The 90,383-nt window shown below is 66.8% G+C and carries 99 protein-coding genes and 2 tRNA genes (1 of these 101 running past the window's edge); 41 read left to right on the top strand and 60 right to left on the bottom strand.

Translation table 11 applies throughout. The features are described from left to right. The coding region (locus ACFQ4E_RS01545) for a chromosome segregation SMC family protein (protein ID WP_386801155.1) at nucleotides 1-818 on the top strand (818 nt) is incomplete at its 5' end. 98 nt (nucleotides 819-916) lie between these two features. Here the strand turns inward: ACFQ4E_RS01545 and ACFQ4E_RS01540 are convergent. Next, nucleotides 917-2,092, bottom strand: a complete 1,176-nt coding sequence (locus ACFQ4E_RS01540) for a lytic murein transglycosylase (RefSeq protein ID WP_386801154.1) — start codon at nucleotides 2,090-2,092, stop codon at nucleotides 917-919. A 198-nt stretch (nucleotides 2,093-2,290) separates the two neighbouring features. Between ACFQ4E_RS01540 and ACFQ4E_RS01535 the strand changes: the two genes are divergently transcribed. After that, the gene (locus ACFQ4E_RS01535) at nucleotides 2,291-2,650 is read left to right on the top strand and encodes a hypothetical protein (protein ID WP_386801153.1); all 360 of its coding nucleotides are present in this window, start codon (nucleotides 2,291-2,293) and stop codon (nucleotides 2,648-2,650) included. Here the strand turns inward: ACFQ4E_RS01535 and ACFQ4E_RS01530 are convergent. Both ACFQ4E_RS01530 and ACFQ4E_RS01525 read right to left on the bottom strand, forming a co-directional pair. Beyond that, complete coding sequence (locus ACFQ4E_RS01530; RefSeq protein WP_386801152.1) at nucleotides 2,647-3,639, bottom strand: glutathione S-transferase family protein; 993 nt, start codon at nucleotides 3,637-3,639, stop codon at nucleotides 2,647-2,649. The genes ACFQ4E_RS01535 and ACFQ4E_RS01530 overlap by 4 nt on opposite strands. Before the next feature lie 115 nt (nucleotides 3,640-3,754). Continuing rightward, on the bottom strand, nucleotides 3,755-4,039 hold the full coding sequence (locus ACFQ4E_RS01525) for a hypothetical protein (protein ID WP_386801151.1): 285 nt from the start codon (nucleotides 4,037-4,039) through the stop codon (nucleotides 3,755-3,757). A 279-nt stretch (nucleotides 4,040-4,318) separates the two neighbouring features. Between ACFQ4E_RS01525 and ACFQ4E_RS01520 the strand changes: the two genes are divergently transcribed. After that, entirely contained in the window at nucleotides 4,319-5,530 is a 1,212-nt protein-coding gene (locus tag ACFQ4E_RS01520) for a GAF domain-containing sensor histidine kinase (RefSeq protein WP_386801150.1), read from the top strand. Between the two features lie 5 nt (nucleotides 5,531-5,535). On the opposite strand, the gene ACFQ4E_RS01515 is transcribed toward ACFQ4E_RS01520, so the two are convergent. The 5 genes from ACFQ4E_RS01515 to ribB are packed head-to-tail and all read right to left on the bottom strand — an operon-like array spanning nucleotide 5,536 to nucleotide 8,883. After that, on the bottom strand, nucleotides 5,536-5,772 hold the full coding sequence (locus tag ACFQ4E_RS01515) for a hypothetical protein (RefSeq protein ID WP_386801149.1): 237 nt from the start codon (nucleotides 5,770-5,772) through the stop codon (nucleotides 5,536-5,538). After that, nucleotides 5,772-6,686, bottom strand: coding sequence for a methionyl-tRNA formyltransferase (gene fmt / locus ACFQ4E_RS01510; protein ID WP_386801148.1), 915 nt, complete (start codon nucleotides 6,684-6,686; stop codon nucleotides 5,772-5,774). The genes ACFQ4E_RS01515 and fmt overlap by 1 nt, the downstream gene beginning before the upstream one ends. 33 nt (nucleotides 6,687-6,719) lie before the next feature. Next, nucleotides 6,720-7,208 (bottom strand): transcription antitermination factor NusB, encoded by a 489-nt coding sequence (gene nusB / locus ACFQ4E_RS01505; RefSeq protein ID WP_386801147.1) that lies wholly within the window; start codon nucleotides 7,206-7,208, stop codon nucleotides 6,720-6,722. Next, complete coding sequence (locus tag ACFQ4E_RS01500) at nucleotides 7,205-7,756, bottom strand: 6,7-dimethyl-8-ribityllumazine synthase (RefSeq protein ID WP_386801146.1); 552 nt, start codon at nucleotides 7,754-7,756, stop codon at nucleotides 7,205-7,207. Before ACFQ4E_RS01500 ends, nusB begins: the two co-directional genes overlap by 4 nt. After that, nucleotides 7,756-8,883, bottom strand: a complete 1,128-nt coding sequence (ribB, locus tag ACFQ4E_RS01495; protein WP_386801145.1) for a 3,4-dihydroxy-2-butanone-4-phosphate synthase — start codon at nucleotides 8,881-8,883, stop codon at nucleotides 7,756-7,758. Before ribB ends, ACFQ4E_RS01500 begins: the two co-directional genes overlap by 1 nt. Before the next feature lie 137 nt (nucleotides 8,884-9,020). On the opposite strand from ribB, the gene ACFQ4E_RS01490 reads away from it, so the two are divergent. Further along, a complete protein-coding gene (locus tag ACFQ4E_RS01490; protein WP_386801144.1) occupies nucleotides 9,021-10,007 on the top strand; it encodes a hypothetical protein in 987 nt (328 codons plus the stop codon). An 81-nt stretch (nucleotides 10,008-10,088) separates the two neighbouring features. On the opposite strand, the gene ACFQ4E_RS01485 is transcribed toward ACFQ4E_RS01490, so the two are convergent. The 3 genes from ACFQ4E_RS01485 to rlmB all read right to left on the bottom strand — a co-directional run bounded on the left by ACFQ4E_RS01485 (nucleotide 10,089) and on the right by rlmB (nucleotide 12,577). Continuing rightward, the gene (locus ACFQ4E_RS01485; protein WP_386801143.1) at nucleotides 10,089-10,964 is read right to left on the bottom strand and encodes a hypothetical protein; all 876 of its coding nucleotides are present in this window, start codon (nucleotides 10,962-10,964) and stop codon (nucleotides 10,089-10,091) included. A gap of 135 nt (nucleotides 10,965-11,099) precedes the next feature. Beyond that, nucleotides 11,100-11,792 carry a Crp/Fnr family transcriptional regulator gene (locus tag ACFQ4E_RS01480; RefSeq protein ID WP_386801142.1) on the bottom strand — a complete coding sequence of 231 codons (693 nt, stop codon included), beginning with the start codon at nucleotides 11,790-11,792 and terminating at the stop codon, nucleotides 11,100-11,102. Then, nucleotides 11,789-12,577, bottom strand: coding sequence for a 23S rRNA (guanosine(2251)-2'-O)-methyltransferase RlmB (gene rlmB / locus ACFQ4E_RS01475; protein ID WP_386801141.1), 789 nt, complete (start codon nucleotides 12,575-12,577; stop codon nucleotides 11,789-11,791). Before rlmB ends, ACFQ4E_RS01480 begins: the two co-directional genes overlap by 4 nt. Before the next feature lie 130 nt (nucleotides 12,578-12,707). Here rlmB and ACFQ4E_RS01470 point away from each other — a divergent pair. Continuing rightward, nucleotides 12,708-12,791: transfer RNA gene (locus ACFQ4E_RS01470), tRNA-Tyr, on the top strand. A 64-nt stretch (nucleotides 12,792-12,855) separates the two neighbouring features. Here the strand turns inward: ACFQ4E_RS01470 and ACFQ4E_RS01465 are convergent. Genes ACFQ4E_RS01465 through ACFQ4E_RS01455 form a run of 3 tightly spaced genes read right to left on the bottom strand, consistent with a single transcriptional unit; the run spans nucleotide 12,856 to nucleotide 14,920 of the window. Next, on the bottom strand, nucleotides 12,856-13,650 hold the full coding sequence (locus ACFQ4E_RS01465; protein ID WP_386801140.1) for a metal ABC transporter permease: 795 nt from the start codon (nucleotides 13,648-13,650) through the stop codon (nucleotides 12,856-12,858). Then, nucleotides 13,647-14,441, bottom strand: coding sequence for a metal ABC transporter ATP-binding protein (locus ACFQ4E_RS01460; protein WP_386801139.1), 795 nt, complete (start codon nucleotides 14,439-14,441; stop codon nucleotides 13,647-13,649). The genes ACFQ4E_RS01465 and ACFQ4E_RS01460 overlap by 4 nt, the downstream gene beginning before the upstream one ends. After that, nucleotides 14,438-14,920 carry a transcriptional repressor gene (locus ACFQ4E_RS01455; RefSeq protein ID WP_386801138.1) on the bottom strand — a complete coding sequence of 161 codons (483 nt, stop codon included), beginning with the start codon at nucleotides 14,918-14,920 and terminating at the stop codon, nucleotides 14,438-14,440. The genes ACFQ4E_RS01460 and ACFQ4E_RS01455 overlap by 4 nt, the downstream gene beginning before the upstream one ends. A gap of 91 nt (nucleotides 14,921-15,011) precedes the next feature. Between ACFQ4E_RS01455 and ACFQ4E_RS01450 the strand changes: the two genes are divergently transcribed. Both ACFQ4E_RS01450 and ACFQ4E_RS01445 read left to right on the top strand, forming a co-directional pair. Next, a complete protein-coding gene (locus ACFQ4E_RS01450; protein ID WP_386801137.1) occupies nucleotides 15,012-16,010 on the top strand; it encodes a zinc ABC transporter substrate-binding protein in 999 nt (332 codons plus the stop codon). Between the two features lie 82 nt (nucleotides 16,011-16,092). Further along, on the top strand, nucleotides 16,093-17,343 hold the full coding sequence (locus tag ACFQ4E_RS01445; protein WP_386801136.1) for a glycerate kinase type-2 family protein: 1,251 nt from the start codon (nucleotides 16,093-16,095) through the stop codon (nucleotides 17,341-17,343). Between the two features lie 12 nt (nucleotides 17,344-17,355). On the opposite strand, the gene ACFQ4E_RS01440 is transcribed toward ACFQ4E_RS01445, so the two are convergent. The 4 genes from ACFQ4E_RS01440 to ACFQ4E_RS01425 form a co-directional block, all read right to left on the bottom strand. Beyond that, nucleotides 17,356-17,835 (bottom strand): CoA-binding protein, encoded by a 480-nt coding sequence (locus ACFQ4E_RS01440; RefSeq protein WP_386801135.1) that lies wholly within the window; start codon nucleotides 17,833-17,835, stop codon nucleotides 17,356-17,358. A gap of 173 nt (nucleotides 17,836-18,008) precedes the next feature. Then, the gene (locus ACFQ4E_RS01435; RefSeq protein ID WP_386801134.1) at nucleotides 18,009-20,300 is read right to left on the bottom strand and encodes a xanthine dehydrogenase family protein molybdopterin-binding subunit; all 2,292 of its coding nucleotides are present in this window, start codon (nucleotides 20,298-20,300) and stop codon (nucleotides 18,009-18,011) included. A 169-nt stretch (nucleotides 20,301-20,469) separates the two neighbouring features. Further along, nucleotides 20,470-21,075 carry an inner membrane-spanning protein YciB gene (locus tag ACFQ4E_RS01430; protein WP_386801133.1) on the bottom strand — a complete coding sequence of 202 codons (606 nt, stop codon included), beginning with the start codon at nucleotides 21,073-21,075 and terminating at the stop codon, nucleotides 20,470-20,472. Between the two features lie 32 nt (nucleotides 21,076-21,107). After that, entirely contained in the window at nucleotides 21,108-22,010 is a 903-nt protein-coding gene (locus ACFQ4E_RS01425; protein ID WP_386801132.1) for an EamA family transporter, read from the bottom strand. An 81-nt stretch (nucleotides 22,011-22,091) separates the two neighbouring features. On the opposite strand from ACFQ4E_RS01425, the gene ACFQ4E_RS01420 reads away from it, so the two are divergent. After that, a complete protein-coding gene (locus ACFQ4E_RS01420) occupies nucleotides 22,092-22,580 on the top strand; it encodes an MgtC/SapB family protein (RefSeq protein ID WP_386801131.1) in 489 nt (162 codons plus the stop codon). 4 nt (nucleotides 22,581-22,584) lie between these two features. Here ACFQ4E_RS01420 and ftsY read toward each other — a convergent pair whose 3' ends face one another. Next, on the bottom strand, nucleotides 22,585-23,895 hold the full coding sequence (ftsY, locus tag ACFQ4E_RS01415; RefSeq protein ID WP_386801130.1) for a signal recognition particle-docking protein FtsY: 1,311 nt from the start codon (nucleotides 23,893-23,895) through the stop codon (nucleotides 22,585-22,587). Between the two features lie 91 nt (nucleotides 23,896-23,986). On the opposite strand from ftsY, the gene ACFQ4E_RS01410 reads away from it, so the two are divergent. Beyond that, on the top strand, nucleotides 23,987-24,895 hold the full coding sequence (locus ACFQ4E_RS01410) for a lytic transglycosylase domain-containing protein (RefSeq protein ID WP_386801129.1): 909 nt from the start codon (nucleotides 23,987-23,989) through the stop codon (nucleotides 24,893-24,895). Nucleotides 24,896-24,923: 28 nt separating this feature from the next. Here the strand turns inward: ACFQ4E_RS01410 and ACFQ4E_RS01405 are convergent, their stop codons facing one another. The 6 genes from ACFQ4E_RS01405 to ACFQ4E_RS01380 form a co-directional block, all read right to left on the bottom strand. Next, a complete protein-coding gene (locus tag ACFQ4E_RS01405) occupies nucleotides 24,924-25,598 on the bottom strand; it encodes a Crp/Fnr family transcriptional regulator (RefSeq protein ID WP_386801128.1) in 675 nt (224 codons plus the stop codon). 466 nt (nucleotides 25,599-26,064) lie between these two features. Further along, nucleotides 26,065-26,529, bottom strand: a complete 465-nt coding sequence (locus tag ACFQ4E_RS01400) for an NUDIX hydrolase (RefSeq protein WP_386801127.1) — start codon at nucleotides 26,527-26,529, stop codon at nucleotides 26,065-26,067. A gap of 163 nt (nucleotides 26,530-26,692) precedes the next feature. Continuing rightward, nucleotides 26,693-26,769 (bottom strand) — tRNA-Arg (locus ACFQ4E_RS01395). A 142-nt stretch (nucleotides 26,770-26,911) separates the two neighbouring features. Continuing rightward, nucleotides 26,912-28,297, bottom strand: a complete 1,386-nt coding sequence (locus ACFQ4E_RS01390) for a sensor histidine kinase (protein WP_386801126.1) — start codon at nucleotides 28,295-28,297, stop codon at nucleotides 26,912-26,914. A 27-nt stretch (nucleotides 28,298-28,324) separates the two neighbouring features. Then, on the bottom strand, nucleotides 28,325-29,746 hold the full coding sequence (locus ACFQ4E_RS01385; RefSeq protein ID WP_386801125.1) for a dihydrolipoyl dehydrogenase family protein: 1,422 nt from the start codon (nucleotides 29,744-29,746) through the stop codon (nucleotides 28,325-28,327). Between the two features lie 3 nt (nucleotides 29,747-29,749). Beyond that, on the bottom strand, nucleotides 29,750-30,481 hold the full coding sequence (locus tag ACFQ4E_RS01380) for a TVP38/TMEM64 family protein (protein ID WP_386801124.1): 732 nt from the start codon (nucleotides 30,479-30,481) through the stop codon (nucleotides 29,750-29,752). A gap of 292 nt (nucleotides 30,482-30,773) precedes the next feature. On the opposite strand from ACFQ4E_RS01380, the gene rpmH reads away from it, so the two are divergent. From rpmH to ACFQ4E_RS01320, 12 genes are all read left to right on the top strand, one after another. After that, the gene (rpmH, locus tag ACFQ4E_RS01375; protein WP_025311815.1) at nucleotides 30,774-30,911 is read left to right on the top strand and encodes a 50S ribosomal protein L34; all 138 of its coding nucleotides are present in this window, start codon (nucleotides 30,774-30,776) and stop codon (nucleotides 30,909-30,911) included. A 28-nt stretch (nucleotides 30,912-30,939) separates the two neighbouring features. Beyond that, nucleotides 30,940-31,353, top strand: a complete 414-nt coding sequence (gene rnpA / locus ACFQ4E_RS01370; protein WP_386801123.1) for a ribonuclease P protein component — start codon at nucleotides 30,940-30,942, stop codon at nucleotides 31,351-31,353. Then, nucleotides 31,350-31,577: a membrane protein insertion efficiency factor YidD gene (gene yidD, locus ACFQ4E_RS01365; protein ID WP_386801122.1), complete on the top strand. Its 228-nt coding sequence runs from the start codon at nucleotides 31,350-31,352 to the stop codon at nucleotides 31,575-31,577. Before rnpA ends, yidD begins: the two co-directional genes overlap by 4 nt. A gap of 433 nt (nucleotides 31,578-32,010) precedes the next feature. Then, on the top strand, nucleotides 32,011-32,250 hold the full coding sequence (locus ACFQ4E_RS01360) for a hypothetical protein (protein WP_386801121.1): 240 nt from the start codon (nucleotides 32,011-32,013) through the stop codon (nucleotides 32,248-32,250). 101 nt (nucleotides 32,251-32,351) lie between these two features. Beyond that, entirely contained in the window at nucleotides 32,352-33,221 is an 870-nt protein-coding gene (gene ttcA, locus ACFQ4E_RS01355) for a tRNA 2-thiocytidine(32) synthetase TtcA (protein WP_386801120.1), read from the top strand. Nucleotides 33,222-33,281: 60 nt separating this feature from the next. Next, nucleotides 33,282-34,799, top strand: a complete 1,518-nt coding sequence (locus ACFQ4E_RS01350; protein ID WP_386801119.1) for an EAL domain-containing protein — start codon at nucleotides 33,282-33,284, stop codon at nucleotides 34,797-34,799. A gap of 325 nt (nucleotides 34,800-35,124) precedes the next feature. Next, nucleotides 35,125-36,921: a membrane protein insertase YidC gene (gene yidC, locus ACFQ4E_RS01345; protein ID WP_386801118.1), complete on the top strand. Its 1,797-nt coding sequence runs from the start codon at nucleotides 35,125-35,127 to the stop codon at nucleotides 36,919-36,921. Continuing rightward, the gene (locus tag ACFQ4E_RS01340; RefSeq protein ID WP_386801117.1) at nucleotides 36,918-37,670 is read left to right on the top strand and encodes an MOSC domain-containing protein; all 753 of its coding nucleotides are present in this window, start codon (nucleotides 36,918-36,920) and stop codon (nucleotides 37,668-37,670) included. Before yidC ends, ACFQ4E_RS01340 begins: the two co-directional genes overlap by 4 nt. Beyond that, entirely contained in the window at nucleotides 37,667-38,314 is a 648-nt protein-coding gene (gene yihA, locus ACFQ4E_RS01335; RefSeq protein ID WP_386801116.1) for a ribosome biogenesis GTP-binding protein YihA/YsxC, read from the top strand. Before ACFQ4E_RS01340 ends, yihA begins: the two co-directional genes overlap by 4 nt. Nucleotides 38,315-38,401: 87 nt before the next feature. Then, nucleotides 38,402-39,292 carry an acetylglutamate kinase gene (gene argB / locus ACFQ4E_RS01330; protein ID WP_386801115.1) on the top strand — a complete coding sequence of 297 codons (891 nt, stop codon included), beginning with the start codon at nucleotides 38,402-38,404 and terminating at the stop codon, nucleotides 39,290-39,292. Continuing rightward, on the top strand, nucleotides 39,289-39,945 hold the full coding sequence (locus tag ACFQ4E_RS01325) for a ferredoxin (protein ID WP_386801114.1): 657 nt from the start codon (nucleotides 39,289-39,291) through the stop codon (nucleotides 39,943-39,945). Before argB ends, ACFQ4E_RS01325 begins: the two co-directional genes overlap by 4 nt. A gap of 23 nt (nucleotides 39,946-39,968) precedes the next feature. After that, nucleotides 39,969-40,454, top strand: coding sequence for a SixA phosphatase family protein (locus ACFQ4E_RS01320; protein WP_386801113.1), 486 nt, complete (start codon nucleotides 39,969-39,971; stop codon nucleotides 40,452-40,454). A gap of 20 nt (nucleotides 40,455-40,474) precedes the next feature. On the opposite strand, the gene ACFQ4E_RS01315 is transcribed toward ACFQ4E_RS01320, so the two are convergent. The 9 genes from ACFQ4E_RS01315 to crcB all read right to left on the bottom strand — a co-directional run bounded on the left by ACFQ4E_RS01315 (nucleotide 40,475) and on the right by crcB (nucleotide 48,859). After that, nucleotides 40,475-41,293, bottom strand: a complete 819-nt coding sequence (locus ACFQ4E_RS01315; RefSeq protein WP_386801112.1) for a cyclase family protein — start codon at nucleotides 41,291-41,293, stop codon at nucleotides 40,475-40,477. 110 nt (nucleotides 41,294-41,403) lie between these two features. After that, nucleotides 41,404-42,192, bottom strand: coding sequence for an amino acid ABC transporter ATP-binding protein (locus tag ACFQ4E_RS01310; RefSeq protein ID WP_386801111.1), 789 nt, complete (start codon nucleotides 42,190-42,192; stop codon nucleotides 41,404-41,406). A gap of 10 nt (nucleotides 42,193-42,202) precedes the next feature. Further along, nucleotides 42,203-43,495 (bottom strand): amino acid ABC transporter permease, encoded by a 1,293-nt coding sequence (locus ACFQ4E_RS01305; RefSeq protein ID WP_386801110.1) that lies wholly within the window; start codon nucleotides 43,493-43,495, stop codon nucleotides 42,203-42,205. A gap of 3 nt (nucleotides 43,496-43,498) precedes the next feature. Further along, a complete protein-coding gene (locus ACFQ4E_RS01300; RefSeq protein ID WP_386801109.1) occupies nucleotides 43,499-44,719 on the bottom strand; it encodes an amino acid ABC transporter permease in 1,221 nt (406 codons plus the stop codon). A gap of 124 nt (nucleotides 44,720-44,843) precedes the next feature. Further along, the gene (locus ACFQ4E_RS01295) at nucleotides 44,844-45,860 is read right to left on the bottom strand and encodes an amino acid ABC transporter substrate-binding protein (RefSeq protein ID WP_386801108.1); all 1,017 of its coding nucleotides are present in this window, start codon (nucleotides 45,858-45,860) and stop codon (nucleotides 44,844-44,846) included. A gap of 203 nt (nucleotides 45,861-46,063) precedes the next feature. After that, on the bottom strand, nucleotides 46,064-46,771 hold the full coding sequence (locus tag ACFQ4E_RS01290) for an ATP12 family chaperone protein (protein WP_386801107.1): 708 nt from the start codon (nucleotides 46,769-46,771) through the stop codon (nucleotides 46,064-46,066). Continuing rightward, on the bottom strand, nucleotides 46,768-47,445 hold the full coding sequence (locus ACFQ4E_RS01285) for an HAD-IA family hydrolase (RefSeq protein WP_386801106.1): 678 nt from the start codon (nucleotides 47,443-47,445) through the stop codon (nucleotides 46,768-46,770). The genes ACFQ4E_RS01290 and ACFQ4E_RS01285 overlap by 4 nt, the downstream gene beginning before the upstream one ends. Beyond that, nucleotides 47,442-48,485: an RluA family pseudouridine synthase gene (locus tag ACFQ4E_RS01280; protein ID WP_386801105.1), complete on the bottom strand. Its 1,044-nt coding sequence runs from the start codon at nucleotides 48,483-48,485 to the stop codon at nucleotides 47,442-47,444. The genes ACFQ4E_RS01285 and ACFQ4E_RS01280 overlap by 4 nt, the downstream gene beginning before the upstream one ends. Next, nucleotides 48,482-48,859, bottom strand: a complete 378-nt coding sequence (gene crcB / locus ACFQ4E_RS01275; RefSeq protein ID WP_386801104.1) for a fluoride efflux transporter CrcB — start codon at nucleotides 48,857-48,859, stop codon at nucleotides 48,482-48,484. Before crcB ends, ACFQ4E_RS01280 begins: the two co-directional genes overlap by 4 nt. 282 nt (nucleotides 48,860-49,141) lie before the next feature. Between crcB and ACFQ4E_RS01270 the strand changes: the two genes are divergently transcribed. After that, entirely contained in the window at nucleotides 49,142-50,530 is a 1,389-nt protein-coding gene (locus ACFQ4E_RS01270) for an aminotransferase family protein (RefSeq protein ID WP_386801103.1), read from the top strand. Further along, nucleotides 50,527-51,219: a GNAT family N-acetyltransferase gene (locus ACFQ4E_RS01265; protein WP_386801102.1), complete on the top strand. Its 693-nt coding sequence runs from the start codon at nucleotides 50,527-50,529 to the stop codon at nucleotides 51,217-51,219. The genes ACFQ4E_RS01270 and ACFQ4E_RS01265 overlap by 4 nt, the downstream gene beginning before the upstream one ends. Nucleotides 51,220-51,287: 68 nt before the next feature. On the opposite strand, the gene ACFQ4E_RS01260 is transcribed toward ACFQ4E_RS01265, so the two are convergent. Both ACFQ4E_RS01260 and ACFQ4E_RS01255 read right to left on the bottom strand, forming a co-directional pair. Next, complete coding sequence (locus tag ACFQ4E_RS01260) at nucleotides 51,288-51,575, bottom strand: HU family DNA-binding protein (RefSeq protein WP_386801101.1); 288 nt, start codon at nucleotides 51,573-51,575, stop codon at nucleotides 51,288-51,290. A gap of 135 nt (nucleotides 51,576-51,710) precedes the next feature. Next, nucleotides 51,711-53,192 carry an AMP nucleosidase gene (locus ACFQ4E_RS01255; RefSeq protein ID WP_386801100.1) on the bottom strand — a complete coding sequence of 494 codons (1,482 nt, stop codon included), beginning with the start codon at nucleotides 53,190-53,192 and terminating at the stop codon, nucleotides 51,711-51,713. 103 nt (nucleotides 53,193-53,295) lie between these two features. On the opposite strand from ACFQ4E_RS01255, the gene ACFQ4E_RS01250 reads away from it, so the two are divergent. After that, a complete protein-coding gene (locus ACFQ4E_RS01250; RefSeq protein ID WP_386801099.1) occupies nucleotides 53,296-54,282 on the top strand; it encodes a DNA topoisomerase IB in 987 nt (328 codons plus the stop codon). A gap of 32 nt (nucleotides 54,283-54,314) precedes the next feature. Here ACFQ4E_RS01250 and ACFQ4E_RS01245 read toward each other — a convergent pair whose 3' ends face one another. The 3 genes from ACFQ4E_RS01245 to ACFQ4E_RS01235 form a co-directional block, all read right to left on the bottom strand. Beyond that, nucleotides 54,315-55,481 (bottom strand): type III PLP-dependent enzyme, encoded by a 1,167-nt coding sequence (locus tag ACFQ4E_RS01245; protein WP_386801098.1) that lies wholly within the window; start codon nucleotides 55,479-55,481, stop codon nucleotides 54,315-54,317. 463 nt (nucleotides 55,482-55,944) lie between these two features. Next, nucleotides 55,945-56,124: a hypothetical protein gene (locus tag ACFQ4E_RS01240; protein ID WP_386801097.1), complete on the bottom strand. Its 180-nt coding sequence runs from the start codon at nucleotides 56,122-56,124 to the stop codon at nucleotides 55,945-55,947. A gap of 174 nt (nucleotides 56,125-56,298) precedes the next feature. Next, complete coding sequence (locus ACFQ4E_RS01235; RefSeq protein ID WP_386801096.1) at nucleotides 56,299-57,078, bottom strand: succinate dehydrogenase iron-sulfur subunit; 780 nt, start codon at nucleotides 57,076-57,078, stop codon at nucleotides 56,299-56,301. A 150-nt stretch (nucleotides 57,079-57,228) separates the two neighbouring features. Here ACFQ4E_RS01235 and ACFQ4E_RS01230 point away from each other — a divergent pair, with 150 nt between their 5' ends. Then, on the top strand, nucleotides 57,229-58,350 hold the full coding sequence (locus tag ACFQ4E_RS01230) for a glycosyltransferase (protein ID WP_386801095.1): 1,122 nt from the start codon (nucleotides 57,229-57,231) through the stop codon (nucleotides 58,348-58,350). Next, on the top strand, nucleotides 58,347-59,216 hold the full coding sequence (locus tag ACFQ4E_RS01225) for a hypothetical protein (RefSeq protein WP_386801094.1): 870 nt from the start codon (nucleotides 58,347-58,349) through the stop codon (nucleotides 59,214-59,216). The genes ACFQ4E_RS01230 and ACFQ4E_RS01225 overlap by 4 nt, the downstream gene beginning before the upstream one ends. Here ACFQ4E_RS01225 and ACFQ4E_RS01220 read toward each other — a convergent pair. The 8 genes from ACFQ4E_RS01220 to ACFQ4E_RS01185 form a co-directional block, all read right to left on the bottom strand. Then, nucleotides 59,213-59,533: a hypothetical protein gene (locus tag ACFQ4E_RS01220; RefSeq protein ID WP_386801093.1), complete on the bottom strand. Its 321-nt coding sequence runs from the start codon at nucleotides 59,531-59,533 to the stop codon at nucleotides 59,213-59,215. The two genes, ACFQ4E_RS01225 and ACFQ4E_RS01220, sit on opposite strands and share 4 nt — an antisense overlap. Then, on the bottom strand, nucleotides 59,533-61,338 hold the full coding sequence (gene sdhA / locus ACFQ4E_RS01215; RefSeq protein WP_386801092.1) for a succinate dehydrogenase flavoprotein subunit: 1,806 nt from the start codon (nucleotides 61,336-61,338) through the stop codon (nucleotides 59,533-59,535). The genes ACFQ4E_RS01220 and sdhA overlap by 1 nt, the downstream gene beginning before the upstream one ends. A gap of 12 nt (nucleotides 61,339-61,350) precedes the next feature. Then, nucleotides 61,351-61,722: a succinate dehydrogenase, hydrophobic membrane anchor protein gene (sdhD, locus tag ACFQ4E_RS01210; RefSeq protein WP_386801091.1), complete on the bottom strand. Its 372-nt coding sequence runs from the start codon at nucleotides 61,720-61,722 to the stop codon at nucleotides 61,351-61,353. An 11-nt stretch (nucleotides 61,723-61,733) separates the two neighbouring features. Next, nucleotides 61,734-62,117: a succinate dehydrogenase, cytochrome b556 subunit gene (gene sdhC / locus ACFQ4E_RS01205; protein ID WP_386801090.1), complete on the bottom strand. Its 384-nt coding sequence runs from the start codon at nucleotides 62,115-62,117 to the stop codon at nucleotides 61,734-61,736. 208 nt (nucleotides 62,118-62,325) lie between these two features. After that, entirely contained in the window at nucleotides 62,326-63,381 is a 1,056-nt protein-coding gene (locus tag ACFQ4E_RS01200; protein ID WP_386801089.1) for a MaoC family dehydratase, read from the bottom strand. After that, on the bottom strand, nucleotides 63,381-63,587 hold the full coding sequence (locus ACFQ4E_RS01195; protein ID WP_386801088.1) for a DUF1737 domain-containing protein: 207 nt from the start codon (nucleotides 63,585-63,587) through the stop codon (nucleotides 63,381-63,383). Before ACFQ4E_RS01195 ends, ACFQ4E_RS01200 begins: the two co-directional genes overlap by 1 nt. 4 nt (nucleotides 63,588-63,591) lie before the next feature. Next, nucleotides 63,592-64,137 (bottom strand): NnrU family protein, encoded by a 546-nt coding sequence (locus ACFQ4E_RS01190; protein ID WP_386801087.1) that lies wholly within the window; start codon nucleotides 64,135-64,137, stop codon nucleotides 63,592-63,594. A gap of 3 nt (nucleotides 64,138-64,140) precedes the next feature. Further along, nucleotides 64,141-65,001 carry an HpcH/HpaI aldolase/citrate lyase family protein gene (locus ACFQ4E_RS01185; protein WP_386801086.1) on the bottom strand — a complete coding sequence of 287 codons (861 nt, stop codon included), beginning with the start codon at nucleotides 64,999-65,001 and terminating at the stop codon, nucleotides 64,141-64,143. Between the two features lie 239 nt (nucleotides 65,002-65,240). On the opposite strand from ACFQ4E_RS01185, the gene ACFQ4E_RS01180 reads away from it, so the two are divergent. Beyond that, nucleotides 65,241-65,564: a hypothetical protein gene (locus ACFQ4E_RS01180; protein ID WP_386801085.1), complete on the top strand. Its 324-nt coding sequence runs from the start codon at nucleotides 65,241-65,243 to the stop codon at nucleotides 65,562-65,564. Nucleotides 65,565-65,567: 3 nt separating this feature from the next. Here ACFQ4E_RS01180 and ACFQ4E_RS01175 read toward each other — a convergent pair whose 3' ends face one another. Beyond that, entirely contained in the window at nucleotides 65,568-66,323 is a 756-nt protein-coding gene (locus ACFQ4E_RS01175) for a sulfite exporter TauE/SafE family protein (protein WP_386801084.1), read from the bottom strand. A 156-nt stretch (nucleotides 66,324-66,479) separates the two neighbouring features. On the opposite strand from ACFQ4E_RS01175, the gene mdh reads away from it, so the two are divergent. Continuing rightward, nucleotides 66,480-67,442, top strand: a complete 963-nt coding sequence (gene mdh / locus ACFQ4E_RS01170) for a malate dehydrogenase (protein ID WP_386801083.1) — start codon at nucleotides 66,480-66,482, stop codon at nucleotides 67,440-67,442. A 45-nt stretch (nucleotides 67,443-67,487) separates the two neighbouring features. On the opposite strand, the gene ACFQ4E_RS01165 is transcribed toward mdh, so the two are convergent. After that, nucleotides 67,488-68,516 (bottom strand): glycosyltransferase family 2 protein, encoded by a 1,029-nt coding sequence (locus ACFQ4E_RS01165; protein ID WP_386801082.1) that lies wholly within the window; start codon nucleotides 68,514-68,516, stop codon nucleotides 67,488-67,490. A gap of 282 nt (nucleotides 68,517-68,798) precedes the next feature. On the opposite strand from ACFQ4E_RS01165, the gene sucC reads away from it, so the two are divergent. From sucC to lpdA, 11 genes are all read left to right on the top strand, one after another. Further along, nucleotides 68,799-69,992 (top strand): ADP-forming succinate--CoA ligase subunit beta, encoded by a 1,194-nt coding sequence (gene sucC / locus ACFQ4E_RS01160; RefSeq protein ID WP_386801081.1) that lies wholly within the window; start codon nucleotides 68,799-68,801, stop codon nucleotides 69,990-69,992. A 4-nt stretch (nucleotides 69,993-69,996) separates the two neighbouring features. Then, on the top strand, nucleotides 69,997-70,536 hold the full coding sequence (locus ACFQ4E_RS01155) for a hypothetical protein (RefSeq protein ID WP_386801080.1): 540 nt from the start codon (nucleotides 69,997-69,999) through the stop codon (nucleotides 70,534-70,536). A gap of 193 nt (nucleotides 70,537-70,729) precedes the next feature. Beyond that, the gene (locus ACFQ4E_RS01150) at nucleotides 70,730-71,476 is read left to right on the top strand and encodes a hypothetical protein (protein ID WP_386801079.1); all 747 of its coding nucleotides are present in this window, start codon (nucleotides 70,730-70,732) and stop codon (nucleotides 71,474-71,476) included. A 155-nt stretch (nucleotides 71,477-71,631) separates the two neighbouring features. After that, entirely contained in the window at nucleotides 71,632-72,141 is a 510-nt protein-coding gene (locus ACFQ4E_RS01145; RefSeq protein ID WP_386801078.1) for a hypothetical protein, read from the top strand. Between the two features lie 105 nt (nucleotides 72,142-72,246). Then, nucleotides 72,247-72,603 (top strand): hypothetical protein, encoded by a 357-nt coding sequence (locus ACFQ4E_RS01140; protein WP_386801077.1) that lies wholly within the window; start codon nucleotides 72,247-72,249, stop codon nucleotides 72,601-72,603. Between the two features lie 63 nt (nucleotides 72,604-72,666). After that, complete coding sequence (gene sucD / locus ACFQ4E_RS01135; protein WP_386801076.1) at nucleotides 72,667-73,554, top strand: succinate--CoA ligase subunit alpha; 888 nt, start codon at nucleotides 72,667-72,669, stop codon at nucleotides 73,552-73,554. A 120-nt stretch (nucleotides 73,555-73,674) separates the two neighbouring features. Then, on the top strand, nucleotides 73,675-76,647 hold the full coding sequence (locus tag ACFQ4E_RS01130; RefSeq protein ID WP_386801075.1) for a 2-oxoglutarate dehydrogenase E1 component: 2,973 nt from the start codon (nucleotides 73,675-73,677) through the stop codon (nucleotides 76,645-76,647). A gap of 5 nt (nucleotides 76,648-76,652) precedes the next feature. Then, nucleotides 76,653-78,242, top strand: coding sequence for a 2-oxoglutarate dehydrogenase complex dihydrolipoyllysine-residue succinyltransferase (gene odhB / locus ACFQ4E_RS01125; RefSeq protein WP_386801074.1), 1,590 nt, complete (start codon nucleotides 76,653-76,655; stop codon nucleotides 78,240-78,242). A 76-nt stretch (nucleotides 78,243-78,318) separates the two neighbouring features. Beyond that, a complete protein-coding gene (locus tag ACFQ4E_RS01120; RefSeq protein WP_386801073.1) occupies nucleotides 78,319-78,861 on the top strand; it encodes a hypothetical protein in 543 nt (180 codons plus the stop codon). Next, nucleotides 78,858-79,268: an MAPEG family protein gene (locus ACFQ4E_RS01115; protein WP_386801072.1), complete on the top strand. Its 411-nt coding sequence runs from the start codon at nucleotides 78,858-78,860 to the stop codon at nucleotides 79,266-79,268. Before ACFQ4E_RS01120 ends, ACFQ4E_RS01115 begins: the two co-directional genes overlap by 4 nt. Nucleotides 79,269-79,361: 93 nt before the next feature. Next, nucleotides 79,362-80,750, top strand: coding sequence for a dihydrolipoyl dehydrogenase (lpdA, locus tag ACFQ4E_RS01110; protein ID WP_386801071.1), 1,389 nt, complete (start codon nucleotides 79,362-79,364; stop codon nucleotides 80,748-80,750). A gap of 60 nt (nucleotides 80,751-80,810) precedes the next feature. On the opposite strand, the gene def (ACFQ4E_RS01105) is transcribed toward lpdA, so the two are convergent. The 3 genes from def (ACFQ4E_RS01105) to def (ACFQ4E_RS01095) are packed head-to-tail and all read right to left on the bottom strand — an operon-like array spanning nucleotide 80,811 to nucleotide 82,305. Then, nucleotides 80,811-81,305: a peptide deformylase gene (def, locus tag ACFQ4E_RS01105; protein ID WP_386801070.1), complete on the bottom strand. Its 495-nt coding sequence runs from the start codon at nucleotides 81,303-81,305 to the stop codon at nucleotides 80,811-80,813. Further along, nucleotides 81,302-81,790: a peptide deformylase gene (gene def / locus ACFQ4E_RS01100; RefSeq protein WP_386801069.1), complete on the bottom strand. Its 489-nt coding sequence runs from the start codon at nucleotides 81,788-81,790 to the stop codon at nucleotides 81,302-81,304. The genes def (ACFQ4E_RS01105) and def (ACFQ4E_RS01100) overlap by 4 nt, the downstream gene beginning before the upstream one ends. After that, nucleotides 81,787-82,305 (bottom strand): peptide deformylase, encoded by a 519-nt coding sequence (gene def / locus ACFQ4E_RS01095; protein WP_386801068.1) that lies wholly within the window; start codon nucleotides 82,303-82,305, stop codon nucleotides 81,787-81,789. Before def (ACFQ4E_RS01095) ends, def (ACFQ4E_RS01100) begins: the two co-directional genes overlap by 4 nt. A 106-nt stretch (nucleotides 82,306-82,411) precedes the next feature. On the opposite strand from def (ACFQ4E_RS01095), the gene ACFQ4E_RS01090 reads away from it, so the two are divergent. Next, entirely contained in the window at nucleotides 82,412-83,599 is a 1,188-nt protein-coding gene (locus tag ACFQ4E_RS01090) for a MalY/PatB family protein (protein WP_386801067.1), read from the top strand. A 19-nt stretch (nucleotides 83,600-83,618) separates the two neighbouring features. Here the strand turns inward: ACFQ4E_RS01090 and ACFQ4E_RS01085 are convergent, their stop codons facing one another. From ACFQ4E_RS01085 to petA, 6 genes are all read right to left on the bottom strand, one after another. Beyond that, nucleotides 83,619-84,236 (bottom strand): trimeric intracellular cation channel family protein, encoded by a 618-nt coding sequence (locus tag ACFQ4E_RS01085; protein ID WP_386801066.1) that lies wholly within the window; start codon nucleotides 84,234-84,236, stop codon nucleotides 83,619-83,621. A 66-nt stretch (nucleotides 84,237-84,302) separates the two neighbouring features. Then, nucleotides 84,303-84,764, bottom strand: a complete 462-nt coding sequence (rnhA, locus tag ACFQ4E_RS01080; protein WP_386801065.1) for a ribonuclease HI — start codon at nucleotides 84,762-84,764, stop codon at nucleotides 84,303-84,305. Nucleotides 84,765-84,805: 41 nt separating this feature from the next. Further along, entirely contained in the window at nucleotides 84,806-85,255 is a 450-nt protein-coding gene (locus tag ACFQ4E_RS01075) for a DUF3429 domain-containing protein (RefSeq protein WP_386801064.1), read from the bottom strand. Nucleotides 85,256-85,362: 107 nt separating this feature from the next. Beyond that, nucleotides 85,363-86,157, bottom strand: coding sequence for a cytochrome c1 (locus ACFQ4E_RS01070; RefSeq protein WP_386801063.1), 795 nt, complete (start codon nucleotides 86,155-86,157; stop codon nucleotides 85,363-85,365). A gap of 18 nt (nucleotides 86,158-86,175) precedes the next feature. Beyond that, nucleotides 86,176-87,516: a cytochrome b gene (gene petB / locus ACFQ4E_RS01065; protein ID WP_386801062.1), complete on the bottom strand. Its 1,341-nt coding sequence runs from the start codon at nucleotides 87,514-87,516 to the stop codon at nucleotides 86,176-86,178. Between the two features lie 10 nt (nucleotides 87,517-87,526). Next, entirely contained in the window at nucleotides 87,527-88,090 is a 564-nt protein-coding gene (petA, locus tag ACFQ4E_RS01060; RefSeq protein ID WP_386801061.1) for a ubiquinol-cytochrome c reductase iron-sulfur subunit, read from the bottom strand. 224 nt (nucleotides 88,091-88,314) lie between these two features. Here petA and ACFQ4E_RS01055 point away from each other — a divergent pair, with 224 nt between their 5' ends. Further along, nucleotides 88,315-88,977 (top strand): outer membrane protein, encoded by a 663-nt coding sequence (locus ACFQ4E_RS01055; RefSeq protein WP_386801060.1) that lies wholly within the window; start codon nucleotides 88,315-88,317, stop codon nucleotides 88,975-88,977. Between the two features lie 16 nt (nucleotides 88,978-88,993). Here ACFQ4E_RS01055 and pssA read toward each other — a convergent pair whose 3' ends face one another. Both pssA and ACFQ4E_RS01045 read right to left on the bottom strand, forming a co-directional pair. Beyond that, complete coding sequence (gene pssA / locus ACFQ4E_RS01050) at nucleotides 88,994-89,734, bottom strand: CDP-diacylglycerol--serine O-phosphatidyltransferase (protein WP_386801059.1); 741 nt, start codon at nucleotides 89,732-89,734, stop codon at nucleotides 88,994-88,996. Further along, nucleotides 89,731-90,383 carry the 3' portion of a phosphatidylserine decarboxylase gene (locus ACFQ4E_RS01045; RefSeq protein WP_386801058.1) on the bottom strand. Its footprint extends 19 nt past the window's final position, so 653 of the gene's 672 nt are visible here — the last part of the coding sequence; the start codon falls outside the window, past its right edge; it ends in the stop codon at nucleotides 89,731-89,733. Before ACFQ4E_RS01045 ends, pssA begins: the two co-directional genes overlap by 4 nt.

The following is a 90,383-nucleotide window of genomic DNA, read 5'->3' as shown; positions in this document are numbered from 1 at the left end:
GCGAGACCCGCGCGGCCTCCGAAGCCCGCGCCGAGGCCGCCCGCGAAACCGTGGCCGCCGCCGCCGACCGCATCCGCGAAGAGCAGGAGACGACGCCCGAGGCGCTTCTGGCGCAGCTCGGGATCGTGCCGGACGACATGCCGCCCGCCGACCAGATCGAGGCGCGCGTCAACCAGCTCAAGCGCCAGCGCGATGCGCTGGGTGCGGTGAACCTGCGCGCCGAGGAGGACGCCAAGGACGTCCAGGAAGAGCACGACCAGCTGGTGACCGAGAAGCAGGATCTCGAGGAGGCGGTGAAGACGCTGCGCTCGGGCATCGCGTCTCTCAACCGCGAGGGGCGCGAGCGCCTGCTGACGGCGTTCGAGCAGGTGAACTCGAACTTCACGCTGCTCTTCAAGCATCTCTTCAATGGCGGCGAGGCCAATCTCGTTATGGTCGAAAGCGACGATCCGCTAGAGGCCGGGCTCGAGATCATGTGCCAGCCGCCGGGCAAGAAGCTCTCGACCCTGTCGCTGCTCTCGGGCGGTGAGCAGACCCTGACGGCGCTGGCGCTGATCTTCGCGGTCTTCCTCGCCAATCCCGCGCCGATCTGCGTGCTCGACGAGGTCGACGCGCCGCTCGACGACGCCAACGTGACCCGGTTCTGCGATATCCTCGACGAGATGTGCCGCCGGACCGAGACGCGCTTCCTGATCATCACGCACCACGCGGTGACCATGGCGCGTATGGACCGGCTTTTCGGCGTGACGATGCAGGAACAGGGCGTGAGCCAGCTGGTCTCGGTCGATCTGAAGAACGCCGAGAAGCTGGTGGCGTAAGAGGCGATCCGGGCCGCGCGCTCTGTCTGGAACGCCACGGACGTCGGCATATCAGTCGTCAGGAACAGAGCCCGCCCGTCACGGCGGGCTCTCGTCGGTCAGAGCCGTCCCAGAAGCTCGGGCGTCGGCCAGGCATCGACCGGAAGGCCCAGCTCGGCCTGCACCGCCCGCACCGCGGCGCGCGTGCCCGCCCCCAGGATCCCGTCGATCTCGCCCACATCGTGGCCGCGCGCGGCGAGTTTCTGCTGAAGCTCCTTCATCTGCGCGTCCGACAGGCCCGGCGCGGGCTTGCCCGCGCGGTAGATCTCGGCACCGTCCAGCCGTGTCGCGAAATAGGCCGCGGTCAGGACGTAGGTGAAGCTCTGGTTCCACTCGAAGAAGACGCGGAAGTTCGGATAGGCGAGAAAGGCCGGACCGCCCTTGCCCTGAGGCAGCAGCACCGAGGCCGGAAGATCCTCGGCCTCGAACGCGCCGTCGCGGGGCGACACGCCGAGCGCGGCCCAATCGGACGCCGTCCGCTCGGTCTCGAGCCCGGTCAGGGACCAGTCGAAATCGCCCGGCAGGGTGACCTCTTCGAGCCAGGGCTGGTTCGCCTGCCAGCCCAGCGACGAGAGCATCTTGCCGCCCGACATCAGCGCATCCGGAGCGGAGGTCTTGAGCGAGACATGTCCGTCGCCGTCACCGTCGATACCGTTCTCGATGATGTCCTCGGGCAGCATCTGGACCATGCCGATCTCGCCGGCCCAGGCGCCGGTCGTGGTCGCGGGGTCGAAATCGCCGCGGGCGAATAGCTCCATCGCGGCGAAGACCTGCGGCCGGAAAAGCTCGGGACGGCGGCAGTCATGGGCGAGCGTGACAAGCGCATCGGCGGTGTTGAAATCGCCCTGGAACGAGCCGTAATCGGTCTCGAAGGCCCAGAAGGCCAGGAGCACCCAGCGCGGCACGCCGTACTCGGCCTCGATCCGGTCGAAGACCCCCGCATATTCGACGGCCTTGGCGCGGCCGCGCTCGATCCGGTCGGCGCTGATAAGCTTGCGCGAGAACTCGATGAAGGGCGACTGGAAGATGCCCTGCCGCCGGTCGGCGGCGAGAACCGCATCCGAGCGCGAGACCCCTGCGAGGAACCGCTCGGCGGTCTGCGCCGACAGATTGTGAGCCCCTGCCTCGGAGACCAGACCCTGCTTGAAGGCACCGAAATCGCCTCCGCAAGGAGCGTCCTGCGCCGCCGCGGCGCCCGCAAAAAGAATGAGTCCTGTTGCCAATGCCTGTCGCATGCCTGCTCTCCTGCCTGTCCTGTTTGGCGCGGACCGTATCAGGGGAAATCGGCGGAACAAGGCCGGAGGGGTGGGCGCCATGAGCGACGAACCGCGCAACCGCGCCCTTGCACCAAAGCTTACCAGCTTGTTAACACTTTATTATAAATTTCACCGACCTATGGAATGCATTCTTTACCTTGCTGTCTGAGAAACCCAATGGACGTCCTGCTAGTCGAAAGCCGCGATGAGCTTGGCCTATTATGGCACCGCCATCTCGAACGCGCCGGCATCACGGTGCACCGGGCCCGGACACAGTTCGCAGCCACCGATCTGATTTCGAAACGCCCGTTCGACGTGATCGTTCTCGATCTCGTTCTTGAAGAAGGAAGCGCCTTGGCGGTCGCCGATTTTGCCAGCTACCGCCAGACCGACTGCCGCGTGATCTTCGTGACCAACACCTCGTTCTTTTCGGACGGGTCGATCTTCAATCTCTGCGCCAATGCCTGCGCCTTCCTGCCCGCCGCGACGAAGCCCGAAGACCTCGCCGCGATGGTGGAGCATTACGGCTCGCGCTAGGCCGCCGCTTTGAGCGTGTCGCGCCCATGCGGGGCGTCAAGGTCCAAATCGGGTCCGACGGGGATGATCCGGTGCGGATTGATGGTCTCGTGGCTGTAATGGTAGTGCCGCACGATGTGGTCGAAATGGACCGTGCCCGCGACGCCCGGCCATTGGTAGAGCTCGCGCGTGTAGCCCCAGAGATTGGGGTAATCGACGATCCGGCGCCGGTTGCACTTGAAGTGGCCGTGATAGACCTTGTCGAACCGGATCAGCGTCGTGAAGAGCCGCCAATCCGCCTCGGTGATGCGCTCGCCCATGAGATAGCGGTTGTCCGAGAGGATGCCCTCGATCCAGTCGAGGCTCTCGAAAAGCGGCTCCACGGCGTCGTCATAGGCCTCTTGAGAGGTGGCGAAGCCGGATTTGTAGACGCCGTTGTTGACCGTGTCGTAGATGCGCGCGTTCACCGGCTCGATGGCCTCGCGCAGGTCTTCGGGCCAGTAATCGTCGTGATTGCCGGTCAGGCCGTCGAAGGCGCTGTTGAGCATGCGGATGATCTCGGCGCTCTCGTTCGAGACGATGGTCTCGCGTGTCTTGTCCCAGAGGATCGGCACGGTTACGCGGCCCGAAATCTTCGGATCGGCCTTAAGGTAGATGTCGCGCGCGAAGGGCAGCCCGTAGAGATCGTCGCCGGTCGCGCCCCGGAAGCCGGTGTCGAAGGTCCAGCCGTCGCCCAGCATGTCGGGATGCACGACCGAGACGCCGATCACGTCCTCAAGGCCCTTGAGCGCCCGGAAAATCAGCGTGCGATGCGCCCAGGGACAGGCATAGGAGACGTAGAGGTGATAGCGCCCGGCCTCGGCCGGAAAGCCGCCCTCGCCCGAGGGTCCGGCGCTGCCATCCGCCGTGATCCAGTTGCGGAAACTGGTTTCCGAGCGGACGAACTTGCCGCCGGTCTTCTTGGTGTCATACCACTGGTCGGTCCATTCTCCGTCGACGAGCTTGCCCATGTCCGGCCTCCTCTTCTGCAATGTCGTGTTGCTTAAGAGGTAGGCCCTCGATTGGCGCGCGCCACCGCAGAGAACGCAGGCGCTCTCTGCGCTGACGCACGTTAACCGGGGCGGGCTAGCTCGCGGCGAAGGCCATCGCGCCCTCGGTGCCGTCGAGCGACATCGGCAGCTCGGTGGCCGCCTTGCTCCGGATGGCCTGGATCTTCTCCTGCGCCGCCTCGGCGGCGGCCGCGTCGGCATACTCGGTCACGACGGTGAAGCTGCGATCCCCGGTGCGGACCATGCGCACGCGCACGGCGCCCGCGGCAAGGATCATCGGAACGAAGGTATCTTGGGCGAGCGCTTCCAGCTCGTCGGTCCAATCGGTGGTCTTCCAATGCGATAAAACGATGAAAGGCATGTGGCCTCCTCCAATTTCCCCCAGATTGAAGTCAGCATCCGGCCCGAATTTACCATTTCGGCCGGTTCCGAGCCAGCGTTCTCGCCTGAGGTGCATGGCCCAAACGCACTCGCCTGTGCAAAAAGACACACTCCCAAAATAATCGTCGCAAATTCACCTTCCTATACCTTTGAGAACTGGCCGAAAAAGCTGCACTCTGCAAACACGGTCGCACGCGATTTTCCGCATTCCGATCCGCCCGATCCCGCAACAGAGACGACCCCGAGGACCAGACGGCCCGTGCGCACCTATCCCATTCCGTTCAACGAGGAAGCCCGTCTGCGGGCCGTGTTCGACGTTCCGGGCCTCGTCTCGGCGAACGACGCGATCTTCGACGCCATTTGCGACGCGACGCGAAAGCTTTTCGGCTGCCCCATCGCCCATGTCAGCGTGATCGAGGACGACACGCAATGGTACAAATCGGTGGTCGGGATCGAGCTTGACCGGATGCCGAAGGCACAGAGCTTCTGCACCTACACCATCATGTCCGACGCTCCGATGGTGGTTCCCGACCTCAGCCGCGATCCCCGGTTCACGCGCCATCCGATGGTCGCCGAGGGCGGTCCGCAGGCGCGGTTCTACGCCGGGGTGCCGCTGATCCTGTCCTCGGGCTACCGCTTCGGGTCGCTCTGCGCGCTCGATTTCGTTCCGCACGAGCCGCCGAGCGCGCGCGAGATCGCCATCCTCACGGACTTGGGCCGCGCGGTCGTCGCGGCGCTCGAAGCGATCCCGCCCGAGACCGCGGCGGCGCGCGAGGATCTGCAGGCGAAAGAGGCGTTCCTGACGCTTGTCGGCCATGAACTGCGCACGCCGCTCTCGATCCTCTTCGGCGGCATGCGCCTGCTCGAAGCGCAATCGGCCGGGACCCCGGGCGCGGTGCTCGTGGCCTCGGCGCGGAAATCGGTCGAGCATCTGATGCGGCTGGTCGAGACGCTGATCGCCTTCAGCGACGCCAGCACCGGCGAGCTGCGGCTGAACGAGCGCGCGGTGAACCTGCAGGAGATCCTCGACCGCGTGTCCGGACTGCGGCTACCGGCGCCGAACGGGACGCTGAAACCGGTCGAGCTGCAGGGCGCGGCGGGGGTCGGGCCGCTCTTCGTCGATCCCGAACAGATCGAACTGGCGCTGACGGCGCTTCTCCTGAACGCCACGCTGCACGGGGGCGACGCGATCCGGATCGAGGTCGGGCGCGACGGCGACGGCAATGTCGAGATCTCGGTGGTCGATACCGGCCGGTTCGAGGACCATGTCGATCTCGCGGCGCTCTACGAGCCCTTCATGGTCGGCGGCGATCTGAAAAAGCGCGACACGCGCGGTGGTCTTGGCCTTGGCCTGCCGCTCACCCGCAAGCTGGTCGAGCTCCATGGCGGCGAGTTCGAGGTGCGTCCGGGGGCCGATGGAACGGCTGCAGTGCTGCGCCTGCCGGTCTGGCGCAGCGAACAGGTGCACTGAGCGCCTCAGCGGCGCCAGTGAAACGGCACGATGATGAGCGCGCCGATCGAGGCCGCAATCGCGTTCCATCCCGCGCGCCGGAAGCCGACGCCGAACATCACGGTGACGAAGTAGAACAGGAACGCGCCGCCGATGCAGATGATGATGCTCTGCAGGATGCCGTTGCGGGTGAAGCCGGATTTCTCGGAGAGATAGCCGACGAGGCCCGCGATCACGACGGTGCCGATCAAGGTTGGAAACATCAGCCCTCTCCTCCAAGCCGGGTGCCCGGGTCGAGCCGCGCCCCGCGCAGAAACTCCGCCGCATCCTGCGCGCCACGGCCTTCACGCTGCAGCTTGGTGATCGCGACCGCGCCTTCGCCGCAAGCGATGCGGAGACCGTCCAGCACCTCTCCCGGTGCGCCCGCGCCATCCACAGAACGTGAGCCGAGCAGTTTCAGGCGCGCGCCGTCCCAGGTCGTCCAGGCGCCCGGGAACGGCGAGAGGCCGCGGATCTGGCGGTCGATCTCGGCGGCGGGGCGCGTCCAGTCGATCCGCGCCTCGAATTTGTCGATCTTGGCGGCGTAGGTCACGCCCTCCTCCGGCTGCGGCACCGCGGTCAGATCGGGCAGCTTGGCGACCGCCTCGACGATCAGCTCCGCCCCCATCTCGGCCAAGCGGTCGTGCAGATCGGCGGTGGTCTCCTCGGGTCCGATGGCGGTGCGGCGCTCCATCAGCACGGGACCTGTATCGAGCCCGGCCTCCATCTGCATGATCGAGATGCCGGTCTCGGGGTCACCGGCGAGGATCGCGCGGTGGATCGGCGCTGCGCCGCGCCAGCGCGGCAGGAGCGAGGCGTGGATGTTGATGCAGCCGAAGCGCGGGGCGTCGAGCACCGCTTGCGGCAGGATCAGGCCATAGGCGGCGACGACCGCCAGATCCGCCTGAAGCGCGGAGAACGCGTCCTGCGCGTCGGAGGATTTCAGGGACACCGGATGGCGGACCGGCAGTCCGAGCGCCTCGGCGCGCGCCTGCACCGGGGTCGGGCGGTCCTTCTTGCCGCGCCCGGCGGGCCGGGGCGGCTGGCAGTAGACGCATGCAATCTCGTGACCGGCATGCGCCAGCGCGTCGAGCGCGGGAACCGCGAAATCGGGGCTGCCCATGAAGACGATCCGCATCCGCTTCTCCTCTGCGGGACCCCGGGTCCGGGCTCAGAACGCCTCGGGCCGCGCCTCGCGTGCCATGTGGTCGAGCACCGCGTTGACGAAACGCGGCTCCTTGCCGTCGGGATAGAAGGCCTTGGCGATCTCGACATATTCGACGATGGCCACCTTGGGCGGCAGGTCGGTGGCGACAAGCTCGGCCCCCGCGGCGCGGAAGAGCGCGCGGAGCGTCGGGTCGATCCGGTCGATCGGCCATTTCGCGACCAGCGCCCGGTCGGTCATCTGGTCGACGCGCGCCTGCCAGTTCACCGCTTCCTCGAGGATCTTGCGGAAGAGATCGACATCGCCGTCGATCATCTCCTCGCCCTCGTCGATTTCGGCGCCGAAGCGGTAGGACAGGAACTCCTGCCGCACCTGGTCCACCGAGAGCGAGGAATGCTCCATCTGGAAGAGCGCCTGCACGGCGTAAAGCCGCGCGGCAGAGCGCGCGAGACGCTTTTCTGCACGCTTGTCGCGTTTGGGAGCGGGGTCGGTCATACGGTGTCGGAGCCTTGCGGATCGCCTGCGAGTATCGTGTCCTCGCGCGCGGGGCGGAAGCCCACCCCCTTGCGCGGAGCGCCCCACTTACGGGCGAGCTCGACCAGATGCAAGGCCGCCGCGGCAGCCCCGCCGCCCTTGTTCTGGCCCTCCACCTCGGCGCGGACCTCAGCCTGACGCATGGTCTCGACGGTCAGGATGCCGTTGCCGATCGCCAGCCCCTGCAGACCCAGAAGCGTGATGCCGCGCGAGCTGTCGTTGCAGACCGTCTCGTAATGCGTGGTCTCGCCGCGCACGACGCAGCCCAGCGCGACGTAGCCATCGAAATTCGACAGCCGCTCCGCCATGCCGATGGCGGTCGGCACTTCGAGCGCCCCGGGCACCTCGATCAGGTCGTGCTCGGCGCCCCAGGCCTCGATCTCGGCCCGGGCGCCCGCGATGAGCTGGTCGGCGATGGCGCGGTAATAGGGCGCGACCACGATCAGGATCTTGGTCTTCTTCGACACCGTGCCGCGCGGCAGGACGTAATGCTCTTCGTTCGCAGCCATCAGCCCATCTCCGAGATTTTGCGGGTTCCGACGATCTCGAGCCCGTAGGCATCGAGGCCCACGACCTTGGGCGTCGGGGAATTGGTCAGGAGCGTCAGTTTCGACAGCCCGAGCGAGGACAGGATCTGCGCGCCGAGGCCGTATTGCCGAAGCGTCTTCGGGCCGACATCAGAGCTGGCATCCATCTTCATCGAGGTGTCACGCAGGAGCACGACGACCCCCCGGCCCTCCTCGGCGACGATGCGCATCGCGTCGCGGAACTCGTCGGCGCGGCCCTTGGGTCCGGTGCCCGCCACGTCGAGCATGGGATCGAGCGCGTGCATGCGGACCAGAACCGGCTCGTCTCCGGTCAGGTCGCCCTTCGAGAGCACGACGTGTTCGTCGCCATGGGTGGTGTCGGCATAGACGCGCATGTCCCACTGGCCGCCGAATTCCGAGGTGACGGTCTCCTGTTTGGCGACGCGGACCAGGTTGTCATAGCGGCGGCGATAGGAGATCAGGTCGGAGATCGTGCCGATCTTGAGCCCGAAGCGCTGCGCGAAGGCGACGAGCTCGGGCAGCCGCGACATGGTGCCGTCCTCGTTCATGATCTCGCAGATCACGCCCGCCGGGTTCAGACCCGCGAGGCGGGAGATGTCGACCGCGGCCTCGGTATGCCCGGCGCGGACGAGAACACCGCCATCCTTGGCGCGCAGCGGGAAGACATGGCCGGGCGTCGCGATGTCCTGCGGGCCCTTGGAGGCGTCGATGGCCACGGCCACCGTGCGGGCGCGGTCGGCGGCGGAGATGCCGGTGGTGACCCCTTCGCGCGCCTCGATCGAGACGGTGAAGGCGGTCTCGTGCCGCGAGGAATTGTTCGACGACATGAGCTGGAGCCCGAGATCGGAGATCCGCTCCGAGGTCATCGACAGGCAGATCAGCCCGCGCCCGTGGGTCGCCATGAAGTTGATCGCGTCCGGCGTCGCCCATTGCGCCGGGATCACCAGGTCGCCCTCGTTCTCGCGGTCCTCGTGATCCACGAGGATGAACATGCGCCCGTTGCGCGCGTCCTCGAGGATCTCCTCGACCGACGAGATCGCGTTCTTCCAGTCGCTCTCGACGGGTCCGGGTGTTTCGAAATCGACCATAGGGCCTCCGCGCTTCTGTCGCTCCGGGAGATATGACAGCACGCCCGAGGATTCCAGCGGACAAATGCGCCGCTCCGCTCCCGCAGGGCGTGTATCCGTGCTAGGCTTTGTGCATTTGAGACCCGAGGATTTTTCCCATGACGATTTCCGAGCCCCCTTCCCCCACGACACCGCCCGTCCGTCCCCGCATCGCGCCGCCCGAGGATCTGCCGCTGGCCGCCAATCCCAAATCGGTGAACCGGTCGGTCGGCTACATCGCCTTCCTGATGCCCTTCGCCCTTCTCGCGAGCGGCAAGATCACCGGGCTCTGCGCCGCCCAGGACGGGCTGGATTCGCTCAGCCACTATTATTTCTCGCGCATCGGCGGGACGATCTTCGTCGGCGCGCTGACGGTGATCTCGGTCCTGATGCTCTTCTTCTACAGCCGCCGCGTGCCGCCCGGGCGCGCGACGGGCACCGCCGAGATCCGGGCCGACGGGTTCGTCAATTTCACCCGGATGGACATGATCCTCGTCCGGGTCGCGGGCGCCGCGGCGTTTCTGATCGCGCTCTTTCCGACTTCGGGCATCGGCTGCGAGAGCGCCGATCTCTGGCTGCGCGGCTTCAGCTACGTGCCTGGCGATGTCGGCACCGATCTCGCCGATGGCATGGCAGGCGGAGCGCTCGAGACGACCTTCGGCTTCTGGGATTCTTTCGGCGTTCCGCAGGAGACATTCTTCGCAAAGGTCCTGGGCTCCCTGCATTATGGCGCGGCTGCCGTGATGTTCGCGATCCTGGGATATTTCTCTCTCGTCGTCTTCACCCGCGTCCAGTCGCCGGACGCGCTGCGCGAGGGCGTGGACGAGAGCGGTCCGCGCGCCAAGCTGACCGAGCTGACCTGGCGCAAGAAGACCCGCAACGCGATCTACGCGCTCTGCGGGATCACCATCTTCGCCGCGATCCTCGCGCTCGGGATCAAGCAGCTGGTCGATCCGGCGATCTACAACCGCAACAACCTGACCTTCTGGTTCGAATGGGCCGCGCTGGCCGCGTTCGGGCTGAGCTGGCTGGTGAAGGGCCGCTTCATCTCCTGGCTCAACGACCCGCACCAGCCCGAGCGCAAGCATGTCGCGGTGATCGACTGACGCGCCGATCTCAAGACGCGCTAAGCCCGCCCGGCTGGGAGACCCGGGCGGGCAAAGCACTGGGGCTCGAGGGGATGCACCTCAATAAACGCCCCAGCACGACGTGGATGCCGCGACCACCCTGCCGTCGGAACGGCGGCGCGCCCAGGTGCGGACGCGCAGGCTTGGGTCGGCAGTGGCAGTGACCGGGTCCACCTCGGAGGTGAAATCCAGCCAGTCGCCGGCATCGACATTGGCAAAATGAGACTGCGCGCGGGAGGTCAGCGGCAGGGTTCCGAGCGGTCCGGCCAGCGCCTTGCGCTCGGCCTGCGCGAGGCCTTCGCCCATCGCCGCGAAACACATGAGGCCCACGCCGTTCAGATGGGTCTCGGGACAGACCGGCACGCTGTGATGCGGCGCTTTCTCGATCGCATCGAGCCTGAGCGCCCGCCCCTCCTGCCGCAACTCGCGGGTGCGCGCGGCCGCGGGACCGGCTTCGGCATCGGGAAGAACCGGCTCGGTCGGCTCCAGTTCGAGATTCGAGCGCGCCTTGCGGCGGAGGAAATCGGTGGCGATCTCGACCCGTGCGGTCGCGCCCGCCCCGGCATCGAGCGTCGAGAGGCTGCGCCAGCCATTGGCCGCGGAAGGGATGTCGCAGAGCCGCAGAACGGCCTCGTCATCTTCGTTGAATGACTGGAACTGACCGGAGACGCGCACTTCGAGCACCGCGGGGATCACGCGGCGGCCTTCGCTGTCGCGCAGCCGGGCCGGGGTCAGCCCGACACCGTCGGCGAGCGCCCACCAATGGCGATCCGCCGCCTCGCGCATGAACCAGCCGATCGACAGACCCTTGCCGTTGAGCTGCGTCATGCTGAGCCGGAAATGCGCCATATGAACCCCCGCACGCTCGCTGACCGCTGGCTGACCTTCCCCGTCCTCGTGGTCGAAGGTCTCAATGACGTCCATCGCTCCAAGCATTGCAGCGCTCCTGCTGTCCGGTCGCACCAGGATACCACATCCCGGCCCCCAAGGTGTGACAGGAAGCGGACGACAGGGCTGTGACGCCGGTCACAGCGGAATGAATTTTCTACGAAAAGTGGTCTGGGCGTGGTCTCAGAGACGCGCCGCGACCTCGAGCCGCTTGAGCGAGGGGACCGCGATCTTGCCGTCCTCCATGACCAGAGCGCCGTCATGGATCATCGCGCGGAGCTGGCGGTTCACCGCCTCGCGGCTGGCCCCCAGCATCTGCGCCAGCTCGGCCTGGCTGAAGGCGCGCGTGAAAATCGCGCCGTCGCCCCGGGCGATGGCGTGGCCGAGCGCCAGGTCGAGAAGCTTGCGCGAGAGACGCGCGCGCAGGGGCGCATAGGCCAGGTCGCGAAGCTCGGCGTTTCCGCGCCGCAGCCGTTCGGCCAGGAGCGACAGGAGGTGAAGCGCGAGCGAGGGCTCCTCCGCCAGCACCGCGCGAAACTCGGAGGCGTCGAGAAACAGCAGATCGCTCGCGCCGAGCGCGGTGGCAAAGGCGGAGCGCGGGGCGCCGTCGATCAGGGACATCTCGCCCAGCATGTCGCCCGGTTCCTGCAGCGCGAGGGTCAGCGCGTGCCCCTCGGCATCGGTGATCCAGACCCGGACAATGCCGCTCACGACGATCCAGAGCCCGTCGCCGGTGTCGCCCTCTGAGAAGAGGAGCTGCTCGTCATCCGCTTGGATCAGCCGCGCGCGGTCGGCGAGCCGCGCCAGCGGCCCGGGCTCGAGCTCGGCGAAGAGATCGCAGCGCGCGAGCGCGTCCTGGCGGGCCTCTGGCGTCATCCCCGGGTCTCCGGGCGCGCGGCATAAAGCGCCACCGCCGCCGCGTTCGAGACGTTGAGCGATCCGAACCCGCCCGCGGCCTCGATCCTGACGAGCCCATCGCAGGTCTCGCGCGTCTTGGGCCGGAGGCCAGGCCCCTCGGCGCCCAGAACCAGCGCCACCGGCCGGTCGCGCCGCCCGTCGAGCGCGGCGTCGATATCGGTCTCGGCCTCGCCTGCCAGACCGAGCACGAGGAAGCCCATCGATTGCAATCTCTCGATCGTCTCGGCCAGATTGCGTTCGCGCAGATAGGGCTGGCGTTCCAGCGCGCCGGACGCCGTCTTGGCCAGCGCGCCGGTCTCGGGCGCGGCGTGGTGGCGCGTTCCGATCACCGCGCGGGCGCCGAACACCTCGGCCGAGCGCAGGATGGCGCCGACATTGTGCGGATCGGTGACCCGGTCCAGCAGCACCACGCGGGCAGGCCCCTCGCCCGCCATCACCACCTCTTCAAGCCCGCCCCAGTCGAGCGGCTTGACCTCGAGCGCGGCGCCCTGATGCACCGACCCGGGATCGAGCGGAGCAGTGAACTTGCGCGGGTCGACGATCTCGGGCGTCATGCCAGAGGCCGCGATCGCATCGGAGAGCTTTGCCTCGGCGTTCGGGGTCACGATCAGGCGCAGCCGGTTGCGGCGCGGGTTCATCAGCGCATCGCGCACCGCGTGCAGACCGAAGAGCCACACGGTCTCGGCCGCCGACGCCTTGCGCGACTGCTCTTTCTCGATGACCCATTTCGGCTTTTTCGCCATGATCTGCCTGTCCTTCCCGACTGCCTTCCTCCATGCGCATCCGCGACCCCGGGCGCAAGGATTTTCCGGTTGACGGAGCATGAGGCCGATAGTAACTCACCCGCACTCTGGACCTCGGTTCAGAGGAAGTGGGCGACAGGCCGCAAGGTGTGGCAGGGGACTGTAACTCCCTCGCGGAGACGCACGCTAGGTTCGATTCCTAGGTCGCCCACCACTTCTCCTCTCCAGCATCGGACGACCCGCCGACGCCCGCGCCGCGCGCAGGCGTCTTGAGGCGCTCATGCGCGGAGCATCGAGACGGTCTGGCTCAGGACGAAGATCAGCGCCGCGACGCTGACGACGCTCGGTCCTGCGGGGGTATCGAGCCAGAAGGCCACCCAGAGCCCGCCCAGCGCCGAAGCCGCGCCGACCAGTCCGGCGCCGAGCGCCATGTGCTCGGGGCTTGTCGCGAAAGGCCGTGCGGCGGTCGGCGGAATGAGGAGCATCGCGCCGATCAGGAGCACGCCGACGACCTTGATCGCGACCGCCACGGTCACGGCGAGCGCCAGCGTCAGGACCAGTTCCTCGCGCCGCGGGTCGATGCCGGAGGCGAGCGCCAATTCCGGCGAGAGGGTCGAGGTCAAAAGCGCCTGCCAGCGGGACGCCATCAGCGCGAGAACCGCGACGGCCCCGCCCCAGATCACCAGGAGATCCATCCGCGTCACCGCGAGGATATCGCCGAAGAGAAACGCTGCGAGGTCGATCCGCACGCCGCCTGCAAGGCTCGCGGCCACGAGCCCGAGCCCCAGCGCGGCATGGGCCAGAACGCCCAGACCCGCATCCGAGGACAGCCCGCGCTGCGTCAGCCATGTGACCGAGAGCGCCAGCGCGAGGGCCACGGCGAGCGCCCCTGCGATCACCGGCAACCCCAGCGCCAGCGACAGCGCGACACCGAGGATCGCCGCATGCGCGGTCGCGTCGCCGAAATAGGCCATTCGCCGCCAGACCACCATCGCGCCCAAGGGAGCCGCGGCAACCGCGACCCCGAGACCGGCGAGAAGCGCGCGGACGAAGAAATCGTCAAGAAGGCTCATGGCGCGGCCTCGCCGTGGCTGTCGGCCTCTGCCGCGTCGGGATCGTGGGGGTGGTGATGATGATGGCCGTCGTGGTTGTGGTGATGATGGTGATGCGTGTGGTCGTGGCGATAGAGCGCCAGCGCGCCCTGCGTGCCCGACCCGAACAGCGCGCGGTATTCGGCGGAATTGGCGACCACCTGCGGCGTTCCGTGGCAACAGACATGGCCGTTGAGGCAGAGGACCCGGTCCGAGGCGCTCATCACCACGTGCAATTCGTGGCTGACCATCAGGACCGCGCAGCCAAGCTCGGCCCGGAGCGCCTCGATCAGCCGGTAGAAAGCAGCGGAGCCCGGCTGGTCGAGACCCTGCGTCGGCTCGTCGAGGATCAGGAGCTCGGGATCGTCCAGAAGCGCCCGCGCCAGAAGAACGCGCTGCATCTGGCCGCCCGACAGCGCCGCGAGCGGGCGCTCGTCCAGGCCCGCCGCTCCGGCGCGCGACAGCGCGTAGGCCGCGGCGTCATCCGGCACGCGCTTGGGCAGATCCAGAAAGCGCCGCACCCGGATCGGCAGTCCCGGGTCGATGGCGAGCTTCTGCGGCACGTAGCCCAGCCGCAGGCCGGTTTTCCTGCGGATCGTCCCGGCAGCCGCGGGCACGGCGCCGATGAGCGCGCGCAGGAAGGTCGATTTGCCCGAGCCATTCGGCCCGACGATGGTGACGATCTCTCCCGCCGATATCTCGAAATCGACGCCGTCGAGGACCTGCAGCGGACCCAGACGCACATCGAGACCCCGCGTCTCGATCAGGCTCATTCCGCATCCTCCCGGCAGCGCGGGCAGAGACCTTCGACCTCCATCACCATGCGCTCGACCGCGAAGCCGATCTCGGCGGCCGTCTCTTCGACCTTCACGGCGATCGGCGCGGCCGCCGCCTCGGCGACCCGGTCGCAGGAGCGGCAGATCAGGAAGGCCGGCGCATGGCGTTCGCCGGGATGCACGCAGGCGAGAAACGCGTTCCGCCGTTCGATGCGATGCGCAAAGCCGTGGGCGGTCAGGAAATCGAGCGCCCGATAGGCGGCGGGGGGCTGGGCCGCGTGCCCGTCCTCGCGCAGAACGTCGAGGATCTCGTAGGCGCCCATCGCTTTGTGACGGGTCAGCAGGATCTCGAGGACACGCCGCCGGATCGGCGTGAACTGCAATCCACGCTCGGCGCAGCGCGCTTCCGCTTCGCGCATCCCGGCCGAGATGCACGTCTTGTGGTCGTGGCTTTCGAAGCCGAGAGCCTCGGGCATCTCTGCGTCTCTTCTCGTCTGAATTCAGGAGTTGATATGTTATACTATTACCCTTATCCCCTCCGGCATCAAAATCGTCAAGAGGTCTGTCATGCGCACCCTGTGTCTCGCCCTTCTCTGCGCCACGCCGCTGCGCGCCGAGCCGCCCGCAATCGCTGCGGACATTGCGCCGGTGCATTCGCTGGTCGCCGGTGTCCTCGGAGATCTGGGCGAGCCTTCCCTGATTCTCCCGCCGGGCGCCTCGCCCCATGACCACGCGCTGCGGCCCTCCGAGGCGCGGGCGCTTTCGGAGGCCGATCTCGTGGTCTGGATCGGGTCCGAACTGACGCCGCAACTCGAGCGCAATCTCGAGGCGCTGGCGCAGGACGCGCGCCTTCTGACGCTGGCCGATCTGCCCGGAACCCGGCACCGCCCGGCGCGGACGGAGCCCCTGTTCGAAGACGCCCATGACGAGGCCCACGGCCATGACGATCATGCGGACGAAGACGAGCACGCCCATGAGGACGAGCATGGGCACGAGGACGAGCACAAGGATGCGCATGCAGAAGAGGACGCGCACGGACATGACGCGCATGTGCATGATGGCGACGATCCGCATCTCTGGCTCGATCCGGAAAACGCCCGCGTCTGGGTGGCGGCCATCGCGGCCGCGCTGAGCGATGCCGATCCGGACAATGCCGAGACCTACTCCGCCAACGCCGCGGAGATGACCAAGCGGATCGAGGCCGCGGAAACCGAGACGCGCGAGACCCTTGCGGCCTCCGACCTGCCGCCGCTGGTGCTGATGCACGATTCGCTTGGGCATTACGAAGCGGTGTTCGGTCTTTCGGTGCTGGGCTCGATCTCGCCGAGCGATGCCGAGGCGCCCTCGCCGACGCGGATGACGGCGCTGCGCGACGCGCTTCCGCAAGGCGCCTGCCTTGTCGCGTCGCCCGGCTCGGACATGCGCTTCGCCCAGGCTCTCGGCTCGGATCTGAGCGTGACCGAGGCCGACCCGCTCGGGGCCGAGATCACGCCCGGCGCGGATCTCTACCCCGCGTTGCTCACCGGTCTCGCGACGGCCTTGACCTCCTGCAAGACCCCCGGCTGACGCGCCCCGAGCCATAGGGCGCGGTTGACGGACCGCGCCCGCTCGTGCCCCTTTTGGGGCGCGATCCCGGAGGACCTCCGCCATGGCCGACACAGACACGCTTCGCGACAGCGCCCGCAGCATTTTCGAGGCGGGCGTCGACGCCGCAGACCCCGCGCGCGCGCTGCGCCGCGCGCTCGAGGCGCAGCCCTTTCCCGATGCGCGGGGGCGCAGGATCCTGATCGCCATCGGCAAGGCCGCGCCGCGGATGATGGCCGAGGCGCTGACCCATATCAGCGGCCCGCATGACGCGCTTGTCGTCACCCATCACGAAAACACCGCCGAGGTTCCCGGCGCGACAGTGCTGCGCGCGGGCCATCCGGTCCCCGACGCCGCCGGTGCCGACGCGGCGCGCCAGGTCATGGCCCTGCTCGACGGCGCGACCGAGGAGGACCGCGTGATCGCGCTCATCTCCGGTGGCGGCTCGGCGCTGGTGCCTGCGCCCGCGGGCGCGATGTCGCTCGCCGACAAGGCCAAGGTGAACGAGCTCCTGCTCGCGGGCGGGCTCGACATCGTGCGGATGAACCTCGTTCGCCAGCAATTGTCGGACCTGAAGGGCGGCGGCTTCCTGCGCCATGCCGCCCCGGCCGAGGTCACGGCCTATATCCTGTCGGACGTGATCGGAGACGACCTCCGCGCCATTGCCTCGGGCCCGACGGTCGGTCCGATCGGCGGCCGCGAGGATGCGGTGGCGCTTCTGAAGGAGGAAGGGCTCTGGGACCGGCTGCCAGACGCGGCGCGGAGCCATCTCGAGACCGCGCGCGACCTGCCGCCCCTGCCCGAGGCGCACAATCACCTGATCGGATCGAACGGGCAGTCGCTCGACGCGATGGCCGAGGCGGCGCGCGGCTCCGGCTGGGAGACGCGCATCGTGTCGGACAGGCTAATCGGCGATGTCGCCGACGCGGCCGAGACCGTGCTGGCGTCCTTTGCGCCGGTGGAGCGGCCGACGGCGCTTCTCTTCGGTGGTGAGACAACGGTCGAGATCCGTGGCGATGGGCGCGGCGGGCGGAACCAGGAGCTGGCGCTTCGGGTGGCGATGGGCGCGCCCGACAGGCCCGGCTGGTGCTTCCTCTCCGGCGGCACCGATGGGCGCGACGGGCCGACAGATGCGGCGGGCGGTGTCGTCGATGCGGGCACCGCGTCCCGGATCGCGGGAGCCGGGAAAGATGCGGCGGCCCTTCTGGAGAACAACGACAGCTACGCAGCGCTGGACGCGGCGGGCGATCTTCTCAGGATGCAGGCGACGGGCACGAATGTCGCCGATCTGCAGGTCCTGCTGCTCACGCCCTGACGCGGAGGCGCGTTACAGCTTCGACGAGATCACGCCGGTCGCGAAACCCGCCTTGCGCAACTCTCCGAAAAGGCGCTGGTGCTCGATCTTGGGGCAGCGATCCATCACAACCTCGCAGCCCGCGTCGCGAGCGCGCTCGGCCGCCTCGTGATTGACCACGCCGATCTGCATCCACACCGTCTTGAGATCGGGAAGAACCCCGAGCGCGGTCTCGACAATCGGCGGCACCGCCTCGGACCGGCGGAAAATGTCGAGCATGTCCACCGGCTCCTCGATCTCCTCAAGGCTGCCGACCACGCGCGAGCCGAAGAGCGTCTCGCCCGCATGGCCGGGATTGACCGGAATCACCTTGTAGCCCTTGAGCGACAGATACCGCGCCACGTAATAGGACGGACGCACGGGGTTCGCGGACACGCCGACCACGGCGATGGTCTTGGTGCTCTTGAGAAGGTCGCGGATCTCGGCGTCGGAATGGCGGGGAACATCTGTCATGTCAGCACCTTGCCAGAAAAAAACGCCCGGAGAAACTCCGGGCGTTAGGTATGGAACGAGGGACAGTGAAAGTATCGCGAAGGTTCCAAAATCGCGATCCTGAATAAAAGATGGGTCTTATAGTCACTGTTTCAAGATGATGCAGGGCTGGTCGCGCAAGCGTGATCACGCCGTCAGCCGCCACTTTTTGCGCCCTCCAGCATTTCCCAGACCCGCGACGGCGTGAACGGCATGTCCGCTTGGCGCACGCCCGCGCCCCAGAGCGCGTCCTGAACCGCGTTCGAGACGGCGGCCAGGGCGCCCACGGTCCCGGCTTCGCCGCAGCCCTTCATGCCGAGCACGTTCGCGGTCGAGGGAACAGGTTCGGTCTCGAACCGGATGAAGGGCAGATCGGCGGCGCGCGGCACGGCGTAATCCATGAAGGACGCCGCCAGAAGCTGGCCGCTCTCGTCATAGACCACATGCTCGCGCAGCGCCTGCCCGATGCCATGCGCGACGCCGCCATGCACCTGGCCCTCGGCCAGCATCGGATTGATCAGCGTGCCGAAATCGTCGACCACGCGGTAGCGCGTCACCTCGACATGGCCGGTCTCTGGGTCGATATCGACCTCGGCGAGATGCGCGCCGTTGGGGAAGGACCGCCCGGGCAGCTCCGCGGTGTCGCGGATGTCGAGGAGATCCTCGCGCCCCGCCTCGCGCGCCATCTCGGCGGCTTCCAGCAGCGAGGGCGTCAGGTTGGACCCGGCGATGCGGAAGCGGTCGTCGTCGAATTGCACATCGTCGGGCGGGGTGCCGATCTCTGCCGCCAGGAACTCGGCCAAGCCCGAGGTCAGGCGACGGACGGCCTGCAGCGTGACATTGGTCTGGACGGTCACAGAGCGCGATCCGCCGGTGCCGCCGCCCCTCGGGATCAGGTCGCTGTCGCCCTGCCGGACGGTGATCGCCTCCATCGGCAGCCCCGTGTGGTCGGCGAGGTAGCGGGCGAAGACCGTCTCGTGCCCCTGCCCGTTCGACTGCGTGCCGACATGGATCTCGGCCCCCTCGGGTGTCAGGACTAGGCGCACGTCCTCGGAGGCGGCCCCGAGGATCGCCTCGATATAGTAGCAGAGACCCTGCCCGTAGAGATGACCGCGCGCCTCGGCCTCGGCGCGGCGGGTGGCGAGGCCTTCGCGGTCGGCGGCGATCTCGGCGTGATCGAGGACCCGGGCGAAATCGCCGACATCGTAAAGCTCCCCGGCGGCGCTGCGATAGGGGAAGGCGGCGGGCGAAATGAAGTTGCGGCGGTGCAGGTCCCAGGGATCGACGCCAAGCTCGCGCGCGGCGCGGTCCATGACGCGCTCGAGGACATAGATCGCCTCGGGCCGCCCGGCGCCCCGGAACGCGTCGGTCTGCACCGTATTGGTGAAGATCCCCTCCGAGCGCAGGTGCATCGCGGGGATGTCGTAGACGCCCGGCATCACGCGGCTGAAGAGCTGCGACTGGATCAGCGGACCGAACTGCGAGAGATACGCGCCCATATTGGCGCGGGTGTGGACGCGGTAGCCGGTGATCCGAAAGTCCGCGTCGAAGGCCAGTTCGGCGGTCGAGACGAGATCGCGCCCGGCATTGTCCGAAAGCATCCCCTCGCCGCGCGTCGCCATCCAGCGCACCGGGCGACCGAGCCGCCGCGCGGCCTCGGAGACGAGGAAGTACTCCGGGTAGACCATCGCCTTGGTGCCGAACCCGCCGCCGACATCCTCGGTCGTCACGCGCACCTGCTCGGGGTCGAGGCCGAGGATGCGCGCGACATGCTCCTTGTGGACCCAGACGCCCTGCCCGCCGAGGCAGAGATGCAGGCGCTCGCCGTCCCAGTCCGCCCAGGCGGCGCGGGTCTCCAGAGGCGCCGAGTGGATGCGGTTGTCGACGACCTCCAACGCGACGCGGTGCGCAGCCGCGGCGAAGGCCGCCTCGACGGCTTGCCTATCGCCGAACCCGAAATCGAAGGCGCGGTTGTCGGGCGCTTCGCTGTGGAGCGCCTCGCCACCGGCGTCGAGCGCCATGTGCACGGGAAGGTCGTCGATCTCGACCTCGATGAGCTCCGCCGCATCGAGCGCGGCCTCCCGCGTGTCTGCCACAACGAGCGCGACAGGCTCGCCGACGAAGCGCACGCGATCTTCCGCCAGGAGCGGACGTTTCGGCGGGGTGTTCCTGGTGCCGTCGCCATTGGGCACCATGACCGTGTGCAGGCCTTGGGTGATCCCGGCCTCCGCCAGATCCTTGCCCGTCAGAACCAGCGCGACGCCCGGGGCCGCGCGCGCCTCGGTCGCGTCGACCGATACGAGGCGCCCATGCGCCACGTCTGAACGGATCACATGCGCGAAGAGCGCGCCCTCGGGAGCGATGTCGTCGGTGTAGCGCCCGTGGCCTGTCAGGAAGCGCAGGTCCTCGACCCGTTTGACCGATTGGGCTTTGCCGAAAGGTTGCATGCGAGGGGCTCCGTTGCTGCTCGGGCGGAGCCTAAGGCAGGCGGGGCCGCTGTCCAGCCCCGATCCGGGCGGCGCGACATGCGGTCATCCTGGTGCCGGGGGCGGCTACATCATCCAATGCCCGACGCATCTCCGGTGCGCCGCGAGGCAGGACGCCGCCCTGCCCCGGTCAGCTCTTCTCTTCGTCCAGCGCGTAATCGGAGAAGAGCTTGCCCTGCACCATGAAGAGCAGGAACAGCGCCGCGGTCAGGCCGAAGGTCTTGAAATACACCCAGATCTCGGTGGACATCGTCCGCCAGACGATCTCGTTCAGGACGGCCAGCGCGAAGAACAAGGCGGTCACGCGGCGGGTCAGGATCATCCATCCCTCCTGCCGCAGCGGCATGAGCCCCTCCATCACCGCCCTGAGATAGCTCTCGCCCCGGAGAAGCCCGATGCCGAGCACGGCGCCGAAGAGCAGGTAGATCAGCGTCGGCTTCATCTTGAAGAAGCGCTCGTCGTTCAGCCAGACCGAGAGCCCTCCGAAAACGACGATCAGCACGACCGTCACCACCTGCATCCGGCTCAGGTGACCGGTCAGCTTCCAAAGGAGCGCCGTCGCCGCGACCATCACCGGGATGAATCCCGCGGTCACCACGATGAAGCCTTCGTAGGCGGTGCCGCCGATCTCGAAGACTCGGTCCTTGAGCAGCAGATACGCCACGAAGAACGCCAGCACCGGCCCCAGTTCGAGCCCGGCTTTCAGCATCGGATTGATTTCTCGTGTCTTGGCCATCGCTACCTCCGCTTGCCCTCCATATGGCCTTCTCAGCCGGCGAACTCAACGATGACCGCGCCGAGGGCGATGAGGCTCATCAGCGCGATGCGGCGCGGGCCCACGGTTTCCTTGAGCGCGAGCCAGCCGATCAGCGCGGCGAAGACCGTCGAGGTCTCGCGCAGGACCGCCGCCTCGCCGACCTTGTCAAGCCGCGTGGCCAGCATGATCGCACCGAAGCTCGCCATCGCGACCAGCCCGCCCGCCACGCCGCGAAACGCCAGTTTGCCCAAGGGCGGCTTGTCTTGCAGGGTCTTCCAGCGGAGCGCGGCCATGATCGGCATGAAGAAGCTGTCGATGAAGAAGAACCACGCGAGGAAGGTGAAGGGATCGGCGGTCGAGCGGATGCCGTAGGCGTCGAAGGTCGTGTAGAGCGCGACGAACAGGCCCGAGAGCACCGCGAGCGCAAGCGCCGCTCCGAGCGTGTCGCGCTGCGCTTCGAGAAAGATCAGGTTGTAGACCGCGAGCCCGAAGATGCCCGACAGGAGCACGCCGAGGCCGAACCACTGACCGGTCGAGAAGGTCTCTCCGAAGAGAAGATAGGCGCCGATCACCGTGAAGAACGGACCCGTTCCGCGCATCACCGGGTAGACGACGGTGTAGGCGCCCTTGGTGAAGGCGATGGCGAGCGTGATCTTGTAGCCCACGTGGATCACCCAGACGCCCATGAAGATCGGCCACATATGCGGCTCGGGCCAAGGCACGACGAAGAGCGCGAAGGGCGCGGCCATGAGCCCGTAGCTTGCGTCCATCGCACCGCGCGAGGTCCAGGGGTCGATCCGTCCCTTCTGAAGCGCCCCGAAGATCGCGTGCAGGAACGCCGCCGCCAGCGCGAGAAACAGCGCCAGCACGTGACCGGCCTCGGTGCCCTCGAGGGCGATCAGCCAGTCGCTCATGTCCGGGCGGCCTCAACGGCGGCGCGGACCTTTCCCGGCCCCGGGACGTTTGCTTTGACCAAGCCCAGGAGACGCGGAGCCGTGATCGACCTCATCCAGCAGGAATTCCTTTCCACATTCTCGGCCACGCCGTTGCCCGTCGCGCTGACCCGGCTGGTCTGCGCCTTGATCATGGGCGCGATTCTCGGGTTCGAGCGCGAGCGGCACGGAAACTCCGCCGGGCTGCGGACGCATATGCTGATCGCCACGGGGGCCTGCCTCTTCACGCTGATCGCCTTCGACCTGATCGAACTGCCCGAGAACGAGAAATCGACGCTGCGCTTCGATCCCATCCGCCTGATCGAAGCGGTGACGTCGGGCGTCGCGTTTCTCGCCGCGGGTTCGATCATCACGCAGGGCACCAAGGTCGCGGGGCTGACCACCGGCGCGGGCATGTGGATGGCGGGCGCAGTCGGGCTGTGCTGCGGGATCGGCAATATCCCCCTCGCGGCACTCGCCACGGCGCTGACGCTCGTCGTGCTCTGGATGATCCGGCACATCATGCCCGGGGACGGAACCGACTCGCTCTGAGCCGTCACGTCGCCGAACCGGTCAACGCCGCCGCGAACTCCTCGGGATCGAAGGGGGCGAGATCGTCGATCTGCTCGCCCACGCCGATGGCATGGATCGGCAGGCCGAACTTGTCCGCGAGCGCGACCAGAACGCCGCCTTTCGCGGTGCCGTCGAGCTTGGTCATGACGAGGCCCGTGACATCGGCGAGCTTCTGGAAGGTCTCGACCTGGTTGAGCGCGTTCTGCCCCGTGGTCGCGTCGAGCACCAGGAGCGTGTTGTGCGGGGCCTCGGGATCCTTCTTGCGGATCACGCGGACGATCTTGGCCAGCTCCTCCATGAGGTCCTGCCGGTTCTGGAGCCGTCCGGCCGTATCGATCATCAGGAGATCGGCGCCCTCGGCCTGCGCCTTGGTCATGGCGTCGAAGGCCAGGCTCGCGGGGTCGGAGCCTTCGGGCGCGGTCAGGACCGGCACGCCCGCGCGGTCGCCCCAGACCTGCAACTGCTCGACCGCCGCGGCGCGGAACGTGTCGCCCGCCGCGATCACGACATGCTTGCCCGCCGCCTTGAACTGGCTTGCGAGCTTGCCGATGGTGGTGGTCTTGCCCGAGCCGTTCACGCCCACGACCAGCACCACCTGCGGCTTGGTCGGGTAGAGCGGCAGCGGCTTGGCGACCGGCTCCATGATCCGGGCCACTTCGCGCGACAGGAGCTCCTTGATCTCCGGGACCGAGAGCTTCCGGCCATAGCGCCCCTCGGCCATGTTCGCGGTGACGCGCAGCGCGGTGTCGACGCCCATATCGGCCGAGATCAGCAGCTCTTCGAGGCTTTCGAGCATGTCGTCGTCGAGCGTCCGGCGCATCACCGGCGCTTCCGAGCCGCCGCGCCCGAAGAGACGGCCCATCAGGCCGGGTTTGCGGCTCTCGGACGGCGTCTCCACCGGCACCTCGAGCGGGGCGTCCGGAGCGCTTGGAACGTCCTCTGCGGGGATCTCGAGCGGGGTCACGGGGGGCCGCTCGACCGGCCGCTCGGGCTCGGGGTCCGCGGGCGGGAGTGCCGCGGGTCCCGGTCCGGGATCGGGGGTGATCTCGGGTTCGGGATCGACGGGCGCGGGCGTTTCCTCGGGCGGCGCGGGGGGCGTGTCGGGAACGGGCGCGGGCTCAGGGTCCGCAGGCGGCGTGACCTCGGGCGGCGCGGGGGTCGGCTCGGGGTCGGCGGGAACGCCCTGGGGCTCCCGGTCCGGCTCGCCGCCCTCTTCGACGATGGCATCGAGCCCTTCCTCGATCTTCGAGGAGGACTTGAAGAGACGGCTCTTCAGCTTTCCGAAAAAGGACATAACCCTCGGGCTCCGCTTCACTCACGCAAAACTGACCTAATCCCTCGCGCCCCGATGGGAAAGTCCCCGTTGACGCGGCGACGGATGCACGATGAAGCTCGGCCCCATGATCCGAGTCCTTTTGTTTTGTTGTCTTGCCCTCCTCAGCCTGCCTGCGGCCGCGCAGCCCGCCGGTCCGGGAACGCTCTGTTCCTCGGGTCGCTTCGGCCCGGTCCAGTGCATCCGGCCCGCGCATTTCACCTACGACACCTGCCGCGCGATCGAGACCTTCTCGAAGGCGCATGACCTGCCCGCGGGCTTCTTCGCGCGGCTTCTCTGGCAGGAAAGCCGGTTCGATCCGAACGCGGTCAGCCCCGCCGCCGCGCGCGGCATCGCGCAGTTCATCGATTCCACCGCGGCGCTGCGCGGTCTCGTCGACAGCTACAACCCTGCCTTGGCGATGGAGTTCTCGGCGGAATATCTGGGCGAGCTTGTCCGCCGCTTCGGCAACCCGGGACTGGCGGCCGTCGCCTATAACGGCGGCGAGGCGCGGGCCGAGAAGTTCATCGCCGATACCGGGGGCCTGCCGCGCGAGACCATCGACTACGTGCGCATCATCACCGGGCTCACCGCCTGGGACTGGCGGGACGATCCGCCCGAGGACCACGATTTCCGGCTGGACGGCGCGACGCCCTTCGTGAGCGCCTGCCTTGCGCTGGCCACGACCCGGCGGGTGACGGCCTTCCCCGAGGTCGCGCCGCGCCTGCGAGACTGGGGCGTGCAGGTCGCGTTCGGCGCGACGAAGAAGGCCGCGCGCGAGAAGTTCGAGCGCACCACCCGAGCCTGCAGCGGTGCGCTCAAGAGCGAGCGGATCGATTATGTCTACGAGAAGAGCCGCGCCAGCCCGAAGGGCGGGTATTACCTGGCGCGCGTCGGCCGGGACAGCCGGGACGCGGCCTGGACCTTCTGTTCGCAGCTGAAGGCTCGGGGGTGTCTCTGCGCGGTCTACCGCAATCGCTGACACGCAGAGCGCTGTCCAAAAGAGCGGTCTACATCAGCGGGCGGGCCGGAGGCGGTCCGCCCTCGACCAGCCCGATCTCCTCGAGTTGCTCCAGATCGGAAACAGACAGGCGTCCATCCGCCCAGCTTGCGATCTGCCGTTCGCGCAGTTTCGCGAGAGTCTTGTTGGTGTGAACCAGCGACAACCCGAGCGCATCGGCAAGATCCTGCTGACGGTAGGGCAAGGGAACGCTGTTCCCTTCGAGCATATCGAGCGCTTCGAGTCTGCGAAAAACCCGTGACAGCGCCCAGGCGAGGCTTTCCATCGCCGATTTCTGCCCGATCGCGGTCAGCGCCTCGCCCAGAAAACGCTCCTCCGAGGAGGCGATCCAGGTGAGATCATAGGCCCGGCTGGGATGGGTCTTGTAGAGCGACCAGAGCTCGTTTCGGTTGAACACGCAGAGCTTCATGGCCGTCGTGGCCTCGATATTGTGCGTCATCTCCCGCATGACGCCCGCCTGCAACCCAATGAGATCGCCCGGAAAAATCATGCTCAGGACCTGCCTGCGGCCATCGGGCAGCATCTTGAAGCGCAGGCCGAAGCCCGAGAGCGCGGTGAAGATCTGGGGGGAGTTCGCACCTTCGGACAGAAGCGGCGTGCCCGGCTCGACGGTCATCTCGCCGATCTTGAACCGTTCCATGAAGGCCAGTTCCTGATCGGTCATCGGCTGGAACAACCGCAATTTGCGGATTGGGCAGGCCCGGCATTTGATCGGCATTTTTTAAGCCTCACTATGTCACAGTTAAATGCACGGGCGAGCGAAGCGTTCCATAAGCGGGGCGCGAACGACGCTGGGGTTCCGTTGCCGACCTCTCTCGCACGCAATGTCGGGGATGCGGTTTCTGCAGCAACGCCCGTGCATTGGCATCCGTTTTGACGACGAACTCGCGGCGGGCGGCGTTCAGCACCACACCCGGTGAGATACCGGGACCAGTTTCGAAGCGCGCAGGGGCGTGACGCACGGCTGAGGGGCCTTGGCGGAACGATCCCAGCCCAGCTTCGGAAGGGGCAAGGGTCGCGTCCCGCCGGCGCGGCCCTTGCGACCTCCTTTTTGCACGTTCTCGAAAGGCTCGGTTGGCAAGGTCCAAAGCGCGAAAGCGCTGACCTGTCGCTTGCCCCGTTCTCGACACTCAGCCGCGCAACAATTCCCGGATGATCGGTTGCTTCTTCGGCTTGCGGCCGATTTCGCGGAGAAGCTCCGCAAGATCAGGCTCATCGACCTTGTCGGCGGCGCTGTCGAGGGTGAACCACCGGCGCTTGCGCTGCTTGCGCTCTTTCCAGTCGCTCTTGAGCCGCTCCACCATCATCGGGAAGACGCGCACCACGCAGGGCTGCACGCTGCCATCGTCGAGCACTTTGCCGTAGTGGAACTGGCCGATGGATTTCTTCGAGATGTACCCAACGGCCCCCGCCTCTTCGAGTGCCTCGATCTCGGCGGCCGACCAGGGCTTCTCGCCATCCATCTCCCAGCCCTTGGGCATGACCCATCGGCCCGTGTCGCGCGACGTGACCATGAGCACCTCGAACCCGCCGGACTTCGTCCTGCGCAGCGGCATCGCCGCGATCTGTTGTCCAAAGCTCATGGTGCGGCCCATGGGTTGCAGGGTCCCTTGCGTCTGGCTCGAGGCCGTTTCCGAAAGGATAGAATCGCCGCATGTCCTTGCAAGCGTGGCCCGTCCGGACGGCCGGATCAGGGGCTTAAGGTATGCGAATTGAGTCTTCTTGCACACATATTCCGGTCGATTTGAGGGAATATGGTGGCGGACCGAGGAGGATTCGAACCCCCGACCCCCTGATTCGTAGTCAGGTACTCTATCCAGCTGAGCTATCGGTCCGTGAGGGCTGCATCTACAAACCCAGCCCGCGCAGTGCAAGGGGGTCCGGCAAAAAATGCGCGTCAATTTGGTGGGGCGGTCCGGCAGCGAAATCCGAAAGACCGGATTTCGGCGGATACCGGTCCGGTATCCGGGTTGCGGCTCAGCCGAGATCGCCCATCGGCAGCCGGATCACGAAAACGGTACCGGTCGTGTCGGACTGCGCCAGCTCCAGCGTGCCGCCATGTCCGCGCACAAGCTCGGAGACGATCGCCAGCCCGAGGCCCGAGCCGCCTTTGCGCACCCCGCCCTGGAACGGGCGGAAGAGGTATTCGCGGGCCTTGGGCGGCAGGCCCGGACCGGTATCGGCAACGGTGATCTCCCAGACTCCTTCGCCGCTTTCCGCGCCGACCCGGATCTCGCCTCCGCGCCCGGAGCCGCCGATGGCCTGCCGCGCGTTGCGGACAAGGTTGGCAATTGCCCGGAAGAGCTGCTCGGGATCGGCCCGCACGCTCAGGGCAGAGGGAATATCCGCCGCCAGCGAGATGTCCTGACCCTCCTCGACCGCCAGCCGCTCGGCATCGAGCACCTCCTCGACCAGCGCCGCCAGCTGGACGCGGGTCAGCATCGGCGCGGGCTCTTCCGCGCGACCGAAGGCCAGGGTCGATTCGCAGAGCGACACGGCGCGCGTGATCGACCCGACGAGCTTCGGCGCCATGCGCGTGACGATCGGGTCCTCGGAGGTCTCGATCCGGTCGGTGAAGAGCTGCGCCGAGGTCAGGATGTTGCGCAGGTCATGGCTGACCCGCGCCACCGCACCGCCGAGCTGGGCAAGCCGCTCCTTCTGGCGCAGCGCCTGGGTGAGCTGTGTCTGGAGCGAGCGCAGTGCCTCTTCCGCCTCGCGCAGTTCGCGCACCGTGGCCGAGGGCTCGATGATCCGACGCGCGTCCTCGGGCGCTTCCGAATAGCTCTGCATCACCCCGACGACGCCGCGGATCGGCTTCACCAGCAAGCGCCGGACGGCAAAGAACAATAGCGCCGCCGTGACCACCGAGATCACCGCCGACAGCAGGAGGATGCGCAGGCCGTAGTCGATCATCGCGTGCCGGAGCGCGCCGGTCTCCATCGTCACCTCGATCAGCAGCCCCGCATCGCGGAGCGGGTTGCCGATCACCCGGATCAGCCGCGGCTCGGGCGTCGCCAGCTCGACCACGGCGTCGCGGATCAGCATGAGCGGCCCGGCTTCGCGCAGATCGAAGGTCTGGGTCACCGCGCCCGGCATCGGCGAGGAGAGCACGAGCTGCCGCGCCGCATCGCGCCGCAAGACGACGTTGAACACGCCCGCGTTCAGAAGCAGCTCTTCCTCGAGATCGGGATCGATCATGTCGTCGGCAAGAAGCGCCAGGGACGCGATCTGCGCGCGCTCGAGGCGCGCCAGCAGGTAGTCTTCCCGGAAGCGCGCGACCGACGGGACGAAGATCATCACCTCGGCGAACATCACGAAGATCACCGTGAGAACGAGAAACCGTCCGGAGAGCGAATTGATCATCGGTGCGCCCGGAGCCTTCCCTTCGACCTACGGCAGCCAGCGCTGGACGAGCCGAACCACCCGCTTCACCGTGTCACTTTCGAACAATCTTGGTGAGAAATAGGCACCGGCCACGCGTTTGTTAAGTTCCCCGTATGTCGGATAGGGCGAGACCATGCCCGTGATGTCGCGCATTTTCGCCCCCGAGGACAGCGCGTAGGCCCAGAAGTTGATATGCTCGCCCGCCTGGTGGCCGACAATCGACGCGCCGACCGGCTTGCCCTTGTAGATGACCACCTTGACGAGGCCCTCTGCGTGGCGCTCGGCCTGCGCGCGGTCATTGTGGTCGTATGCGAAGCGCGCGATCTCGACCTTGGTGGACGGGTAGCGCTTCTTCGCCTCCGCCTCGGTCAGGCCGACATGCGCGAGCTCGGGATCGGTATAGGTCGCCCAGGGGATATGGTCGGTCCCGGCCTTGGCGGGGAGACCGAACATCGCCTGCCGCACGACGATGCCGGCATGGTAACCCGCGACATGGGTGAATTGCAGGCCCCCCGCGACGTCGCCGATGGCAAAGACGCGCTTGTTCGTGGTCCGCAGGCGGTCATCGACCTTGATGCCGGTGCGGGTCGTCTCGATCCCGGCGACCTCGAGATCGAGCGCCTCGGTATTGGCCTTGCGCCCGACCGCGACCAGGAGATGCGAGCCGGTGAAGACGCGGCCGTCCTGCGTCTCGACCTCGATCCGGCCGTCTTCGCCGCGCACCTCCTTGGCCAGCGCCTCTTCCTCGATCACCAGCCCTTCGGCGCGGAGCTTCTCAAGCGCCAGCGCCGCAAGCTCCGGATCGTCCTTGCCCAGCGCGCGCGCGCCCTCGATCACCGTGACCTTAGAGCCGAGCCGCAGGTGTGCCTGCGCCATCTCCATCCCGATCGGGCCGCCGCCGATCACCAGAAGGTGCTCGGGCAGCTCACGCAGCTCCCAGAGCGACTCGTTCGTCAGGTAAGGTACGGTATCGAGCCCGGGGATCGGGGGCACGAAGGGGCGCGATCCGGTGGCGAGCACGATCCGCCGCGCGGTGATGCGCGTGTCGCCCGCCTCGACCTCGGTCTCAGAGACGAAGCGCCCCTCCTCGCGGATCACCCGGACGCCGAACCCCTCGAACCGCTCCTGGCTGTCGACCGGCGCGATGGTGTCGATGACGCCGTGGACGTGGTCCTTGACCGCGCCGTAATCGACCTCGGGCACCACATCCGCGATCCCGTAGCGCGAGGCGGTGCGCATCGCATGGGCCACCTTCCCGGCCTGGATCAGGGCCTTCGACGGGACGCAGCCGTAGTTCAGGCAGTCGCCGCCCATCTTATGCCGTTCCAGGAGCACCACGTCGGCGCCCATCTGCGCCGCGCCCGCGGCCACCGACAATCCGCCCGACCCGGCGCCGATGATGAGGAGATCACAGGAGATTCGGTTCATGGCTCAGAGCCCTTTCTTTCCACGCACGGCCTTCAGCAGGATTGGCAGCGCCGCGAGCAGGCACAATCCGAGGATCGGCAACAGGATCCGCGGCTCGAAAATGATGCCGAGGTTGGGCGTCTCGCCCCGGGCGAAGACCTCGCCCAGACCCGCGCCGACCGAGGTGTAGACGACGGCGCCGGGAATGATGCCGAGGAAGGTGGTCACCACGAATTTCCACAGGGGCACTCCGACGAAGGCCGGCACGAGATTGGCCACGAAGAACGGCACCGCGGGCACGAGGCGGATGAGAAAGAGCACCGACCAGTCGTTCTCGGCGATCCCGTCCTTGATCTTGCGCACCGTGCCGTCCGAGGCCTCCATCCGGCGCGACAGCGTCTCGCCCAATCCCCAACGGGCGGCGAGGAATATCAGCGCGGCGCCGATGGTCGCGGCGGTGACGTTGAAGAGCGCGCCGGGAAAAGTGGCAAAGAGGAACCCGCCGGTGAGCGTCGCGACCGTAGCGCCGGGCAGCGAGAAGGCGACGATGGCGATATAGGCCGCCATGAAGACCGCGACGGTCAGGACGTAATTGTCGTCGCGAAACGCCAGCAGCGCCTCGCGGTTGTCCTTCAGCGTCTCGAAGCTCAGGTAGTCGCGCAGCGTCACCGCGCCGATCACGGCGACCACGGCGATGGCGATCAGCGGCAGGTGCCGCGTCCATCCGCCTCCGCGCGTTTCGGTTTTCTCGGTCATCTCCGCGTCTCCTTGAGATCGCGCCGCGCCTCTGGGATCGCGCCGCTTGCCTGCTCTCGAACATGCGGCCGAAGACGCGTTCCGCCTACAGGCCTCACGGCGGGTTGACGGATTGACGCCGAAACCCGCGGTTCTGTAACATTTCGCCGCAGTCGGGGCGCTCCGATTGTTGCAATTTCCCGGATCGAGCCGTTTGACAGCCGCCCGCTCCTTCCCTATAGCGCGGGCTTCGAGATTCATGCGGCCCGACCTGAGTCTTTATTGGTGCGGGCCAGACGGACGGAGAGCAACGATGTCGAAACGCACGTTTCAGCCTTCGAACCTGGTGCGCAAGCGTCGCCACGGGTTCCGCGCGCGCATGGCCACCAAGGCCGGCCGCAAGATCCTCAACGCCCGCCGCGCCCGCGGCCGGAAGTCGCTGAGCGCCTGAGCGCCCAACGACCGCACGAGGGTATGACATGACGCCGCCGGAGGCCCCCGCGCTCGCAGCCGGGACACTGCCTCCGGCGGCGTCGTCATGCGCGGGTGCGCCCGAGCTTCAGGTGCTGCGCAAACGGTCGCAATTTCTCGCCGCGGCCCGCGCCGACAAGCAGGGCACCGCGTCGATGCTGATCCAGGGGCGGCCCCGGCACGATGGCAGCGACCATGTCGGTGTCGGCTTCACCTGCTCGAAGAAGGTCGGCAACGCCGTCGCCCGGAACCGCGCCAAGCGGCGCATGCGCGAAGCGGCACGGCTGTCTCTGCCAGGCATGGCCCGGCCCGGCTGGGACTACGTGCTGATCGGCAAGCCCCGCGCCACCGCCGATCGCCCCTTCCCGGCGCTGATATCGGACCTGCGCTACGCGCTGAAGACGCTCCACGCGCGCGCATGAGCCCCGCGGCCCACGCCCTGAGCCTTCTGGTCAAGGCTTACCGCGCGACCTTTTCCCCCTTTGTCGGCCATAATTGCCGCTTCCACCCCTCCTGCTCCGCCTACGCGCTGACCGCCCTGTCGCGCCACGGCGCGATGAAGGGCGGCTGGCTCGCCTTGCGCCGCATCCTGCGCTGCCATCCCTGGGGTGGCTCCGGGGTCGACGAGGTTCCCCCGAAGACCTGACGCAGAACGCCCCCGACCCGATCCTTGCGCATTGGGCACAGCCCGGCCGCGTCGGGCGAAAAAGCTCTAGGTGAATGTCGGAAGCTGCGCTATCCCTCCGGATAGTGACACCCCGGACGCCAAAGGAGGGCGCGACATGTCAGTATCGACCTATCGTCCCCAGACAGGCGGCTGTCACGAGGCTCTTTTCGGCAATGGCTTCCGACGACGCCGATAGCGCCTCCCTCTCTCGCCACCGAAGCGTCTGCCGGTCGCGAGCCCCCGCAAACCCGATCCCGAGGATGTGACCCGCGCCCGTAGGGCGTCCTGGCCATATCCGTGCGGCATCAACAAACCCCGTCTCGGCGCGCGCGATGCGTGTCCGGTGCCGGATCCGTTTGTCGATGCGCCGGGATCTCCACTCCAAGCCAGCCCTACCCTCTGGAGATCTGACATGATCCGCAGTCTCGACCCCGTTCCGCAGACGGACACCAGCATCGACGCCCTGATCGCGCGGCACGGCGCGCTCAAGGTCCTCGCCGCCGCGCTGCGCGCGCTCTTGCGGCCACCGCAACTTCGCCCTCCGCCACTTCGGGCGCAGGATCTCGATCCGCATCTGAGGCGCGATCTCGGCCTGCCGCCCGAACGCGCGGACCCGCTGAAGACGCTGCCGCCGATCCGTCCGATCCTGTGACCGGCGGCCGCGCGCAACCGCGCCTCTCCGGCGAGAGGCGCGGTCCAGCGTCCGAGCCAAGACCATTGCCGAGACCGCGCCTCTGGCGTATCTCCGCGCCCATGCTCGACGAGACCGACGATATCCACCCGCTCTTCCGCGGCGCCCCCAAGACCACGGAGTTCAAGAAGCTCCGCAAGCGGCTCGTGCAGCAGGTGCGCGAGGCGGTCGAGCAATACGGCATGATCGAGCGCGACGCCCGCTGGCTGGTTTGCCTCTCGGGCGGCAAGGACAGCTACACGCTGCTCGCCATCCTTCACGAGCTGAAATGGCGCGGCCTTCTGCCGGTCGACATCCTGGCCTGCAATCTCGACCAGGGGCAGCCGGGCTTTCCGGCAACCGTGCTACCTGCGTTCCTCGAAGACCGCGGCGTCGCGCACCGGATTGAGTACCAGGACACCTATTCGGTCGTGATGGATAAGATCCCGCAGGGCCGGACTTTCTGCGCGCTCTGCTCGCGGCTCCGGCGCGGGCATCTCTACCGGATCGCGCGCGAGGAAGGCTGCTCGGCGGTCGTTCTCGGCCATCACCGCGACGATATCCTCGAGACCTTCTTCATGAACCTCTTCCATGGCGGACGGCTGGCGACCATGCCGCCGAAGCTCGTGAACGAAGAAGGCGATCTCTTCGTCTACCGCCCCCTCGCCCATGTCGCCGAGGCCGATTGCGACCGTTTCGCCCGCGCGATGGCCTACCCGATCATCCCCTGCGATCTCTGCGGCTCGCAGGACGGGCTGCAGCGCCAGCAGGTCAAGCAGATCCTCGACGGCTGGGAGCGCAACGCGCCCGGTCGGCGGCAGGTCATGTTCCGCGCGCTGATGAACGCCCGGCCGTCGCATCTTCTGGACCCGAAGCTGTTCGATTTCGCCGGTTTGGAGCGCGGATCCGTCGAAATCTCCGAAAAGGCGGCAAAAGAGGCCGACGGGCATTAAGCGGCTGTTCATTCCGGTGGCCTAGGGTGACCGACGGAACAAACCGGAAACATCCTTCTCATGCTCCAGTTTTTCGCCGGTCGCCTCAGAACGATCCAGCTGCGTCGCAGATCCGCGCTTGCCGGTCTGCTGGTCCTCGTGCCGCTCGCGCCGCTCGTGGGGCTCGACCCGCTCCTGATCTCCGTGGCGCTTCTCGCCTCGGCCGCAATCCTGTCTCTGCCATCCGGCAGCCCGCCGGCTGCCGACGCCGCTCCGCCCAGCCTGATCGACAGCGACCGGGCAGAAGAGATCGCCAACGACCTTCTGACCCGCGCGCGTTCGGAACGTCTTAACACCGCGTGCATGATGATTTCGGTTTCCGGTCTCGGGCTTGAAAAGAACCAGTGGGAAACCGCGCAGGCCCGCAACGCGCGCGATCTTTGCCTGCGACGCATCCAGGGGGCGCTCCGGACCCGGGACAGCGCCATGCGGATCGGCGACGCGCTCTTCATTGCCTTCATCGAACCCGCCCTGCGCCTCGATCTCGAAGCACAGCTGAAGATCGCCGCCCGGATCCAGTCCGCGCTCGAAGAGCCCGCGCGCGTCAACGGCGAAGACCACGTCTTCCGCTGCGCCATCGGGTTCTGCGGCTCCTCGCGGCTGCCCAAGGATGCATGCGGGGACGAGCTGCTCGACGCGGTGCGCACCGCCCTCGCCGAAGCCGAGGCCGAAGGGCCCTCGATCATCCGCGCCTGGTCCGACGGTGTCGATGCCAACCACGCCATGCGCAGGATCATCCGCAGCGAGGCCGGGCACGCGCTGGAGGCCGGGCAGGTCCAACCCTGGTTCCAGCCGCAGATTTGCACCTCGACCGGGCGCATCAGCGGTGTCGAGGCGCTCGCACGCTGGGTCCACCCCGATCGGGGTGTGATCTCACCCGGCCAGTTTCTTCCGGCGCTCGAGGCCGCGGGGCGCATCGAACATCTGGGCGAGATCATGCTCGACCATGCGCTAGAGGCGCTGACACGCTGGGACGAAGCCGGGATCGAGGTTCCGCGCGTGAGCGTGAACCTCTCGATGCAGGAGCTGCGCAATCCGCGCCTGGTCGACCGGCTGTCCTGGGCTCTGGACCGTCATGACCTGGCACCCTCGCGGATCGGTCTGGAAATCCTGGAAACCGTCGTCGCCGAGAACTGCAGCTGCGACATCGCCCGGAACGTGTCCGCCCTGGCCGAACTGGGATGCCATATCGATCTCGACGATTTCGGCACCGGCCGCGCGGCGATTTCCACCCTGCGCTCGCTCTCCGTTCACCGTCTCAAGATCGACCGCAGCTTCGTGACGCGCGCGGACCGCGACGACGACCAGCGCCGCCTCGTCTGCGCCATCGTCAGCCTCGCCGACCAGCTTGGCCTGGAGACGCTCGCCGAAGGTGTCGAAAGCGCGGGCGAACACACCACCCTGGCGCAGCTCGGGTGCGACCACGTGCAGGGCTTCGGCATCGCGCGCCCCCTTCCCGCCGCGCAATTCGTGGCCTGGGCCAACGAACACGCCCAACGTCTGATGCCGACGGTGAACATCGCGCCGCTTCGCAACTGAGCGACGACCGGTCTGGCTTGGGAGGGGCCGGATACCGGGTGCAGCGCGGTAGGAAAGAGCACTGACGTCGCGATTTCCCAATCAGGCTCACCTTCATTCCAGCCGACATGGGGAATTTGGCGATCGCGCAGCCACCAAGTGATCCGAGCAAACAGAACCCACGGCATACCAAAGTCGAGCCAACGGGTCTCACCTCCCCCGTCACCTGCAAGAGGCGCAGAGAGCCCTGTGACGCAGGTTTCCTCACGGGGATTCCGCTTGACCTTCCCGGTCGCGCCCTGTTGAACCCGGGGCTGACCCAGAGACCCGAAAAGCGGCCCGACACATGGACGATCAGAACAAGAACCTCATTCTCGCCACGGCGCTCAGCTTCGCGGTCATTCTGGTCTGGTTCCTGCTGTTCCCGCCGCCCGAGCAGCCCGCACCCGACGCGCCGACCACCACGGCCGAGACCGTCGACGGCGGCCCCATAGTGTCTCCGAGCGCGGCGCCGGACACGCCGATCACCACGACGAGCGATGTCTCCGCGGAAAACAGCCCGCGGATCGCCATCGACACGCCGCGCCTGACCGGCTCGATCTCGCTCCTCGGGGGACGGATCGACGATCTGCAGCTCAAGGACTACACCGAGACCATCGCTCCGAATTCCGAGATCGTGCATCTCTTCAATCCCGCGGGCGGCGACCAATCCTATTACGCCCTGCACGGCTGGGCGCCGGGTTCCGGCCTCGAGTTCAGCGACGTGCCCGGCCCGAGCACCGAGTGGCAGGTCGAGGGCGAGCCGACGCTCACTCCGGATACGCCCGTCACGCTGAGCTGGGAGAGCCCGGCGGGCCTCACCTTCCGACGCACGCTGTCGGTCGACGCCGACTACATGTTCACCGTCACGCAGGAGGTGGCCAACGGCTCCGGCGACGCGGTCAGCCTCGCGCCCTATGGCCTCATCGCGCGGCATGGCGAGCCCGAAAACGCGAAGAACTTCTTCATCCTGCACGAGGGCGCCATCGTCATGAGCGACGGCACCCTGACCGAGACCAGCTGGGATGACCTGACCGAGCTCGACACCGACGCGGCCGAAGGCGGCCCGGCCGAGATCATCGATGTGACCGAGAACGGCTGGATCGGCTTCACCGACCATTACTGGATGGCGACCCTCATCCCCCAGGCTGGCACGCCGTTCCGCGCGGTCGAGAAATACGACACCGCTCGCGACATCTACCAGACCCGGGCGCAGCTGCCGACGATGACGCTCGCCGCGGGCGAGGCCAGCCAGGTCGCGACCCGTCTTTTCGCGGGCGCAAAGGAGTGGGAGGTGATCCGCGACTACCAGAAAGGCGGCGTGGATCGCTTTGTCGATTCCATCGACTGGGGCTGGTTCTTCTTCCTCACCAAGCCGATCTTCTGGGTGCTGCACCACCTGAACCTCTTGATCGGCAACATGGGCATCGCGATCATCTCGCTCACGCTGCTGATCAAGGCGCTGCTCTTCCCCCTCGCTTACAAATCCTACGTCTCGATGGCGAAGATGAAGGAGCTTCAGCCCGAGATGGAGAAGCTCAAGGAGCGTGCCGGCGACGACCGCGAGGCGCTCCAGAAGGGCATGATGGAGCTCTACAAGAAGAACAAGGTGAACCCCGCCTCGGGCTGCCTGCCGATCCTTCTGCAGATCCCGATCTTCTTCTCGCTCTACAAGGTGATCTTCGTCACGCTCGAGCTGCGCCACGCACCGTTCTTCGGACCGTTCCAGGACCTGTCTGCGCCCGATCCGACCTCGATCATGAACGGCTTCGGGCTGTTCCCCTGGGGCGTGCCCGAGCCCGGATCGCTCCTGGCGCTGGCCTTCATCGGCATCCTGCCGCTGCTCCTCGGCATCTCGATGTGGCTCCAGCAGAAGCTCAATCCGGCGCCCGCCGACCCCACCCAGCAGATGATCTTTGCCTGGATGCCCTGGGTCTTCATGTTCATGCTGGGCGGCTTTGCCAGCGGCCTCGTGGTCTACTGGATCGCGAACAACACGATCACCTTCACCCAGCAATACCTGATCATGCGCAGCCAGGGGATGAAGCCGGACGTGTTCGGCAACATCAAGAAAAGCTTCAAGAAGAAGTCCGCCGAAAAATGACCGCCACCGTCGCGCACCTCCTCCGCCATCCGATCAAGGCGGTCGGGCGGGAGGAGGTCGCGGAAACCCATTTCGCGGCAGGCTCGACGATGCCGGGCGACCGCCTTTGGGCCATCGCGCATGAGCGCGCCACTGAGGACGCGGTCAGCGGCGCCTGGGCCCGGTGCCTTCACTTCATCCGGGGTGCGTCCTCGCCGCAGCTCATGGCGGTCTCGGCGGCGCTCTCCGAAGACGGAACCCGCGTGACGCTGACCCATCCGGGCCGCCCGGAGATCACCGTCGATCCCGAGGCCGACGCGCAGAAACTGCTCGACTGGGTGACGCCGCTGGTCGATCCGGACCGCCCGACGCCGCAAGCCGTGGTCCGCGCCACGACGCGCGGGTTCACCGACAGCAGCGATGCGGGCATCACGATCTGCAACATGGCGACGCATCGCGCCGTGCAGGAGCGCGTCGGCACGCCGCTCTCGATCCATCGCTGGCGCGGCAACCTGTGGCTCGACGGGCTGGCGCCGTGGGAAGAGTTCGACCTCGTCGGCAAGCGCCTCCGGGTCGGCGACGCGGTCTTCGAGATCACCGAACGCACCGAGCGCTGCCGTGCCACCGAAGCCAATCCCGAGACCGGCAAACGCGACGCCGACACGCTCAAGGCGCTGCGAAGCTGGGGCCACCAGGATTCCTCGGTCCAGGCCATGTGCATCGCGCCCGGACGCGTGGCCCGCGGCGATCATGCGGAGCGCGCGGCATGACGCTTCCCTTTCCCGAAACCGAGATCGACGAGCCCAGCCGCGAGCGCGGGCGCAAGCTCTTTGCCGGTGGCGCCGAGTTCCTGAAGGGCGTCGTCGCGATGGACGGGCTGCCGCCCGACGACCGGGTCGAGGTCTGCTTCGCCGGCCGGTCCAATGTCGGCAAGTCGAGCCTGATCAACGCCCTGACCGGGCGCAAGGGACTGGCGCGGGCTTCGAACACGCCGGGCCGCACCCAAGAGATCAACTTCTTCACCCTTGGCGACACGCGCTATCTCGTCGACCTGCCCGGCTACGGCTACGCCAACGCGCCGGTCAGGGTCGTGGAGACCTGGCAGCGCTTGCTCAAGGCCTATCTCTCGGGCCGGGCCACCCTGCGCCGAGCCTTTGTCCTGATCGACGCGCGGCACGGGGCTAAATCCGTGGACGAGGAGATCCTGACCCTGCTCGACCGCTCCGCCGTGACCTTCCAATGCGTCCTGACCAAGGCGGACAAGGTGAAGGAAAAGGACCGCGCGAAGATCCTCGCGCAGGTTCGCGCGGCGCTGTCCAAGCACCCGGCGGCCTATCCCGAACTGATCGTGACCTCGTCCGAGGAAGGCTGGGGCATCGACACGCTGCGTGCGGTCATCGCCGGTCTGGAGTGAGCGTCGCACGCGCGCCAAAGTCTTTCCCTTGCACCGCTCGACGCAGCACCCGATAACCGGGGCGACCCTCAACGCGGATCTGCAAAGATGAAGACCCGGACCATGAACCAGGACTTTCACACCACTGCCCGGACCCTCTCCGAGGCCCTTCCCTACATGCAGCGCTATTCCGGCGCGGTCGTCGTGGTGAAGTTCGGCGGCAATGCCATGGGCGACGCCGACGCCATGGCCGAGTTCGCCCGCGACATCGTGCTGATGCGGCAGGTGGGCATCAACCCGGTCGTCGTGCATGGCGGCGGGCCGATGATCAACGAGATGCTCGACAAGCTCGGCATCAAGTCCGAGTTCGTGCGCGGCAAGCGCGTGACCGACCAGGCCACCGTCGAGGTGGTCGAGATGGTGCTGACCGGCCTCGTCAACAAGCGGATCGTGCAGGCGATCATGGACGAAGGCGGGCGGGCCGTGGGGCTCTCGGGCAAGGATGACGACCTGATGGTCTGCGAGGCCGACGACCCCGATCTCGGCTGGGTCGGCCGCCCCATCGAGATGAACGTGCAGGTGCTGCGCGACCTGATGAGCGCGGGCATCATCCCCGTCATCGCGCCGGTCGCCACCGGCATGGACCCGGTCGAGACCTACAACGTCAACGGCGACACCGCCGCGGGCGCCATCGCGGGCGCGCTGCGCGCGGACCGGCTGCTGCTTCTGACTAACGTGCCCGGCGTCAAGGACGGCTCCGGCCAGGTCGTGACCGCGCTGACGCCGGACGAGGTCCGGGCGATGATCGACGACGGCACCATCGCGGGCGGCATGATCCCGAAGGTCGAAACCTGTCTCGACGCGCTCGACCGCGGGGTGCGGGGCGTCGTCATCCTCGACGGGACCGTGCCCAATGCCTGCCTGCTCGAGCTTTTCACCGAGCATGGCGCGGGCTCGCTGATCCGTGCCAAGGACCTGCCGCCGCGCGAGCTCCGGTGACGCTCGCCGGGTTCGAGCGGGCCGCCCGCGCGGTGGGGCTCGCGGTGCGGGGTGTGCTGCACCCCGCACCCGATCCGAGCCTGCCCGAGGACACCGGCACGCTTCTCATGCTGGGCCCGGACGAGCCTGCCTTCTGGCCGCTTTTCGCCGCGGCCCCCGAGGCCCGTGACGGGCGACCCGATCCGCTCGACCGATGGTCGGCCAGGGTCGTCGGCGGTCTGGCCGCAGACTGGGGCGGCGCGGCGATCCTGCCATCTGATGGACCGCCCTACCCGCCTTTCATCGCCTGGGCCCAGCAGTCGGGCCGCGCGCATGTCGCGCCGGTGGGTCTGCTCGTCCATGACGAGGCCGGGCTTCTTCTGTCCTTCCGCGGGGCCGTCGCGCTGCGTGACCGGATCGAGCGTCCCGCGCCGCCGCAATGCCCGTGCGAGACCTGCGCCGCGCGCCCCTGCGAAACCGCCTGTCCGGTCGGCGCGATGGGTCCGGGTCAGGCCTATGACGTGCCCGCCTGCCGCGCCTTCGTCGCCTCGCCCGAAGGCGTCGACTGCCGCACGCGCGGCTGCCTCGTGCGCCGCGCCTGCCCTGTCTCGGCGCAGATGCACCGGCCCGGCGACCAAGCCGCTTTCCACATGGCCGCCTTTCTGGGACAGTGACCTCCGGGAGGGTCTTGTCCGATATGAAACGTCTGGTCCTGATGCGACATGCGAAATCCGACTGGTCGGTCGGCGAGGTCGATATCGAGCGGCCCCTGAACAAGCGCGGCCGCAAGAGCGCCGAGGCGCTGGGGCAGTGGCTGCGCGACGAGGGCATCGCTCCCGATCAGGTCCTTTGTTCGACCGCGGTCCGCACGCAAGAGACCTGCGCGGGTCTCGGGCTCGATATCGGCCCGACGCTGGACGAGCGCCTCTACCTGGCCGAGCCCGAGCAAATCCTCGCGTCGATCGCGGGGGCCGAGGGCGACTGCCTTCTGGTCCTCGGGCACAATCCCGGGATCGCGATGGCGGCGCGGGCGCTTGTCTCCAATCCACCGCGCCACCCGCGCTTTTCCGATTACCCGACCGGAGCCACCCTGATCGCCGATCTCGATATCGACGACTGGGATGATATCCGCTGGGGACGCGCCAAAGCGCAGGGCTTCGTCATCCCCCGCGAACTCGTCTAAGCGCGACCCGCGCGCCGGTCTCAGACCATCGCCAGGATCCGCGCCGGACCGCCCGATCCGCCGCGATGGGTCGGAGCGCCGACAAAGACCATGGCCCCAGACGCGGGCACCTGGTCGAGATTGGCGATATTCTCGACCCCGTAGCGTCCCGTGGGCAGCCATGCGTAATGGGTGTCGAAACTCTGGGTCGAGCCGATGTCAAGCGACAGCGAATCCGTGGCGATGGCGACCGCGCCGGTCTGTTCGATCAGCATCTGCGCCGCCTCGACATGGAAGCCCGGGTAATGGCGCACGCCATTCTCGTCGAGGCCCGCGAATTTCTCGGTCGCGACATACTGCTGCCAGCCGGAATTCATCGCGACGAGGGCGCCGTCGGGAATGTCGCCATGCGCGTCGATCCAGGCCTGCAGATCCTCGGGCGTCACCTGCGCCTCGACATCGGCGTCGGCCTTGGCGCGGATGTCGATCACGCAGAGCGGACAGACGAGGTTTTCCGGCGCGATCTCGTCGACCGACAGGCCATCCGCCGAGAAGTGCAGAGGTGCGTCGACATGGCTGCCGGTGTGTTCGAACACGGTCATCTTGAACGCGTTGAAGCCGCTCTCCTCGAACTTGGCCAGCTGCTCGGTCTCGATCCCCGGAGGGCCCGACCATGTCGGGAAATCGGCGTCGATGACATAGGTCATGTCGACGATCCTGCGGCCCTCCTGGGCATAGGCGCGCGGCGCGAACGCCCCTCCCGCGACGGTCGCGGCCGCGATGGCAGGCGCGGCTGTCAGCACATGACGGCGCGACAGCATCCGCTGTTTCACCGTTTCCATGACGCAAGCATGGCACATGGTTTCGTCCCCCCGATTTTTGTGTGGTGACGCCAGCCTAGCACAGAAACGCGAACGGCCCGGCGGATTTCGCCGGGCCGTCATGTCCAGGTCCGAGACAGGGTCGCGGCTCAGTGGCCGAGGATCTGGCTCAGGAACAGCTTGGTCCGCTCGTTCTGCGGGTTGTTGAAGAACTCTTCGGGCTCGTTCTGCTCGACGATCTGGCCCTGGTCCATGAAGATCACGCGGTTGGCGACCTGGCGGGCAAAGCCCATCTCATGGGTCACGCAGAGCATGGTCATGCCCTCCTCGGCGAGCTCGACCATCGTGTCGAGCACCTCCTTTATCATCTCGGGATCGAGCGCCGAGGTCGGCTCGTCGAAGAGCATGATCCGCGGGCGCATGCAGAGCGAGCGCGCGATGGCCACCCGCTGCTGCTGGCCGCCCGAGAGCTGGCCGGGATACTTGTTGGCTTGGTCGGGGATCTTCACCTTTTCCAGGAAATGCATCGCCGTCTGCTCGGCCTCGCGCTTGGGCGTCTTTCGCACCCAGATCGGCGCCAGCGTGCAGTTCTCGAGGATCGTCAGATGCGGGAAGAGGTTGAAGTGCTGGAACACCATCCCGACCTCGGAGCGGATCTTGTCGATGTTCTTCAGATCCGAGGAGAGCACCGTGCCGTCGACCTCGATCCGTCCGCGCTGGTGCTCTTCGAGCGCGTTGATGCAGCGGATCAGCGTCGACTTGCCCGAGCCCGAGGGCCCGGCGATGACGATGCGTTCGCCGCGATAGACGGTCAGGTCGATGTCCCGGAGGACGTGGAACGAACCGTACCACTTGTTCATCTTCTCGATGGAGATCGCGACCTCGTCGGAGACCTTCATCTGGGTGGTGTCGGGGGATTGAACGGCCGTGTCGGACATGAGGGCCTCCTTAGCGCCGGTCGGTGGTGAGCTGACGCTCGAGCCACTGCGAATATTGAGAGATGCCGTAGCAGGTGACGAAGAACAGCAGCGCCGCGAAGCCCAGAAGCTCCCAGTAAACGCCGTTCCACTCGGTCGAGGCGAGGATCGGACCGCGGATCATGCCGACGAGATCGAACATCGAGATGATCGAGACGAGCGTGGTGTCCTTGAAGAGGCCCACCGCCACGTTGACGATGCCGGGGATCGAGATCTTCAGCGCCTGCGGCAGGATGATCAGCCGCATCGCCTGCGCGTAATCGAGCCCGAGGCTGTCAGCCGCCTCGTACTGCCCTTTCGGCAGCGCCGCGAGACCGCCCCGGATCACCTCGGCGATATAGGCCGAGGCGAACATGGTGATCATGATGATCACCCGCAGGATCAGGTCGAAATTGGTGCCCGGCGGCAGGAAATAGGCCAGGACCACGTTGGCGACGAAGAGGAGTGTGATCAGCGGCACGCCGCGGATGAACTCGATGAAGATGATGCAGATCCACTTGATGATCGGCATGTCGGACTGCCGCCCGAGCGCCAGGGCGATGCCGAACGGGATCGAGAGCGACACGCAGACCGTGCCGAGGATCAGGTTCAGCATGAAGCCGCCGAGGTTGCGCGAATCCACCGCCTCGATGGCGAGGATGCCCTCGACCGGCAGGAAGCCGGTGAGCCACCATAAGACCAGCGCCGCGACGATGCCTCCGAAAAAGCCCATCGCGAAGCTCTGGTTCACCAGCCGCTGGTAGACCAGCGCGCCGACCGCGAAGCCCGCGAGCGCGAAGATCGGCACCAGGATCGACCCGCCCCAGATCAGCCAGTAGGCGAGAAACGGGTAGAGCGCGGTGAAGATCAGCATCTTGCGCGGGAAGGTCTGGTAGAACAGCACCGGCGCGATGGCGACGAAGAGCAGGACGAAGGCGAGCGTCGGGCGCCAGTAGATCTCGTTGGGATACTGGAAGCCGAACAGGAGCTGGTTCCAGCGTTCGGTCAGGACCGCGAAACAGCCGCCCCGGTCGCCCGCCATGATCTCGCGGCAGGCGGTGAGCGACGGTGCGTTCCAGACGCCGTTCAGGAACCACGGCAGGAGCCCCGAGAGGAGCGACCACACGCAGTAGAGCGCGACCAGGGTCAGGAGGCCATTGGCCCAGGACGAGAACAGGTTCTCGCGCATCCATTTGACCGCCCCGGTCTCGGAGGCGGGCGGCGTCTGCTGCGGCAGCATGCTGTCGCGGACATAGGCGACGGAGTGCTCGTGTGCATCTGACATGGCTCAGCGCTCCTTCAGACGGACGGCATTGTTGTAGACGTTCATCAGCGCCGAGATCGACAGGCTGATGGCGAGATAGAAGGCCATCAGCAGCAGGATCGCCTCGATCGCGCGGCCGGTCTGGTTCAGCGTGATGCCGCCCAGCGTCGCGGTGATGTCCATGTATCCCACCGCGATGGCGAGCGAGCTGTTCTTGGTGATGTTGAGGTAATGCGAGATCAGCGGCGGGATGATCACCCGGAGCGCCTGCGGCAGGATCACGAGGTTCATGATCCGGCCCGGCCGGAGACCCAGCGACGCCGCCGCCTCGGTTTGGCCGCGCGACACCGACAGGATGCCGGCGCGGACGTTCTCGGCGATGAAGGCGCCGGTATAGATCGCCAGCGCGAACCACAGCGCGATGAGCGAGCCGAGGATCGTCATGCCGCCCTGCAGGTTGAAGCGGTTGGCCAACGGGTCGGGCGTGTCGAGCGTGATCGGCTGGCCCAGGATGAAGAACGCCAGAAGCGCGGGCACGATCAGGATGCCCAGCGTCGGCCAGAAGGTCGGCAGCATCTTGCCCGTGGCATAGAGCGTCTTGGTCGCGTGGCGGCGATAGAGGATCGCGCCCACGACCGAGGCGATGAAGATGCCGAGAACGAGCCAGCCCAGCGGCTCGAAGACCGGCTTCGGCACGAAGATGCCACGGTTGGTGAAGGCGATCCCGCCGAAGAGCAGATTACGCTCCGGCTCTTCGCCCAGATAGACGCGGGCCGAGGGCAGAACCGCGGTCATGATGGTGAAGATGATCAGGATCCAGATCAGCACCGGCACGTTGCGGAAGGCCTCGACATAGGCCGACATCAGCTTGCGCACGAGCCAGTTCGGCGAGAGCCGCAGCACGCCCGCGAAGACGCCGATCACCGTCGCGGTGATACAGGCCAGGATGGACACCAGAAGCGTGTTCAGAACACCGACAAGCGCGGCGCGCCAATGCGTGCTCTGCGAGGTGTAGTCGATCAGGGTCTGGTTGATGTCGTAGTTCGACGTGTCCCCGAGGAAGTCGAAGCTGAGCGTGAGGCCCGCGGCGGCGAGGTTCGAGGCAAGGTTGGAGCCCAGATACGCAAACAGCGCGACCACGCAGACGACCGCGATGAATTGGAACGTGTAGCCGCGATAGCGGGTGTCGTTCAGCAACATAGAGAGGCGGAACGACTCGCGCGGCGGGTCGCTGAGTATGGCCATGAGGGGCATCCCTGTCTTCCGCGGCATTGACCGGTCGGTTGATCCGTCCTGGCCTGCCCGCGGTGTTTATGGTGCGGTCGTCACGTGAGAGGGGCGCGGGAGTGCCCGCGCCCCTTCGAGTGTCTTAGCGGAACGGCGGCGAGTAGAGCAGGCCGCCATCGGTCCACTGCGCGTTCAGGCCGCGCGACAGGCCGATCGGGGTCGACTCGCCGATGTTCTTGGCGAAGAGCTCGCCATAGTTGCCACCGGCCGAGATGGCGCGCTTGGCCCATTCGGCGTCGAGGCCGATCATCTCGCCCAGGTTGCCCTCGGTGCCGAGGATCCGGTTCACTTCCGGGTTCTCGGTGCCCGCGGCCAGTTCCTCGATATTGGCGGAGGTGATGCCGTACTCTTCAGCCGCGATCAGCGCGTTCAGCGTCCAGCGGACGATGTCGCCCCAGTCGTTGTCGCCGTGGCGGACAAGCGGGCCGAGCGGCTCTTTCGAGATGATCTCGGGCAGAACGACATGGTCGGACGGGGTCTCGAGCGAGGCGCGCGTGGCGGCTAGGCCGGAGGCGTCCGTGGTGTAGGCGTCGCAGGCACCGGCAAGGTACTGCTGCTGCGCCTCGTTGTCGGTCTCGACCGGAACGGGGCTGTATTCCATGTTGTTCTTGCGGAAGTAGTCCGCGAGGTTCAGTTCGGTCGTGGTGCCGGTCTGGATGCAGACGGTCGCGCCGCTGAGTTCCTTGGCCGAGCTCACGCCCAGCGCCTTCGGCACCATGAAGCCCTGACCGTCGTAGTAGTTCACGCCGACGAATTCGAACTTGAGGTCGGTGTCGCGCGAGAAGGTCCAGGTGGTGTTCCGGGCCAGCATGTCGATCTCGCCCGAGGCGAGCGCCGTGAAGCGGGTCTTGCCGGTGGTCGGAACGAACTCGACCGCAGTCGGATCACCCAGAACGGCCGCTGCGACGGCACGGCAGACGCCGACGTCGAAGCCGCCCCATTCGCCGCTGGCATCGGGCTCCGCGAAGCCGGTCAGGCCCGTGGTCACACCGCAGTTCAGCTTTCCGCGCGCCTTGACGTCGTCGAGCGTCGCTGCACCAGCAACGCCAGCGGTCAGACCGGCCACTGTCAGCGCGCCAAGAATGACGGTTTTTTTCATATTTACCTCTTCCTGTTTGGCCGCCCCCTCCCGGGACGGCTGCCGCCCGCCGTTCATGCAGCGAGCGAAAAAGCACCAGCGGGCGGTATCCCGCTCAGTGGGCCGGAGTTTGGGAGGAATTCTCCGGGCAGGTCAAGCCGAACGCCCTGAAAAGCGGCGTTGCCTTGGTGATTGCCGTAAGGTCAGGCAGGCTCGTGCGAGTATCAAGCGCGCAGAAGCGTCAGAAAGCGCACCGCATGGTTGAAATCCGTGCGTTTTTCTTCTGCAACGCGGGTCGCCTCGTCATCCGCGCCCCACAATTCGGCCTGCCACTCCTCGTCGATCCGGCTCAAACGCCAGATGGTTTCGGCGTCCTGGCCGCGCTCTGCCGCCAGCCCTAATACCAAAGAGCCGGTCAGCGACACGAGATCGTGAAAGGCGGCCAGCTCGAACGCATCAAGACGCGCCACCGCAGCGGCGAGCTTGGCGAGAGCGTCCGGGTCCTGGGGCGCGTGCATCACCCCGGTGCGGGGCTCGAGCCGCGCCTCGAAGGTTGCGGCGGCCCAGTCGAGCATCGGATCCCAGCCGGCCTCTTGCCGCGCGACAAGCTCGGCGGGTCCCTCGGCCCGGTAACAGAGAAGATCGCTGTCGCCATAGGCCGACAGCATCGCCGCGACCTCGGCCTGTTGCGGACGGACCTTGTCGATGGCGGCATTGGCGCTGCGCGTCACCGGCATCCGGCGCGGGTCGATGCGCTCTTCCTGCGCCTGCCATTCCTCGGCCACCGCATCGGCCAGGGCCCGGCTCGGCAGGACCAGCGGCTGTTTCGCCGGCGTCCGGACCGGGCGCGTGTCGAGACGCACCTCGAACCCGTCCTCGGCGTCGACCACCGAGGTCTCCTGCCAGAACCGTTTTGGCGCCCAGTCGCTCATGCCGTCCCCCATTGCGCCGCCAAGACCGGCGGCAAATCCTCGATCCGGTCGATCACATGTGTCGCGGCCGACAGCCGGTCCCGCCCGTGATAGCCCCAGCTCACGCCTACTCCGGCGATGCGCGCGGCGCGGGCCATCTCCATGTCGAACTCGGTATCCCCGACCATGACCGCCGCGGACGGCTCAAGCCCGCACTCGTCGAGCGCGGCCTCCAGCATCGAGGGGTGCGGCTTCGACGGGTGATCGTCCGAGACCTGCCGGGTGAAGAACACCGTCTCCAGCCCGTGACCTTCGAGGAGTTTATCGAGCCCCCGCCGGGACTTGCCCGTCGCAACCCCGAGAAGAAGATCGTCCCGCGCGGCCAGCGCCGACAGCACCTCGCGCACCCCGGGATAGAGCGGCGAGGACGCATCGACGCCCTGCTCCGCCCGCAACGTCATGTAGGCATCCTTGTAGGACGCGACCATGCCCATCCGGGTCGCCGCATCGAGATCCGGTGCGAGCCGCGCCAGGGCCTCGGGCAGGGAGAGCCCCACGATCCCGAGTATCTCCGCGCGCTCCGGCGGGCGCTGCGACACGCTGTCGAAGGCCATGTGCATCGCCGCCAGGATGTCGGCCTGACTGTCCACGAGAGTGCCATCGACATCGAAGATCACCAGCTTCGGGGCGGTCATTCGACCTCCGCAAAGGGGTCTTCGGGCACGTCCGCCGGATCCCAGCCCACCGTCTCCCAGGTCTTGACCATATGCGGCGGCAGCGGCGCGGTGACGGTGATCCGCGCGTTGGTCACGGGATGGGTAATCGACAGGGACCGGGCATGCAGATGCAGCTTTCGGCTGATCTCGCCGCCGAGCTGCGCGCCCCAACCGTCGCCTAGGTTTTCCTGCCCCGATCCGCCGTATTTTCCGTCGCCCACGATCGGGTGGCCGAGCTCGGCCATATGCGCGCGCAGCTGGTGCGTGCGCCCGGTGATCGGCACCAGCGCGCACCAAGAGGCGCGTTTGGCGAGCTGCGTCAGCACCGCGTAATCCGTCGTGGCGTTCTTGGCGCCCTCGGTGGCGGCGACCGCGTCGGGATGGATGCAGCGCATCTTCTCGTTCTCGCCGCCCTTGCCGTGGCCGGGCGCCTTGACCAGACCGAAGCGGATCGTGCCCATCGCAGGCGCGGGCACTCCGGCAACCGCGGCCCAGTAGATCTTGCGGGTGTCCCGCGCGCGGAACGCCCGGCTGAGATCGGCGGCGACCTGCCGCGTCCGCGCGAGCAGCAGCACACCCGAGGTGTCCTTGTCGAGCCGGTGGACCAGCCGCGGCGCCTCGTCGAAGCCGAAGCGCAGCGCCTCGGCCATGCCGTCGACGTGGCGCGTCTGTTTCGACCCGCCCTGGGTCGGCAAGCCCGGCGGTTTGTTGAGCGCGATCATGTGGTCGTCGCGGAAGAGGACGCAGGACTGGATCATCGAAGCGTCCTGGGTCGAAACCGAGGGCTTCGGCTGCGACGCCACCTGCCCCGGCTCGGGGATCGGCGGGATGCGTACCTGCTCTCCGACCTGCAGACGGTGCGCGCTTTTCACCCGGCCGCCATCGACACGGAGCTCGCCCTTGCGGCACATCTTCTCGATCCGGCTTTGGGCCAGATGCGGAAAGAGCCGCTTGAGCCAGCGATCGAGCCGCTGGTCCCCGTCCCCGGGCCCGACCGTGATCATCTGCACCCGGCTCATGCCATCACCCCGCGGGTCAGCGCAACCCCGAGGATCAGCGCGCCGAGAGACACGATGACCGAGGCCGCCACATAGCCCGCCGCCAGCGCGACATCGCCACGCTCGTAAAGCGTGACCGCGTCCAGCGAGAAGGCCGAGAACGTGGTGAAGCCGCCCAGGAGCCCGGTCATCAGGAAGGGCGCGAAGCGCGTGGCCGAGAACTGGCCGAGCGCCACCGCCAGCACGCCCATGAGAAACGAGCCCAGGACATTCACGGTCAGGGTGCCCCAGGGAAAGCCCGGGCCCATGAGCCGGACCGCCGCGACCCCGGTTAGATACCGAGAGGTCGCGCCAAGCGCGCCGCCAATAGCGACCTGGAGAAGCGTGAAAGACATGCGCCACCCTCTCGCGCGCGCGGCTTTGGGAGTCAAGAACTCCGGGGGCGGAGGCCAGCCTTGCACGCACGCCAGAGAGCACGCGCCGAAAAGACGGACATTTCCTGCGCATGCGGCGATGCTCGCTCTGGACCAAGCATGTGCCCCATCCCTGCGCGCGAAGGCGCCTCTTCGAGATAACGCGCTCTTGATCGCGTCTCGATCCCTTGCGCCGCAGCCGTGCCGGGTGCAGAATTTGATCAAATAGTCGAAACGACTCGACCCGACCGAGAGGATCCCGACATGGACGGAACGCTTTCCCCCAACGACATCTCGCATATCGTCACCGCCGACCGTGAGCATGTCTGGCATCATCTCACCCAGCACAAATCCTATGAGAGCGCCGATCCGCAGGTCATCCTCGAAGGCAAGGGCATGCGGGTCTGGGACCAGCACGGCAAGGAGCATCTCGACGGCGTCTCGGGCGCGGTCTGGACGGTCAACGTGGGCTACGGGCGCGAAAGCATCGCCCGCGCCGTCTATGACCAGCTTCTGAAGCTCAACTATTTCGCCGGGGCCAAGGGCTCGGTGCCCGGCGCGCTCTTCGCCGAGAAGCTGCTCGACAAGATGCCCGGCATGAGCCGCGTCTACTATTGCAACTCCGGCTCCGAGGCCAACGAGAAGGCCTTCAAGATGGTCCGCCAGATCGCGCACAAGCGCTACGGCGGCAAGAAGCACAAGATCCTCTACCGCGACCGGGATTACCACGGCACCACCATCGGCTGCCTCTCGGCAGGCGGTCAGGACGAGCGCAACGCCCAGTACGGGCCGCTCACCCCGGGCTTCGTGCGGGTGCCGCATTGCCTCGAATACCGCGCGCATGAACAGGGCGCCCCGTCCGAGGGCTATGGCGAATGGGCCGCCAACCAGATCGAAGAGGTCATCCTGCGCGAAGGCCCCGACACTGTCGGCGCGCTCTGTCTCGAGCCCGTGACCGCGGGCGGCGGCGTGATCGTCCCGCCCGAGGGCTACTGGCCGCGCGTGCAGGAGATCTGCCGCAAATACGACATCCTGCTCCATATCGACGAAGTCGTCTGTGGCGTCGGCCGCACCGGCGCGTGGTTCGGATACCAGAATTACGGGGTCGAGCCGGACATGGTGACGATGGCCAAAGGCGTGGCCTCGGGCTACGCGGCGATCGCCTGCCTCGTGACCACCGAGAGCGTCTTCGATCTCTTCAAGACCGATGCCTCCGATCCGATGGACTATTTCCGCGACATCTCGACCTTCGGCGGCTGCACCGCCGGGCCCGCCGCGGCCATCGAGAACATGCGCATCATCGAGGAGGAGGGCCTTCTCGAGAACACCGTCGCGATGGGCGATTACCTGATGGGCAAGCTCGAAGAGCTGAAGGGCAAGCACAAGGTCATCGGCGACGTGCGCGGCAAGGGTCTCTTCCAGGGCGCGGAGCTCGTCAAGGACCGCGAGACCCGCGTGCCGATGGACGAGAAGCTCGTTCAGGCCGTGACCGGCGACTGCATGAAGCAGGGCGTCATCATCGGCGCGACCAACCGCTCCGTGCCGGGCTACAACAACACGCTGTGCTTCTCCCCTGCCCTGATCGCGACCAAGAGCGATCTCGACCAGATGGTCGAGGCGGTCGACGCCGCGCTGGGTCGCGTCTTCGGGTGAGCGTCGTCAACGGCTTCGGCCAGCCGGTCGGCGCGCCGGTCGAGACGGCTCTGCCGGCGAAACGCCCCGAGCGGAGCACGCTCACGGGGCGCTTTTGCCGGGTCGAGCCGCTGGTGCCCGCGCATGCCGACGCGCTTTACGACGCCTTCGCCGAGGATGCCGAGGGGCGCGACTGGACCTATCTGCCGCTCTCGCCGCCTGAGAGCCGTGAAGACTTCGCGGCCTGGATGGACGAGGCCGCGGCCAGTCCCGATCCGCTCTTCTTCACGATCTGCGACGCGGCCGGCCCCGCCGGTCACGCCAGCTACCTCAGGATCACGCCGGACGCGGGCGTGATCGAGGTCGGCTACATCCATCTCGCCCCGCGCCTCCAGCGCACCGCCGCCGCGACCGAGGCGATGGCGCTGATGATGCAGCACGCCATCGAGACGCTGGGCTACCGCCGATACGAATGGAAATGCGACGCGCTCAACGCGCCCTCGCGGCGGGCCGCGGCGCGGCTGGGCTTCACCTATGAGGGGACGTTCCGGCAGGCGTCGGTGGTCAAGGGGCGCAACCGGGACACCGCCTGGTTCTCCGTCCTCGACAGCGAATGGCCGAGCCTCAAGGCACGGTTCCAGGCGTGGCTCTCGCCGGAGAACTTCGATGCCGAAGGGAGGCAGCGCACAGCGCTCGCGCCCGCCGGTTGATCCACACCGCCCCTCCGAAAATGGAAAAGGCCGCCCGAAGGCGGCCCCTCGCACCGATCTGAAAGAGATCAGCCGTTGACGCTGTCCTTCAGCGCCTTGGCGATGGTCATCTTGACGACCTTGTCGGCCTCTTTCTTGAACTGCTCGCCGGTCGCGGGGTTGCGGACCATGCGCTCGGGGCGCTCGCGGCAATAGATCTTGCCCACACCGGGAAGGGTCACCGCGCCACCGCCGGACACCTCGTCGGTGATGATGCCGGTCAGCGCGTCCAGCGCGGCCGAAGCGGTCTTCTTGTCGGCGTCCATCTTGTCGGCCAGCGCGGCCACCAGTTGGGTCTTCGTCATGGGCTTTGCCATTCGTCGCTCTCTCTCTGCTGCAATCGCCCTTCGTTAGGGGCTCATCACGGATACTAAACTCTATGTAGCGTTAGCACACAACAATTTGAGGCAGACAAAATCATAAAAACAAGGGGAATCGCGCTGTTTCTGCAATCAGAGGAAGGCTGTTTCCTCGAAGCTGCGCAACTTCCGGCTGTGTATGCGCGCCAAAGGCATCTCGCGCAAGGTCTCCATCGCCCTGATTCCGATCCTCAGATGCCGTGAAACCTGTGTTTTATAGAAGTCCGAAGCCATTCCAGGCAGCTTCAACTCGCCATGCAGCGGCTTGTCCGACACGCAGAGAAGCGTGCCGTAGGGCACCCGGAAGCGGAAGCCGTTCGCGGCGATGGTGGCGCTTTCCATATCGAGCGCCACGGCCCGCGACTGGCTCAGACGCTGCACCGGCCCGCGCTGGTCGCGAAGCTCCCAGTTGCGGTTGTCGACGCTGGCCACCGTTCCGGTCCGCATGATCCGCTTGAGGTCGTAGCCCTTGAGCCGGGTCTCCTCGGCCACCGCCTCTTCCAGCGCGATCTGGATCTCCGCGAGCGCCGGGATCGGCACCCAGACCGGGAGGTCGTCGTCCAGCACCCGGTCTTCGCGCAGATAGGCGTGGGCGAGGACAAAATCGCCGAGAGACTGCGAATTCCGAAGACCGGCGCAATGCCCGACCATCAGCCAGGCATGCGGGCGCAGCACCGCGATATGATCGGTCGCCGTCTTGGCGTTCGACGGGCCGACGCCGATATTGACGAGCGTGATCCCCGCGCCCCCCGGGCGCTTGAGGTGATAGGTCGGCATCTGCGGCAGCTTCGCGCTGATGGGTATCTCGGCCTCGGCCTCGGTGATCTCCACGTCGCCGGTCGAGACGAAACTGGTGTAGCCGCTCTCGGGATCGGCCAGCGCGGCGCGGGCATAGGCCTCGAATTCGCTGACGTAGAACTGGTAGTTGGTGAAGAGGACGTGGTTCTGGAAATGCTCGGGATCGGTCGCGGTGTAATGCGCCAGGCGCGCGAGCGAATAGTCGATGCGCTGCGCGGTGAAGGGCGCGAGCGGCTCGGCCCCATCTGCCGCGGGCTTGGCGATCCCATTGACGATGTCGTCATTCGTGGTGCTGAGATCCGGCACGTCGAACACGTCGCGCAGGATGAAATCAGCCGCCCCCTCCTGCGGCACGGTGATGCCGCGATGGGCCACGGCGAAATGCACCGGCATCGGCGTGGTCGACAGGCCGATCTGGACGGGGACGCCGTGGTTCTCGAGCAGGAGCCGGATCTGCTGTTCGAGGTAATGCCGGAAGAGATCGGGCCGCGTAACGGTCGTTGCATGCACCCCGGGCGCGGCGACGTGACCGAAGCTCAAGCGACTGTCGATCTTGGCAAAGCTCGAGGTCCGGATGCGCACCTCGGGGTAGAAGGCCCTGTAGCGCCGGTCGGGCGCGCCGCCATCCAGCGCCTCGGAAAACCGCGTGCATAGGAACGACACCCCGGCTTCGTAGAGGTCGCAGAGCCGGTCGACCGCCGGCCCCGCCGCGTCGAACAATTCGGGCGCCGGGACGTCCGGTGTCTCGATCTCGATCTCTGCCGCCTGGTCCTGCATCCTGCCTGCCTGTTGCCCCTGCCCCGGTCGGCGCACCCTACACCACCCGAAGCCCGGTTCAAGCGACGCCGGAACCGCGGCGCCCGGCCCGCGTTCCTGCGCCATGCAAACGCTGCCCGACCTCGTCTACTATCCCGACAGCCGCCCCGGTATCCGCCGCGAGCGGCGCGGACGCGGCTGGTCCTACATCGCGCCCGATGGCACGCGCATCGCGCGGGGGACCGAGCGGCGGCGGCTCGAGGCGCTCGCCGTCCCGCCGGCCTATGAAGATGTCTGGATCTGCCCCGAGCCGCGCGGGCACCTGCAGGCCACGGGTCGCGATGCGCGGGAGCGCAAACAGTACCGGTATCACGAGGACTGGACCGCCTTCCGCTCGAAGCAGAAGTTCGATCACCTCGCCGCGTTCGGGGCCACCCTCCCCTCGCTCCGCCGCCGCATCCAGCGCGATCTGCGCGACGGCGAAGCCGGAGAGCACGGCTTCGCCATCGCCGCGGTGCTGGCGCTGATCGACCGGGCGAGCCTCAGGGTCGGCAACAGCGATTACGCGCGCGAGAACCGGACCTTCGGGGCGACGACGCTCCGGCCGCGGCACTTGGAGCTTAGCGAAGACGGGCTGAAGCTCGCCTATCGCGGCAAGGGCGGCACGAAGGTCGAGAAGAGCCTGCGCGACCGCACGCTGAACCGCGTGCTCGGGCAGCTTGACGATCTGTCGGGCCCGACCCTGATCTCGTGGGAAGATGACGACGGCGCCGCGCGGCAAGTGACGAGCGGCGAGGTGAACGCCTTTCTGGCGGGCCATACCGGCGTCGATGCCATCAGCGCCAAGACCTTCCGGACGTGGACCGGATCGGTCGCCGCGCTGGAGACGGCCCTCGTCGAGGAGAGCCCGACGATCAAGGCGCTGTCCGAGGCGGCCGCGACGCGGCTCCACAACACGCCCGCCATCGCGCGATCGAGCTATATCCACCCGGCGGTGATCGCCCTGACCGAGCTTGATCACGAAGAGCGTGCTGCGCGGGTCGAAAAAGCACCGGAACGGCGCGGATTGCGCCGCGCCGAAAGCCAGCTTTTGCACCTTTTGGAAAGCTGAACGGGCGCGGGGGAAACCGCGCCCAGCCAGTGTCAGATCACCACGACGTCGAGCGGCGGGAAGCCGTTGAACCCGACGGAGGAATAGGTCGAGGTATAGGCGCCGCAGTTGCGGATCACGACCTTGTCGCCCGATTTCAGCCCCATCGGCAGCTCGACCGGGCGCTTCTCGTAAAGCACGTCGGCGCTGTCGCAGGACGGACCGGCCAGCACGCAGGGGCCCTTCGGCTCATGGTCGCGGAGCGTCGCGAACTGGTAGCGGATCGCCTCGCCCTCGGTTTCGGCGAGACCCGAGAACCGGCCGATATCGAGATAGACCCAGCGGTGAATGTCGGCTTCGGACTTTTTCGACACCAGGATCACCTCGGCCGCGATTGCGCCGGCATGGGCGACCATGCCGCGGCCCGGCTCGGCCATGATGTGCGGGATGTGGCCGAAGCGCTCTTCGATCAGCTTCATCACCTCGGCGGCGTAGACCCGCGGGCCGTCAATGGCTTCGCCGTAAAAGGCCGGGAAGCCGCCGCCGATGTTCAGAAGCGACAGCTCGTAGCCTGCCTCTTTCGCGGCCTGCCAGACTGCGGCCACCTGGTCGAGCGTCGGTGCCCACATCGAGGCGCGACGGGTCTGCGAGCCGACATGGAAGGAGAAGCCGACCGGGGTCAGGCCCAGCGACACCGCCATCTCGAGAAGCGACAGCGCCTTGTCGCGGGCGCAGCCGAACTTGCGGCTGAGCGGCCAGTCGGCCTCGGACGCATCGACGATCAGGCGGATATAGACCGAGCTGCCGGGGGCGTTCTCGGCGATCTTCTCGAGCTCTTCCTCGGCATCGGCAGCAAAGAGGCGGATGCCCGCGCCAAACGCCCAGGCGATGTCCGAGACCTTCTTGATCGTGTTGCCGAAGGACACCTGGTCCGGGGTCGCGCCCTGGCTAAGGCAGAGCTCGATCTCGCCGCGCGAGGCGGCATCGAAATGCGACCCGGCGCGCACCAGCGTCGCGATGATCTCGCGCGCGGGGTTCGCCTTGACGGCATAATGGATGGTGGCGTGGCCCAGACCGGCGGCGAGCGCCTCGTACTGGCGCGCGACGATCTCGGTGTCGATCACCAGGGTGGGTTTGTCGAAATGCGTGGCGAAAATATGCTCCTCGACCCGGCTGAGCGGGGTGGAACGGTTCGCGAAATCGGCGAGATTGGTCGTCATGTTCATCTCCATCAGACCCGGGCTGCGACACCCGACCAGTACCAGCGGAGACGTTACCGTCGCTACGTAACCCTAGGGGAAGGTCCCCTTTCGACAGAGGCGCGTGCGTTGGCGTCTTGAAGCCCATATCGGGCCAAACCCCGCAACTATCAAGAGAAAGAGTAGACCAGATTCCGAAAATTCTAAAGGTCGGGCGGGCTGTTGTCGCGCAGACACGACGACGGGGGTTTTCGGCGCACGCCCTGGGTCTCGGCCCCGCATTGGACGCAGCGCCATGTGCTCTCTTGGTCACTTTGGGGGTATTCGCGCCAGCGGCAGGCCCGTGTTGCCCGGTTCGAGAACACGAGAATCAGCACGAAGGCGATCAGCAATCCGAGAACGACGATCATGTCCGATGAGCTAAGCGAAACGCGGCCCGGGACCAGTGGCTCCGGGCCGCATTCAAGGAGTTGATATCAGCCGATCAGGTAAAGGCCCGACGCGCCATTTGCGTCAGCATGTCCTTTTCCTCGGAGCTTCTCGTGGCTGTGGAGGACGATCCGCGCGTCGCGCTCTCGGGCGTGAAGTAGGACCAGGCGTCTTCGAGGACGCGAAGTGCCTCGTCGGGGTCCTTGCGGCGCGTCTGGTTGGAAGTGTTGGCCATGTGGAGCCTCGCTTTCAGTGCTGTGGCTCCTCCCTTGCCCAACCATCTAATGCTGCAACGCGGCATTTACATCCTTGGACCGCAACAAACCTGCATTGAAATCTCAGCATAGCTGAAACGAAAAACGCCCCGCGGCCGGGCCACGGGGCGTTTTCGATGTCGGGAGCCGTGCGCTCAGATCGTACGCTCGACCATCATCTTCTTGATCTCGGCGATCGCCTTGGCCGGGTTCAGACCCTTGGGGCAGGTCTTCGCGCAGTTCATGATCGTGTGGCAGCGATAGAGCTTGAACGGATCCTCCAGATCGTCCAGCCGCTCGCCCGTCGCCTCGTCCCGGCTGTCGATGATCCAGCGATAGGCATGCAGAAGCGCGGCCGGCCCGAGATACCGGTCGCCGTTCCACCAGTAGGACGGGCACGAGGTCGAGCAGGACGCGCACATCACGCATTCATAGAGCCCGTCGAGCTTCTCGCGATCCTCGATGGACTGCTTCCACTCCTTCGCGGGTCGGTTCGTCTTGGTCTCGAGCCACGGCATGATCGAGGCGTGCTGCGCGTAGAAATGCGTCAGATCCGGGATCAGGTCCTTGACCACCGGCATGTGCGGCAGCGGGTAGATCTTCACGTCGCCCGAGATCTCGTCGATGCCGTAGATGCAGGCCAGCGTGTTGATCCCGTCGATATTCATCGCGCACGACCCGCAGATGCCTTCGCGGCAGGAGCGACGGAAGGTCAGCGTCGGGTCGATCTCGTTTTTGATCTTGATGAGCGCGTCCAGAACCATCGGCCCGGTCTTGTCGAGATCGAGATAATAGGTATCGACCCGCGGGTTCTCGCCGTCATCCGGCGACCAGCGATAGATCTTGAAGGCCCGGACGTTCTTGGCGCCCTCGGGCTTCGGCCAGGTCTTGCCCGTGCGGATCGTGGAGTTCTTGGGGAGGGTGAATTGTACCATCGTCCGGTCTCGCGCTCTCACATCTGTCGGGTGGGACATTAGCCGCATCGCAGCGAAAGGCCAATGCAATCGCCCGGAAAAATCGTCGCGCCTGCAAGCATATATGCGTTAGACGGGTGTGAACGCTAACGCCCCGGACACAGAGCCCGCATGAGCCAGACGCCCGTCGCGATCCTGACAGGAAACCCGCGAAAATATTCCGAGACCTTCGTGCGCCGCCACATCGCCGAGCTGAACGGCGGGGCGACGGTCACGGTCGCGCTGTCCCTCGACGAGGCGGACGCAGGCGACGACCGGCTTCTCGCCTGCGCGCCTGTCCGGGTGATTCCGCCGCGGAAGCGCTGGCGCAAGCCGCTGGCGGCCTGGCGGGGCGACCGCGCCGCACGCCAGCGGGACGCCCGGATCGCCGGTTTTCTCGACCGCCACCGCGCCAGCCCCGCGCTCTGCGAGTTCGGCTATGTGGCGACCGAGGTCGCGCCGGGCTTGCTGGACCAGGGGCGGTCGACCTTCTGCTATTTCCGCGGAAACGATGCCTCCGCGCGGCTGTCGGACCCGGATTATCGCGCGGCTTTGGCCGAGATCCTGCCCCGCATCGACGGGATCGTCGCGGTCTCGCGCTTCCTTCTCGACAGGCTCGCAGCCCACGGGTTGCAAGCGCGGCGGAGCCTCGTGGTACCGAGCGGCACGGATACCCGCCTGATCATGCCCGGCGAGGTCGATCCGGATCTCGTTCTTGTCGTGGGACGGCTCGTCGCCAAGAAGGATCCGCTCGCCGCGCTGGAGATCTTCGCCGCAGGTGCACCCGCCACCGCGAGGCTCGAGTTCGTCGGCGACGGTCCCCTGGCCGAAGCGCTCACGACACGTGCGGCGGAGCTTGGCCTTTCGGATCGGGTCGTCCTGCACGGCGCCCTGCCCCATGACGCGGTGATCGCCCGGCTCCGGCGCGCGGCCTGCGTGCTTCAACCCTTCCGCACCGCCGCGGATGGCGACACCGAGGGCATGCCCAGCATCGTGCAAGAAGCGATGGCCGCCGGTGTCGCGGTGGTCACCACCGCGCATGCGGGCGTGCCCGAACATGTCCGCCACGAGGAGACCGGGCTCGTCCATCCCGAGGGCGCGACCGAGGCCCTCGCCGAGAGCCTGGCGCGGGTGCTGACCGACGCCGATCTGCGGGCGCGACTTGGCACCGCCGCCCGGCGCTATGCCGAGGCTGAGCTGGACTACCGCATCCTCTACCGGCGGCTCGAGAGCTTCATGGGGCTCGGCGCATGACCCGCTACGTCCTGCATCTCGGCGCTCACCGCACCGGCAGCACCAGTCTCCAGACCGTGCTCGACGGGCTGTCGCAAGAGATTGCGCCGGCCAAAGTCCTCACCCCGCCCCGCCCCGACAAGCGCAGCACGGCGACGATCCGCGAGGTGCTGGGCGACGCGGTCCGGGCGCACAGATCGCGCAACCCCCTGACCCGCTGGACCGGGCTGCGCCGCAGCCGCACCGATCTGGCGGCGCTGACAGGCGGCGCGGACCGGGTGATCCTCTCCGAAGAAATGCTGCTCGGCCCGGCCTTCAAGCGCGACGGGCGCGGCCTGTATCCCGAGGCCGACGCGCGCCTGCGCGCCGCGCGCGCGCTCTTGCGCGACAGCCCCGAGCGTCTGCATCTCACCATCCGCAGCTACGCGAGCTTCATCGTCTCGGTCTACGCGATGCGGGCCGTGTTCGCGGGAAACCTGCCCCCGTTCGACCAGATCGCCCAGCGCCTCTGCGATCCCGAGGCTGGCTGGCCCGACCTGATCGACGTGATCCAGCGCGTCTTCCCGGGCACGCCCCTGCACATCGCCGTGCTCGAAGACACAAGGCTCGAGGATCGAGTGCGCGACCTTCTGGGAGATTGGGCGCGCATCGAGGAGATCCGCGATCCGGGCGGCGTGAATGCCGCGCCGACGACCGAGGCGATCCGCGCGGCGCTCTCGATGTCGAGAGGCGCGTATGATCCAGACTGTCTTGTCGCAGATCACGCGGGCGGAACGCGGTTCGACCCGCTTGAGACCGCCGACAAAGAGCGTCTCTCACAGCGATATCAAAACGATCTCGACCGGTTGAGACGCCGCGGCGATCTCGTCTGGGTCAGCCGACCCTAGAGGCTTTCCAGCAGAACCGGCGCACCTTCGACGGCGAGACAGCGGATCGTCTCGGGCTTCTGCACGATGCGGCCGACGATCTCGTAGCTTGCGGCATCGGGGCCGCCGACCGTCTTGGCCGCGAGCGCGAGGATTTGCTGCGCGCTCGCGTTGTCGATGATGCAATCGATCGCAGGCCCGAGCGGCAGGCCCGGATAGCGCTCGAGAAGCACCCGGTTCACGGTCGAGCGCGCGGCGTCGCGGGCGATCTGGTCCTGCTGCTGCGGCGTGCAGGCCGCAAGCGCAAGACCCAGGCAAAGACCCGCGACGCGCCGCATCAGAAGGTCCGCGCCTTGGGCGCGATCTTCTTCAGCTCGATGCCGCCCTGATCCTCGTTCGTCAGGGGATCGGTGATCACCGGGCGGTAGCTGAGGTCCACGGAGGCGTCCGAGACGCGGGCGATGGAGTGGACCCGCCACTTCTCGTCGTCCCGCACCTTGTGATCCTCATGCGCATGCGCGCCCCGGCTTTCCGTGCGCGCCTCGGCGGACACGATGGTGGCCAGCGCGTTGGGCATCAGGTTCGTCAGCTCCAGCGTCTCCATCAGGTCGGAGTTCCACACCAGGCTGCGGTCGGTGACCTTGAGATCGCCAAGCTTGCCCGCGATCTCGGTCATCCGCTTGACGCCGTTGCCCATCGTCTCGGCGGTGCGGAACACGGCCGCGTCTTCCTGCATGGTCTTCTGCATCTCGAGACGCAGCTCGGCCGTCGGCGTGCCACCATCGGCGTTGCGGATGCTGTCGAACCGGTCGAGCGCCTTGTCGACCTGCGCAGTATCGACCGAGCGGGTCGCCGCATCACGGTCGACGACCTTGCCCGCGCGGATCGCCGCGGCGCGGCCGAAGACGACGAGGTCGATCAGCGAGTTCGACCCGAGGCGGTTGGCGCCATGCACGCTCGCGCAGCCCGCCTCGCCCACGGCCATCAGGCCCGGGACGATGCGGTTCGGGTCGTCCTCGGTCGGGTTCAGAACCTCGCCCCAGTAATTCGTCGGGATGCCGCCCATGTTGTAATGCACCGTCGGGATCACCGGGATCGGCTCCTTGGTGACATCGACACCGGCGAAGATGCGCGCGCTCTCGGAGATGCCGGGAAGGCGCAGCTGCAGCGCCTCTTTCGGCAGGTGCGAGAGGTTCAGGTGGATGTGATCGCTGCCCTCGCCGACGCCCCGGCCCTCGCGGATCTCCATGGTCATGCAGCGCGAGACATAGTCGCGCGGCGCGAGGTCCTTGTACTGGGGCGCGTAGCGCTCCATGAACCGCTCGCCCTCGGAGTTGGTGAGATAGCCGCCCTCGCCGCGCGCGCCCTCGGTGATGAGGCAGCCCGCGCCGTAGATGCCGGTCGGGTGGAACTGCACGAATTCCATGTCCTGCAGAGGCAGCCCCGCGCGCGCCACCATGCCGCCGCCATCGCCGGTGCAGGTATGCGCGGAGGTGGCGCTGAAATAGGCGCGCCCGTAGCCGCCGGTGGCCAGAACGACCATCTTGGCGTTGAAGACATGCATCGTGCCGTCATCGAGCTTCCAGCAGACCACGCCGGTGCAGGCGCCGTCCTCGTCCATCAGCAGGTCGATGGCGAAATACTCGATGTAGAACTCGGCATTGTTCTTGAGCGACTGGCCGTAGAGCGTGTGCAGGATCGCGTGGCCGGTCCGGTCGGCGGCGGCGCAGGTGCGCTGCACCGCGGGGCCTTCGCCGAACTCGGTGGTGTGGCCGCCGAAGGGGCGCTGGTAGATCTTGCCCTCTTCGGTGCGCGAGAACGGCACGCCGTAATGCTCGAGCTCGTAGACCGCCTCGGGCGCGTGGCGTGCGAGGTATTCCATCGCGTCGGTGTCACCCAGCCAGTCCGAGCCCTTCACGGTGTCGTACATGTGCCACTGCCAGTGGTCCGGGCCCATGTTCGAGAGCGATGCGGCGATGCCGCCCTGCGCGGCCACGGTGTGCGACCGGGTCGGGAAGACCTTGGTCACGCAGGCGGTGCGCAGCCCCTGCTCGGCCATGCCGAGCGTCGCGCGCAAGCCGGAGCCGCCCGCGCCCACCACGACCACGTCGTAATCATGTGTCTCGTATTCGTATGCAGCCATGTCGTGCTCCGGTCAGAGCGCCAGGCGCGCGATGGCGAAAAGGCCAACCGCGGCGGCGCCGTAGGAAAGGCAGGTCATGCCGAGGATCAGGATTTTTTCCCAGATGCCGTGGACATAGTCCTCGACCAGCACCTGGAACCCGTCGTTGAAGTGCTTGAAGCCGACGATCAGCGTCAGCGCCGCGACGATCGCCGGGAACGGGCGTTCGTAATAGGCCACCACCTCGTCGTAGCTGCCGCCGAGGGCCGCGCCGAAGGTGAAGACGAAGAGCGGGACGAGGATCAGGAGCGCCACGGAGGACACTTTCATCGCCCAGAAATGATGCGTGCCGGACTTGGCCGAACCCCAGTTCACGGCGCGCTTGCGGTCGGTGAGATAGCTCATGTCGGCTCCCCTCAGACGATCAATGCGGTGAGAATGGTCAGGATGACCGACCCGGCAAGGCAGCCGATGCCCAGCTTCTCGGCGGTGGGCACGTCCAAGAGCAGGGCGTTGTCCCAGATCAGGTGCCGGATGCCGGCGAGCGTGTGATACCAGAGGCCCAGGAGCGACAGGAACATGACGATGTCGCCGAACCACGAGGTGATGAAGCCGTTGGCGGTCGCGAAGGCCTCTTCGCCCGAGGCTGCCGCAATGAACCACCACACGATCAGAAGCGCGGCCACGATCATGGCGTTGCCGGTGATCCGCGTGAGGATCGAGGTCATCGACGTCAATTGCGGACGGTAGATCTGCAGGTGTGGTGAGAGCGGGCGATTGCCCCGGTTCACGTCGGCCATGGCGATGTCCTTTCGGTTCCCTTGGACAGGGTTCTAAACGTTTTTCCCCCGCTGTCACGGGGCGAGCCGCGCCTGATCCGGGGAAATTTGACGCAGCTTGGGCGCTAACATGCCAAATGTGATCACGTTTTATGGCGCGTGATCACACATCTTGCGTCAGGTCGCCTCATAGGGGCGCCGAGAGGGCACGACACCGACGCGCCGTGGCTCAAACCGGCATCAGCGCCCAGTAATCGAGGTCGAGAAGCACATGCGGCAGGTACTTGCCGCTCTCGTCCTTCAGCTCACCCGCGCGCCCTGCCTCGCTTGTCGCCACGAGCCGCAAGCGGATCGCACCGACGCCCGGGCGGTCGGTCTCGGCGGTGTCGAGAACCTCGGACCAGGCCCGGATCGTCGTGCCCGAGAAGGTCGGGTTGGCATGTGCCCCGGCGTTCAGCGCGACGATCATCTGCGCATTGGCGAGGCCGTTGAAGCTCAGCGCCCGCGCCATCGAGATGACGTGCCCGCCATAGACGATGCGCTTGCCGTCCTCGCGCTGGGTGCCGTCGAAATGCACCTTCGAGGTGTTCTGCCACAGGCGCGTGGCCATCATGTGCTCGGCCTCTTCGACGGTGACGCCGTCGACATGGTCGATCACCTCGCCGATCTGGTAGTCGCCCAGCCGATGCGGCTCGCCCGCAAGGGTGAAATCATAGGACGAGAAATCGAGACCCTCGGGGATCACCAGATCCGCGGGCTCGACCGCCGTCGCGAGGTCCGGAACCACCGTCTCGGGCGCGGGCCGGTCGAGGTCGTTCTTCTTCACCATCACCCAGCGCACATAGTCGAGCACGGTCTCGCCATGCTGGTTGGTGCCGCGGGTGCGGACATAGACCACGCCGGTCTTGCCGTTCGAGTTCTGCTTGAGGCCGATCACCTCGGAGCTGGAGCGAAGCGTGTCGCCCGGCCAGACCGGCTTCAGCCAGCGGCCCTCGGCATAGCCGAGATTGGCGCGCGCGTTCAGCGACACGTCCGGCACGGTCTTGCCGAAGACGACGTGGAAGGCCGCGAGATCGTCGATCGGGCTGGCCGCCAGACCGCAGGACTGCGCAAAGGCGTCCGAGGAATAGAGCGCGTGACGCGCCGGATAGAGCGCGTGGTAGAGCGCCCGCTCGCCGCTCGTGACCGTGCGCGGCACCGCGTGCTCGATCACCTGACCGATGCTGTAATCCTCGAAGAACCAGCCGGGATTGGTCTTGCTGACGGGCATGGTCACGTCCTTCATCATTGCTCTCCGAGTTTCAGGTCGGGCGAATAGCTCTGGCCGGGGACGTCCTTGGTCACCGCCTGGCCGCAGCGCATCACGCCATTGGCGGCGTCGAAGGCATAGGTCGGCGAGCCATAAAGCTCCCATCCCTTGTCGAGCGCGGCGCAGACCTTGTGGCAGAACTCCGACGTGTCGTCGGCGCTGAGAAAGCGGTAGAGTTTCATGAGCTTATCCCGGGAAGGGCCAGACACCGAGCCAGGCGTGAACGCCGGTGATCACGGCGAACATCACCAGCGTGACGATGACCAGGACGACGTCGCGCTTGGCCTCGCCGGGCTGCGGCCGGTCCCAGCTGCTGGTCTTGTTGATGAGGATCACCTCGACCACCGCCCAGGCCAGAAGGCCGCCGAACAGCAGGATCGACGCCAGGTCGCCATTCACCAAAAGATGCGCGACCGCCCAGATCTTCACCGCGGTCAGCTGAGGATGCCGCATCCGGCCGCGCAGACGCCCCTTGGTGGCGCTCATGCCGAAGACGAAGACCGCAATCAGCATAATGAGGTTGTTGAGATGCACCATGAAGGCCGGAGGCGTCCAGACCGGCACGAACTCGGCCCAGCGATAGCCGAGGATCATGAGGATCAGGCCAGCGATCACGCCCAGCGCGACAGCCCCCTTTCCGGCATCGCCCATCGCGTCGCGTTGGGCGGGTGCCAGGCGCTTGAAGAGATGCGCGCCGCTCCAAAGGAGAAGACCAAGGATCAGGAGAGCCATGTCTTACTCCGCCGCGATACGTGCGATTTCGGCGATGGCCTTGGCCTTGGCCAGGACCTTGCGCGCGGTCTCGACATGCAGGTTCTCGACGATCTTGCCGTCGACCACCGCGATGCCCTGCCCCTGCGCCCGCGCCTCTTCGAAGGCGCGAATTTGACGACGCGCGAGGTCGACCTCGGCCTCGGTCGGCGCGAAGGCGTCGTTGGCGCCCTCGAGCTGGAGCGGGTGGATCAGCGACTTGCCGTCGAATCCGAGGTCACGCCCCTGCTCGGCCTCGGCCTTCAGCCCGGCCTCGTCCTTGAAGGCGTTATAGACCCCGTCGATGGCCGCGATGCCATGCGCCTTGGCCGCCAGAACGCACATGCCGAGCGAGGTCAGCATCGCGTCGCGCGCGGGCGTCGGGCGGGCATGCATCTCCTTGTAGAGATCGTTGGTGCCCATCACCATGCCGTCGAGCCGCGGATGCGCCGCGATCTCCTCGGCGCGCAGGATGCCGCGCGGCGTCTCCATCATCGCCCAGAGCCGATGCTGGCCGACAAGACCCGCGAGCCGGTCGAGCTGCGCGGCGCTTTCGCATTTCGGCAAGAGGACCGCATCGCATTTCATCTGTGCCGCGGCGCGGGCATCCGCCTCGCCCCACTGGGTGTCGAGCCCGTTGATCCGGACGAGAATGAAGCGCTGCCCGAACCCGCCGCGGCCAAGCTCGTGTCGCAGGGTTTCCCGCGCCGCCTCTTTCTCTTCGATCGCCACCGCGTCCTCGAGGTCGAAGATGATGGCATCGGCCGGCAGGGCGCGCGCCTTGTCGATGGCGCGCAGTTTCGATCCCGGGATGTAGAGCACCGAGCGAAGCGGACGGGTCAGCATGGATCGGTCTCCTATGCGAAACAAAATTTCATCCTTAGACGCCATTTTGCGCAGAAGATTTCAAGCGAGAATCGCCGCATTGCAGCAAAAATTGTATGCACTCGTGCACAAATCGCGGGCGTCGGTGCCGTTAACCATCTGGAAGGTAATTGGTTTCATAGTGGCAGGACGTCCAGACCGCGGAACGGCCGACCATGGGGGCTCCGGCGCTTGGTTTCGCGGAGAAGCAGGAGTCATCCATGCGTCATCTTGGTCTCGTGTCCGCGCTCGTATTCGCGCCTGTTTGTATTCTCACCGCCAGTTCCGCGACCGCCGACAGCGCGGTCGATCGCTGTGCGCCGCGCCTGCAAGTCGTTGACAGGCTTGCCGAAACCTATGGCGAGACGCGCCAGTCGGTCGGCCTTCTGACCGAAACCAAGGTGCTCGAGGTCTATGCCTCGGACCGCACCGGCACCTGGACGGTGCTCGTCTCGAGCTCGGACGGACAGGCCTGCCTTCTGGCCTCCGGCAAGGCCTACGAGACGATTCCCGAACGGATGCCGATCCCCGGCGCCCCGGCCTGAGCCTCAGGTCAGCGCATCCCACATCAACTTGGCCCCGGTGACGCTCAGAAGCGCATAGGTCACGCGAAAGAACAGCGTCTCGGGGACCAGGTGATGCGCCCGGACCCCGAGCCATGTTCCGAAAAGCGCCGCCGGGATCAGCCAGAGGTCCAGGGTCAGCGTGTCGCGGCTGAAGATGCCGAGGCCCGCATAGATGCCGGCCTTGACCAGGTTGATCGCCCAGAAGACCAGCACCGTGGTCGCCTGGTAGGCCGTCTTGCCCAAGCCCCGGCCCAAAAGGTAGATCGCCGCCGCGAGACCGCCCGCATGGCTGACGAAACTGGTGAACCCGACGGCGATGCCGCTTGCGAGCCCGATGACCGGCCCGGGATCGCGCGCCGAGGGCGCCACGACGCCCTTCGCCACCGCCACCTGCCACGCGACGAAGCCGAGGCACACGATCCCGATCAAGAGCCGGATCGCATCGGGATCGGTTATCTCGAAGACCAGCGCGCCCAGGGCCACACCCGGCAGGCCCGCGAGCATCAGAAGCCGCGCCTCGGGCCAGGACCAGCGCCGCCAATAGGGCGGCAGCGACGCGAGGTCGATCAGCATCAGAAGCGGCAGCATGATCCCGAGCGCGGTCGCCGGATCGAGCACCAGAGCCAGAATCGAGGACGAGGCGAAGGCGGCGGTCGAGCCGAAGCCGCCTTTCGAGATCCCGGCGAAGATCACCGCCGGAACGGCCACCGCGAAAACTGTCCAGCCGAGCGGATCCACGTGTCATAACTCCCGGTTTCCCCGAGGTTTAGCGCCCCAACCGCCGCGGCGCCAGACGCGCCCCGCAGCCCTTGCCGCAATGCAGCGGGCTTGCGCGCGCTGCAACGACGCACTAGCCATGCGCGCAATCCGAAACCGAGTTGGAGACACGGAACCATGGCCAGACCCAAGATCGCGCTCATCGGCGCAGGCCAGATCGGCGGCACGCTCGCCCATCTCGTGGCGCTGAAGGAACTGGGCGACGTCGTCCTGTTCGACATCGCCGAAGGCACCCCCGAGGGCAAGGCGCTCGACATCGCCGAGTCCGGCCCCTCCGAAGGCTTTGACGCCACGCTCAAGGGCACCCAGGACTACGCCGATATCGCGGGCGCAGATGTCTGCATCGTGACCGCCGGCGTGCCCCGCAAGCCCGGCATGAGCCGCGACGACCTTCTGGGGATCAACCTCAAGGTCATGAAATCCGTGGGCGAAGGCATCGCCGCCAACGCGCCCGACGCCTTCGTGATCTGCATCACCAACCCGCTCGACGCGATGGTCTGGGCGCTGCGCGAATTCTCGGGCCTGCCGCATGAGAAGGTCTGCGGCATGGCGGGCGTTCTCGACAGCGCGCGCTTCCGTCACTTCCTGTCGCTCGAGTTCGGCGTGTCGATGAAGGACGTCACCGCCTTCGTACTCGGCGGCCATGGCGACACGATGGTGCCGCTGACCCGTTACTCGACCGTGGCCGGTGTGCCGCTGCCGGATCTGGTGAAGATGGGCTGGACCACGCAGGACAAGCTCGACGCGATCGTGCAGCGCACCCGCGACGGCGGCGCCGAGATCGTCGGCCTCCTGAAGACCGGCTCGGCCTTCTACGCGCCCGCCACCTCGGCGATCGAGATGGCCGAGGCCTATCTCAAGGACCAGAAGCGCGTTCTGCCCTGCGCCGCCTATTGCGACGGCCAGTTCGGCCTCGACGGTTTCTATGTCGGCGTGCCGACGGTGATCGGCGCGGGCGGCATCGAGCGCATCGTCGAGATCGAGATGACCAAGGACGAGAAGTCGATGTTCGACAACTCGGTCAACGCGGTGAAGGGCCTGGTCGAGGCCTGCAAGGGGATCGACGAGACCCTCGCCTGACCTGCACTGTCTAGGATCGCCTCGCCCCACGATCGGGCGAGGCGATCACACCCCGACCGCGCTCTGCCGCTCCGGCATGAGACACCGGTCGAACTCTTCCGCCGAATACGCATAGCCCGCATCCGCGAACCGCGCCCGCGCCGCCTCGGTCGGATCGAACGGGATGTCGCGCACGAGCCCCCGCGCCTGGCGCAACTCCAGCTGCACATCCGTCAGACACCGCAACCGGTCGTGCAGTGCCCGGGCCGCCGTCGCGTTCCCGCCAAGGGCCGCGAAGGCCTGAAGCTGCAACACCCGCTGCCGCGACCCCGCGGCGCCGATCTGCGTTGCGTGGCCCTCGGCCGCAGCGTAGCGCAGGAGCTTGCCCTGCCAATGGGCAGGCGTCAGCCCGTCGAAATGGCAGATCGCCACCTCACCGCTGACAGCCTCGCCCAGATCGGACTTCACCCGGGGCGAATGCACGCCCATGCTCAGCGCCTGCCCGCAGCGGACCGCCGACTTTCCGCGCGCATGTCCCAGAAGCCCTTCCGGACGCAGCCCGCCCTGCCCCGAAAAGAGGCCGCGCCGCATCCAGCGCGGCAGGCCGCCATTGTCGGAGGGCAGAAGCATGACACCGTCGAAGAGGCCACGGGGACGCGCGCCTTTGAGATACGCGCGCTCGCCATTGACCAGCCGCAGCCAGCCGATCTCGGGCGGAAGCTCGGCCAGCTGCGCGTCGAGATCGGCGACCATGACAAACTCGTCGGCATCGAGATGCAGAAGCCAATCCGCCTCGCTCCGGCGATAGGCATGTTGCGCGTTGAGCCGCTGGCGGCGGTTGAGCCGGGGCGAGCGGCGGCCTCCATAGGCGTGGCGATGGAACCGCGCGTCGGCGAACGTCATCCGAACCTCCCGGACCGGCGCCAAGAGGGCTTCGATCTCGGGATCGGGCGCGTCGAGATAGAGATGGATCCGCGATGCGCCGAGCGCGAGGTGATGCGCGACGAAGGCCGCGATAAGGGGCGCGGGCTCGCGAGCGGTCGTGACCACGTCCCAGCGCGCCGTGCCTCTCGGCGCGTGTCTCAATCCTGTCATGGCGTTCTGCTCAGTGTTTTTCGATATCCTAGCACCGGGCCGCAGAGATCCGCCCTGCCCAGCCGCAGGAGACGCGCCCGGTGTGGCCCGCAGGCCGCGTGAGCAACGATTCCCACGATCCGTGATCAAGCGCGTTAATTTGTGATCACTGGATTGAAACGTGTGATCACATATCGCAGAAAAGCGCCCCAAATCCCGGGATCGGCGCATTCTTCGCTTAAAAAGCCGATCGCGCAGCCTGTATAGAGGGGCGACGCAAAACAGCACGGGGACAGTCGTTCGATGAATATCCACGAGTATCAGGCGAAGGCGCTCCTGCGCAGCTACGGCGCTCCGGTCTCGGACGGGCGCGTTGTCCTCCGGTCCGAAGAGGCCAAGACCGCGGCGGGCGGGCTCGATGGACCGCTCTGGGTGGTGAAGGCGCAGATCCACGCCGGTGGCCGCGGCAAGGGCTCCTTCAAGGAGGCCGAGGCGGGCGAGAAAGGCGGCGTGCGGCTGGCCAAGTCGGTCGAGGAAGCCGCCGAGGAAGCCAAGAAGATGCTCGGCAAGACGCTGGTGACCCACCAGACCGGCCCGGCCGGCAAGCAGGTCAACCGCGTCTACATCGAGGAAGGCTCCGACATCGAGCGCGAGCTCTATCTCGCGCTTCTGGTCGATCGCGGTTCGAGCCGCGTGTCCTTCGTCTGCTCGACCGAGGGCGGCATGGATATCGAGGAGGTCGCCGCCTCGACGCCCGACAAGATCCTGTCCTTCACGGTCGACCCGGCCACCGGCTACCAGCCCTGGCATGGCCGCCGCATCGCCTTCGCGCTCGGCCTCGAAGGCCAGCAGGTCAAGCAATGCGTCAAGCTGATGGGCCTTCTCTACAAGGCGTTCATCGAGCGCGACATGGAGATGCTCGAGATCAACCCGCTGATCATCACCGACAAGGGCGATCTCAAGGTGCTCGACGCCAAGCTCGGCTTCGACGGCAACGCCATCTACCGCCAGTCGGACGTGGCCGAGCTGCGCGACGAGACCGAGGAGGACCCGAAGGAACTCCAGGCGTCGAAATACGACCTCAACTACATCGCGCTCGACGGCGAGATCGGCTGCATGGTGAACGGCGCGGGCCTCGCCATGGCGACGATGGACATCATCAAGCTCTACGGCGCCGAGCCTGCCAACTTCCTCGACGTGGGCGGCGGCGCGACCAAGGAGAAAGTGACCGAGGCGTTCAAGATCATCACCTCGGATCCGAACGTCAAAGGCATCCTCGTCAACATCTTCGGCGGCATCATGCGCTGCGACGTGATCGCCGAGGGCGTCGTGGCCGCGGTCAAGGAAGTGGGCCTGAAGGTCCCGTTGGTCGTGCGTCTCGAAGGCACCAATGTCGAGAAGGGCAAGGAGATCATCAACACCTCCGGCCTCGACGTGATCGCCGCCGACGACCTGAAGGACGGCGCGCAGAAGATCGTCAAGGCGGTGAAGGGGTGATCTGATGCGCCATTCTCTTGCGATACCGGTGCTTGCTGCAGCCTGCGCGTTCGGCGCAACGGCGCATGGGCAGAGCATGGAGGAAATCTGGGCCAAATACGTTGAGACATGCGAGCCGATTTCGTTGCAACCGGCGAAGGCGATGAACGAGTTGGATCTGTCGCAATACGATCCGGATCAATATTTTTCGGTTGATGACGGGAAAATGGTCGGGCTGACGCTTGGGACGCCAGAGTATGCCACATGGATTGCGTTTGGTAGCATTGACGGCATGATCGGGTCGACGTGCTCCGCTTCAGTACGCGCCGGTCCAATCACCGTGGAAGATGTCGATAATTTCTTCCGCGCATTACCAGACACCGAAGTCGTCGGCGGAAAGTTCCCTTTGATACTGCCTCAGGGCGGAGGCTTCGCATCCCACCCAAGCCATAACATTTTGGTTGCGATCAACTCTTGGAGCGAACGGGGCGCAAGACTGCACGTTCAACACGACATGGCCGGCGGGATTACGTTGACAACCTTCGGTGAAGAGACCGCCGAATAGTGGACGACCGAGCGAGGAGAGCGCCACAGATGGCTGTCCTGAGAGACGAAACCACCCGGATGAGCATTCGGCGCCTAGCGACGGGCCTGGCGCGTTCGGCGGACGGCCTCCTGACCGTGTCTACCGACCGCCCAACCGGGGGATGCGACCCACGGCATTCAGGTGCCGGCGTCGGGCGGATAAAGGGGCGGCCATGACGAAACTCACCAGCCTCCTGCGAAAAGTGGCGCTCGGCCAGACTGGCGGATCGGAAAAAGAGACCGTCCACTTTCTGCACATCGGCAAGGCCGCCGGAACACAGATCACGCATGTTGCTTCGCAGATTAACGCGAGCGGCGCGCCGTTCGAGATCCGGAAACGCAAGCATGGGGTATCCCTCTCCGATCTGCCGCCGGACGCTCGGTATTTCTTTTCGATCCGCAACCCGATTGACCGGTTCAAGTCCGGCTTCTACAGCCGCAAACGCAAGGGCCAGCCGCGCATCTACTCGGAATGGTCCGACCACGAAGCGAAGGCATTCGAGACATACGAGCACGCCAACGACCTGGCCGAAGCGCTGTTCTCCGACGGAGACATGGGGCACCGAGCCACGGCGGCGATTCTGTCCATACATCACAATGCTAGGTACCAGATCGACTGGCTCAAACCTCTCGGATTTGCGCTGAGCATACGCCCTCCCGTCTGGATCATACGAACGGAAGGCTTTGAGGACGACCTTGGCAATCTTCTGGATCGACTTGGAGCCGACGTCGATATTCAGGTCTCCGATGATCCCTCGCATCGACACCAGAACGATTACAGTTCCATCCCGGCGCTCAGTCCGCGCGCGGAACAGAATCTGCGGCGGTGGTATTCACAGGACTTCGCGTTTTACGACATGTGCGTCGACTGGATGACCCGGAACTTCTCCCGCAATCAATCCCTGGCGGGGTCGGCATGATCGGCGCCGGGACATCTTGGTTCACGGCGATCGCCGTGACCGGTCCAACCCGCGCGGGAGGCTCCCGTATCGTCGCGCCGAGGAACCGCCTTCGTCACGGAACCGAATCGTCTTCGCCACCCCTCGGTTCGCTCGATCAGTCCTCACACCGCCCGATGCGCGCTGCCGCACTCGCCCTCCTCATCGCCCTGACCGGAACCTCGGTTCCGGCCGAGGGCGATGGCGGCGCCGAGAAGATCCTGCATGGACAGCAGCTCTTCTCGCGCACCTGCCTCGCGGCGATGCCGACGATGCGGGACGCGGAGGCGCGGGTGACGCAGGCCTTCAAGACCGAGTTCGCGCGGAAGGGCACCCTTCGGCCTGGGATCGAGATCCGGACCATGGGGCCCTTGGCCAACGTGGTCTGGCAATCGGCTGCGGGAAGCCGTGGCGATCGTAACCACTGCCGGGTTATCGCGCAGGGCGTCAACATGGGGCGCGCGGCGCAGATCTGGTACGATGCGATCGCCTTCGACGGCCCCTCCGGCCTGCGCCTGACGCCGATCGAGGCCCGGCCGCGGAACTATGCCGGGCTCTGGCAGGTCGAGGGCAACGGGCGCGACACGCGTCTGGGCATCGGCGCGGGCACCGCCGACACCGTCTTCATCGCGTTGTCGTGGAAGTGAGGGACGGCGAGATGCAGATGGATGTGAACCAGATCGGCGCCTCCGGGGTTGAGGATCGAGGCACCCGGATCGTCCGGGTGGCCCGAGACAGAAGGACCTGAGCCGATGTCGTTTCTCTCCGATCTCCATTTCCCCAAGCTGCCCGCCATCGACGGCATCTCCGCAAGCCGCGAAGCTGACTACACCCCGGTGCTCGCCGGGCTCCTGATGGTCGGCGCGGGCCTTCTCTTGCGCCGCACCGCCCCGGGCGCGCTGCGCCTGCCCGAGCCCGGCACCTACCGCAAGATCCGCGATGTCCGCTCGGGCCGCGACGCGGCGCATGTCGCCCGCGACGGCATCGCCCGCCTCATTCCGAACAACCTCACCGGCTCTCTCGGCCGCACGCTTGTCCTGATGGGCACCGCCACGATCGCGGTGCGTCTTCTGGATGCGTTCGTGGACGACGATTCAGCCCTCTACTAGACGATTGAAATCCGGGCAGGGCCGATCAGGCCCGCCTGCAAGACAAGGGACAAAGGAACAGACATGGCCGTTCTCGTCGACGAAAACACCAAGGTGATCTGCCAAGGCCTTACCGGCAGCCAGGGGACCTTTCACACCGAGCAGGCCATCGCCTACGGCACCAAGATGGTCGGCGGCGTGACCCCCGGCAAAGGCGGCAGCACCCATCTCGACCTGCCGGTCTTCAACTCGGTGCACGAGGCCAAGGCCAAGACCGAGGCCAATGCCAGCGTCATCTACGTTCCCCCGCCCTTCGCCGCCGACTCGATCCTCGAGGCCATCGACGCCGAGATGGAGCTGATCGTCTGCATCACCGAGGGCATCCCGGTGCTCGACATGATGACCGTGAAGCGCGCGCTTGAAGGGTCGAAATCCACGCTGATCGGCCCGAACTGCCCGGGCGTCATCACGCCCGATGCATGCAAGATCGGCATCATGCCCGGCCACATCCACAAGCGCGGCAAGGTCGGCGTCGTGTCCCGCTCGGGCACGCTGACCTACGAGGCCGTGAAGCAGACCACCGATGTGGGTCTCGGCCAGTCGACCTGCGTCGGCATCGGCGGCGACCCGATCAAGGGCACCGAGCATATCGACGTGCTGGAGTGGTTCCTGGCCGATGACGAGACCGAGGCGATCATCATGATCGGCGAGATCGGCGGCTCCGCCGAAGAGGACGCCGCGGCGTTCCTCGCCTCCGAAAAGAAGAAGGGCCGCTGGAAGCCCACGGCCGGGTTCATCGCGGGCCGCACCGCCCCTCCGGGCCGTCGCATGGGCCACGCGGGCGCCATCGTCGCCGGTGGCAAGGGCGGCGCCGAGGACAAGATCGAAGCGATGAAATCCGCCGGGATCGTCGTCGCGGACAGCCCTGCCACGCTGGGCGAAGCCGTGCTGGAAGCGATCAAGGCGGGCTGAACCACTGCCGGGGTGCGCGGTCCGCGCGTGCTCCGGCCCTACATGTCAGAGCTTCGCGACGGTGGCCCGCCTCTCCGGGTCTCTCTCCCGACGCTCCGAGCCGGTCAGAAAGGAAGCGCAATGACGGATCAAAGCCCCAACGATCTTTTCCACGCCTCGTCCTTCATGCAGGGGCACAACGCGGCGTATCTCGAACAGATGTACGCGCGCTATGCCGAGGATCCGTCGGCGGTCGACGAGGCCTGGCAGGCCTTCTTCAAGAGCCTCGACGACGAAGAGCTCGACGTGAAGAAAGAGGCCAAGGGGCCGTCCTGGGCGCGGCCCGACTGGCCGCCGCAGCCCGTCGACGACCTGACCCTCGCGATCACCGGCGAATGGCCGATGCCCACGCCCGCGGGCGAGGCCAAGGGCGCGGCCCAGAAGATCGCCGCCAAGGCCGATGCCAAGGGCGTGTCGCTCACCGACGACCAGATCAAGCGCGCGGTGCTCGACTCGATCCGGGCGCTGATGATCATCCGCGCCTACCGGATCCGCGGCCATCTCGCCGCCGATCTCGATCCCCTGGGCATGCGCGACAATTCCGAGCATCCCGAGCTCGACCCGAAATCCTACGGCTTCACCGCGCAGGACATGGATCGCCCGATCTTCATCGACAACGTGCTGGGCCTCGAGATCGCGTCGCTGCGCGAGATCCTGAGCGTGTTGAAGCGCACCTATTGCGGCACCTTCGCGCTCCAGTACATGCACATCTCCGACCCCGAGCAATCCGCCTGGCTGAAAGAGCGGATCGAGGGCTACGGCAAGGAGGTGAAGTTCACCCGGGAAGGCCGGAAGGCGATCCTGAACAAGATGGTCGAGGCCGAGGGCTTCGAGAAATTCCTCCACGTCAAGTACATGGGCACCAAGCGCTTCGGTCTCGACGGCGGCGAGAGCCTCATCCCGGCGATGGAGCAGGTGATCAAGCGCGGCGGCGCGCTCGGTCTCAAGGAGATCATCATCGGCATGCCGCATCGCGGCCGCCTGTCGGTTTTGGCCAACGTGATGGGCAAGCCTTACCGTGCGATCTTCAACGAGTTCCAGGGCGGCAGCTTCAAGCCCGAGGATGTCGACGGCTCCGGTGACGTGAAATACCACCTCGGCGCCTCCTCGGATCGCGAGTTCGACGGCAACAGCGTGCACCTGTCGCTAACCGCGAACCCCTCGCATCTCGAAGCGGTGAACCCGGTCGTCCTCGGCAAGGTCCGCGCCAAGCAGGACCAGCGCAACGACACCAACCGCACCAAGGTGCTGCCCATCCTTCTCCACGGTGACGCGGCCTTCGCGGGCCAGGGCGTCGTGGCGGAATGTTTCGCGCTCTCGGGTCTGCGTGGACACCGCACCGGCGGCACCATCCATATCGTCGTGAACAACCAGATCGGCTTCACGACCGCGCCGCATTTCTCGCGCTCCTCGCCCTACCCCACCGACAACGCGCTGGTGGTCGAGGCGCCGATCTTCCACGTCAACGGCGACGACCCCGAGGCGGTCGTCCACGCCGCCAAGGTCGCCACAGAGTTCCGCCAGAAATTCGGCAAGGACGTGGTGATCGACATGTTCTGCTACCGTCGCTTCGGTCACAACGAAGGCGACGAGCCGATGTTCACCAACCCGGTGATGTACAAGAAGATCAAGCAGCAGAAGACCACGCTGACGCTTTATACCGAGCGGCTCGTCAAGGACGGCCTGATCCCCGAGGGCGAGATCGAGGACATGAAGGCCGCTTTCCAGAGCCAGCTGAACGAAGAGTTCGAGGCCGGGAAGAACTACAAGCCCAACAAGGCCGACTGGCTCGATGGCCGCTGGTCACATCTCGACAAGCAGAAAGAGGGCAAATACCAGCGCGGCCGCACCTCGATCAAACCCGAGACGCTCGACGCGATCGGCAAGGCGATCACCTCCGCGCCGGACGGCTTCCCGCTGCACAAGACGGTCGGCCGTCTTCTCGAGAACCGCCGCGAGATGTTCGAGAACGGCGCCGGGTTCGACTGGGCGACCGCCGAGGCGACGGCCTTCGGCTCGCTTCTGCTCGAAGGCTACCCGGTGCGGCTCTCGGGCCAGGACTCGACCCGCGGCACCTTCTCGCAGCGCCACTCGGCGCTCGTCGATCAGGAAACGGAAGAGCGCTACTACCCGCTCAACCACATCCGCGACGGTCAGGCCCGCTACGAGGTGATCGACAGCGCGCTCTCCGAATACGCGGTCCTGGGCTTCGAATACGGCTACTCGCTGGCCGAACCGAACGCCCTGACCCTCTGGGAAGCGCAGTTCGGCGATTTCGCCAACGGCGCGCAGATCATGTTCGACCAGTTCGTCTCGTCGGGCGAAAGCAAGTGGCTCCGGATGTCGGGCCTCGTCTGCCTCCTGCCCCACGGCTTCGAGGGCCAGGGACCCGAGCACAGCTCGGCGCGTCTCGAACGCTTCCTGCAGCTCTGCGGCCAAGACAACTGGATCGTGGCCAACTGCTCGACGCCCGCGAACTACTTCCACATCCTGCGCCGACAGCTTCACCGCTCCTACCGCAAGCCGCTGATCCTGATGACGCCGAAATCGCTTCTGCGCCACAAGCTCTGCGTTTCGGATGCCGAGGCCTTCACCACCGGGTCGAGCTTCCACCGCGTGCTCTGGGACGACGCCGAGAAGGGTCACTCCGACACCCAGCTCGTCGCCGACGACAAGGTGCGCCGCGTCGTGCTCTGCTCGGGCAAGGTCTATTACGACCTGCTCGAGGAACGCGACGCCCGCGGCATCGACGATGTCTACCTGATGCGGGTCGAGCAGTTCTATCCCTTCCCGGCCATGAGCCTCGTGAAGGAACTTGACCGCTTCAAGCAGGCCGAGGTGATCTGGTGCCAGGAGGAGCCCAAGAACCAGGGCGCCTGGAGCTTCATCGAACCGAATATCGAATGGGTGCTCGGCCGGATCGGCGCCGACCACCCGCGGCCGCGCTATGTCGGCCGGGCGACCTCGGCGTCGCCTGCAACCGGCCTGGCATCGGCCCATAAGGCCCAACAGCAAGCGCTCGTCGACGAAGCGCTGACGATCGAAGGGAAGTGAGTGACATGACCGAAGTGCGCGTGCCCACCTTGGGCGAATCCGTGACCGAGGCGACCGTGGCGACATGGTTCAAGAAGCCCGGCGACAGCGTCGCGGCGGACGAGATGCTCTGCGAGCTGGAAACCGACAAGGTCACCGTCGAGGTGCCCTCGCCCGCCGCCGGGACGCTCTCCGAGATCGTCGCCGAGGAAGGCGAGACCGTCGGCGTCGACGCGCTTCTCGCCAATATCACCGAAGGCGACAGCGGCTCCGACACCGCGCCGAAATCGGACGAGGGCGAGACCGCCAAGCCCGCTCCCGAAGCCGCGTCCGACGATGGCGGCGATCAGGGCGACATCCAGGGCGACAAGGTCGACGTGATGGTCCCGACGCTGGGCGAAAGCGTGTCCGAGGCCACGGTCGCGACCTGGTTCAAGAAGGTCGGCGACAGCGTCGAGGCCGACGAGACCCTCTGCGAGCTCGAGACCGACAAGGTCTCGGTCGAGGTTCCCGCGCCGCAGGCCGGCACGCTGGCCGAGATCATCGCCGAAGAAGGCGCGACGGTCGAAGCCAATGGCAAGCTCGCCGTCATCGCCAAGGGCGCGGCCGGCCAGTCCGGCGCGTCGGCGCCCGAAGCCGGAACCCGTGACGGCGGTGATGAGCCCGCCGCCCCCAAGGGCGACACGCAATATTCCACGCCCGAGGCCGGCAAGGGCCGCTCGGATGTCGAGGACGCGCCCTCGGCCAAGAAGGCGATGGCCGAAAAGGGCGTCTCCCGCGACCAGGTCACCGGCACCGGCCGCGACGGCCGCGCGATGAAATCCGATGTCGATGCCGCCATCGCCGCAACCAAGTCGCAGCCGCAGGCCTCGGAGTCCAAGGCCCCGTCCCGCGCCCCCTCCGCGCCCGAGGATGCCGACCGCGAAGAGCGCGTGAAGATGACGCGCCTGCGCCAGACCATCGCCCGCCGTCTCAAGGACGCGCAGAACACCGCGGCGATGCTGACGACCTATAACGAGGTCGACATGACCGAGGTCATGGCGCTCCGCAACGAGTACAAGGACCTCTTCGAGAAGAAGCACGGCGTGCGCCTGGGCTTCATGTCCTTCTTCACCAAGGCCTGCTGCCACGCGCTCAAGGAAGTGCCCGAGGTCAACGCCGAGATCGACGGCACCGAGATCGTCTACAAGAACTTCGTGCATATGGGCATCGCCACCGGCACGCCCACGGGTCTCGTGGTGCCGGTGATCCGCGACGCCGACGCGATGAGCTTTGCCGAGATCGAGAAGGCCATCGCCGAGAAGGGCAAGCGCGCCCGCGACGGCAAGCTCTCGATGGCCGAGATGCAGGGCGGCACCTTCACCATCTCGAACGGTGGCGTCTACGGCTCGCTGATGTCCTCGCCGATCCTGAACCCGCCGCAATCGGGCATCCTCGGCATGCACAAGATCCAGGAGCGTCCGATGGTCGTCGACGGCCAGATCGTCGCCCGCCCGATGATGTACCTGGCGCTGAGCTACGATCACCGCATCGTCGACGGCAAGGGCGCGGTGACCTTCCTCGTGCGCGTCAAGGAAGCACTCGAGGATCCGCGCCGCCTCCTGATGGATCTCTGATCCGGCCCGGGCGCGCCGCCTCCCTCCGGCGCGCCCGCCTCTCCCCTTCCGCGTTCCCCCCGAGGAGACGCCCGTCATGACCGATCCCCTTGCCGCCCGCCGCGCCTTCGCGCCCGAAGGCTACGCCACCCTGGCCGATATCGGCCTCGATCTGCCGCTCGTCTCGCCCTACCAGCGCAGCTGCGGCAATCCCCGGGGCCCGGTGCTGATCTCCTACAATTTCCTCGACGCCCCCACCGCGCGCGCTCATCGCGCGCGGCTCGCTCAGGACGGCTACTTGCCCGAGATGCTCTTCAACCGCGTTTTCGACACCGCGCTGGCCGAGGCCGGGCTAACCCGCGCCGATCTCTATCTCACCCACGCCTTCCACGCGCTGCCGCCGACCCGCTCGCACGCGGTGCCGCAACGCCTCGTCGAAGACAGCTTCGACGCGATCACCCGGCATGAAATAGGCGACCGCCCGGTGATCGCGCTCGGCCGCGCCGCCGCCGCCTGCTGCCGCCGCTTCGGGATCGCCCATGGCGAGGTGCCGCACCCCTCGGCCCGCGGTCTCACCGCGGACACCAAGGCGCGCGCGATCGCCGGCGCCCTGCCCCATCCGACACGAGCCGCCGCATGACCCCGGAACTGACCATCCTCACCCTCGCGGCGCTCCTGCAGGTCCTGCAATTCGCGCTCGTCTCCGTCCGCGCCAATCTCGAGCTCGGACCGGCCAAGACCACCAGCCCGCGCGACCGCGACCGCCTCGGCGGCAGTCTCGAGGATCTGGCCTCGCGCGGGACCGCCCGGCTCTTCCGCGCGATGAACAACCATTTCGAAGGGCTGATCCTCTTCTCCATCGCGGTCTTCGTGATCACCTTCTCCGACCAGGGCAACGCCTTCACCGCGGGTTGCGCCGCCGCCTATCTCCTGGCCCGCATCCTCTACGTCCCCGCCTATTTCTTCGGCTGGCGCCCGTGGCGCTCGCTCATCTGGATGGTAGGGTTCGGCGCAACCGTTCTGATGCTGATCGCAGCCCTCTTCTGATGCTTCTTCTTTTTTCAAATACCGCCGGGGTGAATGGGCCGAAGGCCCAGAGGGGCAGCGCCCCTTCCCGGCCAAACGGAAAGGACCCCTCCCATGGCTTCCTATGATGTGATCGTGATCGGCTCCGGCCCCGGCGGCTATGTCGCCGCCATCCGCGCCGCGCAGCTCGGCCTCAAGACCGCCTGCGTCGAGGGACGCGAGACGCTCGGCGGCACCTGCCTGAATGTCGGCTGCATCCCCTCGAAGGCCCTCCTGCACGCCACCCACCAGCTGCACGAGGCCGAGCACAACTTCGCCAAGATGGGCCTCAAGGGCAAAGCCCCCTCGGTCGACTGGGAGCAGATGCAGGCCTACAAGGATGACGTCATCGGCCAGAACACCAAGGGCATCGAGTTTCTCTTCAAGAAGAACAAGATCGACTGGCTGAAGGGCTGGGGCACGATCCCCGAGGCCGGCAAGGTCAAGGTCGGCGACGAGACCCACGAGGCCAAGAACATCATCATCGCGACCGGCTCGGACGTGGCGAAGCTCAAGGGCGTCGAGATCGACGAAGAGGTGGTCGTCTCCTCCACCGGCGCGCTGTCGCTGAAGAAGCCGCCGAAGAAGATGGTGGTGATCGGCGCGGGCGTGATCGGCCTCGAGATGGGATCGGTCTATGCCCGTCTCGGCGCCGAGGTGACCGTGGTCGAGTTCCTCGACACGATCACGCCGACCATGGACGGCGAGGTGCAGAAGGCGTTCCAGAAACTCCTGAAGAAGCAGGGGCTCGAGTTCGTGCTGGGCGCCGCCGTGCAATCGACCGAGATCAAGAACGGCAAGGCGCGCGTCGCCTACAAGCTGCGCAAGGACGACAGCGAGCACACGCTCGACGCCGATTGCGTGCTCGTGGCCACCGGTCGTGTTCCCTATACCGACGGCCTCGGCCTCAAGGATCTGGGCGTCCAGACCACCGAGCGCGGCTTCATCAAGACCGACGACCATTGGAAGACCAGCGTCGACGGCATCTACGCCATCGGCGACGCGACCGAGGGGCCGATGCTCGCCCACAAGGCCGAGGACGAAGGCATGGCCGCCGCCGAGGTCATCGCGAGCAAGCATGGCCATGTGAATTACGGCGTCATCCCGAGCGTGATCTACACCCATCCCGAGGTCGCCTCGGTCGGCAAGACCGAGGAAGAGCTCAAGAAGGACGGCCGCTCGTTCAAGGCGGGCAAGTTCTCGTTCATGGGCAATGGCCGCGCCAAGGCCAATTTCGCCGCCGACGGCTTCGTGAAGATCCTCGCCGACAAGGACACCGACCGCATCCTCGGCGCGCATATCATCGGTCCGATGGCGGGCGACCTGATCCACGAGATCTGCGTGGCGATGGAGTTCGGCGCGGCGGCCGAGGATCTGGCGCTGACCTGCCACGCCCATCCGACCTATTCCGAGGCCGTGCGCGAAGCCGCGCTCGCCTGCGGAGACGGCCCGATCCACATGTGATCAGACCGGCTTTTTGCGGGACCGTCGGGGAGGGCTCAGGCCCTCCCCAGGCGTTTTCACTCAGGCAAGTTTCTGCGACTTCCGCACCAGCATGTCACGCTTCAGCTTCGACAGATGCGCGATGTAGAGCCGCCCGTTCAGATGGTCGATCTGGTGCTGGACGCTCGTAGCCCAGAGCCCGACGAAATCGCGCTCGTCGGTCTCGCCATCCGCGTTCAGGAACCGCAGCGTCACCGCGCGCGGCCGCTCGATCGTCGCCGACACTCCGGGCAGGCACGGGCTCGCCTCGTCATGGCTGCGCAGTTTCACGCTCGCATGCAGCACCTCGGGATTGGCCATCCGCACCGCCTGCCCGCGCTCTTCCGAGGCGTCGACCACGGCGAGCCGCAAGCCGATTCCGATCTGCGGCGCGGCTAGACCCACGCCGGGCATCGCCTCCATCGTGTCGATCATGTCCTGCCAGATCGCACGGGTATCGTCGGTGATCTCTCCGACCGGTTCGGCCTTGCTCCGCAGCCGCGCATCCGGCCAGCGCAGGATCGTCCGCACGCTCATGCCGCATACTCCGCTTCCAAGGCAGCGCGCTCTTGCGGCGCCAGCCGGTCGAGGGTCACAAGCCCGTCGAGATGGTCGTATTCATGCTGCGCGATCAGCGCCTCGGCGCCGGTCAGATGCCGCTCCTGCCGCCCCCCCGTCTCATCGCGAAAGGCCAGCCGCAGCTCGCAATGCCGCGTGACCTCTGCGGTGATCCCGGAGATCGACAGGCAGCCCTCCGCACTGAGGCATGTCTCGGGCGAGAGCCAGAGGATCTCGGGGTCGATCACCGCCAGCGGCGTCTTCTCCCCGGTCTTCCATCCCGCATCCATGACGAACACCCGGCGAAGGACGCCCACCTGCGGCGCGGCCAGCCCGCGGCCGGGCGCGGCATACATCGTCTCGAAAAGATCGGCGACCAGCGCGGCCACATCCCAATTGCCCACCGGCTCGCAACGCGTCGAGAGCCGCGGCTCGGGCCAGCGCAGGACGGGCCGGACGCTCACGCGCGGGCCCGCTCTTTCTTCAGCTTCTGCATCTTGCGGGTGATGAGCTGGCGCTTCAGCGGCTTCAGGTAGTCGATGAAGAGCTTGCCGTTCAGGTGGTCGATCTCGTGCTGCACGCAGGTCGCCCAGAGACCGTCGAACTCTTCCTCGCGCGGCTCTCCCATCGTGTCGATCCAGCCGACCTTCACCGCCGCCGGCCGATCGACCTCGGCATATTGGTCGGGGATCGACAGGCAGCCTTCCTCGTAGACATTGCGCGCGTCCGACACCGCGAGAACCTCGGGGTTGAACATCACCAAAGGTCGCGGCGGCGCGGCTTCGTCCTTGACGCAATCGAGCACGATCAGCCGCGTCATCACGCCCACCTGCGGCGCCGCGAGCCCGATCCCGGGCGCGTCATACATGGTCTCGAGCATGTCGTCGGCCAGCGTCCGCAGGCTGTCGGAGAGGTCCTCGACAGGATCGCAGACGGTCTTAAGCCGCGGGTCGGGGTGGATCAGGATCGGGCGTTTCATGAGCGCGATGTAAGCGATGCACCCCGCCTTCGCAACATGCAGCCCTTGCAGCCGCAGACAGTCACGCTAGCGTCCGCCGCATCACTGATGCAGGACTTTCGCCCCCATGACACTCGACCCCCGTTTCAATCAGGACATCGACCGCACCGGCACCGGCAGCAGCAAGTGGGACAAGATGGAGCAGCTCTTCGGCGTCTCCCCTGCCGAGGGCGGTCTGGCGATGTGGACGGCGGACAGCGACTACGCCACCGCGCCCTGCGTCATCGACGCCCTGTGCCGCGCCGCCGAGTTCGGCGTCTTCGGGTACGGCTATGACGATGCCGCCTACAAGCAGGCGATCACCTGGTGGATGGCCGAGCGTCACGGCTGGGAGATCGAGCCCGACTGGATCCTGACCACGCAAGGTCTCGGGCATGCGCTGGCCACCGCGATCGACCTCTGGTCGCCCGCCGATGCGCCGGTCGTGATCTTCTCGCCGGTCTATCACGAGTTCGCCGCCAAGATCCGCAAGGTGGGCCGGACGCCCCTGGAGATCCCGCTCCGCCGCGACGGCGACCGCTACGAGATCGACTTCGACGCCGCCGAGGCCGCGCTGACCGGGCGCGAGAAGGTCATGCTCTGGTGCTCTCCGCAGAACCCCTCGGGGCGCATCTGGACCGCCGAGGAGCTGCGCGCCGTCGCTGCCTTCGCGGAGGCCCATGACCTGATCCTGATCTCCGACGAGATCCACCACGACCTGATCTATCCCGGCCACCGCTTCGTCCCGGCCCATGTGGCCGCGCCCGAGGCGAGCGACAGGCTCGTGGTGCTGACCGCGGCGTCGAAGACCTTCAACATCGCCGGGCAGCGGACCGGCAACGTGATTATCCCCGGTGCCAGGCTCCGCTCCGAGATGAAATCCCGCCTCGCCGCGACGGATTATCAGCCGGGCACGCTGGGCGTCGCGATGGTCACCGCCGCCTACTCGCCCGAGGGCGCGGAATGGGTCGATGCGCAGATGCAGCACTTGGTCGGAAACTGCGCCGCGTTCGAGACCGCGGTGAACGCCATCCCCGGCGTCCGCGCGCTGCCGCTCGAGGCTACTTACCTCGCCTGGGTCGACTTCTCCGGCACCGGGATGAGCGACAGCGAGATTTCCGAGAGGGTGCGCAAGAGCGCCCGCATCGCGCCGACCCCGGGCCCGGGCTTCGGTCGGGGCGGAGAAGGCTTCCTGCGCTTCAACCTGGCCACCACCCGCGCCCGCGTCGAAGAGGCCGGACGGCGGCTGCGAGAGGCCTTTTCGGACCTTCAGTGACGCTGGCAGGCGGCGGGGATCACTCCCGCCGCTTCGGCTGCGCCTTGTACACCGGAAGCCGCCAGCCGAGGGCCAGCGAGCCTGCGCGCAGACCGAAGACCGTGGCGGCGCAAGCCAACGCGGCCAGGGCCGCAGGGAAGACGTCGAGCGCCGCGGTGACGCAGGAGCCCGCGAAGGCGCAGGTCACGTAAAGCTCGCCCTGCCGCAGGACCATCGGCACCTCGTTGGCCACGACATCGCGCGTGAGCCCGCCCATGCAACCGGTGACCATGCCCATGACGACCACGATCGGCCACGGCTCTCCGAGGCTCGCCGCGATGCCGGACCCGGCGCTGACGGCAACCGCCAGCGCGGCGGCGTCGAGCCATTGCAGGGCGTCGTAGCGGCTTTCCAAACGGTGCGCGAAGAAGAAGACCGCGACGGCGGCCCCCGCCGCGACCGCGAGATACCAGGGATCGGCGATCCAGAAGACCGGGTTGCGATCCAGAAGCACGTCCCTGAGCGTTCCGCCCCCGACCCCGGTCAGCGCCGCGAAAAAGGCGAAGCCCACCACGTCGAGCTGCGCCCGGCTGGCGACCAGCGCCCCGGTCAGCGCGAAGACCAGAACGGAGAGATAATCGAGAACCTGGAACAGCATCGGCTCACGCCCCGGACCGGGCAATGCGTTGCGCGCTGAGCGACGACCGCGGAGTGCGCACGGCGCTCATCCCGCCTTGGACTTGAACGGCGCCATGCCCGCACGCGCCAGTTCGTCGGCGCGCTCGTTCTCGGGATGGCCGTCATGTCCCTTGACCCATTCCCAGGTCACGCGATGCCGCGCCTGCGCCTCGTCGAGCCGCTTCCACAACTCGTCGTTCTTCACAGGTTTCTTCGAGGCGGTCTTCCAGCCATTGCGCTTCCAGCCGTGGATCCACGAGGTCACGCCGTTCTTCACATAGGCCGAGTCGGTGACGACGGTGATCTGCGACGCGCGGCTTAGGCTCTCGAGCGCGTTGATCGCCGCCAGAAGCTCCATGCGGTTGTTCGTGGTTTCCGCCTCGCCGCCCTTGAGCTCGCGCTCCTTGACGATTTCGTCGCCATCGACGGCGCGCAGCAAGACACCCCATCCACCGGGCCCGGGATTGCCGGAACAGGCCCCATCCGTATACGCGAAAAGCTCTGCCATGCCCTGACCTCGCGCAAGCGCGCGAGGCCGTCAAGCGCCGATCAGAGAAACGCCGTGACGGCGAGGCAGAAGACGACCAGCGCGGTCAGGAGAACCCGCAGATGCATCCACCAGCGCGGCGCGAGACCCCAGCGCCAGAAGGCGAAATCCAGAAGCAGGAGGCCGAGGAATCCCGCCATCAGGTTGATCGCGGCCGAGACCGGCCCGCCTCCGGTCATGAAGAACGCCCAGAGCGCCGGGATCACCGACAGCACGTAGCCCATCGCGCCCCCGCGCTCGGCCCGCGCCACGAAGCCCCAGAGCACGCCGGACATGAAAGACAGGATGATCGACCCGTAGAAGAGCTGCACATAGGGCCCGACGAAACGGGGCCCGAGCGCGCGCACGCCCCACTCGGCCAGCGCGGGCCAGAAGAGCGTCAGCGCGCCCCAGGCGAAGGGAAGGACCCCGGCGAGGCCGAGGAGCAATGCGGAACGAGGGACCTGTGTCATGGCCGCCAAAATGGCACGGCCAGCCGCCTTGCCAAGCCCCGTTCGACGCGAAAAGGCCCCGCTTTTTCGGCGGGGCCCTTCGTGATGCGTGTCGCGTGGTGTCGCGATCAGGCGTCGGCGCGATGCTTGATCGGCTTCCAGATCGCCTTGTTGGTCAGGTATAGCAGCACCGACAGCAGGATCAGGAACACCACGGCGGTGAACCCGGTCTGCTTGCGGGCCATCATCTTGGGCTCGGCGGTCCACATCAGGAACGCGGAGACGTCCATCGCCTCCTGCTCAAGCGAGGGCGACGGCTGGCCTTCGGCATATTCGACATCCTCGCCGTAAAGCGGCGGTGCCATCGAGATCCAGCCCCCCGGGAAGGCGTGGTTCTCGTAGAGGACCGTGCCCGCCTGCTCTTTCTGCTCGCCGGTATAGCCGGTCAGCAGCGAGTAGATGTACTCGGGGCCGCCCATGCCGTTGATGAGCTGCGAGATGCCCGTGCCGTAGGGGCCGTGGAAGCCCGCGCGGGCCTTGGCCATCAGCGACAAGTCCGGCGCGCCGACACCGTTGTTCGGCGGGAACTTGTCCGTCGGACGCGCTTCGCGCTCTTCATCGAGCTCGGCGTCGTAGACGAAGAAGTTCTGCGCGGCATAGGCGCGGACCTCGGCCTCGGAGAGGCCGGGGCCGTCCTCGGCGCCGAGCGTGCGGAACGGCACGTAGCGCAGACCGTGACAGGCCGAGCAGACCTCGGTGTAGACCTGCAGACCGCGCTGGAGCTGCGACTGGTCATAGGTGCCGAAGGGACCCTCGAAGGAGAAGTCCACGTCCTCGACATGGCCGTCGCCGCCCGCGGCATGGGCCACGCCAGCCAGGGAGGCAAGCGCGAGACCGGCGGTGAGTGCGATTGTTCTGATCATCTGAGTAACGATCCTTTCTTACTCGGCCGGCGTGGGAGACGCTTTTGCGTTGCCCGTCTTGCCATAGTGCTCGTCGAAATCCGCCTCGATGGTGTCGGGACGCGGCAGCGGCTTCTCGATCACGCCGAGGAGCGGCAGGATGACCAGGAAGTAGGCGAACCAGTAGGTCGAGGCGATCAGCGAGATCCAGTCATAGGGGAAGACCGGGTTCTGGGCGCCGACCCACATCAGGACGATGAAGTCGATGACCAGGATCGCGAACCACACCTTGAACATCGGACGGTAGCGGCCCGAGCGGACGCTCGAGGTATCGAGCCAGGGCGCCAGCGCCATGACCGCGATCGCGCCGAACATCGCCAGGACGCCGAAGAACTTCGCGTCGATGATGCCGCCGGTGATGAAGCTCGCGAACTGCACCGCCCAGACGTCGGCGGTGAAGGCGCGCAGGATCGCGTAGAACGGTAGGAAGTACCATTCGGGGACGATATGCGCGGGCGTCGCCAGCGGGTTGGCCTCGATGTAGTTGTCGGGGTGGCCGAGGTAGTTCGGCATGAAGCCCACGATCGCGAAGAACACCGCGAGGATGAGCGCCAGGGCAAACAGGTCCTTGATCACGTAGTAGGGCCAGAACGGAACCGTGTCCTTCTGCGCTTCCGCCTTCGATCCGCGGCGCACCTCGACCCCGGTGGGGTTGTTGTTGCCGGTCGAGTGGAAGGCCCAGATGTGCACGATCACGAGACCCGCGATCAGGAACGGCATCAGGTAATGCAGCGAGAAGAAGCGCGTGAGGGTGTAGTTGCCCACCGCCGGTCCGCCCAGAAGCCAGGTCTGGATCGGCTCGCCGATCAGCGGGATGGCCCCGAAGAGGCCGGTGATCACGGTCGCGCCCCAGAAGGACATCTGCCCCCACGGAAGCACGTAGCCCATGAACGCGGTGCCCATCATCAGAAGGTAGATCAGGATGCCGATGATCCAGGTGACCTCGCGCGGTTCCTTGTACGAGCCGTAGTAGAGCGCCCGGAAGATGTGCAGATAGACCGCGAGGAAGAACAGCGACGCACCGTTGGCGTGCAGGTAGCGCAGGGCCCAGCCGCCGTTCACGTCGCGCATGATGTGCTCGACCGAGGCGAAGGCCAGGTTGGCGTCGGGCGTGTAGTGCATCACCAGGGTGATCCCGGTGACGATCTGCAGCGCCAGGGTGAAGGTCAGCACGATGCCCCAGATCCACATCCAGTTGAGGTTCTTAGGCGTCGGAATCATCAGGGTGTCGTAGAGCACGCCGACGATCGGCAGCCGCGAGTGCAGCCACTTTTCTCCGCCGGTCTTCGGCTCGTAATGGTCGTGGGGAATACCAGCCATGTCTGTCTCCTCAGCCCAGAAGGATCGTGGTGTCGTCCACGAATTCCGCCGCGGGCACATGCAGGTTTTCGGGGGCCGGTCCGCGACGGATGCGGCCGGCCGTGTCGTAATGCGAGCCGTGGCACGGGCAGAACCAGCCGTCGAAATCGCCGGCGCCGTCGCCGAGCGGGACGCAGCCGAGATGGGTGCACACGCCCATCATCACGAGCCACTCGCCCGCTTCGTCGAGCGTGCGGTTCTCGTCGGTCGCCTCGGCGGCGCCCTGGATGTTGGCGTTGCGGGCGATCGGATCGATCAGGTCGTTCAGCGACACCGCGCGGCCCTCTTCGATCTCTTCGGCCGTGCGGCGGCGGATGAAGACCGGCTTGCCGAGCCACTGAACCGTGATCTGGCTGCCTTCGGAGACACCGGAGACGTCGACCCGGATGGTCGACAGCGCCCGGACATCGGCCGAGGGGTTCATCTGGTTGACGAGCGGCCAGACCGCCGCACCGGTGGCGACGGCGCCCGCGCCTGCGGTGGCATAGTAGAGGAAGTCCCTCCGGGTGCCCGCGTGATCGTCTGCATGTGACACGAGGTGTTCTCCATTCCTGACCGGCCCAAGGCCGGATACGGCGATTGCGCCCCCGGGCCGATGCCCGGGATGCGTCTCGATTGGCTATGTATCGCCGTGCCTCCGAGCCGTAAAGCGCTCAAAGAGCCCCTTTCGACCCATAGCGCGGTTCTGTCGCGGTTGAGCGAAGCCTCAGGAGACGCTATCTAAACTGCAAACCAACGTCTACCAGCGCAGGTCACCAGATGTATCGTCTTTTCGCGACAGCCACCGCGCTCGCGCCGCTGCTCGCCCTCTCGACGCCCGCCGCCGCGGAAATGGAGCTGTCGCTCTATTCCGGCGTGCAGACGTCGCCGCACAGCCGCATCTCCGGGGACTATCCCGGAACCGGCGCCGAGATCGACGCGCTGATCGGCTGGGAAGGCCGCTCGACCGACGCGCCGCCCTATTACGGCGTGCGCGGCACGTGGTGGCGCTCCGAGCGCCTGGGCTTCGGGATCGAGTTCACCCACACCAAGGTCTACGCCCCCGACGACGAAAAAGAGGACGCAGGCTTCGAGGATCTTGAGTTCACCGACGGTCTGAACATCCTGACCGCCAACGCGATGTATCGCTGGCCGGACCAGTGGGGATCGGTCACGCCCTATGTCGGCGGCGGTCTCGGCATCTCGCTGCCGCATGTGGACGTGGACACCACCACCGGGTTCGACACCTACGAATTGCAGGTCGGCGGCCCGGCGATGCGCCTGACCGCGGGCGCGAGCTACGATCTGACCGAACGCCTCGCCGTCTTCGGCGAATACCAGTTCACCGCCTCCGACAACGAGGTCGAGCTCGAGGGTGACGGCAAGATCGAGAGCACGATCATCACCAATGCGGTGAATATCGGCCTGTCGCTGAAATTCTGACGATCCGGGACCCGCGTCATATGCGCGCGCGGGTCGCCAGCTTCCAGACCACGATCACCACATAGGCGATGCAGAGCCCGACAAGGCTCGTCCAGGCAAAGCTTAGAAGGGCCGCGCCGACGACCACGAAGCCGACGAAGAACAGCCGCACATCGCCGCGGCTGACCTTGAGCGTCTTGAAGCTCCAGGTCGGGATCTTCGAGATCATCAGGTAGCCGATCGCCGCCATCCAGGCCGAGAGCGCAAGGTCGGGCAGGATCGGCGCGTCGGCGAAGGCGAAGCTCGCATACATCGGCAGCATGACCAGAAGCGCGCCCGCCGGGGACGGCACGCCGGTGAAATAGGCCGATTCGCCGCCCTTCCCCTCCTCGCCCGATTTCCGCTCGACATTGAACCGGGCCAGACGGCTGACGCAGCAGACCGCGTAGACGAGCACCGCCAGCCAGCCGATGCCGCGCGTATCCTCAAGCGCCCAGGTGTAGAGGATCAGCGCCGGGGCGACGCCGAAATTCAGGAAATCCGCGAGGCTGTCGAGCTCGGCGCCCATCTTGCTGTCCGACCCGAGCGCCCGCGCGATGCGCCCGTCGAGCCCGTCGAGAATCGCCGCGAGCAGGATCATCTGCACCGCAAGCTCGTAGCGCATGTCGAGGCCGAAGCGGATCGCCGTCAGGCCCGCGCAGATCGCGGTCAGCGTCATCATGTTGGGGATGAGCTGGACCAGCGTGAGCTTGTCGGACTTGCGCTCTTCCTCGCTCATGACGCGACCTCATCCAGCCGCGCGAGCACCGTCTCGCCCGCGACCATGGTCTGGCCGACGCGCACCTCGGGCTCCACGCCCTCGGGCAGGTAGACATCGAGCCGCGAGCCGAAGCGGATCAGGCCGAAGCGGTCGCCCGCCGACAGATGCGCGCCCTCGCGGGTGAAGCAGAGGATCCGCCGCGCCACGAGACCGGCGATCTGGGTGACCGGAAGGTCGCGCCCGTCGCGCATGCGGATCACGATGGAATTGCGCTCGTTGTCCTCGGAGGCCTTGTCGAGCGAGGCGTTGAGGAACTTGCCGGGCTTGTAGGCGACCTTGACAACCTCGCCCGGAACCGGCGCGCGGTTCACATGGCAGTTGAAGACCGACATGAAGACAGACACCCGAAGCCGCTCGTCCGCCCCGAGACCAAGCTCGGGCGGCGGCGCGGCGCGTTCGATCAAGGAGACGATCCCGTCGGCGGGCGAGATGACCAGCCCCGCACCGAGCGGCGTGACCCGCTCGGGATCGCGGAAGAAGTAGTAGCACCAGACGGTGAGGCCGACGCCGATCCAGCCGAGCGGCTCCCAGATCAGGAAGAGGATCAGGGTCACCACGGCAAAGGCCGCCACGAAGCGCCGCCCTTCGGGATGCATCGGCTTCAGGA

Origin of the sequence: Litorisediminicola beolgyonensis, assembly GCF_042679605.1 — a bacterium.
In the GTDB taxonomy this organism is placed as follows: Bacteria; Pseudomonadota; Alphaproteobacteria; order Rhodobacterales; family Rhodobacteraceae; genus Litorisediminicola; species Litorisediminicola beolgyonensis.
Note: the sequence above shows the minus strand (reverse complement) of the source record. Positions and strands in the feature narration are given on the sequence as shown.

Bases quoted from the DNA above. Each gene is read 5' to 3' on its own strand.
- ACFQ4E_RS01540 (WP_386801154.1), bottom strand. From the start codon at position 2,092: ATGCGACAGGCATTGGCAACAGGACTCATTCTTTTTGCGGGCGCCGCG.
- ACFQ4E_RS01535 (WP_386801153.1), top strand. From the start codon at position 2,291: ATGGACGTCCTGCTAGTCGAAAGCCGCGATGAGCTTGGCCTATTATGG.
- ACFQ4E_RS01530 (WP_386801152.1), bottom strand. From the start codon at position 3,639: ATGGGCAAGCTCGTCGACGGAGAATGGACCGACCAGTGGTATGACACC.
- ACFQ4E_RS01525 (WP_386801151.1), bottom strand. From the start codon at position 4,039: ATGCCTTTCATCGTTTTATCGCATTGGAAGACCACCGATTGGACCGAC.
- ACFQ4E_RS01515 (WP_386801149.1), bottom strand. From the start codon at position 5,772: ATGTTTCCAACCTTGATCGGCACCGTCGTGATCGCGGGCCTCGTCGGC.
- fmt (WP_386801148.1), bottom strand. From the start codon at position 6,686: ATGCGGATCGTCTTCATGGGCAGCCCCGATTTCGCGGTTCCCGCGCTC.
- nusB (WP_386801147.1), bottom strand. From the start codon at position 7,208: ATGACCGACCCCGCTCCCAAACGCGACAAGCGTGCAGAAAAGCGTCTC.
- ACFQ4E_RS01500 (WP_386801146.1), bottom strand. From the start codon at position 7,756: ATGGCTGCGAACGAAGAGCATTACGTCCTGCCGCGCGGCACGGTGTCG.
- ribB (WP_386801145.1), bottom strand. From the start codon at position 8,883: ATGGTCGATTTCGAAACACCCGGACCCGTCGAGAGCGACTGGAAGAAC.
- ACFQ4E_RS01490 (WP_386801144.1), top strand. From the start codon at position 9,021: ATGACGATTTCCGAGCCCCCTTCCCCCACGACACCGCCCGTCCGTCCC.
- ACFQ4E_RS01485 (WP_386801143.1), bottom strand. From the start codon at position 10,964: ATGCTTGGAGCGATGGACGTCATTGAGACCTTCGACCACGAGGACGGG.
- ACFQ4E_RS01480 (WP_386801142.1), bottom strand. From the start codon at position 11,792: ATGACGCCAGAGGCCCGCCAGGACGCGCTCGCGCGCTGCGATCTCTTC.
- rlmB (WP_386801141.1), bottom strand. From the start codon at position 12,577: ATGGCGAAAAAGCCGAAATGGGTCATCGAGAAAGAGCAGTCGCGCAAG.
- ACFQ4E_RS01465 (WP_386801140.1), bottom strand. From the start codon at position 13,650: ATGAGCCTTCTTGACGATTTCTTCGTCCGCGCGCTTCTCGCCGGTCTC.
- ACFQ4E_RS01460 (WP_386801139.1), bottom strand. From the start codon at position 14,441: ATGAGCCTGATCGAGACGCGGGGTCTCGATGTGCGTCTGGGTCCGCTG.
- ACFQ4E_RS01455 (WP_386801138.1), bottom strand. From the start codon at position 14,920: ATGCCCGAGGCTCTCGGCTTCGAAAGCCACGACCACAAGACGTGCATC.
- ACFQ4E_RS01450 (WP_386801137.1), top strand. From the start codon at position 15,012: ATGCGCACCCTGTGTCTCGCCCTTCTCTGCGCCACGCCGCTGCGCGCC.
- ACFQ4E_RS01445 (WP_386801136.1), top strand. From the start codon at position 16,093: ATGGCCGACACAGACACGCTTCGCGACAGCGCCCGCAGCATTTTCGAG.
- ACFQ4E_RS01440 (WP_386801135.1), bottom strand. From the start codon at position 17,835: ATGACAGATGTTCCCCGCCATTCCGACGCCGAGATCCGCGACCTTCTC.
- ACFQ4E_RS01435 (WP_386801134.1), bottom strand. From the start codon at position 20,300: ATGCAACCTTTCGGCAAAGCCCAATCGGTCAAACGGGTCGAGGACCTG.
- ACFQ4E_RS01430 (WP_386801133.1), bottom strand. From the start codon at position 21,075: ATGGCCAAGACACGAGAAATCAATCCGATGCTGAAAGCCGGGCTCGAA.
- ACFQ4E_RS01425 (WP_386801132.1), bottom strand. From the start codon at position 22,010: ATGAGCGACTGGCTGATCGCCCTCGAGGGCACCGAGGCCGGTCACGTG.
- ftsY (WP_386801130.1), bottom strand. From the start codon at position 23,895: ATGTCCTTTTTCGGAAAGCTGAAGAGCCGTCTCTTCAAGTCCTCCTCG.
- ACFQ4E_RS01410 (WP_386801129.1), top strand. From the start codon at position 23,987: ATGAAGCTCGGCCCCATGATCCGAGTCCTTTTGTTTTGTTGTCTTGCC.
- ACFQ4E_RS01405 (WP_386801128.1), bottom strand. From the start codon at position 25,598: ATGACCGATCAGGAACTGGCCTTCATGGAACGGTTCAAGATCGGCGAG.
- ACFQ4E_RS01400 (WP_386801127.1), bottom strand. From the start codon at position 26,529: ATGGGCCGCACCATGAGCTTTGGACAACAGATCGCGGCGATGCCGCTG.
- ACFQ4E_RS01390 (WP_386801126.1), bottom strand. From the start codon at position 28,297: ATGATCAATTCGCTCTCCGGACGGTTTCTCGTTCTCACGGTGATCTTC.
- ACFQ4E_RS01385 (WP_386801125.1), bottom strand. From the start codon at position 29,746: ATGAACCGAATCTCCTGTGATCTCCTCATCATCGGCGCCGGGTCGGGC.
- ACFQ4E_RS01380 (WP_386801124.1), bottom strand. From the start codon at position 30,481: ATGACCGAGAAAACCGAAACGCGCGGAGGCGGATGGACGCGGCACCTG.
- rpmH (WP_025311815.1), top strand. From the start codon at position 30,774: ATGTCGAAACGCACGTTTCAGCCTTCGAACCTGGTGCGCAAGCGTCGC.
- rnpA (WP_386801123.1), top strand. From the start codon at position 30,940: ATGACGCCGCCGGAGGCCCCCGCGCTCGCAGCCGGGACACTGCCTCCG.
- yidD (WP_386801122.1), top strand. From the start codon at position 31,350: ATGAGCCCCGCGGCCCACGCCCTGAGCCTTCTGGTCAAGGCTTACCGC.
- ACFQ4E_RS01360 (WP_386801121.1), top strand. From the start codon at position 32,011: ATGATCCGCAGTCTCGACCCCGTTCCGCAGACGGACACCAGCATCGAC.
- ttcA (WP_386801120.1), top strand. From the start codon at position 32,352: ATGCTCGACGAGACCGACGATATCCACCCGCTCTTCCGCGGCGCCCCC.
- ACFQ4E_RS01350 (WP_386801119.1), top strand. From the start codon at position 33,282: ATGCTCCAGTTTTTCGCCGGTCGCCTCAGAACGATCCAGCTGCGTCGC.
- yidC (WP_386801118.1), top strand. From the start codon at position 35,125: ATGGACGATCAGAACAAGAACCTCATTCTCGCCACGGCGCTCAGCTTC.
- ACFQ4E_RS01340 (WP_386801117.1), top strand. From the start codon at position 36,918: ATGACCGCCACCGTCGCGCACCTCCTCCGCCATCCGATCAAGGCGGTC.
- yihA (WP_386801116.1), top strand. From the start codon at position 37,667: ATGACGCTTCCCTTTCCCGAAACCGAGATCGACGAGCCCAGCCGCGAG.
- argB (WP_386801115.1), top strand. From the start codon at position 38,402: ATGAAGACCCGGACCATGAACCAGGACTTTCACACCACTGCCCGGACC.
- ACFQ4E_RS01320 (WP_386801113.1), top strand. From the start codon at position 39,969: ATGAAACGTCTGGTCCTGATGCGACATGCGAAATCCGACTGGTCGGTC.
- ACFQ4E_RS01315 (WP_386801112.1), bottom strand. From the start codon at position 41,293: ATGTGCCATGCTTGCGTCATGGAAACGGTGAAACAGCGGATGCTGTCG.
- ACFQ4E_RS01310 (WP_386801111.1), bottom strand. From the start codon at position 42,192: ATGTCCGACACGGCCGTTCAATCCCCCGACACCACCCAGATGAAGGTC.
- ACFQ4E_RS01305 (WP_386801110.1), bottom strand. From the start codon at position 43,495: ATGTCAGATGCACACGAGCACTCCGTCGCCTATGTCCGCGACAGCATG.
- ACFQ4E_RS01300 (WP_386801109.1), bottom strand. From the start codon at position 44,719: ATGGCCATACTCAGCGACCCGCCGCGCGAGTCGTTCCGCCTCTCTATG.
- ACFQ4E_RS01295 (WP_386801108.1), bottom strand. From the start codon at position 45,860: ATGAAAAAAACCGTCATTCTTGGCGCGCTGACAGTGGCCGGTCTGACC.
- ACFQ4E_RS01290 (WP_386801107.1), bottom strand. From the start codon at position 46,771: ATGAGCGACTGGGCGCCAAAACGGTTCTGGCAGGAGACCTCGGTGGTC.
- ACFQ4E_RS01285 (WP_386801106.1), bottom strand. From the start codon at position 47,445: ATGACCGCCCCGAAGCTGGTGATCTTCGATGTCGATGGCACTCTCGTG.
- ACFQ4E_RS01280 (WP_386801105.1), bottom strand. From the start codon at position 48,485: ATGAGCCGGGTGCAGATGATCACGGTCGGGCCCGGGGACGGGGACCAG.
- crcB (WP_386801104.1), bottom strand. From the start codon at position 48,859: ATGTCTTTCACGCTTCTCCAGGTCGCTATTGGCGGCGCGCTTGGCGCG.
- ACFQ4E_RS01270 (WP_386801103.1), top strand. From the start codon at position 49,142: ATGGACGGAACGCTTTCCCCCAACGACATCTCGCATATCGTCACCGCC.
- ACFQ4E_RS01260 (WP_386801101.1), bottom strand. From the start codon at position 51,575: ATGGCAAAGCCCATGACGAAGACCCAACTGGTGGCCGCGCTGGCCGAC.
- ACFQ4E_RS01255 (WP_386801100.1), bottom strand. From the start codon at position 53,192: ATGCAGGACCAGGCGGCAGAGATCGAGATCGAGACACCGGACGTCCCG.
- ACFQ4E_RS01250 (WP_386801099.1), top strand. From the start codon at position 53,296: ATGCAAACGCTGCCCGACCTCGTCTACTATCCCGACAGCCGCCCCGGT.
- ACFQ4E_RS01245 (WP_386801098.1), bottom strand. From the start codon at position 55,481: ATGACGACCAATCTCGCCGATTTCGCGAACCGTTCCACCCCGCTCAGC.
- ACFQ4E_RS01240 (WP_386801097.1), bottom strand. From the start codon at position 56,124: ATGGCCAACACTTCCAACCAGACGCGCCGCAAGGACCCCGACGAGGCA.
- ACFQ4E_RS01235 (WP_386801096.1), bottom strand. From the start codon at position 57,078: ATGGTACAATTCACCCTCCCCAAGAACTCCACGATCCGCACGGGCAAG.
- ACFQ4E_RS01230 (WP_386801095.1), top strand. From the start codon at position 57,229: ATGAGCCAGACGCCCGTCGCGATCCTGACAGGAAACCCGCGAAAATAT.
- ACFQ4E_RS01225 (WP_386801094.1), top strand. From the start codon at position 58,347: ATGACCCGCTACGTCCTGCATCTCGGCGCTCACCGCACCGGCAGCACC.
- ACFQ4E_RS01220 (WP_386801093.1), bottom strand. From the start codon at position 59,533: ATGCGGCGCGTCGCGGGTCTTTGCCTGGGTCTTGCGCTTGCGGCCTGC.
- sdhA (WP_386801092.1), bottom strand. From the start codon at position 61,338: ATGGCTGCATACGAATACGAGACACATGATTACGACGTGGTCGTGGTG.
- sdhD (WP_386801091.1), bottom strand. From the start codon at position 61,722: ATGAGCTATCTCACCGACCGCAAGCGCGCCGTGAACTGGGGTTCGGCC.
- sdhC (WP_386801090.1), bottom strand. From the start codon at position 62,117: ATGGCCGACGTGAACCGGGGCAATCGCCCGCTCTCACCACACCTGCAG.
- ACFQ4E_RS01200 (WP_386801089.1), bottom strand. From the start codon at position 63,381: ATGAAGGACGTGACCATGCCCGTCAGCAAGACCAATCCCGGCTGGTTC.
- ACFQ4E_RS01195 (WP_386801088.1), bottom strand. From the start codon at position 63,587: ATGAAACTCTACCGCTTTCTCAGCGCCGACGACACGTCGGAGTTCTGC.
- ACFQ4E_RS01190 (WP_386801087.1), bottom strand. From the start codon at position 64,137: ATGGCTCTCCTGATCCTTGGTCTTCTCCTTTGGAGCGGCGCGCATCTC.
- ACFQ4E_RS01185 (WP_386801086.1), bottom strand. From the start codon at position 65,001: ATGCTGACCCGTCCGCTTCGCTCGGTGCTCTACATCCCGGGATCGAAA.
- ACFQ4E_RS01180 (WP_386801085.1), top strand. From the start codon at position 65,241: ATGCGTCATCTTGGTCTCGTGTCCGCGCTCGTATTCGCGCCTGTTTGT.
- mdh (WP_386801083.1), top strand. From the start codon at position 66,480: ATGGCCAGACCCAAGATCGCGCTCATCGGCGCAGGCCAGATCGGCGGC.
- ACFQ4E_RS01165 (WP_386801082.1), bottom strand. From the start codon at position 68,516: ATGACAGGATTGAGACACGCGCCGAGAGGCACGGCGCGCTGGGACGTG.
- sucC (WP_386801081.1), top strand. From the start codon at position 68,799: ATGAATATCCACGAGTATCAGGCGAAGGCGCTCCTGCGCAGCTACGGC.
- ACFQ4E_RS01155 (WP_386801080.1), top strand. From the start codon at position 69,997: ATGCGCCATTCTCTTGCGATACCGGTGCTTGCTGCAGCCTGCGCGTTC.
- ACFQ4E_RS01150 (WP_386801079.1), top strand. From the start codon at position 70,730: ATGACGAAACTCACCAGCCTCCTGCGAAAAGTGGCGCTCGGCCAGACT.
- ACFQ4E_RS01145 (WP_386801078.1), top strand. From the start codon at position 71,632: ATGCGCGCTGCCGCACTCGCCCTCCTCATCGCCCTGACCGGAACCTCG.
- ACFQ4E_RS01140 (WP_386801077.1), top strand. From the start codon at position 72,247: ATGTCGTTTCTCTCCGATCTCCATTTCCCCAAGCTGCCCGCCATCGAC.
- sucD (WP_386801076.1), top strand. From the start codon at position 72,667: ATGGCCGTTCTCGTCGACGAAAACACCAAGGTGATCTGCCAAGGCCTT.
- ACFQ4E_RS01130 (WP_386801075.1), top strand. From the start codon at position 73,675: ATGACGGATCAAAGCCCCAACGATCTTTTCCACGCCTCGTCCTTCATG.
- odhB (WP_386801074.1), top strand. From the start codon at position 76,653: ATGACCGAAGTGCGCGTGCCCACCTTGGGCGAATCCGTGACCGAGGCG.
- ACFQ4E_RS01120 (WP_386801073.1), top strand. From the start codon at position 78,319: ATGACCGATCCCCTTGCCGCCCGCCGCGCCTTCGCGCCCGAAGGCTAC.
- ACFQ4E_RS01115 (WP_386801072.1), top strand. From the start codon at position 78,858: ATGACCCCGGAACTGACCATCCTCACCCTCGCGGCGCTCCTGCAGGTC.
- lpdA (WP_386801071.1), top strand. From the start codon at position 79,362: ATGGCTTCCTATGATGTGATCGTGATCGGCTCCGGCCCCGGCGGCTAT.
- def (WP_386801070.1), bottom strand. From the start codon at position 81,305: ATGAGCGTGCGGACGATCCTGCGCTGGCCGGATGCGCGGCTGCGGAGC.
- def (WP_386801068.1), bottom strand. From the start codon at position 82,305: ATGAAACGCCCGATCCTGATCCACCCCGACCCGCGGCTTAAGACCGTC.
- ACFQ4E_RS01090 (WP_386801067.1), top strand. From the start codon at position 82,412: ATGACACTCGACCCCCGTTTCAATCAGGACATCGACCGCACCGGCACC.
- ACFQ4E_RS01085 (WP_386801066.1), bottom strand. From the start codon at position 84,236: ATGCTGTTCCAGGTTCTCGATTATCTCTCCGTTCTGGTCTTCGCGCTG.
- rnhA (WP_386801065.1), bottom strand. From the start codon at position 84,764: ATGGCAGAGCTTTTCGCGTATACGGATGGGGCCTGTTCCGGCAATCCC.
- ACFQ4E_RS01075 (WP_386801064.1), bottom strand. From the start codon at position 85,255: ATGACACAGGTCCCTCGTTCCGCATTGCTCCTCGGCCTCGCCGGGGTC.
- ACFQ4E_RS01070 (WP_386801063.1), bottom strand. From the start codon at position 86,157: ATGATCAGAACAATCGCACTCACCGCCGGTCTCGCGCTTGCCTCCCTG.
- petB (WP_386801062.1), bottom strand. From the start codon at position 87,516: ATGGCTGGTATTCCCCACGACCATTACGAGCCGAAGACCGGCGGAGAA.
- ACFQ4E_RS01055 (WP_386801060.1), top strand. From the start codon at position 88,315: ATGTATCGTCTTTTCGCGACAGCCACCGCGCTCGCGCCGCTGCTCGCC.
- pssA (WP_386801059.1), bottom strand. From the start codon at position 89,734: ATGAGCGAGGAAGAGCGCAAGTCCGACAAGCTCACGCTGGTCCAGCTC.